Origin of the sequence: Bacillus crepusculi, assembly GCF_014764715.1 — a bacterium.
Lineage (GTDB): Bacteria > Bacillota > Bacilli > Bacillales > Bacillaceae > Bacillus.
The window spans coordinates 57,672-173,014 of sequence record NZ_JACXXE010000002.1 but is presented as its reverse complement, the minus strand read 5'-3'; the positions used below and the strand labels follow the sequence as shown (position 1 = coordinate 173,014).

Below are 115,343 nucleotides of genomic sequence, written 5' to 3'. Positions count from 1 at the left end.
AGCGTAAATCTCTCATGAGAAGTCACGGTTTAATTGGGAGAAGCTATGCTGGGAAAGTAAAACAGATCATTACAGGGTCTGTCGGGTTTGATGATTATGAGTGGGGCGTCACCCTTTTCTCAGACGATGTTCTTCAATTTAAAAAACTGGTTTATGAAATGCGATTTGATGAAGTCAGTGCACGTTACGGCGAATTCGGTTCCTTCTTTGTTGGAAACCGATTAGCAAACGAGCAGCTGGCGTCATATTTCCATGTATGATAAACTCTTAAGGCTTCGGATCTCTCCGAAGCCTTTTTATGTATTTGTTTAGAAAGGTGATCACATCATGAAAAACTTCCCCATCGCTATTTTTGCCTTAACGCTCGGTGCATTTTCAATTGGCATGACTGAATTTGTCATTATGGGGCTTTTGCCAAACGTCGCAAATGATCTCCATGTATCCATCTCTGCTTCTGGGCAGCTGATTACTGGATATGCACTTGGTGTCGCAGTTGGCGGACCTATTTTAACGTTATCCACTGGAAAACTGTCGAGGAAACGTCTCCTCATTTTGTTAATGATTCTTTTCGTCGCAGGAAATGCTCTCGCTACTGTATCAACCTCTTATGGTCTGTTGATGGCCGCACGTATTTTAACGTCATTTGCTCATGGGACCTTCTTTGGCGTCGGAGCCATTATGGCTGCACGGCTTGTGCCTAAAGAGAAAAGCGCAAGCGCGATCAGCTTCATGTTTACAGGACTTACGGTAGCCAATGTACTCGGTGTGCCGTTCGGTACCTTTATCGGAAATCAATTCGGCTGGCGTATGTCTTTTCTAGTCATTGCAGTCATTGGTCTCATTTCCTTAATCGGTATCATCAGCTTAGTCCCGAATCAGTCGAAGGAAGAAGTACTGGATATTCGAAATGAAGTATCCGTTTTGAAAAAACCACAAGTACTCGTTTCCTTTGCAATGACCATCTTTGGTTTTGCTGGTGTGTTTACAGCCTTTACGTATATCAGTCCTATCCTGCTGCAAGTCACTGGCTTTCAGGAAAATGGGGTCACGCTTATCCTTGTCCTCTTCGGGCTTGGGGTCACCATCGGGAATTTAGTTGGCGGAAGGCTTGCCGACTGGAAGCTGATGCCGAGTATTATGGTGACGCTTATCCTGCTCATTGCTGTCCTGTTATTATTTACAGTCACTTCTGAATTCAAAGTGCCTGCCGTGCTGACCATTTTTGTTTGGGGAATCATTTCATTTATTCTTGTTCCTACCTTGCAATACCGCACGATGAACATGGCACATGAAGCACCGACCCTCGCATCGACGCTCAGTCATTCTGCCTTTAATATTGGGAATGCCGGCGGTGCAGCACTAGGCGGCCTCGCCATCGAGATCACACATTTACAGCTTGTTCCGTTATTTGCTGCAGGCGTGACATTCATTGGCCTCATCATAACGATCATGAGCTATCAGTCAGATAAACGAGTAAAAAGGACCTGAGGGAGGTCCTTTTTATTTCACCACGGTCATTTCTGGCTCTTCTATTTGCTTCACACGTTCCTGAATGGGATGAGAAAAAGAGTGCTCTGATAAGACAATATGGGAGACCGTTTTTGTAAAACCAGATACTTCTTGAATAAAGGCTTCAATTTCTTCAAGTGAAGAAACTGACAGCTTAATGAAAAAACAGGATTGTCCTGCCACTCGATAAGCAAAGAACGCACGTGGATGCTGATTCATAAATGTCACAAAACGCTGATATTCCCCGTTTAATACCGTGACTTCCAGCAGGCAGTCAATCAGAAGCCCTAATTTTTTATAATTGACCTGAACAGAATACCCTTCGATAATCCCTGCATCCTCTAATTTACGCACTCTTTCTGCTACCGCAGGTGCTGATAAATTCACTCGTTTTGACAATTCCCTCATGGATAAGCGGGCATCTTCTCTCAATTCATTTAAAATATGCACATCTACATCGGTGATTTTCATTCGTACCTCTCCCATCCAAAAATCGTTCCATTTGAAAAGTATTTTATGATAATACTTATGATGCGAAATGTAAAATAAAACTAAATAATGGTAGAATTTATTTTAACGGAATTGAATGAAAAAGCAAGTATGGAGGGATCACTTGATGAAAGAATCTTTAGACAGCCAGGCTTCTAAAACGTTTCCCATCACACTTGCCATCGCGCTTACACTTGGCGTTTTTGCGGCAGGATCGGAGGAACTGGTGATTTCACCACTTTTGCCTGATTTATCAAACTCTTTTCAGCAATCTCTTGATATTCTCGCTCTTTCCATCAGCATATATGGGTTAGCTGTGCTGGTTGGAGCTCCGCTGCTCGTTCCTTTAGGGGACCGGTATTCAAGAGAGCTGTGTTTGATGATTGGGCTGTCTTTCTTTTTGATTGGAACAGTGATGTGTGCTGCTGCCCCAAATTTGGCAGTGTTTTTTGCAGGCCGTGCTATTTCTGGGCTGGCGACTGGTGTATTTGTGCCAACAGCCTATGCTCTTGTGGGCGACCGGGTTCCATACGAATATCGCGGCAAAGTGATGGGACTCATTGTATCTAGCTGGTCTCTTTCTCTTGTCCTTGGTGTGCCCATTGGCGCCTTTATCGGCCAAAGTTTGAACTGGCGCTGGACATTTTGGATTTTCGCCATGATGAGTCTCGTTGTCCTGCTGCTCGTCATCCTTGAATCTCGAAAACAAGTCGCAACAGCTGATCCGAAGGCACCTCAAACTAGGGAGAAATCAGGTTCTTTATGGGGGGCTTTGAAAATCGACCGTGTTCCTGCCTATTTGACCGTGACATTTTGTAACATGCTTGGGTTTTATGGCATGTACTCATTTTTAGGAGCATACCTGCAAAGTCTGTTTTCCGGAGGGCAATCAACAGCTGGACTTCTGATCATGGCTTATGGTGTTGGCTTTTCCATGAGTATATTTACCGGGAAATTAGCAGATTGGTTTGGCAAAACGCGTTCTCTTTTCTTTGTGCTGGGCGGCATTACGCTCGTTCTTGCCTTACTTCCTTATGCACCGTTCTCATGGACATTGCTCATTTTCGCTTTATTTATTTGGGGTGCCATGCAAAGTTTATCTGTCACGCTTTTGAGCACCGTCCTGAGCGACTGCTCCCAAACCCACCGAGGCAAAGTGATGGCTTTTTACAGCCTTGCTTCCAATCTTGCCGTTATGCTTGGGTCAGCTCTGATGGGACCTGTTTATGTCCATTTCGGCTATCATACGGTAGGACTTGTATGTGCACTCATTACGCTTGTTGGTTTTTTCATCAGCTTCGTCAGCTATAAACGTGAAAAAACCTTACAGCAGAAACATAAAAACACATTTGAAACGTGAGCTCATTTCACTGCACATCTCGATATGTGCAGTTTTTTAGATCAATTTTTAATATCATCATAAAATACATTTTTTATAAATTTTGTTGACAATTACCAATTTTATTTTTTATAATCTAGTAAAAATTTGAAAAAGATTGGATGGTAAACATGATCTTAAAGAATGATGTTTTTCATTTCAAAGAAGAGCCCATCGTTTCACCTAAGATGTTTACAGTCAATACATTAGGCCCTAAGGGGACAAGCAGTGAATATGCAGCAAAACATTTCATCTCTCATTCCACCTCTACACTCGGCACCCATACGAAACTATCCCTTTATGACACATTCGAAACTTGCATTGAACACACTCTCTCTAACGCACTCCAATATACTCTCGTTCCACACGCATACGAAGGAATCAAACACTTCTACATGAGACCCGACCTACAGCTTTTACAAATTTTTAGATGTGACACGCCCATGTATGGTTTGGCTGTTAGACCAGATTTCCCCTTTCAAGAACAAATGCTTCACCATTTAAAAATTGTTTCTCATCCTGCACCTGTGAATTTGATTCAATATTTTATTCATCAAAATGCTGAATTTGAGCTTGTCAATTCTACAAGTACAGCCGCACAAAAAGTAAGAGACGGCGAATTTGATTTCGCTTTAACCAATGAGGTGGCTAGAGCTACATACGGGCTCACCTTCATTCGAACATTTAAAAGCATTCCTATGAGCTGGTCTATATTCGGAAAAGGAGAGATGTAACATGACAACTGAACAAAAGGTGCAAGAATTATATTTTCCTCAAGCGAAAAAACGAGAATGGGATAATGGTGTCATCCAATATTCTACGGTCAGAGGCGATACGGAAGTGTTAATTTCACATGTCCCTCCTCACACGATCATCGAACCTCATGAGCATCCAGAAGCACAAATCGGCATCGTATTAAAAGGCGAGCTTCAAATGACGGTCGGCCAATCGACCCAATTGCTCACCCCATTAGAATCAGCCTATATTGCACCACCATTCGTTCCTCACGGCGCATCGAATCTGACAGATGAAGAAGTGATCGCCATTGATATTAAGAGATTAAAAGATGGCGAAGAATATACGGCTCCTCCTACTTATTTCTTAGACATTTTCAAAACGCGTGATTTACTTCCTGGTATGGAAGTGACCTTTTTTGTAGAGGATTGGATGGAGCTCATGATTGCCAACATACCTGGAAATGGCGGGGAAATGCCTTTTCATAAGCATCGCAATGAACAAATCGGCATTTGCATTAGCGGCGGCTATGATATGACCATTGAAGGCTTTACAGAGAAAATGGAATTTGGCACCACCTATTTCTGTGATCCAAAGGAAGATCACGGGGCCATTAATCCAAAGCCGGAAGCATCAAAATCTATTAATCTCTTCTTCCCTCCCCGCTATAATCGCTTGAAGCCAAAAACGTCTAAGGTGAAGAAATGAATATTGCCGGGAAAGTCGTCCTGATTACAGGAGGTGCATCAGGAATTGGACTTGCCGCCGTCAAGCTCTTCCTTGAACACGGGGCAAAAGTAGCAGTGGCTGACATCAATGAGCAAAGCGGCAAACAACTCGTCGAAGCATTGCCGCATGAGCATCTTGCATTTTTCAAAACGGATATAACAAATGAGTCTGACTGTCATCAAACCGTTCAGACCGTGCTCAGCCGCTTCGGGACAATTGATGTTTTGATTAACAATGCAGGCATCGAAATCGTCTCTCCCATTCACGAGATGACGCTTGAGGATTGGAACCACATTCTACAGGTCAACCTGACTGGCGTATTTCTCATGAGTAAGCATACATTGCCGCACATGCTTGAAAAGAAAAGTGGGAGCATTATTAATACCGGATCTGTCGGGGGTCTCGTTGGATGGCCTGACATTCCTGCATACAACGCAACAAAGGGCGGCGTCATCCAACTAACCAAATCAATGGCAATTGACTATGCCGCTCATCAAATCAGGGTAAATTGTATTGCCCCAGGAATCATTGATACACCGTTAAATGAAAAATCCTTTATAGACAATCACTCAGAAAGTCTCGAAGTTGTCAAAAGGGAAAAAGCAAAGGTGAATCCATTGTTGCGTCTTGGAAAACCCGAAGAAATTGCTGGCGTGATGCTCTTTCTCGCCTCTGATCTATCCAGCTATATGACTGGGAGTGTTGTCACAGCAGACGGCGGTTACACCGCTAGATAAAAAGGAGTGCTTTCATTGAGTAAAAAAACCGTACTTGTCATCGCTGACCTAGGAGGATGCCCGCCCCACATGTTTTATGAAAGCGTGGCTGCATCGTATCATATCGTTTCTTATATCCCAAGACCCTTTGCCATTACAAAGGGGCACGCTGAGCTAATAGAAAAATACTCCATTGCGGTCATTAAAGATCGTGATTATTTTGACACAACCTCTTCTTTTGAACACCCAGATTCGATTTACTGGGCACATGATGATTATCTGAAATCCGAGGAAGAGGTGGTGGATGACCTAGTTCGCGTCGCTTCCTTTTTCAAAGCGGATGCGATCACCACCAATAATGAATTATTCATTGCACCAATGGCAAAAGCCGCTGAACGTCTTGGGCTGCGCGGCGCCGGGGTAAAGGCAGCTGAATTAGCGCGTGATAAAAGCCAAATGAGGGCTGCATTCAACGCGGCTGGGGTCAAAGCAGTCAAAACTCAGCCTGTCACCACTTTATCTGATTTTCAGAAAGCCATTAAGCATATCGGTACACCGCTTATTTTAAAGCCTACATATTTAGCAAGCTCCATTGGCGTCACCCTTTTTCATGACCGAGCCGGCAGTGATGATCTCTTTTTAAACGTACAATCCTATTTGCAAACCATTCCAGTCCCTAACGCTGTGACATACGAAGCACCATTTGTCGCTGAAACGTATTTAGAGGGTGCCTACGAGGATTGGTATCATCATGTAGGATATGCTGATTATGTCAGTGTTGAAGGACTAGTTGTCGAAGGAGAATATATCCCTTTTGTCATTCATGATAAGACCCCTCAAATCGGTTTTACAGAAACGGCTCATATTACTCCATCAATCTTAGACAATGAAGCCCAGCAAATCATCATTGAGGCAGCAAGAATGGCAAACGAAGGGTTAGGCCTTGAAAACTGTGCAACCCATACAGAGATCAAGCTCATGAAAAATCGAGAAACCGGACTAATCGAATCTGCAGCTAGATTTGCTGGATGGAATATGATTCCGAATATCAAAAAGGTCTTTGGGGTGGATATGGCCAAGCTGCTGATCGATGTTTTAGTCGATGGAAAAAAAGCGGATCTGCCAAGAGGGCTGCTTTCTGGACATACGCATTATATCGCAGACTGCCATTTATACCCTCAGCATTTCAAAGAGAGCGGTCACATACCGCCAGAGGTCACACATATCACCATTGATCATGTCCATATTCCGCAGGACGCTTTAGTTGGAGATACTATGATCGTCAGTGAATCCGGCCCATCCAAAGGCACCTTTGTGGATCTTTCTTTATTTGAAGCCTTTAATGGCATCGTATCTCTTGAATTAAAAGGATCATCCTCACAGGATGTTGCCTCGTCTATCCGCAACATTCAAAAGCAGGCAACGATTCTGTTGATAGATGAATTAGTGAAGAGATAGAAAGTGAGGCTAATGTGTTGAAGATCATACCATCTAACATGATTAAACGGCTGCCAGAACAGAAATTCGGAACCGTATTTAAGAAAATCGCGCATAAAAAACAAAACGGAGCGAACATCATCAACCTGGGTCAGGGAAATCCCGATCTTCCTACTCCTGCACATATCGTACGCGCCCTTCAAGAGGCTGCAGGCACTTTGCAATTCCAGCAATATGCGCCTTTTAGAGGCTTTGACTTTTTCAAGCAAGCCATTGCAGATTTCTACAGAAAGGAATTCGGGGCTGAGATTGACCCACAGAAGGAAATTGCCCTTTTCAATGGTGGAAAAACAGGTCTTTATGTCATGAGTCAGTGCCTGCTTGATCCAGGTGATCTCGCCCTCGTCCCCGATCCAGGATACCCAGAATATCATTCAGGGATTTTGATGGCTGACGCAAGGCCATACTGCATCAAACTTGATGAGAAGAATGGCTATTTGCCGAATCTCTCTTCAATTGATCCTGATGTGTTAAAAAAGGCAAAGGTTCTTTTCTTAAATTATCCGAATAACCCAACTGGTGCTGTGGCAAATGATCCTTTTTTTGAAGAGGCTGCTGAATTTGCGTCCACTCACGGACTGCATGTGATTCATGATTTTGCTTATGGCTCCTTTCATTATGAGCAAAAACCAGTGAGTTTTATGAATGCTCCTCTTGGAAAAAACGTAGGAGTGGAGCTATATTCTCTATCAAAGACTTTTAATATGGCGGGATGGAGAGTCGCTTTTGCTGTTGGGAATGAGGAAATCATTCAGGCGATTAACGCCTTTCAAGATCATGTATTTGTCAGTATGTATGGCGGGTTTCAACAAGCTGCAACCATCGCCTTGCAAAGTGATGATCGTCATCTTCAATCATTGAAAGAGGTGTACCTTGAACGAATGAATTTCTTCATCCGTCAAGCAGAAAAACAGCTTGGGTGGAGCATTGAACGCCCAGCCGGTGCCTTTTATTTGTGGGCTCCGATCCCTGATGATTTCGAAGATTCTCATGCATTTGCTGACTATTTACTCGAACATGCAGATGTCGTTGTGACGCCTGGGGGTGTGTTTGGTGCATATGGAAGACGTTATGTACGCATCTCAATGGTGGCTTCAATAGATCAGCTAGCCCTATTTATCGACCGGCTTCACATACTCCCGATTCGTTTTCATCAAAAAACCCGCAAATAGCGGGTTTTTTATATTAAATACTCTTCATCGAACCACCATCGACGGATATTTGTTGTCCTGTGACATAGGAGGCTTCCTCTGATGCGATAAAAGCTGCCAGCGAAGCCATTTCACTCGCTGTGCCCACCCTTTGCATCGGAATACCTGATGCGACAACTTGTACAGCCTCTTCCCGTGATAATGTCTGTTTACGCATCATATTCCCGATAAATTGTTCATACCGATCTGTTACAATAAAGCCTGGGTTTAAGCAGTTTACCGTAATTCCAGAGGATGCCAGCTGTGTGGCTGCATTTTTACTAGCATTGATAATCGCTGCATTCATCATACTGTTCGTAAACATTTGGTCACCAGGTTCCTTCCATAGGTTCCCGACAATTTGAATAATCCGCCCATACTCATGTCTTTTCATCATTGCTACCGCACGCTTCATCGTATCAACGTATGCAATCGCTTTTTGTGAAAAAGCTGCCAGCATCTCGTCACTTTCACATGAATCAAATGTATCTGGCTTCCCTCCTGGAATGTTATTGATCAACACATCTAGTCTGCCAAACTCTTTTTCGATTGTCGCAAAGGCCTCAGCCCTCACTGCCTCATGCGACATGTCTCCACAGAAAAGAGCCACCGGCTCCTTTGTTTCTGTCATGTCTTGAATGTGCTGCTGCGCCTGTTCTAGTGAGGATTGATTTCTAGAATTGATGATGACCTTTACATGGTCCTGAGCGGCAAGCTTTATGGCGATTGCCTTTCCAATCCCTGTACTTGCTCCCGTTACAAATGCAATTCTGTTAGACAAACTTCTCCACATCCTTTTTTCAGCTTAGTAAATATACATAAAATGACACCTATAGAATGTATTTCAACAAAAAAAGACCTTTCTCCTGCGAAAGGCCTCTGTTCTCTATTTAAATGTCGTTTCCCAATCAAATCCGATCACCTCGTCATTCCAAGCGATTCTCTTTTCATCTGGGTTGTTCGGGTCATAGGATTCTGTTGTAAAATACACAATTTGTAGCGACGTCTCGCCTAGTACACGGTAGCCATGCGCAACGCCCTTTGGGATGAGGAGCAGCATTGGATTGTCTTCTCCCATATAATACACATCGGTTTGACCCTTTGTAGGAGAATCCTCTCGCAAATCGTATAAAACGACCTGTGCATGACCTGCTGGGAAAAACCAAACGTCATCTTGTTTTTCATGGTAATGAAAGGCTTTGATCACTCCTGGAAAGCTTTTCGACCACGACGCCTGCCCAAAGCGCTTCAGCATCGGTTCATCATCTCGAATGAGTTCTGCGAAAAAGCCGCGATCATCACAATGTTTCATGAGTTTTTTCGTTTGTACACCATCAATCATGCTGATGCCATCTCCCTTCCTTCTGCAAATATTCGTGAAGTGCATCCTTCCAGTGCCTCGGCTGCCAGCCTGTGGCTTCAATCGCTTGAAGATCTAACACAGAATAGGCTGGACGAGGTGTTTGGAAGCCGTACTCTTCCGTGGAAATCGGCTCAATGGTGGTAGACAGGCCGCTTTTTGCCACAATTTCTGACGCAAAATCAAACCAGGAACAGCTTTCTCGGTTACTGACATGATACACGCCTGCCTTTTGATCAAATAAATGAATCAAGGCCTCTGCTACATCCTTTGTATAAGTCGGTGATCCTACTTGATCGTTTACGATGCGCAAATGATCCTTCGTTTCAGCGAGCCGAAGAATGGTGTTGACAAAGTTATGGCCCTCATGTCCGTAGAGCCACGATGTACGGATGATTTTCACTTCGTCTGACACAAGATGAATCAATTCCTCGCCAAGCTTTTTACTCTTTCCATAAATGGTTTGAGGATCTGCTTGTGCATCGACCTGATAAGGGGTATCCGCTTGCCCGTCAAACACATAATCTGTGCTGACATGTAACACATCAGCCCCTACATTCTTTGCTTCCATCGCTGTATAGTAGGCGCCAATGCCGTTCACAAGATACGCCTTTTCCGTTTCTGTTTCACATTGATCAACAGATGTATATGCTGCCGCACTGACAACAATATCAGGACAGAAGTGTCTCATCGCGTGTCTGACTGCTTGCTGGTCTGCGATATTGAGCATGCTCCTTGTTAAAGCAATGACGGTGATGCTTTTTTCCTTAAGCTGTTTGGTCAATTCTTTTCCTAATTGACCGCCTGCACCGGTGATTAGAACTTTCATCCGTCACCCTTCTTCGCTCTGATCGTATTTGGCACGATACCAATTGATCGTTTTTTTGATACCTTCTTCAAATGAAGTCTCCTGCGTCCAGCCGAGCTCTCCTTTTAGCTTACTAGCATCAATGGCATACCGTCTGTCATGTCCTTTTCGGTCTTGAATAAACGCTATTTGATCATGACTGATGCCGAGCTGTGTCAAAATGGTTTTGGTTAAATCGAGATTCGTTTTTTCGTTGCCGCCGCCAATATTGTATACCTGCCCGGCAGTCCCGTTCTCGACTACCTGCTTCACAGCTTTTGCATGATCCTCTACATACAGCCAATCACGAATCTGAAGACCATCTCCATAAATCGGAATTTTTTCACCATTGACCGCTTTTCTAATAATGGTCGGTATTAATTTCTCCTCATGCTGATACGGTCCATAGTTGTTACTGCATCGTGTGATCATGGCGGGTAATTGGTGGGTGTGGATATAGGATTTCACAAGCAGGTCTGAACTCGCCTTACTTGCTGAATAAGGATTGTTTGGTGAAAGTGGTGTTTGTTCTGTGAAAGCAGGATCATCGAGCTCCAAATCTCCATATACTTCATCTGTTGAAATATGAACGAGTTTGTTCGCCTTTCCCTTTAAGACCGCTTCCAGCATACGATAGGTACCGAGGACGTTTGTTTGAATAAAAGGTTCTGCTGATTCAATACTGCGATCAACATGCGATTCTGCTGCAAAATGAATGATGGCATCATAGGCTTCGTCAAATACTTGATCCAGCTCATGCTGCTGAGTAATATCCCCTTGAATAAAACGGAATTGTGATAGTTTAGATAATTCATCCATTTCTTTTGGATGACTGGCATACGTTAATTTATCAAATATGGTGAGCCGGATATCTGATTCCCGAAGCAGCAGCTTCACAAAATTCAGCCCAATAAATCCCGCTCCGCCTGTAATTAAATAAGACTTCGTCATTCATATCCCTCTTTTTTCTTCATCGTTTCAAACATTTTCGTAGATGCTTGGTGAAGAGATTCATGTGTTCCGGCATCAATCCACCATCCATTTAACATATCATAGGTAAGCTGGCTATTTGAGATATAGAGATTATTCACGTCCGTAATCTCTAATTCGCCTCGATCTGACGGCGAGATTTCCTCAATATATTGAAAGACTTCTTGATCATAAAAATAGATACCTGTGACGCAGTAAGACGAACGCGGATGCTCTGGTTTTTCTTCTATTGATAAAATCCGGTGGTGCGCAGCATCAATTTCTGCAATGCCAAACCGCTTCGGATCTGCCACTTCCTTCAAAAGAACCTTGGCCCCTCTTTCTTGCTGCTGAAAGGCTTCGACAAAGGGGCTTAATGAATCCTCAAATACATTATCACCAAGCATGAGCACAAACTTCTCCTCTTCTACAAAGGGCTTTGCATAGGATAAACCGTCCGAAATACCAGAAGCCTCTGGCTGTATTTGATAAACAATATTCATCCCAAGTCCCTGATCGCCTTCAAGCAATTTTTGAAACAGCGGGATTTGTTCTTTTTGTGAAATCAGCATCACATCTACAATACCCGCTTCTTTCAGTTTGAACAATGACCAATAAATCATCGGATATGGACCAACCGGCAATAAATGTTTGTTAAAAATCTTTGTTAGTGGTGCCAGTCGCGATCCCTTTCCTCCTGCTAAAATAACTCCCTTCACATCTACACATCCTTATGTTCTTTTTGGTGATGGTTCATGAGTTGTATAAGAATGTTTTTCACTCGTTCAGTTCCTTTTCCATCAATGAGTGTCCGTCCATTGAGATGGATGCTCCTACGGAGAAAATAGCTGCCGGACAGCCTTCGAGCAGCACGCAATATCTCTTTTTCACCCACTTGATCACCTAATCCAAGGTGCAGACAGGCTCCCTTTTGCGCGAAATGACTGGCTGTGACTGCTTGATGGTCTACTTGTGAAAGTACAATGCTAGGCACCCCGATACAAACCGCCTCATATAACGTCATCCCGCCTGCAACAATAGCCAAATCAGCTTCCCATAGACGAGCAGATAATTGATCTGTATGACGAATGATTTGAACATGATCAGCCTCCACATGTTCTTTGATGTGAGAGGCTTTTCCTGTAACCGCTAGAATGTGTAAATGATTTGCTGAGAGAAGTGCTGATACAGCCTTTGATAACAATCCGCGTGGATCACTGCCCCCAAGACTGATGACTACCTGTTTGCATTCTTTTCGAACCTCATATGTGTCTTTTAATCTGCCAATCTCGTGATCTAACAACAAATATGGAGTTCCATGATAATATGAAGTTCCCTTTACTTGCATGTGCCTTTCATCCAGTCCTCCATAAATGCCGTTCACGACCGCATCTGCAAGCTGGCAGGCTTCTTCTCTCTTTTCTTCGAATAAGACCAGCTTTGCAGAGCCGCAGGAATTCTTGATCATTCGAAGAAAGTCCAAGTCACATTCAAGCACATCAATCAGCAGAAGATCTGGCTTCAGCTCCTTCATGTCTTGCTGTAGCTGAAGGAGCGCATTCGACTCCTGCACCATGTGGACATGCCACTCTGGATGTGAAAGCATTTCTACACAAATCCGCTCATTAGTATAGAAAAATAGGTCACTTCCATCCTCAAGCAGCCCCCTTGCTAGCCGCTTCATTCTGACGACATGCCCCATCCCTCTTAAAAAACCACCATAGACAACGATCATGATTTTTTTATTCATTCAGCATCCTTCTGTCTCACAAATTGATTCAACCGAACAATGTCTGGATCTTGTTCACAGATGGAAATCAGCTTAGCTGCTGGCACAGCAATGGAACCACCAGCTTTCTCAAGTAAACGGGTGGCAAACACGTAATCTTCCTCTGTATCAATCGTGAATCGATAAGCAGGATATGCAAGTTCTTTGGGCGGTGTGAATAATTGAAGGTGAAATTGCTCCGGGTGCTTTCTGATGTACAGTGTGACATGCTCACGCTCTGGCTGCGTCAGGAGAAAATTGTCGATGTCACTTAAAATAGGTGCGGCAATCATTTCCCCGGAAATACCGAGTGGTGTTCCGTTCGTATACGTGTAATCAGCCTTCTCCTGTCTATGTCTTTCAAGCATTTTCGACAAAAGTGCTGGATCTATGAATGGATTATCTCCTGTTAAACGTACAACAGTTTGTGGTTCAAACTGGCGCACAATCTGTGCAAATCGCTGAAGTACATCCATCTCACTGCCTCGAAACACCTTATAGCCCTTTGATAAACAATAGTGAGCCAATATGTCATCTTCTGCCTCGACTGTTGTGGCGATCATGAGGTTTTGCGTTTTGTGATTGTAATGGTTGGACTGCTTTACCCGCTCCACAATGAAATCGATCAGCGCCATCCCCCCAATCGGTTTCATCACCTTTTTTGGCAGTCTTGTTGAACCCATCCTAGCCTGTATGATAAAAAGCACATCATTGATCATCTCGAAACTCCTGCGCGAGCACGTCTTTCCATGAAACGCCTGTATGGGCTGGAATGTCTCTCACAGCCTTTGCGCCAAGTAAAACCTCCATGTATCGCGGATGCAGGCCTTGCCTTTTTTGTCCTGGACGTAACACGGCTAGATTTTCTGCTGTCAATGTATCGCCCTTCGCAATGTCTCTTGTCGTAAAAATCCCCCGATACGCAAATTCACGGATCTGACCTTCAATGGCTGTTGTCGTTTTATAAGAACTGCCCAGAAGCTCCTCAGGCACAGAATGAGCGGCTGCTTCTGTTTGATTTCGCTGCTTTTCTGCTGCTCGAATTTGCTGAACCATTTCCTTTAATTCTTCAGGGTTAAGGGCAAACGAATGATCCGCTCCCGGCAACGTTTTATCTACTGTAAAATGCTTTTCAATCACTGCTGCCCCAAGCTTCACAGCGGCAACAGGCGCTTCCGTTGGATGCTCACTATGATCTGAAAAGCCAATGACTGCCTCAGGAAAAGCTGAAATGAAGGTTTGAAGTACACGAAGGTTCGTGAATGCCCTAGGTGCTGGATACTTTGCCACACAATGCATGATGGCGATTTGTTTATTTTGCTGGCTCGTAATCGCCTCATATGCTTCATGAACATCGGCAATCGTTGCCCCAGCTGTTGAGAAAATGATTGGCTTTTGAAAATAAGCCGTGTGACGCAAAAGAGGTAAATGATTGATTTCATAGGATGCCAGTTTAAAAGCAGGCGGATCGGTTTGATTCAATAAATCCGCAGATTCCTCGTCACACACTGTGCTTAAAAACATCAGTCCCTTTTCCTCACAACGTGTTAATAAAGCCGGAAGCCATTCTGGCGGCAGCTCCATTTGTTCCACTAACGAATAAATGGATACCTCTTCTCCATTGGCCGTTTCGTACAAACCCGGTTCCTTTTGATACATCCGATCAGCTTGAAACATTTGAAACTTCACCGCATCGGCACCTGCTTCTTTTGCCACATCAATTAAAGCAAGCGCCTGATCCAGTTTTCCATCATGGTTAATACCTGCCTCTGCAATGATAAAGACAGGTGCACCATCTCCCACTTTGCGATCTCCAATATAGAAATGCGCCATCTTACCTCTCTCCTTTTTTCGGCCACACATGGTAATACAAAAAGGTATTTTTTGTTCTAAATCCCATCTTTTCATACAGCTGGATGGCAGGAAAATTATGCAGCTGCGTTCCAGCGGAGATGAAGCTATATTGTCTGTCATAGGATACCTTCATCATCTCGCTAAACAGCTTTTTCCCGATCCCTTTTCCTTGAATATCTGATCTAATGGCAAAAAGCTCAATCGCCATTTTATTGTCTATAGCCTTTCCTTGAATCATGCCAACGACTTCACCGTTCATCTTTGCCACAAGATTGATATCTGCACGTCCATACAAATTATTTCTCAGCCATTCCTGATAGAAGTGCTGGACGAGCCTTTGATCTAAAAAAGGATCAAGGGCATACCTGCTTTTCATAAAGGCTTGATGACCAAGTGAAACGACCGAATCATACTCCTTTTCATCTGGTTCATCGATGACTACATCATGACCTGATGGCATGTCGATTCGTGCAGGCGGGGCCTCAAGCCGGGTAAGCCCGCCGACATAGTAAACATGCGACAGTTTCTGTGCAATATGATTTTTTTGAACATCTGCTGCGTCCAGACGCAAAAAGAAGAAATCACATTTTTCTGTTCGCATCCAATTGATGAAGCGTTCCATCAGCTCTTTAAAGAGAAGCACTGACTCAGCTTCCACGTACTTCACATGGAAAATGTGCTGACCATAAATGCCACTCTCCCACTTTGACCATTCGTATAAAAGCACTGCCTTAAGCTGTGCACCGCTGACCAGGGCAAACTTTTTAAAAGCGTTCATGTTTTCAGCTTGATGGTTATATTTCTCCAGCCAAGCGGAGAGCACCTGATCGTCTATTGCATGAACGACCTTCATGAAGACACCTTCTTTTCTTTTAAAATAGACAACACCGCATGAGTGACATCCTGTACATCTTCATCTGTCATACTTGGATAAAGAGGAAGTGAGAGAGTCCGCTTATAATAGGTGAGCGATTCAGGGAAATCCTCTGGTGAATAGTTGTAGGTTTGCTCGTAATATGGATGCAAATGAACAGGAATAAAGTGAACACTCGTGCCGATTTTATACTCTTTTTGCAGCTGATCAATCATCTCATCACGTGTGATGAATGCTTCTTTCGGGTCCACTTGCAGCACGTACAAATGCCATGCATGTCTTCCCTCTTCATGGACAGGCGGCAGGATCAGCCCTGCTTCTTTTTGAAAAGCCTGATTGTATGCCCTGGCAATCTGTTCTCTGCGCGCCTGCATGTCATCCAGCCTGCTTAGCTGAACAAGCCCTAACGACGCCTGCACGTCAAACATGTTCATTTTATAGCCAGGTTCCTCAACCTCGTAGTACCATGTTCCCTTTTCTCCATAGCGATTCCACGCTCCCTTGTTCATCCCATGGAGCGCTAGTCTTCTGATTCGAGCAGCAAGTGCATCATCATTTGTCGTCAGCATGCCGCCTTCTCCGGTCGCAATATTTTTCGTCGCATAAAAACTAAAGGCGGTTGCATCACCAATTGATCCAATGGGCTGACCATGATACGTCGTATAAAGGGCATGAGCAGCATCCTCTAGCACAAACAAATCGTATTTTTTGGCAATGGCCAAAATCCGGTCCATATCGCACGATTGACCAGCAAAATGAACAGGTACAATCGCTTTTGTATGCGGTGTGATGGCCGCTTCCAATTTCTCTGCATCCAGATTGAGTGTCGCTGGATCAATATCCACAAAAATAGGCGTTGCCCCCGTATGGATGATGGTATTGGCTGTTGCGCAAAACGTCAGTGGGGTTGTGATCACCTCATCACCAACCCCAATCCCTCTCGCCTTTAACGTTAAAAATAGAGCAGCTGTACATGAATTGACAGCTATCGCGTGTTTTGCACCTGTCAGCTGCCGAAATTCTTCTTCAAATTGCCTCACTTTTGGTCCGGTTGACAGCCAGCCGGACTTTAATGTTTCAATGACTTCGTCAATTTCCTCCTGCTCAATGAAAGGCAATGCATAAGGAAGAAATTGTGCTCTCTTTTGTCCCATTTCGCTTGCACACCCCTATCTTCATCTCTGAAAATCCACACCTGTTTTTGTTTTGAGCAGAGAAAGCAGAACATCGGTCGATCGCGCATGCGGATAATGTTGTTTAATGAAATGAGCTCCTTGCTGCTTCGCCAGCTTCATCTCTTGGTCATCCGACAAAATACGGATCGCTTTCTCAGCTAGTTCAACAGGATTTTCCATATGATAGCTACCAAGCGACTCGTAATATGGGTATCTTCTGCCTTCTGTCATTTTCCCGATCAGCACACTCTTTTCAAAAAGCATTGCTTCAAGACCGACTGTTGATGTAAGCGTGATGACCATATCCACACATGGCAACAGGTCATACAAGTCGATTTCTTTTTTAATCAACCTTGTAAGTTTCCCCGCCTGCTCGATGGCCACATACTCAGTCAAACGGTTTCGGGCGATTTCCCACGGATGCGGCTTTATGATCAGCTGAATGTCCCTCTGTTTTGCAATCGTTCTAAGAACATCACCATAGAAAGCTTCTGAAAACGGCTGCGTTGCCACAAGCACTGTCTTTTGGGCTGGACTGAAGTTCAATTTACGAAAGATGAGTTCCTGTTGAAGCGGCGTTCGTTCCTTCACCAAATCAAATCTTGGATGACCTGTGATCTCCACCTGCTCAGGCTGACAGCCTTTGCCTTCATACCAGTCCTTTTCATACTTTCCAAACACCCCGTGGCAGGTGGTGAAAATCGGCAAAAAGGCTTCATCTCCCATAAGCGCGCCGTGCTGAAGGCAGATACTCGTGAGATGGCGTTTCACTGTTTGCAGAGCGAGTACGCGGCTGTAAACATCTTCTGTCGTACCAACAACGACGGCTACAATCGGCTGCATGTCAAATAGTGTTTCTGTCTGGTCAATCACATCAATAAATTGCACGATGTCCTTCCGAAGTTTTTCTCTAAAAAAGACATTGCCAAAGACAGGGTGCTCGGCGTAAGGTTTCAGTAGATCATTTGCTTTTTCAATATATTCAGCATGGGATTCTTTATTAACCTCTCCGGCTAATTCCGGCTTGCTGATGACCGGTAATCCGAAATAATCAGCCTTCTTCCAGCGAGCAAGCACCACTGTTTGATCCGGATGGAACCGGGCGTAATTGGATTCAGTAAAACGCAGGTGTTCGAAATGAAGCAACACCTTTCCATTCGCTGGACGATAAGCGATACGCTTGATCTGCTGTTTATGCTGATCAAAAAATGGCTGAATCTCCTCCGGTGATGGACAAGCGGTTGTCAGTTCTTGACCAAACGCTTCATCTTCCATACGTTCTCTCACTTCAGGGCTGATGTATTGATAAAAATTACTGATCAATCCAAGTGGGATGTGCTTATAGGACAAGTCCTTCATGAGATTCACATACTCAAAGTACACTTGCCAATAATGATGAATATAGTGCGTCACTTCAGGTCATCTCCCGTGTCTTTGTTTTAATATATGGCGAAGCTCCCAGCAGGTAGACTGCGGAGGAAGTGCTTGAATAAAGGCATTTTTCTCTTCTTCTGCAAGCTGATAATGAATGGACTGTTCTGTGATGTAATTTGTATCTAATACTTCATCATAGGGGTAGAACAGATAAAAATGATTTAATCGAAAAAAGAACCGAGCATCCCCTATTCGATAAAAATGCGGACTCTCGTCCCAGTAGGACCCAAATTCAGCATGAATTTTTGTTAAAATAGATGCACGGTGAACGACCGAGCAATGGTCAATGGCACAAGGTGCATTCCATTGCACCGTTTGCGCAGGTCGAATCGTTTCCTTCACTGGCTCTTTTTTGCTATTTAAATAGATCACTTTAGAACCAGAATAGACAATATCTTCATCTGGACGGGCATCTAGATAATTTGTGAGTTTTTCTAAACGGTCCGGGGCGTAAACATTGTCATCTGTGGCATAGGAAATATACTCGCCCTTCGCCTGTTCTAATGCTTGATTAATGAGCACGGCATAGCGGGTTTTCGCCGTCCTCTCTTCCAGCGTTTTGACACCGCTTTGGATAAAATGGACACGTGGATCTTTGCGATAAGGCTCAATAGCAGCAAGGGTTTCGTCATTTGATCCATCATCCATGATAAAAAGTTCAAGGTCTGACAACGTCTGCTGCAGCACTGCTTCAATTGATTTGCCAACGTAAGCCGCCTTGTTATAGCTCGTCATAATGACAGTTACTTTTGTCAAAGTTTTCACCTCAGCCTCTTTCAAACTATGTTTATCATATGTGTCTCCTCTTAAAGAGACTGTAGAATGACCTATTTTTTATAAAATTGTGTTTTTTTACTGATCTATCTTTGAAAAACGTGAACTTTTTGGTAATATAAGTAATCATTTATATGTGTATTAAAGGAGTAAAAAACATTGGAAGCTATGAAGAATGATCTCTCCCAAGAAGAGGAAACAAAAGGATTTTTTCGGTTTTTTAAAATTTTTGTCGCGACAAAAACGATTATTCGCTCATATCAACATTCCTCTATTCCGATTTGGCTGATGATGCTCCTTGCAAGTATCGCTGGTACGAGCTGGATCTACGAAGGTTATTTTAGCGAGTATATGGGCAATCATATTCCATTCCCTTTTATTTTGTTACACGGAGCAGGATTTGGTATTTTGGCAGGCAATATCATTCTTTTTTTCGGTGCACTCGTTATGAAGTGGTTAGGACGTCTGTTTTTCGGCAGTCAAACGGCGTATCGAGATGTGCTCAAAGCCTGCACGCTAACGGTCCTTTTTCCTTCTGCTTTATTTTCTATCACTTGGATTTTCACTGTTGGAATGCTTGGTCCGTATACATTTGTGAAAATCTCACCCTATTTAGATCAGCATTATGAAGTATGGTATTATCTCGATTTTTTGACACTGACTGATGCATATACAAAAACATGGATATTCGGAATGGCTGTATTAGGCATAGTCGCTGTGATGAAGCTAAAATTATGGCAGGCCTTCATTGTTGTCATCACGCCACTGGCCGCGTTTTTTCTAGTCATGACACTTCTATTTGATGTCCAGCGGGCTGTCAGCTGGATCATGTAAAAAGGGCTAAAATGATCTTCATTTTAGCCCTTTGTCTTCTTTTCCGCGTGAATGTGACATTCGTTAGCACCGGACCGCAGGACTAGTGCAGAATGCGATGGTTTGTCTACACGCTGGGGAACTGCATGGCAGTTCCTTTTTTTCGTTCAATGTACATATTCTCCCCTCCTGTCTCATAGTGTGAAAGAGAGAAAGAATGCTATGGAAACAACAGGCGCCTAAACGCCTTCTGTTTAGAACATCATGAGGAAAGAGGAGGAACGTTATGAAATTGAAAAATCAATTTGGGCAGGGTTCGGGTTTCGAAGGTCAAGATTTTCGCCAGCAACAATATGGAGCAAATCCGTATCCTGCGCAGCAGATGGGTTATTCAGTCCCTCCCCAAACGCAGGGTCAAATGCAAGGTCAAATGCAGCAAGGTTTTCCGCCAATGCCGTCTACTGGTACTTCACAAGGAGGCCAAGGTGCGCAGAGCGGCGGGCAGCCCTATCAAATTCCTTCTGGACCAATTTATCAGCAGAATGTCACCGGTCAGCTGCCCATTGAACAGTCCTATATTGAAAATATTTTAAGATTGAACCGAGGCAAAGTAGCCACGATTTATATGACGTTTGAGGCGAGTAAGGAATGGAATTCGAAGATTTTCCGAGGGGTCATTGAAGCCGCAGGACGTGACCACATTGTCATTAGTGACAGCAAGACAGGAACACGATACTTACTGTTAACGATCTACCTCGATTACATTACGTTTGACGGGGAAATTCAATATGACTATCCATACTCTATGTCAACGTATTCTCCGAGATAACTTCAAGCAGAAAAGCAAGGGTACAGACGCCCTTGCTTCTTTTCTTTTGACTAGGTTTTTGACACACCTTTCAGGCGCCGCTCATAAGATGCCTAGTAGTTTTTATCAAAAGCCTAGAGGTGACATCAATGACTGTTGAGCTGGATTATACATCACCAAATGTCAAATATTCATACGATCTGAATCAAAGCCCCCTTGTCAAATATGATCAACATAACCTAATAAATGTTTTAGGAAAAAAACAATTAAACTCGTTGGATCAAGTATCCCTGCTGGACATCTATTTGAGTAAAAGCAAAGTAGTAGAGCCTCATTATCATCAAAATGCCGCAGAGCTTGTTTACTGTATAACGGGTTCTGCTGCTGTATCTATGCTGAATCCATTTACAAAAAAGCTACACACCTATACCATTACCCCTGGACAGGTAGCAAACGTGCCTCAAGGCTGGTGGCACTATGAGATCGCCCTTCAGGACAGAACTCATTTGTTAGCCATTTTTAATGCATCTACGCCAGAAGTGATCCTAGGCTCAGACCTTCTCACCCTTACCCCCTCTCACATCATGGCACATACGTATTGCATGAACGAAACAGAGTGGAAGAAGGCGACACAGCCTGTGACACCAAGTGTATTTATCGGACCGTTCTGCCACAGGGAGGAAGAGGCCCAATCGCATCCTGTCCCTCCGTCTCACTACGTCCCTTATTATCAAGCACCGCCCAACTATACCCCTTACTGGAGCTAAGAAAAAACCGATGCCCCATCAGAGCATCGGTTTTTTGACTTATAAATTTTTTGCTGCTGCAATCACAAGCATGATCCAAGAAGCGATAAATGCCACTCCGCCAATTGGGGTAATGGCACCCAAAATCTTTACCTGGGTCAAGGCGAGTACATAAAGGCTTCCCGAGAAGAAAAGGATACCTGCAAGCATCACCCAGCCAGCGGTAGGAACTAGAGACACACCTGACAGCTTATCTGCAAGAAAAGCGACAATAAATAGGCCAATTGCATGGAACATCTGATATTGAACCCCTTTATTCCATATCTCAATATACTTTTCAGGGATTTTCCCTTCCAGTCCATGTGCACCGAAGGCTCCAAGACCAACCGCAAGCATGGCGTTAATGGCACCTAATATGAAAAATAGTTTCATTCGTCATTCTCCTTATCTCATCAATTATGTTTATCATAGCGCGGGTCACAGCCGACATTCAACTTTCCTTTTACGCTGACACGAGATTGTCGGATTTCTTCTTCTTTCGTAGCAAGACTTGATCAACCACAATTGCGATGAGCGTACCTAGAACAAGACCGTTGCTTAATAATGAAATGAGCACAGGATGCATGCCTTTTAAGGCTCCCTGCGGCACAAACATTGCCCCCACGCCTGCTAAAACGGCAATCCCAAGAACAAAGCGAATCCGCGGGATTTCTTCTTTTTCATACTGATCAAATTCAGACATCGCAATCCCAATCATAGAGGAAAACACCACAAAGTTCACAGCGAGCCCCACAGGTGACGGCAATGCGGAGAAAAAGCTCATCATGAGTGGAAATAAACTAATCAACACAATGAGCAGGCTCCCTATGAAAAATGGCTTTCTCGATGGAATTTTTGTTGTCTGGATAAATCCTGCTGCCCCCGAAATAGGGACAGGCGCAATCGCACCGATCATCCCGCTCAGTAAATGACCAAATGCTGCCACAAAACCAGCAGGCCGAGCTCTTTTGCGCTCACGCAGCTCACCAAATGCCTTCACTGAACTTTCCACAATTCGAATACTTGCCAGCATATTCACAATGAGTAAAATCGTAATAAAAAAGGACGTGACAAGTAATCCACTGTCAAAGACCGGCATGCCGAATGGGAACAGCTTCGGAAACTCGATGATATGCTCAGGAATTCGAACGGGCTTCGCCAATCCGAGTAAAGCAAATAACAGCCACCCGCCTGCAAGTGCGAATAACACAGAAAACTGCCTTAAGTATTGCCATTTTGAGCGGCTGATCATGAAGGTAAGAATAATAATCAAGATCGATAAGCAAAAGACAAGCCCATCCACCTGATTGCCCCGATAGCCGATACCCATCAGCCCTTTCATGATTGGCTGACTTAACTGCACAACAAGTAAAAGCAGGTAAATGCCTGTGACGACTGGCGTAAATAACGACGCGAGCCAATTAATGATTTTAAATAGACTAAAAATAAAAAAGAAAGCAGCACTAAAAATTAAAGCCCCTTGTAAGGCTTGCAGGGTTTCAGGGTACGTTGCAAAGATCGTCCCCGTCATGCCCGCATAAAGGGTATAAACACCCCACCACAGCCCTGCTGGACTTTCATTGATCGGCAGCATATGGCCGCATAAACACTGCACCATCGCCACAAGTCCAAGTGAAAAGAATGTACTCTGAATCAGCTCTGCCGATTGCACTTGATTTAATTCAAACGCTTGTGCAATCGCAATCGGTACTGCAATAGATGCTGCGATGAAAAATGCCATCCACTGAATGGCGCCCAAAAATAGTTTCAAACCGATCACCTTCCCTTTGTCGTGAAAAGACCATTAAAAATCAAAAATAGAGTCGCCGTTCCCGTCCTTCTCTTTTTGCCCCTCTTCTTTATGCTGAAACTTTTTTGCACCACTCGTGCCCATCAGCTTCTCAAGCATGGCTTGATCTGTAGACACAGATGGCGAAGGTGGTGTAGAGATGGATGGAGGTGGTGAGATGACCGAAGACGGCGGTACCTGCACTTGTGACGGCGCGTCAAGAATGACATCACATAATGAAGAAATCGCCGCCACTTGACGTTTCACCTCTTCATCATTGCCACTTTGTTTCGCTTTTTGAACCGCTTCTTCCATTTTTTGAAGCAGGCTTGATATATGAATATTCAAGGGTAGACCCTCCAATCTAAAAAATTCGTTTTCAACATTATTTTACCAAATGAACAAACCGAATGGGTTATTTTTTCAAAGCAGTGTGCGCTTGGACCTCTCATTTGACCGGTATTGGTCTTTCACACATAATAAGAGGAACAAAATCGTCTATGAAAGGATTGAATAATGGACAAGCTCACTGCTCTTTTTCACAAACAAAAAGTCTTTCAAAAGCCGGCGGTTCAAGAACGTATTCGCATTCTTAAAGACTTGAAAGCAGAAATCAAACAGCATGAAAAAGGCATTTTACAAGCCTTAGCACATGATTTACATAAATCGGAACAGGAAGCTTATACAACAGAGATTGGGATGGTGTATGAAGAGATCAATCATACCATCAAGCACCTGCACAAATGGGCAAAGCCATCCCGCGCGAAAACACCTATGACTCATATCGGATCGAAAAGCATGATCATCAAGGAACCATACGGAGCTGTGCTCATTATTGCCCCTTGGAATTATCCTTTCCAACTGGCGCTTTCTCCATTAGTCGGAGCCATTTCTGCGGGAAATGCCGTCACATTAAAACCGTCAGAACTGACGCCGCAAGTCTCACAAGTGATCGGCTCAATTGTGGAACGTGTGTTTCAAAAAGAGCATGCGGCGGTCGTAGAAGGTGGTATAGATGTCAGTACAGAACTGCTGAAGCTACCCTTTGATTATATCTTCTTTACTGGAAGTGTGGCGGTCGGCAAAGTTGTCATGGAAGCAGCCGCAAAGCATCTAACACCTGTCACACTTGAGCTTGGCGGAAAAAGCCCTTGCATCGTCATGCCTGATGCAGACATCAAGCTTGCGGCGAAGCGAATCACCTTTGGAAAATTCACCAATGCAGGACAAACATGCATTGCACCAGACTATTTGCTCGTTCATGAATCCATCAAAGAGGATCTTTTACGAGAAATGACGGTGTGTATCCGCGACTTTTACGGTGAACAGCCCGAAATGCATCCGCACTTTGGAAAAAATGTCAGCCAGCGTCATTTTGACAGGCTCTCGCAATTTCTTTCAAATGGAACGATCGTAACGGGCGGACAGCGCAATGAACAGGAGCTTAAAATCGCACCGACCATTCTGGATCACATCACTTGGGAAGATCCCGTGATGCAGGAAGAAATTTTCGGACCGATTCTGCCTGTCATGACCTTCGATTCTCTGCACGAGGCAGCGGACATGATTAAGAAAAGACCGAAGCCGCTTGCTCTTTACTTATTTACCACAAGGAAAGAAACGGAATCCTATATCCTAGACAATCTCTCCTTTGGCGGAGGTTGTATCAATGACACGCTCATGCATGTCGCTACTCCTTACCTGCCATTCGGAGGCGTCGGCGAAAGCGGTATGGGGCGATATCATGGGAAGGAAAGCTTTTTCACCTTTACACATGAAAAAAGCGTCCTGCGACAAACCAATCGCTTTGATTTTTCCTTCCGTTATCCAAATGCGAAAAATGGGCTCGACATCGTCCGTAAATTTTTAAAATAAACAGGACGAAGGGGATTCCCCTCGTCCTATTTTCATTCAATATCCTCGATACACCAATTGATTTCTTCAATTCCCATTTGCCTTAAATACGCGTTTACCTTTGAAAACGGACGACTGCCAAAAAAGCCGTTTCTTGCAGAAAAAGGACTTGGATGAGGTGACTCAATGATGTAATGCTTGCTTTGATCAATGCGCTCTTTCTTATTTTGGGCATGTCTTCCCCATAACACAAAGACGACAGGCTGATCCCGTTCATTCAGCACATCAATGATTCGGTCTGTCACACGTTCCCAGCCCTTGCCTTTATGCGAATTCGCCTCGCCCTTTCTCACGGTTAGCACAGTGTTTAAGAGCAGAACCCCCTGCTCTGCCCAGCTAACAAGTGAGCCATGGTTTGGGACAGGACAGCCAAGATCATCCTTTAGCTCCTGAAAAATATTTCTCAAAGATGGCGGGTGTTTCACGCCAGGCTGAACAGAAAAGCTTAATCCATGTGCCTGCCCTGGGCCATGATACGGATCTTGTCCTAAAATCACCACTTTGACCTCTTCATATGACGTCAAATGAAGGGCACGATACACATCATCTGGTTTTGGAAAAATGGTCTGCGTGCGATATTCTTCCTTCATCCATTCACGTAATTCCTGATAATACGGCTGTTCAAATTCACTTTTCATCACAGCCCACCAGCTATCATTTAAAAATGGCTTCATTGGGGTTCGCCTCCTTCTCTTTGCTGCGCCAGCCTTGAGATCATCGGCTTTCCATCCCACACAATCTCACTCTCTGATTCTCGTTTTTTCATCGCTGGTTCTTCTAATAGGACAGCAAAGTTTGCTGTTGGCAAGTCGCCTAGCTCATGCTTTTCACTTAGATCATCTAAGTAGTTCTTCCTTGTTTCACCAAGATCACTAGACTGATTCCCACCGCCGTCAAAAAACGCATAGATCACGCTGGCAGCAGGCACCCGTTTTACCCGGGCATGCTGTGATACTCGCAAGAAAAAATCCCAGTCCCAGTAATGATGCATCGCTGGATCAAAGTAGCCAATCTCATCGTGTATACGGCGTTTATACATACTGCCGGAAGGAACATATGTAGAAAAGACACGCATATCCTCAATATCCGCTGTATAAGCAAACAAACGTCTCGATAATGGAAAACGGGTAGCACCTTTTTCTTCAAATGAAACAATTTCTGCATCAGAAAAGACAAAATCGGCGTCATCCAGCGCCTGGCTCATACGTTCGATATGACAAGGTGTAAAGTAATCATCGTCGTCACTTAGCATGATGACATCGCCTGTCAGCTCCCGTACCCCCACATTTCTTGCATTGACATGCTGGACATTCTCATCTAAATGAATCAAGCGGATCGGAAGCTCAGGATAAAGTTCCTGAATGATCTCCACTCGCTCCCCTGCATCATTCACGACTACAATTTCAAAAGGCTGCATGGTTTGTCTCGAAATGGATTCAAGCAGCTCACACAGCGCACTGAGCCGATTATGTGTCACAATTAATAAGGAAATCTTCATATTTAGCTTACTCCTTTAATAGATTCTTCTTTTTCCATTAAAACATAAATTGGCTTTCTTCTCATGATATAAAAGGCGGTTTGATTTGACGGGAAAATGGGAATTTTTGATGAAAAGGAGTGATCACTATGGAATATATCACGGTAGAGAATAGCAAAGAAGCGAAACAAACCATTGAAAACATACATTCACCAAAGGATGCAGTCTTCGTTTTTGCGTACGATCCAGAACGCTCTGATACCATAACGGAGCATACAGATGCCAAAAGCATGACAGCGGTCGATCAAGGGATTTTAGATCAAATTGCCAATGTCATTCGCACCCGGGATGATGAACTGATGGCCAAAATGATGTCGGTAGGCGCCGATCAGGAGTTAGCCTTAACGCTTTTAGATGAATTAAAAAAAGGGAAATTGGTGATTTGTAAAAGGTAAAGAATGCAGGCGTTCCGAAGAGAGGAACGCTTTTTTATGTCGTTTCATTGTGATAAATGGAAAAGCTGATTATAATAAGGGTTAGAACAGTAACTGTTACACATCACATTGGAGGTTCAGCAACTATGTCTATGAATAAAGCACTCACCATCGCAGGCTCGGATTCAAGCGGCGGTGCAGGTATCCAAGCAGATTTAAAAACGTTTCAAGAAAAAAACGTCTACGGGATGACAGCTTTAACCGTTGTCGTTGCAATGGATCCTCATAACCACTGGGATCATCAAGTGTTTCCAATCGATACATCAACAATCCGCGCGCAGCTCTCTACAATCGTGGAAGGCATCGGTGTAGATGCGCTGAAAACAGGCATGCTCCCAACGGTCGACGTGATTGAACTTGCCGCTGACACCATCAAAACATATGATTTGAAAAATGTCGTCATTGATCCTGTCATGGTTTGTAAGGGTGCAAATGAAGTCCTTTATCCAGAGCACGCTGAAGCACTGCGCGAAAAGCTCACGCCACTGGCTACCGTCATCACACCTAACCTTTTCGAAGCTGGTCAATTAAGCGGAATCGGTGAGATCAAAACGATTGAACAAATGGAAGAAGCAGCCAAACGCATCCACGAACTCGGTGCAAAGTATGTCGTCATCACTGGCGGCGGTAAGCTAAGCCCAGATAAAGCGATTGACTTGCTTTATGATGGACAAACCTTCGAACGCCTTGAATCTGATAAGATCGACACAGAATACACACACGGCGCAGGCTGCACATTCTCAGCCGCAGTCACAGCTGAACTAGCAAACGGCTCAGACGTGAAAGAAGCCATTTATGCAGCAAAAGAATTCATCACCGCTGCCATCAAAGGCTCTTTCCAGCTAAACGAATACATCGGACCAACGAAACATTCCGCCCATCGTTTTGATAAATAGAACAGAAAAAACCGATTCGCCGCTTGGGTGAATCGGTTTTTTGTTTATTTTCATCTCATGAAAAAAGCATACCCGCACCCGAGTACACTCTTTATCCATACAGGAATACCTATTTTTGCTGATCAGATTCTTTCGCCATTTTTCGAATAAAGGCTTCAATGGATTCAACAAATAAGGCGTATTCTTTCATTTGTTTATACGTATCTGACAGCTTCTCTTTCAATTCTTCCTGCTCTAGAGAAGGTTCACCGAGAATAGATTGGACTTGAATGAGCAATTCTTTATATTCTTCACGTTTATCTTCAACATGATCTGCCATTGTCTCCAAGCGTTTTCTAGTCGTCGGCTGCTGTTTTGAATTCAAGTAAACAACCCCTTTTTGTCCTACCGCATTTGGATAAACGTCAGCCTCAGCTGTATATATTTAAAAATGATACCATAATTCCACCTGTTATCATATATGTAAAACGTCATCAAACCGCTCACCGCCACCTGTGGCAGCCCTTGTTTCTATGCGCTATAGGCTCTAAGATACAGGCTGATCTCACTAGAAAAAAAGCAGATCAATGACCTGCTTCTTTTTGTAAATGCCATGTCTTCAGTTTCAGCTTTGTTTCATTTCTTCCACTGATCGAAATTGATTTATTTCCCGGGGAAGGAAAGTAACGTGAGGTAAATACTTCCCGGCCTCCGTTTACAAAAATCTCAATCGACGATGCATCGATAAAGATATGCAAATTCTGTAATTCCTCTATTTCTACTTCACGAACTTCCTTTGATCGATCTGCAAATCGATCTCGTTCTAACGTTAGTTTCCCCTCATCTTTATCATAAATGATCTGGGCAGCTGCTCGAATACAGCATTCAAATCCTTTTTGTGTGTCAATTTGATCAATGAATATCTCTGCGCTAGTCATATCATCTACAGGAATGGAATGAACGGAGCGCTTGATATGGAAAACATGCTCTTGTTCATTTGTCCGCATGGCCTGGAGCTCAGTAACTGGCTTTTGAATCAGATGTCCGTCATCGTCTAAACGGAGCTCTCTCGGAATCGTAAGGCAGTGTATCCATTGATACGAAATCGTCGGATGATACTCTTCTCCTTGATCAGGCACACCCATCCAGCCAATTAAAATGCGCCTGCCTGATTCGTCTTGGAAGGTCTGCTGTGCATAAAAGTCAAAGCCGCGATCCAGCTCCTCAAATGCTCCGTGTGTATATTGATAAGACGAATCATCCAATGTACCAACAAAATAGCCCGATTGATGTGTATTATGATATTTTAAGCCATCAGGCTTTAAGCCTTGCGGTGAAACAAGCAATACATCCCTGCCGTCTAATTCAAACAGATCTGGACATTCCCACATATAGCCGAAACTGTCTAATCCATTCTTTCCACTCCCTGCAATTATGCCTTGAAACGTCCAATGGTCTAATGTATCAGAGGTGAACAAGACCAAATGTCCTTTCAGGTCTAGGCTTTGTGCACCTAAAACCATGTACCACTGGCCATTTCGCTTCCATACCTTCGGATCACGAAAATGGGCGGTGAATCCTTCTGGCAGCGTTGCGACGACACCCTTTTTTTGAAAATGAATCCCATCCTCTGAAACAGCTAAACATTGATATGTCTCACGGTTTCCTTGTTCATCCCGAACGTTTCCGGTGTACATCACATACATCTTTTCATCGTCAATGAATGCGCTGCCGGAGTAACAGCCATTTTGATCAAACCAATCGCTCGGGGAGAGGGCGACTTCTTCGTGCTGCCAATTCACTAGATCAGTAGATGTGTAATGACCCCAGAATTTCGCACCATGTCCCGTTTTGAATGGCTGCCATTGATAAAAGACATGATAAATCCCCTTCCACTGAATCAGCCCATTCGGATCATTTAAAAGACCGACTGGCGGCATCAGATGAAAATGCTGGCGGTACACATCTTTTTTCACCAAATGCTCATAGTTTCGAATACGCTCTGCTACCTTTTGACGAAGTGCTGCGTCCGTTGTTGTCATGACTGTGACCACTCCTTGATTATTTTTCGGCTTCCTTTACTTTAAAGATGATGGTGAGAATAAATGAAACAGCAACAGCTATTAACATACCAATAACATAATTTACCACATTTTGTAAACCAAATGGGGCTGCAATGGCAATCATCGGAATCCCTGTTAAACCATAAGCGTTGGCGGCTACCTTCGTGAAGACAACAAATGCCCCGCCTAATGCACCTCCGATCATCGCAGCAATAAATGGCTTACGATAACGAAGATTCACACCGAATATGACCGGCTCTGTAATACCTAAGAAAGCAGAAAATGCTGCTGGTAAAGCAATTTCTTTCGTTTTTGCACGCTTTGCTAAGAAAAAGACAGCCAGCCCTGCTCCGCCTTGAGCGACGTTGGACATTGCCCAGATCGGCAGCAAATAATTCCGTCCAATATCATTCAGAAGACCTGCCTCAATTGCATGGAAGCTATGATGAACTCCTGTGAGTACAATTAAAGAGTATGCACCTCCGAAAATGAGCCCTGCTAAGAACCCAGCATGGTCATAAATAAACGTCAGTGCATTCGAAATCCCTGTACCGAGCATTCTTCCAAGCGGTCCAACTGCAATAAACGTCACAAATCCAGTCACAATCACCGTCACAAACGGGGTCACAAGTAAATCAATACTGTTCGGGACAACTTTTCTTAAGTTCTTTTCAACAAGGCACATGATATACACAGTCAACAAGACTGGAATCACCGTTCCTTGGTAACCAAGAAGCGCAATATCAACATTGAATAAATGCATATACTCTGGTTTCGCATCCGTCAGTCCCCACGGGTTGAGAAGGCTCGGGTGAATCATAATTCCCCCAATCACAGCCCCTAAATATGGATTTCCGCCAAACTCTTTCGCTGCACTGACTCCAATTAAAATCGGTAAGATGATAAAGGCTGCACTTGAGAACATATCAAGCATTTGGAAGATCGCGGAGCTCGGATCAGCCCATTTAAAGGCTTTCATCATGCCTAATAGACCCATTAATAAACCGCTTGCAACAATCGCCGGGATGATCGGTACAAAAATATTCGATAGCGTCTTGGCAAAACGTGCAAGTGGATTCATTTTTTGTTTCACAGCTTCATCATGGGTGACAGGTTTTTGATTCTCGTCGCCTGCCTCAAGACCCGTCTCACGAGCAAAAGGCTCATATACTTTGTTGACAGAACCTGTTCCAAATATGATTTGGAATTGACCCGAGCTTGAGAAGGCGCCCTTCACACCATCAAGTTCTCCAATGGCATCTTTGTCAATCAACGCCTCATCTTTCATCACCAATCGAAGTCGTGTGGCACAATGTGTGGCACTGATGACATTTTCTTTGCCGCCTAGTAGTTTTGTTAATTCTTTGGCTGTTTTTTGATAATCCATGTTGTCTCCTCCTTTTTTAAAGCAAAAAAGACCTAAAATTCACCAACGATGAAAGGACATACACGTCCCCTCGTTACGCAAATTTTAGGTCTTGCCTGCCTGACAGTCACAATCCCACGATATCGAATTTTGATTACGCTTTCATCATAGTATAAGAGCGTGATCTGCGTCAACCTCTTTTTTCGAATCAAATGACCCATATACACTAATAAGAGTAGTGTGCATAAAAAAAAGCCTGCATGCAGGCATAAGCATTAAACTAGTTCGGCATCTTGCAAACGCTGGACATGCAGCGTGATGTAGCCGATCTCCGATTCAGGGAGATGAAGTCCATATTCATTTTTTAACAACTCAGCAAGTCCAAGTGCACACTGGTAAGCCGAATCATACTTTGTTTGGATAAAAATCAGCATGTCATCGTCCATAATTTGAAATGCCTCATTCGATTCCAACCTGCCTAATGCATACCTCAAATGTGTCACTAGCCGCTGATAGGAAATACTATCCTCATCAATCGAGTGCTTAAAATAGCTTTCAATATGCTCGATCATTTCTTTAATCATCGTTGTGTATTTAACGGTCTTTTTCATGGACTCCGTATTCATTTTGGCCGTATGAATATGAAGTGCCACATATCCTGCCTCATCGTCCGGCAGTTCAACCCCTAGCCGCTCCTTTACATAACGAATGGCATACTTTCCAATATCATATTCCTGCTTATATAAGACTTTGATCTCACCAAGCAATTTATTATATAACACAATGCCTTTTTGAACGCGTTCAATGGCGAAGGATAAATGATCTGTCAGTGATATGTGGATATGATCACTGAGCGGCATCATCAGTTCCCCCTCTGCATAACTGATAATATGCTCGGCCACCTCAATATGCGCTTCTGGCAATGTGGCAAGAATTTGTTTGAATTTCTCATTTTCTTCACGCACAACAAATATTTTCTCTATTTTTTGAACGGGAACGACGTCATTTTTCCCCTTCTGAAAAGCAATTCCGGGACCCATCACTATTTTCTCCTGATCACCCTCCTTTACAACCACTGCATTGTTATTCAATATTTTATATATCTTCAAGGGGTACCCTCTCCCACCAGATAACGTTTCTTATGTGGGATTTTACCCTGTTTCACCTCTTCTGTAAAGGTAAGAGCGGACCAGCACGCGCCTCTCTCGTCGTCTTCTCATCAAGCATCATCAGACTTTGCTGAAACGGTTTCTCTGCCTTGCGCTTCTTCTTATTTTCCTCTGTCAGCTTCTCTAGCTCTCTCTCTTTCACTACTTGAAAGAACCCCACATCCACTGCGGCCGCTTTCAATACTTGCTGCTTCATCATCACACCAGGATTCACAAGCACATTCATCATGAAACCAAACCATACACTCAACCAGTTTCTCCATTTCTTCACTGAACATCCCTCCGCTTTTCTTAGAATCTAGCAACTCTAGCAAAACAACTGCTCCTATCATATCCCGAGAAAAAAGAGAGGTTTGTCACAATCTGGGTGAAAAAACAAACTAGTTTTCAGAGGTTTTGTTGAAAAGTGCAGAAGAACATCATGTACCATGTTCTTTTAAGAAAAAATATTATACACACACTATCCAAAAGATAAGCACACCTTATCAACAGGGTTTATCCACATATCAACACCCTCTCACTAGATTTTGTGTATGTATATTTTTTCTTTTCCATATATGTATCCGGATAATTGAGTTATCAACAGAAAATTGTGCATAAGTGCGACTTTATAAACAAAATAGTTCTTTGTAACTATGTAAAATAAGACCATTTCAGTAAAGGAATTGTTTTCAACGTATTGAATACTTAATAACGGGCAGTGAATCTTTCCTATTTATCCACAAAAAGAAAGGCTATCTCCCTAAATTCACAGCTAGAAAGGGGAAAATTAATTGAAAAAAGTAATCTCTCGTTCTTCTGTTCTATTGTTCTCCACTATTTTTATTTTATCCACATTCTTTACAGGTCAACAGGCTGCTGCAGCTCCATCTAACAAACAGGTGGAACTGGAAAAAGCAGAAATCTTCGGCGAAATCAATGTCAACTCAAGAAAACACACCACTGTCATTGTTGAATTAAAGGAAAAATCCTTAGTTGAAGCCAAACAAGAAGGCGAAGCACAAACAAAAGCCTCCCTCAAAAAATCTCGAACGAAAGTAAAGAATGCAGCACTCAAAGAGGTAGATAAAGCGAGTGTTCGTCAAGAATATGAAAAAGTCTTCTCCGGTTTCTCTATGAAGCTTCCTGCCAACGAAATCCCGAAGCTGCTCGCAGTTGACGGCGTAAAGGCCGTTTATCCGGATGTTACATATAAAACAGATGAAGTGAAAAAGGAAAGCGTCCAGCTTCCAAATGAAGATGTCTCCCCGCTTATGGATAAAAGTGCGCCATTTATTGGTGCACCGAAAGCGTGGGATGCCGGCTATTCTGGAAAAGGGGTCAAAGTCGCTGTCATTGATACTGGAGTTGACTATACCCACCCTGACCTAAAAGGAAACTTCGGATTATATAAAGGCTATGATTTTGTTGATAACGATTATTCGCCTCAAGAAACACCTAAAGGAGATCCTAGAGGCGAATCGACAGATCATGGCACACACGTCGCAGGGACAATTGCGGCGAACGGGCAAATAAAAGGTGTCGCAAAGGATGCCACACTCCTTGCATACCGTGTACTTGGACCAGGTGGATCAGGAACAACTGAGAACGTCCTTGCAGGCATCGACCGGGCTGTCACTGACGGAGCAGATGTCATGAACCTATCCCTTGGAAACAGTGTGAATAATCCTGATTATGCCACAAGCATCGCACTCGATTGGGCCATGTCTGAAGGCGTTGTCGCTGTCACATCGAATGGAAACAGCGGTCCGAACAGCTGGACAGTCGGTTCTCCCGGTACATCAAGGGATGCCATTTCCGTCGGTGCAACACAGCTTCCGTACAGTCTTTACAATGTGAAATTCCCGAACTATTCTACGGCAAAAATCATGGGCTACTACCAAGAAAGTGATTTAAAGGCACTGGACCAAAAACAAGTCACACTCGTCCCAGCAGGTATTGGTGACGAAAAAGCATTTGAAAATATCGATGTCAAAGGAAAGGTTGCGGTGATTGAACGCGGAGCCATTGCCTTTGTTGATAAAGTGGACAATGCAAAAGCCGCTGGTGCAATCGGCGTTGTGATGTATAACAATACCGATGGAGAAATTCCAGTGGATGTACCAGGTCTTGCTCTTCCTACAATTAAGCTTTCAAAAGCTGAAGGGACAGCACTTGTCAAAGCCATTGAGGCTGGAAACAATACAACGACTTTCTCCATTCAATTTGTCAAAGAATTAAGTGAGCAAGTAGCTGACTTCTCATCTCGTGGTCCTGTTGTGGATACGTGGATGATCAAACCAGACCTTTCAGCTCCTGGCGTGAGTATTGTCAGCACAATCCCGACACACGATCCTTCTCAGCCATACGGATATGGCTCTAAGCAAGGAACAAGTATGGCGTCTCCACATGTAGCCGGAGTGGCAGCGATTATCAAACAAGCAAAACCATCGTATTCTACGGAGCAAATCAAAGCATTGATGATGAATACAGCGGAAAAATTGTTTGACCCAAATGGTAACCCATTCCCTCACAACACTCAGGGAACAGGCAGTGTTCGAATCATCGAATCACTCCAAGCTTCTTCCATCGTTTCTGATGCCAGCTATTCTTACGGCACGTTCTTAAAAGAAAAAGGCGTTCAAATCAAAACGAAAAAATTCAAGGTAGAAAACCTTTCAAAAGCACCGAAAACCTATACGATTGATTACAAATTCACTGGCACCGGCATTAGCACAAATGGAACGAAAAAAATCACCGTCAAAGGGAATTCCACCGGCTCCTTTACTTCCGCGGTACAAGTGAATGATGGAAAAACAAAAAAAGGAACGTACCAAGGCAGTATCACCATTCGCGAAAATGGCAGAAAGGTCACGGAAATCCCTACTTTATTGATCGTGAAAGAGCCTGATTACCCGCGCGTCACTTCGGTTTCAGTGGAGCCGGACAATCGTGCTGGAAGCTATGTCATTAGCAGCTATCTGCCTGGTGGTGCTGAGAACCTCGCATTCCTCGTCTACTCGACAGATGGAGAGTATTTAGGTGAAGCAGGGGTTTATCAACATGTTGATAAAGGGGAACAGCGTGTGAAATGGAATGGCACGATCAATCAAGGTCAAAAGCTAGAAGCTGGTGAGTATACAATGCTTGCGTATGCGAGTCTGAAAGGCAAGTCAGACACCGTTCAAACGAAAGAACCTTTCGAAATTTATTCTGAATAAACGAAAAGCCTTGTATGAGCTCTAAGCTCATCAAGGCTTTTCGATCATATATGGAGGAAAGAAAGACTGATGTTGAGATGGCTATGGATCGTTTCGTTTTTTACTGCTTTTTTTCTGACCTTTTTACACACGAAACAGCCTCATCCTTTTCATCAAGCATGCGAGCTGACTGTCTATATCTCCTGCATTTACCCGCTCAGTTTGCTAGTGACAGCCGCCCTTATTCTCATCATGATGCTCCTTTTCCCCTTTTACTGGGTACGCGAACGGTAATTAGACATACGTTATGCATCAAAGGCTTCTTTTAATAAACGATACGATGTGAGACGGTCCTCCATTTGATGTGTGATGGTCACAGCGATCAATTCATTTGTATGATAAGCCTTGGCTAGTGCTGTCAGCTGCTGCTTCACAGAGGATGGCGTCCCAACCACCATTCTCTTTCGATTGGCAGTCACTCGTTTTTGTTCATATGGACTGTAGGAATAAGCTTGTGCATCTTCATAGGAAGGAAAGCCCCCAAGGTTTTGACCCTGTTCATTGGCGAGTAAAGATAGATCTAAGCTGACCGCCAGTTTTTCTGCCTGCTCCTCTGTTTCAGCACATAAAACGAAGACCGCCAGACTGACGCGCGGCTCATCACCAAATGCTGAAGGTTCAAACCGGTTGATATATTGCTCCACAGAGTCTTCTCCGCCTTCACCATTAATAAAAAGAGCAAACGTATAGCCTGCACCTGCTTTCGCTGCAAGTCTTGCACTCTCTCCAGAGGAACCAAGCATCCAGACCTCTGGTGCGGTTTCTACCTTCGGAGAGGCGGTCAAATGGGGCAGCGGGTAACATTCATCCGCTAGATCGTGTAAATAGACCTTCAATTCTTCTACCTGCTCCGGATACTGATCACCTAGACGCTTTCGTTCCCCATGATGAAGGGCAATAGAGGAGATCGGCATGCCACCAGGGGCACGTCCAATCCCAAGATCAATTCTGCCAGGAGCGAGTGCTTCGAGAACCCTGAAGTTCTCTGCTACTTTATAGGCACTGTAGTGGGGAAGCATCACGCCGCCGGAGCCAATGCGTATCTGTGACGTAACGGCTGATAAATGGCCGAGAAGCACCTCTGGACTCGATCCTGCAAGCCGGTTTGAAAAGTGATGCTCCGATACCCAAAAACGGTGATAGCCCCACTTTTCCGCCTGCTTTGCCAGTTCAACCGTTTGCTTCAGTGCTTCAGCAGGCGTTGCGTCTCCAATTAAAGGAGATTGATCCAGTATACTTAATTTCATCATGCTGCACCTCTTACAGAAATCCCCCTCTCTCAGTCGAAAGGGGGATTTCTTATTTATTTTCGATTAAAGCCTTTCTCTTTCACAAAATCTCCGAGGAAGGTACGCTTTGGCTGACTAAAGCCCCGAAGCATCTGGTCAGTCCAAGTATCTTTTCTCTCACCGTTTGTTCGTTCTTCATAATAGGCTGAAATGCGATCATCATATTCTTTTAAATAACGATCCACATGCGCTTCATCTTGCTGATATGAATTCTCATGATAAATCAGTTCAACTGGCAATCGTTCCTTTTGTGACGATTGATTGGCTGGATGTCCAACAGCCAGACCAAATAACGGCAGTACATAAGAAGGTGTTTCAAGTAATTCAGAGACTTCCTTCAGCTGATTACGCAAGCCGCCGATATAGCAGATCCCAAGTCCCATTGATTCTGCGGCTACACTGACATTTTGCGCAGCCAATGCCGCATCGATGACGCTAATGAGAAAGGCTTCCGTATTCTCAAGCGCCTCCTGATGATTCTTCCCTGCTTTTTTTGCAATATGATCATGGCGTTTCAAGTCTGCACAGAAGACAAAGAAATGCCCGTTCTTCTCAACGTATGGCTGATTCCCAGCCAGTTCAGCAAGCTTGGCCTTCTTCTCCTGATCTGTCACACCAATAATACTATACGCCTGTACATAGCTTGATGTCGAAGCAGCCTGTGCACTTTTGATTAGTGTCAGCACCTCTTCTTCTGTCAAACGCTCGTCTGTAAACGAACGGATGGATCGATGATTTAATATGGTTTCTATCGTTTTATTCAATTCGAAGACCTCCTTCACTTCTTCTATCATAAGGCAAAGACATAGGGATTTTCAAAAATTAAAACTCGCATAAAAAAAGACAGCCTATGCTTAGACTGCCCTTACCTGTTTTATTTAAATAAATAACTTTGATATTTCGTTAATTGAACACTTGCGTTATATGCGATCCCGAATCCAATGAGAACGGACAAGACAGAGCTTCCTCCAAAGCTGATAAATAAGAGCGGAATCCCTGTTACCGGCATCACGCCTATGTTCATCCCAATGTTCTGGAACGTATGAATCACAATCAGCGCTGTATATCCTACGCAGAAGAATGACGCAAATCGGCTATAAGGATGTATTCGGTCAATCAGTACGACCAGCCGGTATATCAAGAAGAAGTACATGATCACAACAAACGCACAGCCAATAAAGCCAAAGGCTTCACCTATAATGGAGAAAATCATATCCGTTTGTGCTTCAGGAACATAGACCTTTAAGTTTTTAATGCCATTCCCAAAAATCTGCCCTGCACCAATGGCCATAATGGCTCTATCAACCTGAAATTTGTCACTACTTGTAGCATCTTGTATTTTAGTTTCTTCAGAATTCGCAGAGCCATCTGGAATCCAAGCAGTTATCCTATTAATTTGATATGGCTTAACCCCAAGACTTTCTTTAGCGAAATCCGGAAATAATAAAACTACAGAAAGAACCGTGATTATTAAGAGTACAACAACAGAACCAATCAACGAGATTATCTTCCAATTAACTCCAGACAAAAATATCATTACCATTACAATAAACATACAAACAGCAGCAGTACCTGCATCCTGCAAGAAAATTAAGCCTACTGGGACTATTGAAACTCCAGCAATTTTTAATAATAGATGAATGTCGTCTTCTAATCGCCGTCTTTCTTTAGGTGTTGCTTTACCAATCACAGAAGCCAACATCATGATCAGACCTATTTTCATAAACTCTGAAGGCTGAAATGTTCCAACGCCTGGAAGAACAAACCAACTTTTTGCACCATTTATAGTTGGAGCAAAATCATGACCTCCGATTTGTGCAGGAGCGACTTTAAGAAGAATTAACAGCATAATGCCACCTATAAAAATATAGAGACTTAGCTTCTCTAATTGCTCCAAGTCAAAGTAATTAATAGCAACAATACATATAACCCCGACCATATAGTATATGATCTGTCTGGTCCATGCATTAGATCCATACTGCCCAAATTGACCCGCAGCATAAATAGCGATGACACTGATGGCAAAGAAGGCTAAAAATATAAAAATCAAATCTCCCTGATAGTAAGGAGATGTATTCTGCTTGTTCATGAACTAACCACCCTTATTACAAAACATAAAAGCCCTTATTTATATTAGATTGAAATTTTCATAAAAGCAACTCACCTTAAATATGACGGAAGATATATCCGAAAGGTTCCATTCATTTTTCAAAAAATGAAACACTTTTCATCCTAACAATAGGAAAAAATTCCTTTCCACTCTTTCATTTGAACCGATCACAAGTCCTTTAAAAAGATTATTTTACAGATTTTAAGGGGAAAATTCAATGACCTTTGTGGCGATATGACAAGCAAACATCAAGCCAGCATAAGATGTACTGAGGAATGAGGAAAAAACCATTTTCTACGGAAGAAGGCCCATTTTCCAATTATTGAGTTTACTTCAAAGTCAATTGTGGTATAATATCTGTAACAAAATGTTCACAATATCTCCTAAAAACAGACACAATTGCATCCTGACCTCTCATTTGATTTGAACATCAACTTACAAAGGAGTTGGATACGATGGATATGTTCTTTGCGTACCTATGTATTGCAACAGCTACACCCCTGTTTTTATGGTTGGAAAACAGAAAGATTGCATTAGCATCTATTCCACCCATCATGATTATGTGGATTTTCTTCGGTCTTTACATGACAAGCAGTTTATCTCCAGCAGGACATACCTTCATGATCGCATTCTTTGCCATTAACGTGATTCTGGCTCACATTGCAGCGTTCCTCATCTATGGACTTCCATTCATTCGCAAAAGATTCAGCAGCAGGTAAATATCGTACCACCTATTGGAAGCGTTACCACTATCATGATAAAAACCACTCATCTTCAGGAGATGAGTGGTTTTTTTATTATTGATCTGAATGCTCAGACTGCTTTGGCGCAGATGGTGAATAACCGTCTTTGCTGTTCTCTCCGTGGCTGTAGTGAGCCGCGAAGATCCAAACAGACCCGATGACGAAAATGATCGCACAGAACAGACCAAACAAAGTATTTCCGACTTGAACAGTCCCGTTCTCACTCTCTGTCATGTGCATAAACATGAACAGCTGCAAGAATGCTTGAATGAAGGCAAAACCAAAGATAATCCATAGTTTTGCGGAACTGCCAATTTCAGCTCCGATAGCAATCCAGAATGCTAAGATGGTTAGCACAATGGAGAGAATGAAGCCGACTACGTGTTTCCAAGGGAAGTGTTCGTGCTCTGCTGAGGAATGTGTTTTTCCAGCCATATCACAAAAGCCCCCCTAATCCGATCAAGTACACAGCTGTGAAGATGAAAATCCATACAACATCAAGGAAATGCCAGTATAGACTTGAGATAAAGATCTTCGCTGCTGTTTGTGGTGTTAATCCACGTTTTTTAATTTGGAACAAGATGCCCGTAATCCAGAAGATACCAATGGATACGTGTAATCCGTGAGTTCCTAAAAGAACAAAGAATGCAGACCAGTATGCACTTGTATGAAGACTAGCGCCCTCATGTACATAATGAATGAATTCGTAAATCTCAAAACCAACGAAACCTGCACCTAGAAGCAGTGTGAGAATTGTCCAAATGACAACCCCTTTTGTATTTCCACGACGCATTTCATGAACGGCAATCCCACATGTAAATGAACTAACTAATAGCAGGAATGTCATGATCAATACAAGCTTCATATCAAATAGCTCAGCTGGTAAAATGCCGCCAGCTGTTCTGCCATGAAGAACAAAGTAGGTCGCAAAAAGTGTTGAGAATAACACGATTTCCGCGCCAAGGAATATCCAGAAACCAAGGATGTTTAAACGTCCTGTTTCAGACTGATATTCAAGCGGTGCATTTGCATAGCTGCTATCATTATGTCCCATTACTTCTGCGCCTCCTTATTCTTTTTCTCTGTTTCAATCACTTCTTCAACAGGAATATAGTAGCCATCATCATATTCAAATGAACGTAAAATCATTGTTGCGAATACACCTATTAAGCCGATAACGCCAATCCAGTACCATTCAAATACAAGACCGAATGCACCAAGTCCGAAGAATGCAGACATGATCAGCGGTCTGCCTGAATTGTGCGGCATGTGAATTTTCTTGAATTCTTTTTCAGGATGAACGTCAACATTGTTTTGCTTCCAATGATGGAATGCATCTGGTGTCGTCACTTCTGGAAGTGCTGCAAAGTTATAATGCGGCGGAATTGCAGAAGATGTCGCCCATTCAAGTGTACGTCCTTCTCCCCAGCTGTCTCCAGACACTTCACGTTTCGCGTGTCTCCAGCTGTAGTAAATGTTATAGCAAAGGATGATGAATCCGATACCCATCATGAATGCACCAATTGTTGAAATAAAGTTTAGTGCAGTCCAGCCATCTTCTGGTCCATACGTATAAATACGTCTTGGCATTCCTTGCAGTCCTAAGAAGTACTGCGGGAAGAAACAGATGTTGAACCCAATCATGAACACCCAGAAGAACCATCTACCAATTTTTTCGTTTAATTTATAACCAAACATTTTTGGATAGTAGAAAACAAGACCAGCAAAACAAGCAAATACAGTACCTGCAATTAATACATAGTGGAAGTGGGATACTAAGAAGTACGTGTTATGGTACTGGTAATCCGCAGCTGCCATCGCAAGCATAACCCCAGTCACACCACCGATTACGAAGTTCGGGATGAAACCAAGTGCCCAAAGCATTGGGGATGTAAAGCTGATCCGGCCTCGATACATTGTAAAGAGCCAGTTAAAGATTTTTACACCTGTTGGTACAGAAATCGCCATTGTTGTGATCGAGAAGAATGAGTTAACCGCTGCACTGTTCCCCATTGTAAAGAAGTGGTGAACCCACACAAGGAAACTAAGAACAGAAATTGCCACAATCGATACAACCATCGCTTTGTAACCAAACAACTGTTTTCTTGAGAACGTCGCAAAGATTTCTGAGAAAATACCGAAAGCCGGCAGGATCACGATATATACCTCAGGATGTCCCCAAATCCAGAAAAGGTTCGCCCAAAGCATTGGCATACCGCCTGCTTCGAGTGTAAAGAATGCAGAACCGAATAAACGATCGAATGTCATAAGTGCTAAAGCAACTGTTAAGACAGGGAATGCGAAAACGATAATGACAGACGTGATCAATGTTGTCCATGTAAACATCGGCATACGCATTAGTGTCATACCTTTTGTACGCATTTTTAAGATGGTCACCATGAAGTTAATACCTGTCATTAGTGTACCAATACCTGCAATTTGGAGCCCGAGCAAGTAGTAGTTCTGTCCAGGTCCTGGTGAGAAATCATTTCCGGCGAGCGGCATGTAACTCGTCCAGCCTGCACTTGGTGATCCTCCAATAACGAAGGAAATGTTGAACAGCATAGCTCCGACCATGAATGTCCAGAAGCTCAAGTTGTTCAAATACGGGAATGCAACGTCACGTGCACCAATTTGAAGAGGAACAACGACGTTGATTAATCCAATTAAGAATGGCATCGCCATGAATAAAATCATGATCGTACCATGCGTTGTGAATATTTCATTATAGTGGTTTGCATCTAAAAACGTATTATTAGGAAGCGCCAGCTGCGCACGCATCATCAGTCCGTCTACCCCACCGCGGAAGAACATAACCACAGCAGCAAGGATATACATGATTCCAAGCTTTTTATGATCAACTGATGTCAGCCATTCTTTCCAAAGCCATTTCCACTTTTTGAAGTAGGTTAAAACAAACACGATGGCAATGGAAGTAAGAGCGATAGAAATCTGCGCACCAAGAATTAATGGGTCTCCAGTTACAAAAAACTCATCCCATTTTAATTGCATAACGGCCTCCTCCTTTCTTCATCATATTATTCATTATCTAGTTTTCTCTGATAGCCCTTCACATTCTCAAACGGATCTGTTTTCGAATGTGGTGAAACTGCTTGATAACCGAGGCGTTTGCGTGCCTGAAGTACGTATTCTGCATCCTCGCCATGTTTAGCAAAAGATAGATGAGTTGAAGAGAATGTCTGCACATCAGCAGCATCAGGCAGCATTAAATAATCATACGTTTTCTTCGTTAGCTTTGGTGCTTCTTTTTTCGTTTTCTTGACCCACTTTTCATAGTCAGACTGCGTCATCGCATTGACTTTGAATTTCTGCTGTGCCAGTCCTTCACCTGTAAAGTTTGAATTTCGACCTTCATAAGTCCCGACTTCATCAGCTTGGAGGTACTGTTCCATTTCCATTCCAGCCATCGCATACTTTTGTCCACCTAGACGCGGAATCCATAGTGATGCCATTGTATCAGCGGAAGTGATTTTGAATAAAATCGGCTGATCTTTTGGAATGTTTAAGTAGTTCACTGTTTCAATATTTTCCTCTGGATAGCTGAAGATCCATTTCCAATCAACTGCTGTAGCATAAACGACAAGTGGATCTTTATGACTTGTTGCTTGAGGCGCCTCTTCCAAAGAGTAAATGGTTTTTACAGTTGGAATCGAAAGGGCAGCAACGATTAATATTGGGATCACTGTCCAGATAACTTCTAGAAGCGTATTCCCGTGAATTTCTGGATTATAAGAGGCGTTTCCAACGTCCTTACGCTCACGGTATTTAACCAAAATGATGGTAAAGAGAACAAATACCGCGCCAACGATAAAGAGCATAAATCCAATAGATAAAAGGATTAAGTCTTTTTGCTGTGCTGCGACTGGACCTTTAGGGTCTAAAACAGCGATATTGCTGCAACCTCCTAATACAAACACGCTCACGAGCATCGCTAATAAAAGCATAGGTTTAATGGCTCTGAACAAGAAGATCACCATCCTTCCTTAGATAATGTATAAATTGCTGAATAATTGTGAAAAGCCATCTGCCTTCGAAAACTTTTCTTCCCTTTGTAATGCTATCAAAATCTGTTGGAGTTAGCTTCCCTTTTTTCAAAAGTTCATTTATTTTTCAACAGATTTCTATTGAAATGTCATAAATTCGCCATAAATTTATATTATTGCACACACAATAAATTTCTAGGAATTTGAAAAGTTGAGAGTTGAAGGCAAAGGACAAACAATCAAGAACTTTGTCAAATTTAGGTTTACCACAATAAAAAAGTTTGGTCAAATTTCAATTTAACTTAATGAAATTTTATCTAGGTAAACAATTTCATTATAGGCATCCCCACATTTAACAAAAACCTTACTCATTTTAACGCAAGTTGACAAGAAAAGAAAGTGCCGATCCTCAGCCTGTGCGCTGTAAGAATTGGTAACGCTGATAAATGGGTGGAATCTCACTAAAGACTTCCAGCAAAAAACCGGCTGATCGCCGGCATTCTGCATTTATTCATCTCTTACCAAGATGTCAGGTCGTCTATAAATGTCCCCTTCATGTTCGATGTCAATGTACGTCCACTTGCCCGTATAGGTTAAAAAGCGATTCTTCTCTTTCTCTACGACCATCGTATCCTCTGATTTCAGTCCAGGCAATGAAGGATTCCAGGTGAACACTTGATACAGCTGAATTTCTTCCTTCGATGAAGGAACTGCAATGATTTCTCTAGATACAAAGCCCGTTTTTCCCCCTTGATGAAGCTTTTTCCAGCTATCAGGGAAGCCCTCTTTTTCGTACTGAGCAATGCCTGCTTTCAGTACATCTCCAATGGTTTTCCCGGGACGGGTGGCCGCATTCATCACTGTGTCAATCCGCGCAAGACGTTCCTTGTTTTCTTCAAGCTCCTTCGGAAGCTGCCCAAAGTAAACGGATCTTGTGACATTCGCCACGAGGCCGTGCCGTTCTGCACAAAGGACAACAAGCGCATGCTTTTGAAGTGCTTTGTCTGTTGGAATTGGATGACGGTATTGATGAATCCGGTCGTCTGTTGCCACAAGCAGTACTTCAATCGTCATTCCCTGCGCGGTCGCTTTTTGAGCCGCAAGCGAAGCGATTTCGTGCTCCGTCTGTCCTGGAACAATTTCTTTACAGACACTTTCTACAATAACAGCTGTTTCATGGCAAAGGGTTTCATATTGGCTGAGCTGTGATGCCGAAAGGATCGATCGAATGTGTGACAAATCTGGCTCGATCCACTCAAACCCTTCCAATTGAATGTCTGACCCTATTCGTTTGCCGTTCGTGAGGTTGTGAATGTAGGGCGCATCATCCTCATACCAATCCATTGTAACTACTTGGTACGGATGGTCGAAATACGCCATTTCTTCTTCAATGATCCGCTTTTCTTCCATTTGATTCACAATGAGGATCATGTCGTCTTTTAATACGAGCAGCTGACACACACCCTCTGGCGTGTTTAAAACAATATGATTCCTTCTTCCTCCTGTCAGCCAAGAGAAGTTATTTCTCTTTCGAATCAGGACACCATCGAGTTGTTTCTCTTCCATTAAGGCTCTTACCTGTTCAATCATCTAATCACCTGCCTGTATTGAGTGTTTGAATGAAACGTTTAAAAGCTTTTTTCCCTTGCTCAGTTCTTTTAAACACACCTGCCTGCGCGAGAATACGAGAGAAAATATAGCCGATTTCTTTTTGTAAAATAGCTTCTGTATTGTCCTCTGTGAAGGTGTTCTCTTCAAGCAGACGCTTCGCCCATGCTTCGTGCTTCGTGATTGCAGGACGGGCTTTCATTTCTTCAAGAGGCTTTTTGGAGAGTAGCACCGCTTTTAACTCACTTAATTCCTCTGCTAATCTGCCAGGAAGGACGGCAAGCCCCATCACTTCAATTAAGCCGATATTCTCTTTTTTAATATGGTGAACTTCTTCGTGCGGGTGGAAAATTCCGTCTGGGTGCCGCTCGTCTGTACGGTTATTACGCAGTACTAGATCTAATTCATAGTCATCCCCATGACGGCGTGCGATCGGTGTAATGGTATTGTGCGGTGTTTCTCCTGTATGAGCGATCAGCCCTACTTCTTTATCTGAATACATTTTCCACTCGTTTAAGATAAAGTCCGCTGCGTCTGTGAGCGTTTGCCGGTCATTACTTTGAAGACGAATCACAGACATTGGCCATTTCACAATACCAGCCCTCACATTTGGGAACGCTTTGAGAGAGAAGACGTCTTCCACCTCTGCTTTCGCCATCGGAAATTCATGCGCACCGCCTTGAAAATGGTCATGACTTAATATGCTGCCCCCGACAATAGGCAAGTCGGCGTTCGATCCAATGAAATAGTGCGGGTATATAGATATGAAGGAAAGCAGACGATCAAAGGTCTTTTTTGTGATGTTCATCGGCTCGTGTTCACCCTTGAACACGATGCAATGTTCGTTGTAATACACATAGGGTGAAAATTGCAGAAACCACGATTCGTCTGTGAGCGTCACAGGGATAATCCGGTGATTCTGCCTTGCTGGGTGATTGATGCGTCCCCCAAACCCAACATTTTCTTTACAAAGGAGACAAAGAGGATATTGCTTTTGACTGAGCTTCTTAGCTTTAGCAATCGCTTTTGGGTCCTTTTCTGGTTTTGATAGATTAATCGTGATTTCCAGCACACCATCATCTGTTGTTGTAAACCACTGAACATTTTTAGCGATTCTGCCTGTATGAATATAGTGTGCATGCTGCTGCATGCCATAGAACCAGCTTGTGGCGGCCTTTGGTCCCTCATGCTGTCGTTTCTCTTCAAACTTCGCATAGACGACACTTGGAGGCGCCACCAAGCAGCCCATGATTTTCGCATCTAGTAAATCACGATACGTATCCGTCCCCTCCGGAATGAGACCTGTTTCAACTGCCCAATCCAGCATCGGCATTAGGATGTCTTCAAGGTCCGCGCCGCCTCCTGAGACCGCTTTTGCTTCAGCGTCATCGAGCCCAAGCACCTCAAGCAGTCGATTTCTCGTATAATCGATATCTAGTGGTGTAATCAGCTCTTTACTCATCCCGTATTGAATCAGCTGTTCCAGCTTTTCAAAAATATCAATCGCCATTCCCTCTGTCCCCTCTCTTGCCTGCCTGTTACGCTTGATTCACTTTGTAGCCTTCTGGATGCTTCTGGAACCAATCCCACGCGCTTTGAATGATCGTGTGAAGGTCTGCATATTGAGGCTTCCAGCCCAATTCTTGTAGCGCCTTGTCAGAGGAAGCAATCAGCTTTGCCGGATCTCCCGCACGTCTTTTCGCTACCTGTGCTGGGATGGCATGCCCCGTTACTTCCCTTGCGGCTTCTACTACCTGCTTCACAGAGAAACCAGTGCCATTTCCTAAGTTATATGTCGCACTTCCCTTTCCAGCGCGCAGCCTCTCAACTGCTAAAATGTGCGCCTCAACTAAATCCATGACATGAATGTAATCTCTGATGCACGTTCCGTCCTCTGTCTCATAATCATCACCGTAAATCATGATCTGATCACGTTTTCCTAAAGCGACTTGCAAAATAATCGGAATGAGATGTGTCTCCGGCTGATGATCTTCACCGACAAGCCCTTCTGTATGAGCACCGGCTACATTAAAGTAGCGAAGCACAACGTACTCCAGACCATACGCCTGCTCAGACCACTTCAGCATTTTTTCAATCGCTAGTTTTGTTTCTCCATAAGGATTTGTCGGGTTCGTTTCATCCGTTTCAACAATCGGCACACGCTTTGGCTCACCGTACGTGGCAGCGGTTGAAGAAAATACGATGTGTTTCACATCAAATTCATTCATCACCTGAAGTAAAGCCGTTGCCCCGCCGACGTTGTTGTCATAGTACTTGAGCGGGTCCGTCACACTCTCACCGACAAGTGAATCTGCTGCAAAGTGCATGACTGCTTCAATTTGATGCGCTTTAAACACCTGTCTTAAAAAGGCGTGATCTCGTAAATCTCCCTCTTCTAAGATAGCTCCCTCCAAAACAGCTTCTTTATGACCTGTCTGCAAGTTATCAACTACCACCACTTGTTCACCTTTCGCTAAAAGCGCCGCTACCGCATGGCTGCCAATGAAACCTGCTCCTCCACAAACTAAAATTGTCATTAAACTTCCTCCTTCGTTAATTCTCTTGCGCCGCCTCCAATTCCAGCTGTGTAAAAGGAGGCTTGAACGCCCGTTTTTTCTTGATAAATCGCACCTGTTTCTTCTATAAATGAGTCTAGCAGCTCTTCTTTCACAATGCTGATCGTGCAGCCGCCAAAGCCTGCACCTGTCATACGGGAGCCAATCGTCCCCGGATGACGCCAGGCAGCTTCTGCCAATGCATCTAGTTCAAGTCCAGTCACTTCATAATCATTCTTTAAAGAAAGATGAGAGGCTTTCATGAGAGCACCTAGTTCTTTTATTTTATCATCTTTCAGAAAATTTACTGCTTTCATGGTCCGCTCGTTTTCCGTTACCACATGTCTTGCACGTTTTTGGCACGTGTCATCTTGAATGATGTGGGCATGTACGGCAAATTCTTCCGCGGTGAGTTCGCATAAATGCGCAATGTCGATTTCCTTTCTAAGGTCGTTTAAAGCAGATTGACACTCGGACCGGCGTTCATTGTATTTGGAGTCTGCCAGTGCCCGTTTTTTGTTTGTATTGGCAATCACAAGTGCCAGCCCCTCTTGCTGAAACGGACTGTATTCAAAGGCAAGGGTGTCACAATTGAGTAAAATGGCGTGATCTTCTTTTCCGAGGGCAATCGAAAACTGATCCATAATGCCGCAATTGACGCCAATGAATTCATTTTCTGCACGCTGTGAAAGAAGGGCAAGATCAACATTTGAAGCGCCGAATGAAAACCACTCATTGATCAAGACAGCTGTGACAAGCTCAATGGAGGCAGAGGAGGACAGCCCTGCGCCATTTGGAATATTACCGCTGTACACAATGTCAAAGCCTGCATTGATATCCATACCTGACTCTATAAACTGACTGAATACGCCCTTTGGGTAGTTCGCCCAGCCGTCCGATTCTTTGTAAACGATTTCAAAAAGGTCAAATTCTTTCACACCATCTTCTTCAAAGTTCAAGGAATACATTCTGACGCGTCCATCTGACCGTTTTGCACCGGCAGCATATGTACCGAGAGTGAGCGCGCAAGGGAAGACATGGCCGCCATTGTAATCCGTATGTTCACCAATCAGATTGACCCTCCCTGGGGCGAAAAAATAACGAAGTTCTTCTTTATCTCCAAATTGCTCGTGAAATGCCGCGCGTAACGTATCGATCATATCCATTCCCCTTTTCTCTTCTGATAATCTTATTTTAGTTGCCAAAGCAGCGGAGGTTCAATGGTAAAAAAACCGTTAAAAAATACCCTTTTTTTGCTGTGGAATGGTACGATGTGATATGAGGTGTACCATGATTCAAAATAGAAAAGGGTTGTTTTTTGCTGTGAAGGAGGATTTCCAATTTGAAGAAGGAAGCATTTGCATTTCGTTTTCACCATTCTGATGTTCCATTGCCAGCGCAAATATGGTCTGTTGGCTGGGAAGTTCAATCATCTTCGTTATACAGCTGGAATGGCGTAGAGCGGAAGGATCAGGGCAAGTGCATCTTTCAGCTCACACTGTCTGGACATGGCATGATTGAGATCGGACAGAAGCGGTTCAAAGTATTGCCAGGGCAGGCCTTTCTCGTGAAAAGCCCAAGTGCCTATCAATATTATTTTCCAGAGGACAGTGAGCATTGGGAATTTCTATATTTGACGCTTTACGGGGAAGCCTGCGATCTTTGCTTTGATCAATTTATGAGTCAAGGAAAGCAGGTCATGCGTTTTCATCCAAATTCAAAACCGATTCGCCTGCTGAAAAAAATTTATGATGAAGCCAGTGAAAGACGGATTACCAATCCATTTGAGGGGTCTAGCCTTGCTTATCAATTTGTCATGGAACTGTATTCATATTTGCCAAAGCTTGAGGGACAAATGGAGAAATGGCCTGAGCCCATCGTCCAAGCAGCCTTGTTTGCAAGCCATCATTTTCACGAGGAAATTGGCCCTGACGATATGGCGGCTGCGGCACGTTTATCCAAAAGTCATTTTACGAGGGAATTCAAAAAGGCAACTGGCTTCACACCGATTCACTACTTAACCAATATTCGATTAGAAAAGGCGGAAACGTTACTGAAAACAACGAAATATTCGATTGAAGAAATCGCCATACAGTGCGGCTACCGAAATGCGAATTACTTGAATAAAGTCTTTCGAAAGAAAATCGGCATGTCTCCAAAGCAATTGCGGGAAACAAGCGATGCATAATAAAAAGCAGCCGCTTTTCAATTGGCTGCTTCTTTTACGCTTTCGTCAGATCAACACGAATTCTCCCTTGTCTTAAAACAATGGTCATTTGCGTGTCAGGGGTCATTAAATTTTCTAAAATGTCCGTTGCCGTTTGAAGCGCAATGTCCATGCGGTTGATCTTTTCCTTTTCTTGTTCAGAAAACGCTTCTGGATGTGCGGTCATTTCTTTGACTAGCCTCAGCACTTGTTCATGCTGCTTTTCTGTTTGTTGATATATGGCATCATATAATTCGTCTGGCCTGCTGCTCATTTCACATCACCTATCTTTTTTCATGTGTTAAATCGCGTCTTCTTTTGTTTTCTTAAAAACGAACCATTTACTGGCGACATAATTGACCACCACAATCACAAAGTTGACAAGAATTTTTGCGACAGTTTCATTGAGCGCCATTTGGCTCACAAATAAAATCATCAGCCCCAGGTCTACACCTAGAGACATGAGACGGACACTAAAAAACGAAGAAAGCTCACGCATAAGGCTTTTTGTGTCACGAGCCTTTTGCTTGAACACATATTTCTTATTGGTGATATAAGCAAAGAGAACAGCAAATACCCATGAAACAACCGTTGCTGTTTTATAATCCATGGAAAACATCTCAACGAATAAATAGAAGCTGACAATATTGACAATGGTTGTGCATACACCCATGACAAGGTACATGACAACTTCTTGATACTTTTGAAAAAGGCTATACATGTCTTTCTTCATTCCTTCTTGGTGGTTTCTGTTTCTTTTAGAATACCATCTTGAGAAGAACTTCCCAAACGAACAATATGTACGTCCTGCAAAGATGAAATTTGTTCTAATCGATGGCATATGTCAACCTAATTGGTTTATATGAGTCAAATGATTTAGGTCTTTATCATTATTTTAATTTATAATCTTTTAACTGACTTTACAATTGTTTATTATTAGAAGTAAGAAATCAATAATTTTGGGTTTTTTAGTCATTTTTTTAGGGACGTGGTAGGTGATAGATTTTACAAAATAGGTTAAATGTCATCATTTTTCGACAAAAATCTACTTTTGTGCTACATTCACTCACGTACAGTTACTAGACGGTTTGTTCAAGTCATTGGTTGCAGATGAATATGTCTTATTGAACTGGAGGATATTATGGATACGCAAGTGAAAAGAAGAGTTGACGAAGAGTGGGTTTATTTGATTCAGGAAGCGAAAAAAATTGGACTAGGCATCGAAGAAATACAAGCTTTTTTAACATCCAACGGTGATCAGAAGATGATAAACAAACCGTAAATCAACGCCGTTATCCTTTGTCTTTCAGCTGCTTTGGCTAAAAGTTCTGACCTGTCAATTGACCTTTTGAAAATCCTTTCATGACGATACGCTACAATAATTAAACACCTCTTTATACCAATCCCTTCCACTCAATGGGGTTCTGTCTTTCTATATTAGGAGGACAGTCCATTTCCCGTTCTTTATATGATCCCTTTTTAGCTACCATTCATGAAAATTGTCCATCTCTCGTTATAAAACCAAGCTATCCATCCATATAGTAAGCATGAAAACAATGTGAAAGAAGAAAGGTGGGTAGCGCGTGAGTTCAGATTCCCTTCCCTATTATCACCAAAAAAAGATCAGTATTATCACGGTGTGAACCCTGTCATCGTCAGCCGTATACGTGAGGAATGGACATCGATATTGGATATCGGATGCGGCACAGGCAAGCTTGGAAAAGTCCTGAAACAAAAGGACCGGACCATTTACGGGATTGACTCTTTTGAGGATGCTGCAAAACAGGCTGAACAGGAGCTAGATCATGTTCTATGCGGCAATATTGAACAGATGACTCTCCCTTATGAACATGAACAATTTGACTGTATCATTTTCGGAGACATCCTCGTACATTTATTGGGCCCATGGGCTGTTTTAACCTTTCTTAAAAAGGAAGGTGCTATTCTGTCACCCATTCCAAATATTGGCCATATTTCAACGGTTTTAGAACTATTATCCGGCAGGTTTTCTTATACAGATGCAGGGTTAATGGATCAAACGCATTTACGTTTCTTTACCCTTCACGAAATTCATGCACTCTTTCATTCAGCAGGCTTTCGCATTCGTGAACTCGAGGCTATTCGCGTACAGCATCCTTCCTATACGAGTGTGATGAATGATTTACATGAATTACTCGTGAAGCACGGCATCCGTTTTGATTTTCACGAGGCAGCTACAGCCTATCAATATGTGGTTGAGGCGGTTCAATCCAATGAGTAACCCCGTGATTCTGTTTGTGTTATGTGTGAATGATGAGTCGATGTTTCAGGCTTGCTTCCGGCAGCTCGCCTCACTTCCCGCTCCCTATGGGTATCATGTAGAGGTCTTGCCGATTAGACAGGCATCAAGTATGGCCTCTGCATACAATGAAGCCATTACACATCCAGCTCAGTTTAAAATTTATCTTCATCAAGATACCTTGATTGTCAAACAGCATATGCTGCTTGAGCTCATCCCGCTTTTTTTACAAAATCCATTACTTGGCATGGTTGGAGTGATAGGTGCAGAAAGTGTGCCTGACAATGGGATTTGGTGGGAGAGTGCTGATTGCAGGGGAAAAGTGATTGAATATCGTCACGACACCTATCAGCTGCTTTCTTTTGAATCGGGTCGTAAGCAATCCGAGGCTATAGGTTATATGAAAGCTACGGTCATTGATGGTCTTTTCATGGCGACACAATATGATGTGAGATGGCGCGAGGACCTCTTTGATGGCTTTCATTTTTATGATGTCTCACAGTCTTTTGAATTCGCAAAGCAAGGATATGAGGTCGGGATTGCAAGGCAAGAAGAGCCTTGGTGTATACACAAATGCGGAGATCATTTTGACGGCGAGGCATATGAAAAAGCGCGCCAAACATTTCTTATGAATTATCGGTAGAAAGCACCCTTTTCGGGTGCCTTTTTTATGATATACTGTCATAAACAACCAGATCGTCTCATATGCATTGGAGTACCTTGTCCCTAATTCGTACAAAGGAGGAAACAATGGCAGATAAAAAAGTTCATTATAAGAAGGTTGCCGCTTCAGAGGATTTCCGAAAACTTCTTGAGGAAAAACGCAGATTTATCGTACCGATGACGATTTTCTTTTTTCTCTTTTACTTTTCACTTCCGGTTGCTACATCCTACTTCACCTTTTTGAACACGCCGGCAATTGGTGCTATTTCTTGGGCTTGGTTATTCGCCCTGACGCAATTTGTCATGACATGGGTTTTATGTGGACTTTATGCAAAAAGAGCGGCTCAGTTCGATAATTATGTAAGCGCTTTAAAAATTAAATCAAGAGGTGATGACGAATGAGCATGACCGCTTTTATTTTATTCATAGCGATCGTAGGGCTCACATTGGTCATCACATATTTTGCTGCGAAGAAAACGAGCAATGCAAGTGATTTTTACACAGCAGGCGGAGGTCTGACGGGGTTTCAGAACGGTCTTGCCATCGCAGGCGATTATATGTCCGCTGCATCATTTTTAGGCATCGCTGGAATGATCGCGTTAAATGGATTTGACGGCTTTTTCTATAGCATTGGTTTTCTTGTGGCGTATCTTGTCGTTCTTTACGTTGTGGCCGAACCACTTCGAAATCTAGGGAAATATACGATGGCCGATATGATTGCTGCACGATTTAAGCGGCCTGCCATTCGAGGGGTTGCCGCCTTTAATACAATCACAGTTTCTACTTTTTATATGATTGCACAGCTTGTTGGAGCAGGTGCATTAATTAAACTGCTTCTTGGCATTGATTACTGGATTGCGGTGCTAATCGTGGGTGTCTTGATGACCATTTATGTGGTGTTTGGCGGCATGATCGCGACCAGCTGGGTACAGATTACAAAGGCTGTTCTCCTTATGCTTGGGACGTTGATCATTTCACTTCTTGTATTTGCAAAGTTTGATTTTAGCCTGCTGAAAATGTTCGAGCAGATGAAAACTGCGACCCCGCTCGGTGAGGCATTCCTTCACCCGGGAAATAAATATGATGTGCCTTTAGAGACCCTGTCACTGAACCTTGCCTTAGTGCTTGGAACGGCAGGTTTGCCGCATATTTTGATTCGGTTTTATACGGTAAAGGATGCCATTTCTGCGCGAAAATCTGTCCTTTCCGCCACTTGGATCATCGGTATTTTTTATTTAATGACGGTTTTCCTTGGCTTCGGTGCCGCTGCATTTGTCGGATCAGAAGCGATCACAGCAGCGGATGCAGCAGGAAATATGGCAGCCCCACTGCTCGCACAAGCCCTTGGAGGAGATTTATTATTTGCCTTTGTTTCCGCTATCGCCTTTGCGACCATCTTGGCAGTGGTGACAGGTCTCGTCTTATCTGCCGCGTCTGCTTTTGCCCATGACTTTTATAGTCAGATTATCCGCAAAGGGAAAGCGAGCGAACGGGAACAGGTGAAGGCCGCACGCTTTGCTTCAATCGGCGTGGCCATTCTCTCCATCGTTCTTGCATTATTTGCCCAATCCTTAAACGTCGCTTTTCTCGTGTCACTTGCCTTCGCAGTGGCAGCAAGCGCAAATTTACCATTGATTATCTTCACTGTCTTTTGGAAACGATTCAACTCTACGGGTGCCATTGCTGGGAGCTTAACCGGCCTTTTGAGTGCACTGATCATCGTCTCACTCAGTCCAAGCGTCTGGGACCCATCGGGAGCGGCCATCTTTATAGGAGAACCGCTCATCCCGCTGTCGAATCCCGGGATTATCTCAATTCCACTTGGGTTCCTTGCCGCTTACTTAGGCACAATATTCTCCTCTGAAAAGGCAGATGAAGACACCTTTAGGGAAATTCAAGTAAAGGCACATACAGGCATGCATATGGATACTGATTCATAAGGAAAAGCCGGCTGAGCAGCCGGCTTTTTAATAGCGCTGGAATAACTCTGGATTTTTCGGGACATTTTCTAAATATATGATCTTCCCTTGGTCGTCCAGCTCCGCAATATCTATTCCCTCCGCTGTATAGACATGGCCATTCGTGAGCTTTCCGCAAACGGCCCAGTTTGTTTCATACTTTCCATCTTCACGTTTTACCCAGCCATCCCACATATGCTTAATGTCTTCATGTACGTGAAAAAATGTGTTTAAAAATTGATTAAAGGCTTGGATACCAGGCTTCCTGTCACCATTTAAGACAATCATGACATCGTCAGAAAACAATGCCAGCAATTCGTCCATTTGCTCCTGTCCTTTTCCCGCCTCATCGTATCGGCGAAAATACATATCGAGCCATTCCATTATTCATTCTCCTTTATTTACCTGTCATTTCGAAAATAATCGAATTATATGATTGTACACAATTGTATCTCTCCTGTCTATTTTCCCCGGATCAGAAAAGACATGAATGAAGTCATCCATGTCTTTTACCCATTAGAGAGATTCTTTGTTTGATACAACAAGTGTTTTTAATTCTTCCGCTGCTTTTTTTGGATCGGTGCTCTGGCTAATGGCGCTAATGATGCTAATGCCATCTGCCCCTGCCCTTATGACTGGTGCAGCATTTTCGCACGTGATACCTCCGATGCCAACAATCGGAATATGAAGACCATAACGACGCACCTCGGTGATCAAAGACACCCCTTGGACACTGCGTGTATCCTTTTTTGTTGCTGTTGGATAAACTGGGCCCATCCCGACATAATCTGCCCCGTCCTTCATCGCTTGTTTCACTTCATCTAGGTTATGCGTAGACACGCCTAATATTTTATCCCCGATCCTCTGCCGCACGTCTTGTGCATTTGTGTCTTCTTGTCCAACATGAACGCCATCGGCATCAAGATCAATCGCTAGCTGTACATCATCATTCACAATAAAAGGAACGTTCGCTTCTTGGCAAAGCGCTTGAATTTGACGAGCCAATTGTTTCTTCTCTTCACCTTGCAAGGCTCCTTCACCCTTTTCACGAAATTGAAACATAGTGATTCCGCCTTGAATGGCCTCTTTCACAACATCAAGCGGCTGCCTGCTTGTATTCGCTGTTCCCATAATAAAATAAACCGATAATTGCTGTTTGATTTGCTGCTGATCAGCCTTTGTCATGAGAAACTCCCCCTATTTTCCCTAGCGTCATTACATCATCGCCATTTGTGTGTGATAGTGCGTTTAACAATTCTATTTGAAAGGTTCCTGGTCCTTTATCCTTTGTGTACTGCGCTGCCCTTTCAGCTGCGACACCATAAAACAGCAAAGCAGCTGCCGATGCATGAAGCGGCAATTCACCTGTTGCACAAAATGCCCCGATGACAGACGTCAGTAAACAGCCCGTCCCCGTCACCTTTGTCAGCCATTCATGTCCATTATGAATCGACAAAACCTCCTCTCCATCTGACACCACATCGACTTTTCCTGTGATCACCACAATGGTCTGACATGCTTTTGCCGCTTGTTTGGCTAATGCCGATACATCTCCGTTCGTCTCTTTCGCATCAACGCCTTTTGACTGCCAGCCATCCACTCCGAGTAAATGAGCCATTTCAGCAGCATTTCCTCTGACAACGGTCATTTTCACTTGCTCTAACAGCTGTTTTGCTGCATTCATTCGAAACGTTGTTGCACCGACCCCAACAGGATCTAATAGAACAGGTACATCTTTCTCATTGGCGGCTTGCCCTGCGATAACCATGGCCTCCACCGAATCCTTTGTCAGCGTGCCAATATTCAGCACAAGTGCATCCGCTAATTGCGCCATTTCGGCGACCTCCTCTTTGGCATTTGCCATGACTGGAGAAGCACCTAAAGCAAGTAGTCCATTCGCTGTAAAATTCGTCACGACTTGATTGGTGATATGATGGATGAGTGGATTTTCCGCTCGAACCTTCTCCAATAAATGAGACGCGTAGCTAATATTCATCAGTATCGTCCTCCCTTTTACTCTGCATCCCACGCATAGGATTTAGTATGCTTTAACCATTCTCTTGCCGCAAACGACAAATAGCGGTCCTTTCGCCAAATGACACCTAAATGCCACGGGATTGACGGATTTAAGGATATGACCTTTACCTTTTCAGGATCAAGATCACGGCAGATTCGTTCTGGCAGAAGCCCAATCCCTAAATTCTCGGCTACCATTTCACTAATGAAATCCCATTGAGACGTTTCATAAATGACATTAGGCCGGAATCCCGCATTCATACATTCATTCAATATTCGACTATGCAGAACAAAATCTTCTCTAAAGAAAATAAAAGACTCTTCCTTTAAATCAGCTAAATGCACCTCATCACGCCCTGCGACCGGATGCGATGGATGCGTCACGAGCTTCATATTCTCTTTAATAATAGTGTACGTATGAAAAATTTTATCATTTGCAGGCAGAACAATGACACCAATATCCAGCGACCCATCCTCGACCCCTTCCTCAACTTTAATAGAGCCGTGCTCCACCAATTGAAAGGTGACATCTGAATATTGCTGGCGGAATTCTCCCATGACATTCGGGAAGAAACTTGACCCAATCATCGGCGGCAGCCCGATTCGAATATGCCCTTTTTTCACATTCATTACATCATTTAATTCATTCGTTAAATTCTGAAAGGATTGGGTGATTTCACTCGCCTGTGTATACATGGTTTGTCCAGCATCTGTCATTTCAACCTGCCGGCCATTTCGGTAAAACAACTGCACCCCAAGCTCATCCTCCAGGTTTTTGACCATTTTGGAAATGGTCGGCTGCGACACATAAAGGGATTGTGATGCTTTCGTGAAGCTCTTTAATCTTGCCACTTCTAAGAAATATGTTAAATGTCTGATGTCCACATGTGCTCATCCTTCCTATAGACAAAAGGAATAATAACTATTCAATATATGTATTTTACCTATAACAAAACGTGCTGTACACTTTAAAGTAAGCTCATCACTTGGAACGTTGTTATGTTTTTGTGAAACAGTGAACAATTTATATAGAAAAAGGAGTGAACAGAAAGTGCAATTGCTCAAAACGCCGCTGATTGCTGCCCTTCAGATTATGGCTTTATTTGTTTTTGCGAAATTGATGAACATGCTGGCGGCCTTTTTGCATCTAAGAATTCCAGGCACGATCTTAGGCATTCTTGTCATTTTCTTATTACTTCATTTTAACATCATTAAATTAAAATGGATTGAACTTGGCGCCGTATGGCTGCTCGGAGAACTGCTGCTCTTTTTTATCCCGTCAGCAGTTGGTGTGATTGATTATGGGAAATTGCTTTCTCAATCCGGCACAAGTATTGTCCTTGTTGTCTTACTTAGTACCTTTGTGGTTATGCTCTCAACTGGCATCATGACGCAAATGATCGCGAAAAGAAAGGAGCGAAAAAAACTATGTTAGTGGGCGGATTATTTCTGATCTTAACAGTTCTTTTATATCTCGGATCAAAAGCGATATACAAACGGCATCCGAAAGTGTATGTTTCCCCGTTACTTGTAACTCCGCTTGTCCTTGTGGTCTTGCTGTTAATCGTAAACATTCCTTACGATGCTTACAATCAAGGCGGGAAATGGCTCACGAATATGCTTCAGCCTGCAACTGTTGCTTTTGCCATTCCTTTATATAAGTATTTTCACATTTTGAAGAAGCATGCAGTGGAAATTGTTTTGAATGTGGCTTGCGGTTCTGTTATTGCGATCTTATCAACTGCATTTATCGCCAAATTGTTTCATTTGGACACAAGCCTTATTGAGAGCCTTGTCCCAAGGTCGGTCACAACACCAGTGGCGATGAGTGTGTCAGAAATGATCGGCGGCATGCCGTCCGTTACGGCTGTCTTCGTCATTCTAACGGCACTGTTTGGGTCAATCATCGGTCCAATGGTCATCCGGTATTTCCGTATTGATAATGACATTGCAATGGGTGTCCTGCTTGGTACAGGTGCACACGGGGCGGGGACATCGAAAGCCTTTGAGTTAAGCTCCGTCTCAGGCACGATCTCAAGTGTATCGATGATTATTTCAGCCATTATTACATTATGCGCAGCGCCTATCCTCATGACGTTCGCCTTATAAAAAGAAGCCATTTTCCCTATTCGGAAAATGGCTTTTTCTTATGCTTGGATGAAGACAACCTTCAAATAGTTCCCTTCAGGATAATTCTTCGTTGTACGGAAATCCTCGGGAAGCGTATATTCTTCGAGAATTCGATACGTTTTCCCCGATTCTTTAAAGGCCTGTGCAATAAAGCCTTTGAATTTCTTCATGCCAAATGCACTGCTATTCGTTGATGCGACAATAACGCCATTCTCCGCTGTGATTTGGATGGCTTCTTTTAATAGCTTTTGATAATCCTTCGCCGCACTGAATGTGTGTTTTTTCGTTCGGGCAAAGGAAGGCGGATCTAAGATGACAAGATCATAGGCCCATCCTTTTTTCGCTGCAAACGGAAAGTATTTAAATACATCCATGACTTTGATATCCTGCTCGTCCACATCAATTCCATTGACTTCAAACTGCTCGGATGTTTTTTTCAAGCTGCGGTTTGCGACATCCACACTTGTCGTACGTCTCGCTCCGCCAAGCGCTGCTGCCACTGAGAAAGCACCTGTGTACGAAAACGTATTGAGCACGGTCTTTCCTTTTGCATAACGATCTCGAATCGCTTTTCTCACATGACGCTGATCAAGGAAAATGCCCGTCATAGCGCCGTCATTTAAATAAACCGCTACGTTCATGCCATTCTCTTTCACGATGAGAGGAAATTCGCCTTTCTCTCCCTTCACAAAATCATCATCTTCTATATATTGTCCAGACGTATCGAATCGTTTCTTTTCATAAATGCCTTTATAGTCTGGATATACTTGCTCAAGTGCAGCCAATACTTCTGCCTTTAATGTATAGACTCCTTCGCTATACCATTGGATGAGGTAGAATCCGTCATAATGGTCAATCGTGACGCCGCCAATTCCATCACCCTCTCCGTTGAACACACGGAAAGCAGTCGTCTGTGCATCACGAAATAAATGCGTTCTACTTTTTGCTGCCTGCTCAAGCCTAGAGACAAAAAAAGCTTGATCTATTTTTTCGTTTGCATCAAAGGTTAGTACCCAGCCGATTCCTTTATTTTGTACACCATAATATCCTTTTCCTAAAAAAGTGCCTCGTTCATCCACCCATTCAATGAGCTCGCCTTCCTGCACTCCGTTCACACGCGATACAGCATCTTTTGAAATGAGCGGATATCCCTTTTTCACTTGTTCTGCAAATGTTTGTTTTAATGAGATTTTTTTCATTTGTGTCATCCTTATCCTAAATTGACTCTCTCTATCCTACCATATGAATGTATACGTTACTGCTATTATGATAAGATGAGGAGAAAAATATCAACATGACATAAAGGAGGTTCTTCTTTTGACGACATTACGCTTAGATCATACAGGTATTATGGTCACGAATATTGATCAGTCCATTGATTTTTATGAAAAAGTTGTGGGCATGAAATTAAAGGATCGAATCACTCATACAAACGGAGTCATCGAGCTTGCATTTCTCGGTTTTAAAGATGAAACAGAAACGGAAATTGAGCTCATTCAGGGCTACAGCAGTGACCTGCCCTCTGAAGGAAAGGTCCACCATCTCGCTTTCACCACAGACAATATTCATGCTGAATTCAACCGTATTCAAAAGCTGCAAATTGAATTAATTGATGAAGAAATCACGACATTACCGAATGGATATTGCTACTTCTTCTTCAGAGGACCAGACCAAGAATGGATTGAATTCTTCCAGCGCTAATATTTCCTAGGAAATTGTATGGCTATCCTCTATTGAGGTTATGAATAGCGATGCCTTCATTTATTCCACAAAAGAAAAAGAGTAAGAGCATGTATATCTGCCCTTACTCTTTTTTTATAACACCTTACTAAGAAATAATTTTGTACGCTCGTGCTGCGGGTTTCCAAAGAGGGCTTCCGGTTTGTCTTCTTCGACGATATATCCGCCATCCATAAAGATCACGCGGTCTCCTACCTCTCTTGCAAAGCCCATTTCATGTGTGACCACGATCATCGTCATGCCTTCGATGGCTAATTGTTTCATAACAGCTAATACGTCTCCCACCACCTCAGGGTCAAGGGCCGATGTCGGCTCATCGAATAAAAGCACTTTCGGGTCCATTGCCAAGGCTCTTGCAATCGCGACACGCTGTTTTTGTCCACCAGATAATTGGTTAGGGTAGCTTTTGGCTTTGTCCTTTAAGCCGACCTTTTCAAGCAAGTCTATGGCTTTATCGACTGCCGCCTTCTTTTCGACGCCCTTTACCTTTATTGGTGCAATCGTGATATTTTCTAAAACGGTTTTATGAGGAAATAAATTAAAGTGCTGAAACACCATACCAACTTCCTGCCGTACTTTATTGATGTTAACCTTTGGATCTGTAATCGTATGTCCGTGGACAATGACTTCCCCAGCAGTAATATCCTCTAATTTATTAAGACATCGTAGAAACGTGCTTTTTCCTGACCCCGAGGGACCAATGACACACACTACTTCCTTTTCCTCAATGACTGCATTAATATCCTTTAAGACTTCGTTCTCACCAAAGGATTTCTTTAAGTTTTTCACCGTAATCATACTCATTTGATATCAAATCTCCTTTCTGCATAGCTAGCCAGTAGAGAAAGTAAATAAATGATCACGAAATAAATGACACCGACAATGAGCCAGACATTTAAAGGATCAAATGTAGCCGATGCTTGTACTTGCCCTCGCTGCATAATATCGGCGATCCCGATAATTGATAAGAGGGACGTGTCCTTCAAACTGATGATGGCTTGGTTTGTAATCGCTGGAAGCATACGGCGAAATGCCTGTGGAAGGACGATAAAGCGCATGTTTTGTCCCCCTGTAAATCCTAAGGAGCGTGCGGCTTCTGTTTGTCCTTTATCAATGGACTGAATCCCTGCACGAATAATTTCCGAGAAATAAGCCCCTGCATTAATCGCTACTGTAATAATCCCTGCCGGCACTCGATCAAGCGAAATGAATTCAAGTGTATTCAAACCAAAATAAATGAAGAATAGCTGTACGATAAATGGCGTACCTCGAATGGCATTCACAAAAACGAGTGAAATAAAGTTCAAAATCTTGAATGGTGACAGGCGGAATAGCGCCACAATCAATCCGATGATAAAACCTAAAATGATGGCAACAACAAAGATATATAAAGTGGTTTGCAAACCATCCATTAAATACGGAAATGCATTAACAATCGTATCCATGTTTCTCCCCCCTAATTCACATACGGTTGACACATAAAGAAAGCGCGCTCTGAGCGCGCCTCGCTTGTGTTATGACTTCAAATATTTCTCAATAATTTTGTCATATTCACCGTTTTTCTTTAGGTTCTCTAGGCCTTTATTGATTTTCTTCAATAAGTCTTGATTTTTCCCCTTCATCACAGAGATACCATATTGGTCCCCATTCAAACGGTCTCCAACTGTTTTTAATTTCAAATCTTGTTGGGCGATCGCATACGTAATGACAGGATAATCCTCGATCAATGCATCTGCATTTCCGTTTGATACTTCTTGGAACATAGATGGACTATCATTAAATTGAACGACTTCGTACCCATATTTATCTGCATTATCTGATGCAAATTTCGCTCCTGTTGTCCCATTTTTAACAGCTAGCTTTTTCCCCTTTAAATCATCAATTGATTTGATGCTGCTGTCCTTTTTCACGACAACTATCAGTCCAGCGTCGAAGTATGGATCTGAGAAATCTACTTTCTTTTTACGCTCATCTGTAATACTCATTCCGCCCATTCCTACATCAAGCTGACCCGCTTGCATCGCTGGAATGATCCCTGAGAAGTCCATTGCTTCAAGCTTCACTTTGAAATCTTGGTCCTTTGCAATCGCGTTAATTAAATCAACGTCTATCCCTTCATATTTACCGCCCTTTTCAAATTCAAATGGCGGATATGTTGTATCTATCCCAATTTTATATGTACCCTTACCATTTCCCGAATCACTGTCCGATTTTGATCCACAGGCTGCCATGACAAGCACAACAATTAGTCCCATGATCAGTAACATCGATTTCTTCATAAAACACGACCCCCTATTGTCAGTTTTGTCTAAATATTCGCAATAACAATATTACTATACCACGCTAAAGCTATGGTGTGTGATGTTTTTTATCAATACCAAAGATCCATACAATACTAGATCAATAGTCTCTTTAAATTTTACTTTTTTGCGAATAATTCATTTTATTCTAAAACAAGAGTGATTCACAATCATGATGTGAGAAAATCTCACGAAAAAATGAGCCTATACCTAGCAAAAATCCATTTCTTTTTGAATTATAAAAAACATTCATCCGCCATCTTCTTGTCCTTATTGATATTGTGATATATTTTTTCGAAAACCCTCTTTTTCCATAAAAAAATGTAAGCGTATACATAACGCATCAAAGCCCCTTTATTTTTCAATACTGGTTGAATTTACATCAAAAAACATGTTTTACAAATTGAGAGAGAGCGCTTAAAATATAAGAAGATACTTAATATGGAAAGCTGATTCAAATGAACGAAAATCGAAATAGATGGATAGATGAAGAAAGGAGGATATGAATTGGCAGAAACAGGGGTTTTGTCGTCCGTTGATGTAGCGAATATGCTAAACGACTGGTATGTCATGATGAAAAAAAGAGAGATACAAGAAGCGATACAGCTAAAAGAAGACATTCTTCAAGCATTTGATCGAATGGAAGAGAACCAAGACGTCTTACTTTACTATCAATTACTAGAATACCGTTTTAAAGATCTCATCGAAGATACAGCTTCGTTAGATCATAGTCTTTTTGTTGATGAAAATGCGGTCCGTACGGATGATATGCTCAGCTATTATTTCTATTTCTTTAAAGGCATGTATGAAATGCGCCGAGGAAATCAGGATACAGCATTTCATCATTTAAAATTGGCCGAGGATAAATTAGACCTCGTGCACGATGACATTGAAAAAGCAGAATTTCATTATAAAACTGGGTGCCTATATTATAATATTAGGTCCACGCTTCTCTCCATACACCACTTAAAGCTGGCTTCATCTATTTACGACGCAGATCCATGTTATGTGAAAAAATCAATCAGCTGTCAAATGATGCTTGCTTTGAATTATGCTGATCAATCGAAATATGATGAGGCAGAGACTTTGTTTCAGCAGGTGATTCATTCACTAGAACAGATGGAAGATCCAGATTTACTTGGTCACGCGTATTGCAATGCAGCCTTTATTAAAAGTTTAAGAAATGAATACAGTGAAGCTGTGCCACTCCTAGAAAAAGCTTTATTGATAGAGACATTCGAAACTTCTTCTCCAGGCGGCTATTTACTTGCCATGTATGCCTACACAAAAGCACTATTTAAGCTGAAAAAGCCTGGTTTGTTCCACTATTACGTACAGCTTTCACTTCAAAAAGCAGAAAATTTAAAACAACGAAACATTTCACTTAAATTATCCATTTTAGAAGCACTCATGCTTCAGCCAGACAACATGATTGAGCAAATCAAGTCTTATTGTGATCAATTGGAATCGATGAATTTCCTAGTCGATCTTGAGGCCATCTGTCAGGATGTAGCAGCTTACTTAACGGATCATGGGCTTCATGAAGAATCCATTTATTTTTGGAACAAGGCGTTGTCATTAAAAACTTGTTAAGAATATGGAGTGATGTATGATGAAGAAATGGCTCGTCACAGGTGCGATTTTTACGCTCTTGATAACAGGTGTTTTCATTGGCACTTCTCCCCAAAAAGACAGCCAATCTGCACAATCTCAAGACAAGGGTACGATCATTCAAAAGAGAGATCGCGGAACCAACCCTTAAATTGAAAAGGAGTAGCTGTGATCGAAACAGCTACTCTTTTTTATGCGTTAATCAATTTCCCGTTTGATACTTTGCATTTTTTCATCTAAGTAATGGGCGATATCTGCCGCTTCCTTCAGTTCATCGGTCAGCTGATGAGGGACATCGTTTTGCAGTTTATAATAGATTTTATGCTCAAGGCTCGCCCAAAAATCCATCGCAATGGTCCGCACCTGAATCTCAACCTTCACATGCTCCACACGATTCGTTAAGTAGACAGGAATCTCAACAATTAAATGAAGACTTCTGTAGCCGTTTGGCTTCGGGTCTTGAATGTAATCCTTCACTTCAAGGATCTTTAAATCCTCTCTTTGCCTCAATACATCAATAATGTTATAGATATCCTGAATAAAGGAACAGATGATGCGGACTCCAGCGATATCATGAATGTGTTCCTTTGCACATTGTGTGGTGATGTCGCATCCTTTTCTTGCTAGCTTATTCACGATGCTTTCAAAGGATTTGATTCGTGATTTTGTATGCTCTATTGGGTTGTGTCCATGGATTAAATTATATTCCTGGCTGATAATTGAAAACTTTGTATCCATTTCATCTAACGCAAATTTATATACTAATAATTCATTTTTCCAGTCTTCCATGACACTTTTCAAGTCTTCTACATGAGTTGCTGACATATTCATTCTATTTGTCATCTCCTTTTGGCAAACGGCGGTTACGCCGCATTCCGTTAACTAGACGGAGAAAGGACTCGAATGGTTTTAAAAAAAATCTGCCATTATCCACGCTGCTTGTAATACGTCAGCGCCAGCGCAAGTGCAAACACCGCTCCTTTTACAATGTCCATCGCATAGTAAGGGACAGACATCATGACAAGTCCATTTTGCAAAATACCGATGAGCACAGCCCCAATAAAAGTGCCAAATGCATTTGGCTTACCTGCCCCCATGACGGAAAAACCGATAAAGGCAGCCGCTACTCCATCCATTAAATAGGGCGTGCCAGCGTTAATTTCTGCTGTCATGACCCTTGACGCCAGTACGATACCACCAATTGCTGCAAATAAAGCTGAGAGCAAATATGCTGCGATTTTGTATTTGTTCACATGAATGCCCGACAATCGAGCCGCTTCCTTATTTCCACCGATGATGTACATGAATCGACCGTGCTTTGTGTAGGTCATGAAAACATGCGCAAATAGCACAATGACTGCCATAATAAGGATGATATATGGCACCTGTCCGATTTTGCTGAAGAAGGCGGGGATGGTACCCGTTGAGAAAGTACCATCAGGCATCACCATATTTTCTGAAATGGTCGCACCCTTCGTGTAGGTTTGAGCCAGCCCTTGAATGATAAACATCATGGCTAATGTCATGAGCATATCTGGAATCTTCATTTTGACAATCATCCATGCATTAAGTAAACCAACAATCAGAGAAGCCGCTAGCGCAGAGAGAATCGCAATCAATGGGTTTTGTGAGAACCATACAAACATTGAGATCACAATCGCATTCGATAATGTAGCGACTGAGCCGACTGATAAATCAAACCCGTTTACTGCCAATGATATCGTTAAGCCCACCGCAATGATGGTGACAATTGAAATAGACCGTAAAATGTTGATGAGATTCCCTGATTGCAAAAACGCTGGATTCGCTGCTGCAAATACCACGATCAAAACGACAATCGTTAAGATGGTGCCATATTGATAAAAGAAATCAAATAGGTGAAAGGATGGCCGCTGTTTTTTGATTTGCTGCACAGGGGCTGAAATTTGTCGCTCGCTCATGATTGTCCTCCTGTTGAATGATATAAAAGCTCTTCTTCCGTCGTTGGTGCGGTCATTTCCCGGGCAATGCTGCCATCATATAGCACGTATACTCGGTCTGCGATGCCCACAATTTCCGACAGCTCACTTGACGCATAAATCACGGATTTCCCCCTGGCAGCAAGTGCTGCAATCAGAGAGAAAATGTCTTTTTTCGCTCCAACGTCTACACCTTTGGTTGGTTCATCAAAGAGATACACATCCGCCTCAGCTAACAGCCATTTTCCGATGGCTATCTTCTGCTGATTTCCACCAGATAGATGCTTCACCTTCGCTTCAAGAGATGGCGTTTTGACGCCAAGCCGTTTGACGATTTCACCTGCTACCTGCCTTTCCTTAGAACGATGTACGAAGCTAAACATCCGTGAGAATGAGCGAAGACTTGCGGCCGTTAGGTTCCATCCCACGGTCTCTTCCGTCAGAATTCCCTCCTTCCTCCGCTCCTCGGGAACAAGTGCCAAGCCGGCTCTCACTGCTTGGTGAGGCGATTTGATTTGAATGGTTTTACCATGAAGTTGCACAGTCCCCATCTTTTTTTCTGAGGCGCCGAAAAGGGCTTTACACAATTCTGTTTTACCAGCACCGACAAGTCCTGCAATGCCAAGAATTTCCCCCTTTTTCACATGAAGGTGAATGTTGCTTAATTTATGCTCATCGTATAAATGTTTCACTTCAAGCACAATAGGTGCATCCTTCAAAGGTGTACGGGGTGGAAATTGCTCCTCTAATGGTGCACCAAGCATTTCCTCAATCACCTGCTGCGGATTTGTCTCCTTGACGAGGTGTGCCGCTACATCGGTTCCATTTCGCATCACAGTCAGCTCATCACAGATGTTGAAAATTTCGGGCATGCGATGGGAGATAAAGACGATGCCCGTTCCATTCTTTTTCAACAGATCAATCATTGAGAATAGCTTACTTGTTTCTGCATGACTGAGCGGAGCCGTTGGTTCATCTAAAATTAAAATGCTGCATTTGACCGAAACAGCCTTGGCAATGAGCACCATTTGTTTTTCTGCAAGAGTCAGATCACTTACAAGACGTTTGGTGGAGATGTCGATGTCCATCTCTTTTAATAATTGAGCCGCCTTGCGATGAAGCTCTTTCCAGCGGACAAATGATGTTTTCTCAATCTCATGCATCATCATATTTTCACCAACACTTAAGTAGGGGACAAGAGCTGTATCCACTTCTTGATGGACCGTCTGCACACCGTATATGGCCGCATCCTTTGGGGTTTGAATGGATGCCGCCTTGCCATTGATGTGAATGGTACCTTCAAAATGTGAATGAGCACCAGAAAGAACTTTCATTAATGTTGACTTCCCAGCACCATTCGCCCCAATCAGTGCATGGACCGTCCCTTTTTTTAATGTGAAATTCACTTGATCTAACGCTTTAACCCCTGGGAATTCAATTGAAATATTCTTCATACAAACAAGCGGCGATGTCATAGGTGTCCTCCTTCTCAATTGAGCGTTATTTCAAAAACGAAACACCCTCTATGGAAAGAGAGTGTAAGTTGGTTTATTTTGCATAATGCTTCTTCAAGGTCTTCATCCAATCTTCTTCAAAAGCAGTCGATGAACCGAATCCCTTGACTTCGTCTGCAAGATTGACCATATTGATGGCTTTGCCCGCTTGTTGAAGCTGCTTTTGTGAGATGAGAGAGGCCTCAAGATCATAGGAAGAAGGGGTTTTCTCGCCAGCTAATTTCTTCGCAAGAATTCTCACGTCAACTGCACCAATGAGCTTTGGATCAACCGCTGCTGTGTACTTCCATGGACTGTCTTTCGCTGTCATTTCTTGAAGATCGGCATTTGACACATCAATACCGTAAATCTTCACCTCTGTTCTTCCTGCTTCCTTAAGCGCTCTTGCTGCTCCAATGGCAAAGGCATCCCATGTAGCAAAGATAGCGTCAAGCTTGCCCTTTGGATACTTATTCAGCATGGCAGCCACTGCATTTTGTGTTTGAACAGACGTATCAGAGGAAGCAACGCCAAAACGGTCAAGCTCCTTGATCCCTGTATGTTGTTTGAGTGTTTCTTGGTATACCTTGTTTCGTCTCACCATTGGCGGGAACCCATCGACCCAGAGGTACGCAATATTTGCTTTTCCTTTAAAATCAGACACGAGTGCATCTAATGATTTTTTCGCTAATTGTTCGTCATCTTGTGACGTCACTGTGACCCCTTTAATGTCCTTCAGCTTAGGGTTCGAATCAAACGCCACAACGGGAATGCCTTTTGCTGTAATCTTTTTCACATCAGCGACTGTCGCCTCGTCGTCTCCATGAGAGATAATAAAGCCATCATAGTTTTCTTCTAGCGCCTGAGAGATCGCATCATGGAACTTCGCGGTATCCCCATTTGCTGTGTAGACGTCTACCGTAAAGCCTAGCGCTTCACCTTCTGCCTTGGTTCCAGCTAAAAACTGAGCCGTATGATCGTCTCCTCCAATTTTGCGGATGACTTTAATTTTTGCCCCCTGTCCCTTTGCAAATCGTTTTGGTACATTGTCAAAGGAGACTTTTTCGTTCGCATTTGCCTTTGAGCCTGGGCTTGATCCGGTGCCGCAGCCGGTTAATAGGACGGTCAGGACCGTTAGTAATACAAGAGATGATGTCCAATATGTACGTTTCATTTCTGTTCCTCCTCAAGGTGTTTTTATTTTTCACATCGGAAAACTAGGTAAAAAAGTGAGAAAATGCTTGTAAACTAGACGTTTGAGCTAAAAAGGAGACAAAAAAAGCCTCTCTTGATAAAGAGAGGCTTGATTACCGTTGCATGAAACATGTATCGGGAATTCTTCCTCTCTTATCTGTCAAAGCTGTAACAGCTTTGCAGGAATTAGCACCAATTTCTAAAAATAGAAACGGTTGCTGGGCGTCATAGGGCCAGTCCCTCTGCCTCTCTTGATAAGAGATCCGTTATGAAATTTGTTTTAGTTGAAATGTCTTCTTTACTTTAATGTGATGTCACACCAATGTCAATGATTTTTTTGAATATTTCTAATATGAGGCATTCGTAGTCAATGATAGGATTAGTTGCCAATGATTTTCTTAGCAGGTGATGATGCCTTCAGACGGAAATCATATTTTTTCTCATTTACATATTGTGGATTGAGGTGTGCTGATCCTTTATCTTGACCGCTTTTAGAGCGATATGTTTGGTAGCCTTCCATCCATTTCCCGCGCCACACCCACTGTGATGCTTTCGCACCTTTGCGGTCATCATAGACGTTTTTCTGGAATGTATTCTTTTGGTTCACTTCATAAAGATTGACGACTAAGTAATGCGAGGCACTAGCTGTCATGATATTATTCGTGATTCGATTGTTCACTGCTTGATATTGCATCAGCAACTGACCGCCTTCTAAGCCGGCTGTGTCATTTTTGTACAAAATATTATGTGAGATCGTCGTGTTTGTAGTTCCGCCCCGCTTCTTGTCATAGCCGCCAATTGAAATGCCTGTATAACGGTTCAAATACACTTGGTTGTGTTCGATGCGAATGCGATCCGCCATTTTCCCTTTATGTTCACTTGTGACTTCAATCCCAAGGTCATTGTGATGTGAAATGTTATGATCAATCACAATGTCTTTCCCGCCATCAACATAAATTCCGCCAGCGGAGATGTCGCCGCCATAGGCTGGGTTCCCTGCACTCGTAATCTCATATACTTTGTTTCTAGAGATGACACCATTTCTGACTTGATCATACTTTTTAGAGGGTGCCACGTTTTCAAAACCAATTAAATCAATGCCAATATTATCAGTGTGCCGGACTGTGTTATGTGTCACACGGAATTTTTTGACGTTACCATTTAGCACAAGCGCTTCACTGAAGCCCAGCTTTAATTTTTCAACGGTATTTCCTTTGATTTCAATGTCTTCAATCGCTGCAGGCGCTTTTGTCCCATAGACAGCAATTCCATGTGCATTTCCATTTTTATGTTTCGTCTGAATGTCATACACTCGGTTGTTGAGCAGCTTGACGCCTTTGCCGCTTCCTTTGATAAAAATACCAACTGGTGTCAAATCTTCTTTATTCGTCTTAAGATGTCCTACAGTCAGGCCTTTGAGGGTAATGTAGCTTTTTTGATCGATCGTGACAAGACCGCCATCTGCTTGATTTCCTTTAAGGGAAGCCCCGCTAATCACTGGTTTTTCTTTTCCGTAAGCTTGAAAGACAACCGGTGCTTTCTTAGTTCCTGAATGGCGGACACTCAATTTCTCTTTGTATGTACCGCCTCTCATGTAAATGGTTGCCCCGGCTTTAGCCATACTTGCCGCTTTTTTCAGTGTGCGGAAAGGCTTTTTTTTCGTTCCTGGGTTTTGGTCGTTTCCGTTTGTCGCCACGTAATAGGCTGTGCCTTGCTTGGCGCCAGCCTCCTCTGTCATCGCTTGACAGCCAAAGCTGATCACGGTCATGAATAAAATCAGTAAAATGCCTGGTATCGCTCGTTTCATCTTGTTGTTTGCTCCTTTCACTTCTCTTCTTCCTTTATCGGTTAAAAAAAAGAGGATTAAAATATGACGATGCCCCTTGCAATGTACTGGTCAAAAGGTGTATGGTTGAAAGAATATCTTACAGGAAAACCAATCACTTTTAAATTGTCAGATTAATCAGTTAATATCGTATTTGGATTTTATTTCTTTTTAAAAAGGGGTGACACGAGCCAAGCTGACGGCAGAGAGAAGAAAAGCGCTTTAACAGATTTTTCTTATCTGAATTCCAGAAAACCTATTGCTAATATTTTGTGAAGGTATAGAATAGAATCATAATTATTTCATATTATTAGAATTTTCAAATAATAAAACAGCAAGGAGATTTACAATGCCAAAACAACCCATCCGCGTTGAACTTAGTTCAACAAAAAAACCAAAACCTCAATCTGATCAACTTGAATTCGGAAAAATCTTCACAGATCACATGTTTGTGATGGATTATTCAATTGATAAAGGCTGGTATGATCCAAGAATTATTCCTTATCAGCCAATTGCAATGGACCCCGCTTCGATGGTCTATCATTATGGGCAATCTGTTTTTGAAGGCTTAAAGGCTTATGTTTCAGAGGATCAAAAAATTCTCTTATTCCGTCCGGAAAAGAACATGGAACGCTTAAACAGATCCAATGACCGCCTGTGTATCCCACAAATTGATACAGAAACGGTTTTAGAGGGCTTAAATGAGCTCATTCGCATTGATAAGGATTGGGTACCTGATGCCGAGGGCACTTCCTTGTATATTCGTCCATTCATTATTTCCACTGAGCCGTATTTAGGCGTAGCACCGTCAAGCACGTATAAGCTACTCATTATCTTATCTCCAGTGGGATCATACTATAAAGAAGGCATCCATCCGGTCAAAATTGCAGTTGAAAACGAGTTTGTTCGTGCCGTTAAGGGTGGAACAGGAAATGCCAAAACAGCTGGAAACTATGCCTCAAGCCTGAAAGCACAGCAAGTCGCTGAAACAAAAGGGTTTTCACAGGTGCTTTGGCTTGATGGGGTTGAGAAAAAGTACATTGAAGAAGTCGGCAGTATGAATATCTTCTTTAAAATCAACGGAGAAATCGTAACGCCTGAATTGAACGGCAGTATTTTAGAAGGCATCACACGTAACTCTGTACTTGAGCTCTTAAAACATTGGGGAATTCCAGTGACAGAGCGCAAAATTTCAATTGATGAGTTAATTGAAGCACATCAATCAGGCGAGCTTGAAGAAATCTTTGGAACTGGAACGGCGGCTGTCATCTCTCCTGTCGGGGAATTAATTTATCATGATCAGCCATATGTGATTCAAAATGGTCAAACAGGCGAAGTGTCGAAGAAATTGTATGAAGCCATTACTGGTATTCAAAAAGGGACACAACCGGACATCTTCGGCTGGACAGTTGAAGTGGACTCCGTCGTCAAGCAGGCATAAGTAAACGAAAGAACCTTTCAATTATGAAGGGTTCTTTTTTTGTTTATTTACTCCTCCAATATACCTTATCATGGTAATCACACGTATAAGGAGTGATGGTATGTTTTTTACTTATCTACTAGCGTTCTTTGGTATTTGCATCGGATCGATGATCATAGCACAGGTTTCGACGATTCACCGTTTCTCACCCGTTTTCTATTTAAGTTTCTCGGAATTTCTATCTTTGTTCTTTCTATTACTTTTGTAAAGGTTAGGCGAAATAGACTTAGATGTCCAGTCAGCCTCCTATCAAATCGTGCACCAAAACAAGACCGATACACTCACAATCGCCCCTGCATATATCCACTGTTTCCCTTTGATGCTCCTCTTTTTTTCGATCAGTAAAAAGATTTCTGGTAAAAAGACGATGATGATTTCTAGGATAAAAACAAGATCATAAACAGGCGGCATCGGCTGGAAATCAAAGTCTCTTTCATCTCCACCAATGGTTGTGAAATACATTAGCAGATTTGTTACTGGAATGGTAAAACAAACGAGCAGGCGAAGAACATACATCCACACATACTGTCTATGACGAATAAGACCAATAAATGAAGCGATGATTCCATACAAAAACAAGACCACTGTGCCATAACTCAACAGAGGTTGAACGACAAATCCGTAAAGCATTAAACCAATTGCAACCATATTCCAACAGTCCTTTCTTTGAAGCCATACATGCTGTTTTTTCTATCATACACTTCTTTCTCCCGCTTCCATATGGTCAAATCATAAAAAATGACCCCATTAAAGGGGCCATTATGTGTTAAGCATTGACTGATTTGAAGAATTGCGGTAAATACTCACGATGTGCTTCGAGCATTTCATCTAAAATTTGCTTGGCAATTTCGTCAGATGGGACGAGCGGATTGATCGTCATCGCTACAAGAGCCGTCTCGTAATCTCCTGTTACTGCTGCTTCTGCTGCCACACGCTCGAAGGATTTGATTTGCTGAACGAGACCTCTTACTGCCACGGGCAGATCACCTGTCGCTATTGGTTTTGGTCCATCCTTTGTAATGATACAGTTCACTTCAACCGCTGATTCGGCCGGAATGCTGGCAATCGCTCCTCTGTTCACTGTATTTACCGGTTGAATGTCATGTTTATCATTATAGATGGAGCTGATCAAATTACATGCTGCATCGCTGTAATACGCTCCGCCTCTTTTTTCGAGTTGCGGTGGTTTAATCGATAAATCAGGGTCTTTATAGAGCTCAAATAATTCTTGCTCGACCTGCTGGACAACCTCTGCTCTTGTTCCTTTTTCTTGGGCCGCTTTTTGCTCTTCTTCCAGCATATCTTTCGTTTTATAGTAATAGCGATGGTATGGACATGGGATCACCCCTAGGCCTTTCACAAAAGAGGGCTCCCAGTTTTTCGCTTCAATGTTCTTCATCGACCACTGGCTATTTGGATTTCCTAGTTCATCAAGCACTTGATTCATAATGCTGACCCCGTCTAAATATACGTCTAATCCATAGACCATGTGATTGAGACCGGCAAACTGCACCTCGATACGTTCAACATCCACATCAAGTGCCTTGGCAATCCCCATTTTGATCCCAATTGGCACATTGCATAGACCGACCACTTTTTTGAGATTCGTGTAGCGCAACACAGCTTCTGTGACCATGCCGGCTGGATTTGTAAAGTTCACAAGCCATGCATCTGGACAAAGCTCTTCCATATCCTTCACGATGTCTAGAATGACTGGGATGGTGCGAAGTCCTTTAAATAAACCGCCTGGTCCATTCGTTTCCTGCCCAATGACGCCATATTTGAGCGGGATTCTTTCATCCTTGGCTCTCGCTTCGAGCAGTCCTACACGAAATTGTGTCGTGACAAAGTCTGCATCTTTCAGAGCTGCCCGGCGATCAAGGGTGAGGTGCACTTCAATTGGTAAACCCGCTTTTTCGACCATACGTTTTGCAAGAGCACCCACGATGTTTAACTTTTCCTGACCCGCTTCAATATCCACAAGCCATAATTCTTTCACAGGTAATTCATGATACCGTTTGATAAACCCTTCAACGAGCTCAGGTGTATAGCTTGATCCACCACCTATTGTGACAATTTTGATTCCTTCTTTCATGAATTGACACCTCCGAGTTGCTTCATTTTTTCATGGAGCTCGATGATTTCCGCTGCGAGCTCCTTGACGGTCATTGCGTTCATGAGATGATCCTGTGCATGAATCATTAAGAGATTGATATCCGTCTTTTCTCCCCTGATTTCTCCTTGGATGAGCTCTGTTTGTGCGTGATGCGCCTCATTTAACGCGTCTTGTGCTTCCTGCAATTTTTGCTTCGCCTCATCAAAGTGACCTTGCTTTGCGCATGTAATGGCCTCCATTGCTGAGCTTCTGCCATTTCCTCCGTGTAAGATGAGTTGAAACACAATTTGTTCCATTTCCATCGGCCGCATCCCCCTTGTTCCCTCTATTACATGCTGACGACATTTTCATCAGTTGATGCTTTTGTTTCTAGCTCACTTTCTTCTTTCAATTTCTGCTTATCCCACATTCTAAAGAATGGGTAGTATAGCGCAAATGACAACGCAAGGTTAATCAGCTGCATGACAGCGCCAGAGATTTTGCCTCCTGTGGCGAGATAGCCTGAAATGATTGGCGGCATTGTCCACGGGACAGCGATCCCTGCTGGTTTTGCCACAAGCCCTGTGCTCATTCCGATATATGTGGTGATGATCATCATGATTGGTGTGAGGATAAACGGAATGAGAAGCATTGGGTTCATCACAATCGGCATTCCAAAAATGATCGGTTCGTTGATGTTAAAGATGGCTGGCCCAATGGCAAGGCGGCCAAGCTGTTTCATTTGTTTACTTCTGGCACGTAAGATCATCGTCAGCACCAAAGCAAGCGTTGCGCCGCTTCCGCCGACATTGATGAAGATTTCAAAGAACTGCGCTGTGAAGATATTCGGCAGCACTTCTCCTGCTTGAAACGCAAGACGGTTCTCATCCATCGCACCGAGCCAAATCGGTCCCATGACACCTCCGACAATGGTGGCTCCGTGAATACCACATGCCCAGAGAAGCATTTGCACACCGATGGCGACGATACTTCCACCTAAGCTTCCCCCAAGAATGGAAAGCGGTGTGCCAATTAAGACCGTGATAATATTATGAATACTTTCAAAAGGTGTCATCTCAATCAAAAGTCTAGCGACCCAGATCAGCGTGATGACCACAAAACCTGGAATAAGTGCGATAAACGATTTACTGACTGCCGGCGGTACACCATCAGGCATTTTAATGACGATGTTTCGCTGTACAATGAAGCGGTAAATTTCTGTTGAAAGCATGGCAATAATCATGGCAACGAATAACCCTTTACTGCCCATCAGTGTGACAGGAATTCCTCCACCCACTAAGATGGCTTCTGTTGACCCTTCAGGTGTGAAAGGGACTTGATATGGTGTCGCCAATAGGAAAGCCGCAACAGCGATTGCACCAGATGATAGTGCATCAACGGCATACTTTTCAGCAAGCCTGTAGGCTATCCCAAAGGTTGCAACAAGTGCCATAATGTCAAAGGTTGCATTAACAGGGTAGGCTAGTTTCGTGGCCCATTCAGCTCCAAAGATACTTGCCATAAAATCGCTGTATCCTGGGATCGGAAGGTTGGCTAAAATGAGAAACAGTGAACCGACAATAATGAGAGGCATGGTTAAAATAATTCCGTCACGCAATGCTTGTAAATGTCTTTGAGCGGCAATCTTCCCTGCAAACGGCATGACCTTCTCTTCTAGAAATCGGTTGAATCCATTCATCCCTTCCGCCCCCTTTATCCGTTCACTAACTGTTCAGCAGATTTTAAAACCTCAGCGCCATTACATACGCCATAATGCACGGTATTAATCACGTCTACTGGAATGCCTTTTTCTTCCCCGAGCTTTTTCATTTGTGGTAATAAATATCGAACCTGAGGTCCTAATAAAAGCACATCGGCTTGATCAATATGATTTTTTGCAGAATCTCCAGATACTGCCCAAATACGATAGTCTTTTCCTTGTTCTTGTGCGCTTTTCTCCATTTTTGTGACAAGTAAGCTTGTGGACATACCTGCTGCGCAAACCAATAAGATGTTCATGTGTAAACGCCCCCTTTTCAAAGTGTGAAGCTATTCTTTACAATTTCATCATATTATGAAACCGCTTTCATAAACACCTATACTTTTTCCTTTAGGAAGCGGAAAAAGTTAAGCTCACACAATTAGTTCTTGTACGAAGGGGCCTTTTTATACATCATATCCAGCATGTCTTCAAATGTATCACAGGCAATGAGGTGCTGAATGAATTTCACGTTATGCACAAGCTCGCCTAGTAGCCGGTACATCCCTTTTAAATCTTTGGCGTTCTCTTTCTCAACACAAAGCAAGCAGACAAATTGTACCTTTTTCTCTCCCCAAATGATCGGTTTTTCTAATGTACATATCGCCCAAAACGTCTCTTCTGTCAGCGGCGTCATAGGGTGCGGAATCGCTGTATAATGCCCGAAGGATGTAGGTGCAGCCTCTTCTCTTTCCATCACTGATGGTGTGAGTTCTACTGGTGCTAATCCCATGTCGATGACTTTTTGCGTAAGAAAGGCGATGACCTCTTCCTTTGTTTGAAAGGCACGCTTTGTAAAGACCAATTCCTTTTTCATATATTGAGAGGCCAATGTCACTCTTGTTTCACTCGTCAGAGCTTCTTCAATTTTTAAAAAGTCGCCGCCTCCTAAAATGGTGTTCACTTGAATGACTGGAATCGGTAACTCCATCTGAATCGGAACCGTTGTAATAATCAAGTCCAGCGCATGTAAAGAGACATGCGGGAGTGAATAAAGCTCTGCTGTTCCTAAAATGGTTAGCTTTGACCCAAATTGTGACCGCAAACGATCCTGAAGCAGCCTTGCACTCCCTGCACCAGATGCACAGACAATGAGGCATCGCTTCGGCGGGATCTCCATTTTCCTCCGCTCTAAGGCAGCACCAAAATGGAGTGCCATATATCCGATTTCATTCTCATGAATACTCAGCCCCTCCTCTTCTTCAAGGACCCTGCTGGCGATAATCCCCGCTTCAAAAGCAAGGGGATACCCCGCTTTGATTTCATCAAGCATCGGATTTCTTAAGTTCATTCCATATTTACACCGGTTCATGGCAGGCTTTAAGTGCAGACTGAGTCCAATCATTAGTTCCGTATCGCCGGCTAAATCAAGCTGCAATTTTTGATCGATGGCCTTCAGCATGAGCTGTACAAGCCGGCTCGTATCATCATCTACAATTTGTTTTTGACCGCTCGAGGAAAAGGACTGTACCATTTTGGCTGTTCCTAGCAAATGAATGGTGATATAGACGATTTCCTCTTGTGGAAATGAGACATCCAGCAGCCCTTCTAGACGCTCCACCATTTTTTTAGCGACCTTGTATTCTTTTGCCCGCGGAATGTCGTTGATTTCCTCTGGAAGAACAGATACATAGTTTCCGTGTCTAATTCGTTTGCAAGCAATGGCAACATGAACGATTAAATTATTCATGCAAATGTCTGATAGATTCATGCCTTCCTCATTGATATAATCTATCATTGTTTTCTGAATCAATTCGAGTTCATGCTTTGGCAAAATCGTGACCGCTGCGCTTAGCATCGTTTGATAAGAACGACGTTCATTGAATAAATACTCTGACATACAATAACGGATTTTCATCTCTGATCCTTTGATACGACAGCCTTTGCTCGGCTTCGCTTCCAGCTTCAGATCAAAGGGCTCCAGCTTACGTTTGACCGATTTTACATCGTTGCTCATCGTCGATTTACTAATAAACAGCTGCCTCTGTAAATCCTCTAACTTCACATAGGATTCTGCCAAAAGAAGCCTTTTTAAAATAAACCGGACACGCTCCTCTGGCAGCACAGCAAGCGGCTCTTCCTGCTCAACCTCCTCCTTCATAAAACGGCGAAAGGCATTCTCATCGTGGATCAACAGCTCATAGCCAGCTCCTCTAACAGCTGTTACAGCCGCTTGATAAGGGGCAAGACGGTCGTTCAGTTCCTTGATGTCTGTACGAATGGTGCGGCTTGTCACTTGTAAGCTGACAGATAGCGCAGCGCTTGTGAGCGGGGTCTCAGCTGCCATCAGCTGACTTAAGATGTGCGCCAGTCTTTTACTCAGCATCAAATCGGCCTCCTTATGTAAGGGTGGAGAATCTGCCTGTCTGGACAGGATGTATACGCTTGCAGATCCCTTCATTACTCATATTCTACTGAAAAGAAATAAAAATTGCCAACTCATTTATATGACAAACGCCCCTATTTATACAACCAACCATATCTAATGTCCTATTATTTACTTTTGGTAACACTTCTAAAAACAACGTCTGAATATGTGACAACCTATTTACATAACAGAATCAGGCTACTGAGAAAATCACAGCAGCCTGAAGGGTTTAATAGTGTATTTGTTCAGTATTTAGCTATTGAACTGTATAATGAAACTAATTCATTGATTACATCAGTCATTTGAATAAATAACGATCTTCCCTTATGTAAATTGGAATCCCTGTAAAATCTCATAAAAAAAAGCCGGATTATCCGGCTGATACGTTACGTCCTTTTGATGCTTTTCGTTCTTTGTATATTTTCCTCACCAATGGATAAATCACTGGTGCCCATTTAATAATTTGTTTCAACCATTTTTTCATTTTCTCCCGCGCCTCCTTATTGTCATTCTTACAGGACGATTCCCCATCTTGTCATGAAATAAACAGGTGCGGGAGAGCAGGAGTTAAATCACGCCTTGTGCAATCATGGCATCTGCCACTTTGCGAAATCCTGCAATATTTGCTCCTACCATTATGTTCCCAGAGTGTCCATATTCGTCTGCTGTTTCCGTACACTGACGATAAATAGACTGCATCATTTGTTTCAGCTGATCATCTACTTCTTCGAAGGTCCACGACATTCTTGCACTGTTTTGCGCCATTTCTAGTGCTGAAACACCTACCCCGCCAGCATTTGCGGCTTTTGCTGGTGCAAACAGAATACCATGCTGTTCAAATACCTTGACGGCCTTAAGAGTGGATGGCATATTGGCCCCTTCTCCTACAGCAATGACCCCGTTTGCCACGAGCTGCTGTGCATGCGCCTCCGATATTTCATTTTGTGTTGCACATGGCAGCGCAATGTCACAAGGAAATGACCAAATTTGTTCACAATCTTCAATCAATTCAGCATGCGGGTGAATGTTTATGTAGGCCCCAATCCGCTGATTGTCGACTTCCTTCAACTGCTTCACTGTCTCAAGTGAAATGCCTTGCGGGTCATAAATGGCTCCGCTTGAATCACTGCAAGCAACGACCTTACCGCCTAGCTCCATAACCTTTTCCATCGCATAAATAGACACATTCCCTGAGCCAGATACGACAACCGAGCGCCCTTCAAATTGCAGCCCATGCGCTTTCAGCATTTCTTCCATAAAGTATACCAGTCCGTAGCCCGTCGCTTCTTTTCTCGCTAAGCTTCCGCCAAACCCCGGACTTTTCCCTGTGAGTACACCTGCCTCATAAACACCGCGCATTTTTTTATACTGGCCGAACATATAGCCAATTTCCCGTGCGCCTACGCCAATATCACCTGCTGGCACATCTTGATCAGGCCCAATATATCGACTGAGTTCACTCATAAAGCTTTGAACAAAACGCATGATTTCTCCATCCGATTTCCCTTTTGGATCAAAATCTGATCCACCTTTCCCTCCGCCAATCGGCATACCAGTCAGTGCATTTTTAAAGATTTGTTCAAACCCTAAAAACTTAATAATGCTTGCATTGACGGATGGATGAAAACGAATGCCTCCTTTATAAGGACCGATGGCACTGTTAAATTGAACCCTGAACCCCCGATTGACTTGTACTTTGCCCTCATCGTCTACCCATGGTACTCGAAATACCACAAGCCGCTCAGGCTCAATGAGTCGTTCTAAGATGCCTTGTTTTTCATACTCTGGGTGCTTTGCAAAAACCGGGACGAGTGATTCCAAAATTTCTTTTACAGCTTGCTGGAATTCCTCTTCACCTGGATTTCGCTTTTCTACCTCCTCTAACACACGGTGGATGTAGCTTTGTGCTGATTGTGCTGCTCGATCTAAGGTCAACATGTCTCATCTGCCTCCTTGTAGATATCTTCACACATTTATTTGTTAGATTTTCTAACGCATATTGAGATTAATTTAACACCATTTGTAAAATCTGATCAATATTGATAACAGATGAAAATGATGCCGAATTGAGATGAATCAAGCAGCAGCAATGATCGTCTTTAAAAATGCCCACTCAAAGAATGACTATTGTGCTAGAAATAGTTGACTGGACTTTCTATGTCCCGTCATCTTTGACATATTAATGAATCATCCATTATTTCTAGATGGTTTCAAATTGAAAAAAGGGTCAAAAGTTTGATGGGATGCTCAATCCTTTCGAAGCTTCTCACCCCTTTTTCGATCAGGTAACACAACACAAAGCCAATATAGAATAGAAGACGATGGAAAATTAATCAAACCGACAATGCCCCAGAACCACTTATACCGCCCTCTTTTTTTCGCATCCATAAATAAAAGGAATCCCTGTACAAACAGTAACGGCAATGCGCACAATAAGATGATCATCTCCGTCTGACTCATAAGGAAGACCCTCCTTTAATGTGTTGATATTCCTTGATGCCGATCACTACGCAGAGTGGAACGCTTACCACTTGGAGAAGAATGAAGATGATGGGCAAATGGGTGATGGCAGCTGCAAAAAGTGCCAGAATGGTGAGACTGATGAGAACGTACGCCAGCATTTCTTGTTTAAAACGCCTTTTCTCTTTTTCCTTTGCCTGCTTTAGCATCATCATGACAGCCTGTTCACTTGGTTTTTCTATTTCAATTTGTTCGTCTAGCTTGTGTAACTCTTCTTTTAAACGCTCGGTGAAACGATCTTCCTTCATAAGAACCACTCCTTTCGAATTTTCTTTAACCCATGATGGACCCTCGACTTCACAGTGCCTTCTCTCATACCAAGCATCGAAGCGATTTCTGGATAGGTAAACCCGTAATAATAATGCAGAATCATTGGTGCTCTCTCTTGAGCCTTCAATTCATTTAATGCATCCCACATCTCATGCCATGTCCGGCCCTTTTGCTGAACATCCCATTTGAAGCGGCGTATGGCTTCTTGATTCGCCTTCTCTTCTCTTATTTGTTCACGTTTTCTTTTCTTCTGGTGATCTAAAAATTGTCTCGATGCGATGGAGATGAGCCATGTAGAAAATAAGGAATCTCCTCTAAATGAAGAAAGTTTCATGTACGCTTTCATCATCGTCTCTTGCATAATTTCCTCTGTCAGCTCTTGTTGAAGGGTGAGCTTCATTATATACCGGTAAAGAAAGGAATAGTGATGCCGATAAAGGGCTGTAAATGCGGCATCATCTCCCTTTTTTGCCCGCTGAATCAATAATGTCTCTTCTGTCTGCTCCAAAAACGCCCCTCCTTCCTTTTCTTCTCTTATTTATGAGACGACATGGATAACGAGATCGTTTAAAATAGACGCTATTTTTTTAACATATCTCCTTTTCCTCCTGTTGATCCGGTCATTGATTCGTTTTATATCCCTTTTTTTCTTACGTAATGATTATGGCATTTCTCCATCTCTAACAAAATGATGTTTTCGTAATCATCTTGATTTTCTATCAAACAGTGAGCCTCTCCCTTATAATCTTGAGGCCATCCCAATACCTATCGTCAATGATCCTCGTCTCATGAAGATGAAAATGAAATAATCATCGGCTTAGTTTCCTAGAAAATCATGGAATACACAGCGCCAATTCTTAGCCGATGATACCTTTTTGCGTGCTATGCTCTTCCTACATTCCGAATGAGGCGATACCAGCGAAAGAAGGAGGAGCGTTTGAATCGCAGCTTATTTTGGAAACGTTTACATTAAAACAAAATAGAATGGAGATGTTGACTTTGAAGAAAAAGGTTCCAATGTTAGCTGGTGTGTTAGCGGTTGGTCTCGTGACTTCATTATTTGCACCAAATGGGGAGGCAAAAGCGGGAGCCAAATATCCAGAAAGCCCTTCTATTATGGCCAACTTTAATCAACAAGGATTCTCCACATTGAATGGCGGCACAACAGGCGGTGAAGGCGGTAAAACCGTGACAGTCAAAACCGGAAATGAACTATTAGCCGCTCTCAAAAGTAAAGGAACAAATGAAAAATTAAAAATTGTCGTAGACGGAACGATTACTCCTTCTAATACATCTGCCAATAAAATCGATGTGAAAGATACCAACAACGTCTCTATCGTTGGTAAAGGTACAAACGGCGAATTTAACGGGATTGGCATTAAAGTATGGCGTGCCAATAACGTGATCATCCGCAATCTGAAAATTCATCACAGCAAAATCGGTGATAAGGATGCCATTGGCATCGAAGGCGCTTCTAAAAACGTCTGGGTTGACCATAACGAACTGTACAATACATTAAACTCTGGTAAAGATGATTATGATGGGTTATTTGATGTGAAAAATGACTCTGATTACATTACCTTCTCTTGGAACTATGTACATGACAGCTGGAAGACAATGCTAATGGGCAGCTCCGATAGCGATAACTACAACCGAAAAATCACATTCCACAACAACCGCTTTGAAAACCTGAACTCTCGCGTACCGTCTATGCGCTTCGGGGAAGGCCATGTGTATAACAACTACTATAAAGGCATCCATACAACAGCGATCAACTCTCGTATGGGCGCAAAAATGAGAATTGAGCACAACGTATTTGAAAATACAAACAATGCCATTGGCAGCTGGGACAGCAGCCAAGTGGGTACATGGCATGTCATCAACAACTCTTATATTAACAGCACAGGCAGCCTGCCAACGTCTTCAACAGGTACGTACAACCCTCCTTATAACTACTCTTTGCTTAACGTGAACAATGTGAAATCAGAAGTTGTATCAAATGCGGGTGTAGGAAAAGTAAACCCTTAAACCACAAAACGTTCGGGCAGGGATCACCTGTCCAAACGTTCTTGTCATTTCTTTTATTTATATGGTAGAAAACGGACGATCCATCTCGTACAGCTTTTGATAACGCGGGTTTTCTTTCAGTAAATCCTGATGCTTCCCCTGCATTTCAATGCGTCCATCTTCAATAAACATGATGCGGTCACATGCCTCACAGCCAGTGAGATGATGAGTAATCCAAATGATCGTTTTTCCTTTTAACACACGGAAAATGGTTTCAAGCAATTCAGGCTCTGTGCGTGGATCAAGCCCGACGGTGGGCTCATCTAATACAACAATCGGTGTGTTTTGCAGCAAAATCCGAGCTAACGCCATACGCTGTCTTTCTCCGCCTGAAAAACGAACTCCTGTCTCCTGGACACCTGTGTGATAGCCTTCTGGTAAGGATTCGATGTAATCGTGCAGCTGCACCTGTCTCGCTGCTTCTTTTACCTGCTCCTTTGTCGCATCGGGCGAGCCTAAACGAATATTGTTTAAAACGGACGTATCGAATAAATAAGGCTGTTGATTAAGTACCGACACATAAGCTGACACGTTCTCTTGAATGCTTTGCACCGGTTTCCCCTGGATGCTGACAGCCCCTTGATTTGGCACGACCGCCCCTTCTAACAATTTTAAAATGGTCGATTTGCCTGCACCGCTTTTTCCTAAGAGGGCGAGTGATTCCCCTTCCTTAAGCGAGAACGAGAGGTTTTGAAGCACATGCTGATGCGTATCATATCCAAAGGACACTTGGTCAAAACAGAGTGCTTGATCACGAGAAATCGTTGACTGATCCACTAGCTCCCTCTTAGATTCTCCTTCATACGATTTCTTTTCATACTGATTTAATCTGCTGACAGCATGCTGATAAACAGGAATATCACCTGCCGCATCTGAGAGCGGAAGAAAGGCTTCTGTTAACGGAAACAGCACAAGCACGAAGGCTGCAATCAGCGTGTGTGACATCGAGCCTGACTGAACGACTGAGCCGCTCCAATAGACGACAAGCCCGACTGCTCCCCCAATGATGAGCTGCGCAAGAAATTGACGCAGACGGGTAAATCTGTGCTTGGCAGCTTCAAGCGCTAATAGCTGCGCTTCTTTCTGTTCATAGCCGTCAATAAAATCTTTCTGTCTGCCGCTAAACAGCCAGTCACTTACTCCCATGACCGCATCTGTTAAATGGCTGTACAGTTCATTTCTGCCTTTTTTCATTTGAATTTGTCTTGCCCGGTTCACAAGCACTGTGACGTACGGGAAAACAAATACGAGAAGTGCCATATAGAGCAGCATCAATCCAGCAAAAGGCCATGAGAAAAGACCAAGTGCTCCAATCGATGCGGCATATAAAAGCAGCGCACCGATGGATGGAAAGATTGTTTTTAAATAAGCATCCTGTAATCGCTCCACATCTTCTGACAAGAGACCAAGCATTTCACCTGTACCAAGCTTCGTCTGTTTGGCACTTCGTTCAGCCATATCATACAGACGCACACGCATTTTTTCGATCATTGTCAAAATGAGCTGATGGCTCGCCAGTCTTTCTGCATAACGAGCAGCAGAACGTGAAATACCAAAGGTGCGTACAGCCACAATTGGGACGTAGACCATCAATATATTTTCAGGTCTTGTGGCGGCCTTTGAAATCAAAAATCCCGACGTATACATCAGTAGAGAAGCAGAAAACACCGCAATGGCCCCTAAAAACAGTACCAAGGCGAACAGCTTTTGATTCTCCTTGATATAAGGTATAAACCAGCCTTTACTGACCATGTGTGACCGCCCCCATTTGCTCCTGTACCAATTGATAATACACGCCTTTTCTTTGCATTAATGATTCATGTGTACCCATTTCTGCAATGGTTCCATGATCCATGACAATGATTTCATCCATATCCGGCATCCAATGGAGCCTATGTGTCGCTAAGAACACGAGCTTATCTTCAAACAGCGGAAGCATTGTTTTCTTCAATTCATACTCTGTTTCAATGTCGAGATGCGCCGTTGGTTCATCTAACAGCATGATGGACCGCTGACCCAGCACCGTTCGGGCCAGCGCAATTCTTTGCGCCTGTCCGCCGCTTAGTCCTCTTCCCTGTTCTCCAATGACCTCATCTAGCCCATTTGGTAGCTGCGTGACCAGCTGAGATAATCCAGCTTCGTTGGAAGCTATTTCCACTTCTTCATCTGTTGCATGCGGTTCATAAAAACGAATGTTTTCTCTTAATGTCATGTGAAATAAATAGGGATGCTGCGGCATATAGACGACTTCTTTTTGCCATTCCTTCATCTGTAAATGAACAAGCGGCTGACCGTTTAGCGTGATTTGACCTGAAGACGGTTCAACAAAGCCGCCGAGGACATCCGTTAACGTCGATTTCCCCGAACCACTGGCACCAATGATGCCAATTTTTTTCTTTCCTTTGACAGTTAGGTCTACATCCTGAATGGAATAAGGGGCATGTTCATCATGCAACACACTTACATCTTGCAGTGTGAGCTCAGATTGCTCATTCCACTCGTTCAACTGCACGGATTGTGTCTCCTGCTCTCGGAAGCCCTTTTCGTCTAAAATCACTTGTATCGCCTCATTCGCTTCTTTACCGTTTAACGTCGCATGATAATCATTTCCCACTTCACGTACTGACAAGAAATATTCTGGAGCGAGCATCAGTGCGGTCAAAGCCGGCAATAACAAAAGGTCTCCTTCAATTAAGCGCAAGCCAAGAAATACAGCGACGGTCGCAATGGACAGCATGGAAAAGAAATCGAGGGCAAAAGATGAAAGAAATGCGACTTTCAGCGTGCTCATTGTCGCCTTTCGATAACGCTTTGAGACCTCTGCAATATTGCGAGAATGCTTTTTGCTAATCCCTAAGTAACGAAGCGTTTCAAGGCCGCGGAGAGAATCAGTAAAATGATTGGATAATTTCTCATACGATCTCCATTGTTTGGCCGCTTTACGCTGAGCGACTAGGCCTAGCAAAATCATAAAAACAATTAAAATCGGTAGCGTGACAATTAAAATGACGGCAGATGTTTCGTCTAATGTCCAAACATAGATGAGAACCATCGCCGGAATAACTGCCATGTTCACCATTTTCGGCAAAAACAGCTGTAAATACTGACGATATTGGGCAATTCCCTCCATCGCTAATGTGACAAGCCTTCCTGTTCCTTTTTTCTTTGTAAACGCTGGACCCAAACGAAAGAGTTGATCTAGCAGTTGTTTTCTGACGTCTGCTCCAATTCGGGAAGAGTAGGTAAACATGACCTTTTCCCGAATCAAGGTGAGACCGTGCCGCACCAGAAAGGCAGCAAGAAACAGCAGGACATAAGGCGTTGCCAGCGTAAGGCTTTTTCCGTCAAACAGCGTTGTAATGGCATGTGCCAGCCACTGTGCTTGGAAAATAATACTTGCTCCTTGGATGAGTGACACAATACCTAAGAGGGCAAGAAGCCCCCTCATTCCTTTTAATTGAAGCAAACGTTTATCCATTAGTAGGTCATTGGCTCCTTACCGCTTACCCGTTTACGGAAGACGTAATAGCTCCAAATTTGATACCCAAGCACAAAGGGCAGCAAAGAAATGGCGACAATCGTCATGACCGTCAGTGAATAAGATCCGGATGCAGCGTTTTGAATGGTGAGATCAAATGCATGGTTGATTGAACTAATCATGACGCGCGGGAACAATGCAGTGAAAAGCATGGTCACCGTCAACATGATACCTGCACCTGTGAACAAGAACGTCCAGCCATCACGTTCTTTTCTCATAAAGAATAGAGCCGCTACGTAACAAACCACAATCAGCACGGTTAACGGAATGGTGATGATCGGGCGTACGGTATAAATGTCTGTTTCAATAATGGACACACCGACAAATAGGACAAGCACTGGCAATGCAATCAGCAGGGCACGCTGGCCGAGCTTTCTTGCACGCTGTCTTAAATCCCCCTCTGTACGAAGTGTAACGAAAATCAATCCGTGCAGGAGACAAAGGACCGTCACAGCAACCCCGCCTATCAGTGAATAAAGATTCACAAAGTCTGTGAAACCAGCGTACATGTTCATCTGTTGATCAATCGGCATCCCGCGTAAAATACTTGTGAATAACACACCGAGCAAAAACGGCGGAAGCAGACTGCCAAAGAAAATAACCCAGTCCCACGCCTTGATCCAAGAGGCCTTCTCAACCTTCCCCCTAAATTCAAAGGCGACCCCGCGCCCAATGAGCGCTAAGAGGAGAACCGTAAACGGAATATAGTATCCGCTGAACATCGTGGCATACCAGTGAGGGAATGCGGCGAAAATAGCGCCTCCTGCTGTAATCAGCCAGACCTCATTCGCATCCCAGAAAGGACCAATCGTATTAATTAAAATGCGGCGCTCGTGCGCATCCTTTCCAAGCAGCTGCATCGACATCCCGACACCAAAATCAAATCCTTCTAAGAAGAAAAACCCAACAAACAATACTGCGACAAGAATAAACCAAATCTCGTTAAGATATGCCATGATATGCGCCTCCATCAAATGGATCTGTAGACAGGTCCGTTTCATCCTTTTGATCTGTATTCTCTTCAGAATGTGCCCCTTTTTTAATTTCTCGAATGAATAAGTAGGCGAGCAGGATGGCAAGAATCAGATACATCGTCGTAAAGCTAATGACTGAGAATAACAGCATGCCGTAAGTTACGTTTGGTGAAATAGATTGAGCGGTCGTCATCATACCAAAGACAGTCCACGGCTGACGCCCAATTTCAGTCATGATCCAGCCAGCCGAGTTCGCAATAAACGGGAACGCAATCATCCAAACCATCAAGCGTAGAAACCATTTACTAGATTCGAGTTTCTTTCTAAAGCTCAAGTACAAGCCAATCATACTAGCAAAAATCATCAGCATGCCGGCACCGACCATGATTCTAAAGCTCCAGAAGGTTGTTTTCACTGGTGGAATGTAGTCTCCTGGGCCAAACTTGGCTTCATATTCTTTTTGAAGTGTCAACATGCCTGGAACATCTCCACTGAACTTCGAATAAGCCAAATAACTTAAAGCAAACGGAATATTGATTTCTGCAGAGTTTTCTTTTTTATTTGTGTCAATGTTCGCAAATAATGTCCATGCCGCTGGATCTCCACTATCCTTCCAAAGGGCTTCACTTGCTGCCATTTTCATTGGCTGTGATGCCATTAAATGTTTCGCTTGATCATGTCCAGAGAACGCCACACCTAAGCCAGCAATTAAAGCGAGTACCATCGCAATCTGGAATGATTTTTTGAAAAAGGCGATTTCTTGTTTTTTGATCATTTTATAGGCACTAACACCTGCAATAAAGAAGGCCCCTGTTGCCAGCGCACCAAACAGAACGTGAGGGAACTCTACCCAGAGCTGCGGGTTCGTTACAAGAGCGCCAAAATCATTCATTTCTGCGCGGCCATTTTTAATGACAAATCCGACTGGCTCTTGCATAAATGAGTTAGCGAGTAAAATCCAAAACGCCGAAAAGATCGTACCAAGGGAAACAAGCCAAATACACAATAAATGAATCTTCTTCGGCAGACGATCCCAGCCGAATATCCAAAGTCCAATAAATGTAGATTCAAGGAAAAAGGCGAGCAGTGCTTCAATGGCAAGCGGTGCACCAAAGACGTCACCAACAAACCTTGAATAGTCAGACCAGTTCATCCCAAACTGGAATTCCTGCAGAATCCCTGTCACCACACCTACTGCAAAATTGAGTAAGAACAGGTGACCCCAAAACTTCGCCATCTTTTTATAGATGTCTTTTTTCTTCACTACATAAAGGGTCTGCATCAATGCGACGATAAACACCAAACCTATCGACATAGGAACAAAAATGAAATGAAATAATGTCGTTGAAGCAAATTGAAATCTTGCTAAAAACAGCTCACTCACAGCCTTACATCCTCCCTTACTTTCACATGCCGAATGATTCGAGATGTTTATGCTCACCATTTCACAAATTATTCACTATTTGTTCAATGTTTCACAAAAGAAAGCCTATTAGAAATGGTTCACTCGGTGAAAATTTACTCTTGAATTTCATTCGGTTAGTTATTTATACCTGTACTTTACACCCATGCGCTTCAAAAATAAAGTAAATTTTACCTAAAAATTGGATGGTATTGTGTCAGTTGTTTGAATACTTTGTCAAAAATATGTGACGGAAAGAAAAAAATCGCAAAAAAAATAGCGCTGCATCTCGGCGGCAGCGCTGTGTTTCTTTTTTAAGCTTTTTTCTGTAAAGCAGGTCTTGTCACTTGCACCTCATAGTACGTAATTTTGTTTTTTAACAGTCCTTCAGGTTTCGCTTTTCCATGAGCGTGTGCATCACCAAACGCCTGAGATTTTGTCCAGTTCACAAAGTCTTCTTTTCGGTTCCAGCGGGTATGAATGGTCACTTCATCGTAATCGGTTGTCTGCTGCGTGACCCATACTTCCATGCCTAAAAAACCTTCCATGAATTCTACTTGTCCCTGCTTGTTAAATCGCTTGACGAGATGGTCGGCACTGCCTTTTTCTACTCTTACTTGGTTGTTTACAATGATCATGTTCTTTTCATCTCCCTTTTGTTGTTGGATCGAAGCGATTGGGATAATGAGCGGATGCTCTCCGTCTAAGTGAACCTCTGCCTGAATCCCAAAGACCTCTTTGAAAAATTCTTCTGTTAATACTTCTGTTGGTGACCCTATTTGGTGCACCTGACCACGCTTCATGGCAATGAGATGGTCACAATATTTTGCTGCCTGCTGCAAGTCATGAAGAACCATTAAAATGGTGATCCCATGCGTCTCATTCAGCTGTTTGAGCAGCTCTAGTAAATCAAGCTGATGCGCAATATCCAAATAAGTGGTCGGCTCATCCAGAATAATGGTCTCTGTCTTCTGGGCAAGCGCCATCGCAATATACGCTTTTTGCCTTTCTCCGCCTGACAATGTATGCAGCATTCTGTTTTCATTGATGCGGCTATTGGTCACATCAAGCGCCCACTCAATCGCTTCATGATCTGTCTTGGAGCTCTTTTTCCAGATTGAACGATGCGGACTTCGGCCAAGTGCGATCAGCTCACGTACTGTCATTGATGGGATCGCTGTTCTCGTCTGCATGAGAACGGCGATCTCCTTTGCAATCTCCTGTGCTGTCATCTCTTTTTGCGGTATGTCGTGAATGTAAATCATGCCGCTTTCAACCTGTGTAAGACGTGCGGCCGCTTTGATAAAGGTTGACTTTCCTGACCCATTCGGGCCAATGATTCCAGTCACCCGTCCCTTAGGAACAGCTGCCGAAATGGACGACAGCCGAAAGCCGCCTTGACTGAGACTCACGTCATCCATTGCAATCACATCCAACTTAACCCCTCCCTTTCTTTTTTAATAAATAGAGGAAGAAAGGTGCACCAATGCAGGCAAGCAAGATACCAACAGGCAATTCAACCGGTGTAAACCACACCCGTGCCGCTGTATCTGCAAAGACCACAAGTACGCCTCCACCCAGCATCGAAATCGGTAGCAGATACCGGTAGTCATCTCCAATTAAAAGACGGATAAAATGAGGGACGACAAGACCGACAAATCCAATTAAACCGCTCACGCTTACAGCCGCACCAGCTAAAAGTGCCGAAAGCGCAATTAAGAAAAACCGGGTCCGCTCTACTCTAAGGCCAAGTAGCTGCGCTGATTCATCGCCAAGCAGGAGAAGATTTGCCGGCTTGATTGCAAAAAAACAAAGACACAATCCAGCCAGCGCATATGGCGACACAAAGCTTAGGTGGTGCCAGCTCCGCCCGTTTAATCCGCCTGATAAAAAAGGCAGAACGGCCTGCACACGCTCACTATAAAGCACCATAAACCCATTCATGACCGCACCCAACAGGGCATTGACTGCCACTCCCGCCAGAATCAATTTCAGCGGTGAAACCCCTTGGTCAAATGACAGCATATACACAACAAGTGCCGCTAATAAAGCGCCAAGAAAGGCAGCGACTGGAAGCAAATAGGTGAATTGCGGAAGCACAATCATGCTGATCACAGCGGCTAACCCACCGCCGGCGGTGACACCAATAATGCCCGGATCAGCGAGTGGATTTCGGACGACTCCTTGTAAAATTGCCCCGGATGCTGCGAGACAAGCCCCAACGATGAAACCAATCAGGACACGTGGCAGCCGTAAATCCATCACAATTTTTTCATGAACAGGCTGACCTGATCCCGTCAAAGCAGCGATCATTTCTGGCAGTGACAACTGAACAGATCCTAATGCAAGTCCTAGACATGCGCCGGCACATAAAGAGAGAAACAGCCCCGGTATCAGCCATTTTCGTCTAGACTGTCTTTTTTGAAAATCTAACTCTTCATTCATTTTCATGATGACAATCGCTTCAGCTTCTTCTCAAGTTCATCAATCGCTCTGATCACTTCTGCTCCTGGATTCGTCCCAAATAGATCATTAGGCAAAATCTCGACATGTCCATTTTTAACAGCTGACACATCGTGCCATGCCGCATTCTGCTTCATTTCACTCATAAAACCCGCTTTCACATCTTCAGGATGACTGTGTGTCATAAGCAGAATAAGATCAGGATCGGCTTCGATCACCTTCTCTGCATTGATCTGTGCGTATTGAGGGAATTTTTCGAGCGCCGGTTCATTCTCAGCAATGTTCACGCCCCCAGCGATGTGCAGTAAATCCCCGCTTAAGGAGTGAGGAAGTGCCGCCATATATGTGCCGGGTGCACCGTACACAACGAGTGTTTTCACTTTTTTCTTAGGCTGCTTGACCTGCTTTTTCCGCTGATCGATTTGCATGTTGAGTGCTTTTGCCTCTTGCTGCTTTCCGAGCAAATCCCCGAACAATGAAATTTGACGCTGGATATCCTTCACTGAATTAGCACTTGTCAACAGAAGCTGTGAACCAATTCCTTCTATTGTTGAGATGTCCTTGCTGTTTAATTGTTCATTCCCAAGCACAACATCGGGCTTTAAGTTTGTGATTAGTTCTACATCAAATTGATGCGTTGTGCCAATCGCTTGTACGGACTTTGCCTTTTGTAAACTGTCTGGTAACTCGGCAGTAGGACGACCGACCACCTTTCCGCCTAAGGCATAAATGATGCTCATGTCTCCAGTCGACAACGAGATGATCCGCCGAGGAGATTCATCAAATGACAGTGTTCTGCCGGCAAAATCCTTTATTGTCAAGTCTCCTTGCCCGCTCCCTTTCTTTACCGGTGCTGCCTGACTGCATCCTCCGAGGAGAAGCATGAAGACGAGTCCCGCCAAGATCACTTGTGAAAATTTCAACCGCCTGTCTCTCCTTTTTTAGTAAACTTTCTTTAGCTTTGCCTGTACCACAAGACGCCCGTTTTTAGGGGCAAGCACATGGTCACAGGTCGATAAGGTGAGGATGAGGTCATCTGTGGACACGTCTGTCTTCGTTTGATAGATTGATTTCTTCCGCACAGCTTGCAGGTAGTGCGCATATTCGCCAAGATCCTGAAAATCGGTTTGAATATAATCAAAGTCAACCGTCGTTTCATACACAGCAAAAATCTCCGCTTCATAGCTTTGATACAGCGTATCGTACTGAAATGTCCGGTGCTCATAGAAGAAATCTTGTTTTAAATAGTGTGTGAGTCCAGCGAACATGGATCCATCCCTCATCCGATGACCGTACACCACTGTATTTGGACTTTCATGCAGGACGTCATGACGATAATCCATAAAAATACTGCCTGCCCGGGTGTCTTTTTTTAAATAATTGCGAGTTAAGTAGAATACATTATCGCGAGATTGAACAATCGGGTATTGAATCATCGTGTCCTTCATATTGATCCAGCCGACAATATCGTCATTCACCTTCCGCAGCTCATCAAATGACGTACGGATTTTTCCCGTTTCCCATTTTTCGTTCGTTTTTTCCTCTTGTCCATACATCGCCTGAGCCTTTGCAAGCACCTGGCGATTTTGATAATAGCCGAACAGCTCTAAGCCGATGGCTGTACCACTATAAATGAATACACCTAAACAGACGATCGTCAGCATCCGCTGCCAGAGCCGTTTTCCTCGTTTCACACTGTCTCACCTGCTTTTTGCACAGCTTATATGCCAACAGGTACGATGTACATCCCTGTTTCTGCATCCTGTCTAATCGTGACGGATACCTCATAAATATGCCGTACATTCTCTTCTGTTAATACATCTTTTGGCTGCCCTTCACTGATAATCTGTCCATCCTTCATTGCAATGATGACATCACTGTAGCGGACAGCCTGATTCATATCGTGCAGCACCATGACAATCGTTAATCCATGCATGGCATTCAGCTCACGGATCAGCTCAAGAATGTCAAATTGATAGTAGATATCCAAATAGGTTGTCGGTTCATCTAGGAAAAGGATCGGTGTTTTCTGTGCAAGTGCCATCGCAATCCATACCCGCTGACGCTCCCCGCCTGACAGTGAGGCAAGCGGCACCTTTCGTTTTTCCGTTAGCTTTGTACTGGATAGCGCCCACTCTATCGCTCTCTCATCCTCTTCCTTGTCCCCACCTCGCATCGTCTGATACGGCGTTCTGCCAAATGCCACAACCCGTTCGATCGTTAAATCAAGCGGCGCTTCATTTTGCTGATGGACAACAGCCAGCTTTTTTGCCAGTTCCTTTGGCTTGAACGCACTCAGCGCTTGGCCATCTAAATGAATCTGCCCTTTATTTGGACAATGATTATTCGCCATCAAGGAAAGCAGCGTAGATTTTCCCGAGCCATTTGGCCCGATAATGGTTGTGATTTTCCCTTGTTCAATCTGTGTTGTGACCGATTGAACGATGCTCTTTTGCTGGTCATAGGAGAATGACACCTCACGAATGTCCATGGAGACGGTCCCCCCTTCTTAATAAAAAGATCAGAAACGGCCCGCCAATGACAGCCATGATGGTCGAAGCAGGGATTTCATTTGGCGCAACAAGTGTTCTTCCGAGCGTATCGGCTGTCAAAATGAGCAAAGCCCCGCTTAACGCAGAAAATGGAATCAGCACCCGGTGATCTGAGCCGACAAGTCTTCTTGAAATGTGCGGGATGAGCAAGCCGACAAAGGCAATCACGCCCGCTACCGCAGCTGTCACCGCCGCAAGTAAAACCGCTGTGATGGAAATCAAAAGGCGCATTCGGGTCACACGCAATCCTAAATTTTTCGCTGTCTTGTCCTGAAGAGCCAAGAGGTTACACCACCTGCTGAAGAAAAGGGCAACGAGAAGGCCGATGGCGCCATAGACGCCGATTAAACGGACATCTCCCCACGTTTTCATCGTGAGATTCGACTGCCCTGACTGATTGATCGTGATATTGAAATAGCTGCAAATGGTGACAAATGCTTCAGCCATCCCTGTAAACATGGCATTGATGGCGATCCCAACCAAAATCATCCGGATTGGGCTTAAACCACCCTTCCAAGACAGGACGTACACGAGGAAACACGCAATGGCCCCGCCTAATATCGAAAATAAAGGAGAGTAGAAATAAAATTGAGGAAGCGCTGTAATCGCCATTAAAGAAAAGAAGCTGGCTCCTGATGAAATCCCAATGACCCCGGCATCAGCTAATGGATTTCTCATGACCGACTGCAATAGTACACCGGAGACAGATAAGGCTGCCCCTGTAAACATTGCGATGAGCACGCGGGGGATTCTCAAATCTTTAATGATTTCTACCTGTGCATGTTGACCGGTGATAAGCCCTTCTAATAATTCAATCGGAGTGACATGAATACTCCCAGTAATGGCGGAATAAATAAACACGCAGACCAGTAAGAGACTGACTATCAGAAATAAAATCCCTGTTTTTTTCATCTTGAACGTCCTTTTATCATTAAGATTCGCCGCTTATGACGGATACAGCATACGCGTTAATTCATCTAATGCCTCTGCTGCTTTTAAATTGCCTGTTGTCCCGAATAAGCTTTCTTCTAGGTCATACACCCGGTCTTGCTTGACTGCATGAAAATGCTTCCAGATGTCATTTGTTTTGAATTCTTGATCAAACATGCGGACGACTTCATCTGGCATCCCATGTGCGGCCCTGAGAATGATATCTGGATTGGCCTTTTGTAAATACTCCGTATTGGATGCCAAATACTCCATTTTCTCACCTTTGACAATGTTCTCTCCGCCTGCGATACGCACAAGATCACCGATATATGATTTCTCTGTCGCCACCAAATAACTGCCTGGTACACCAAGCAAAATGAGAACGGTCGGCTTGCGCTTGCCCTTCGTTTTTTCTTGTATGTCTTTCTTTTTTTGCTCAAAATCAGACACAATGCGCTCGGCTTGTTTCTTTCTGTCATACTGATCTCCAAGCTTCGTGATGGCCTTCTCCATGTTGCCAAGGCTCTCAAGGTTTAAGTATGTGGCAGGGACACCTGCTTGCTGAAAGGGTGTCTCTAAATCATACTGAAGGGTCGTGACAGACAGGACATCTGTCGGTTGAAGTGATTGGATGATTTCCATATCCGGGCTCATTGGGTTGCCGACTTCTGGCAGTCCCTTGTAACGAGCCGGCAAGGATTTTTGACTTGTTGGCACCCCGACAAGATCCACCTCTAAAGCATCCATGATCTCCACAGCAGCTACAGTCGTTGCCACAATGCGCGCACTTGATTCTGTGCTTTTTTTGCCTTTCGCTGGGCTTTCAGCTGACTGTGAGCATCCCGACAAGATCACGCACACACTGAAAGCAGCGATCAGGATACATAACATTCGATGCTTCAAAAACAGAAGCCTCCTTTCGAAAAAAGAGAGTGAATGCGCCGAGTTGACTGGCGCATCTCACTTTAATTAAACCAATTATCTTGTACGTGTTTGATATTTCCTTACGAGTACGAATAACGCCCCGCCGAATAAAAGAATATACACCCAAAGAAGAGAGGGATCTCCTGTTTTCGGGTTCAGTTGTCCAGACCCAGATTTGGTTTGGTCATCTGATGGAGTAAATGTCATCTGCTCTGCGCCCGTTTCCTCTGGCGTTAGGTTCTCAAGTTGATCCGTTTGAGAATCGTGATCATTTGGATTTTTAACAAAGCCGATACTCTCATCGTCTCCAATGATCGTGGCAACTCCGCTTCCTTCACCAAGAGCAATTCCTTTTGTGTCATAGACAAGTTTGACATCGTACTGCTCATGATAATTCGCAGCTGGAATATCAATTTTCACCCGCGCTGCCTGTTCACTGCTTAAACTTTTTGCTTCATATTGAATCACTCGTGTATCTGCTTTTTGATCTGTTTTTGCCACAAGCGTTTCTTCAAACTTCCCGCCCGTTCCTACTTGGAAGGACGTGATGGCTGAGCTGTTCTTCACTGTATATGAAACGAAATGACGGCCATTTTTCACCACCAATGTCGCAGGGCTCACGACGTAATCGTTCATACGAGAAGGCTCATCCTTATCTGCTTTCTTCATTGAGAAAGGAAGCTTGTATACACCATCTTTTAGCTGAACCGTCTCTTGACCAGCTCCGCCATTATTCGTTTCTGGTGCTGGTGCGTTTGGTTTTGATGTTTCTGGTACAGCGGGTGTTTCTTCCTCTACCTGACTGTCCTTAAGTGGAGCGATACTCTTTGCATCAAATTGAAAACGAATATCGTAGGTTTGGTCATAGTTAGCGGCTGCCACCACAATGTGTACTTTTCCTTTGACCGCTTTTTTCAGATCAGCCACATCAAATGAAACCACTCTTGTGTTCTTCGCTTGATCTGTGCTGACAGTTTTTACTTCTTGATAAGAGCCGTTTTTCTCTGTTTTCAAAGAAGCTACAGACGTATGGTCCTTCACTGTAAAGGAAATGGTTTGCTTTCCATTTTTAATAGTTAGGGATGCAGGATGCGAGAAGTATTGATTCATCCGAGATGCCTCGTCCTCATCCCCTTTGAGCACACTGTAATTCATGCGATACACGCCATCTTTTAATTGATTTTGCGTAGAATCGTCAGGTGTTGTCGATTGATCGTCGGGCGTTGTACCAGTTTGATCATCTGGCTTTGTTTCGTTATCGTCGGGCTTTGTGCCAGTTTGGTCATCCGGCTTTGTTTCGCTATCATCCGGTTTTGTGCCCGTTTGATCATCTGGTGTTGTACCGCTATCGTCTGGCTTTGCAGGCGTCACGAGAGTTAGACTACTTTGATCGAATGCGAGCTGTACGTCATACGCTTCGTCATAAATAAAGCCGCCTAAATCCCAGTAAATTTTGACCCAGCCATTTAATTTGGCTGATAAATCGGCTACATCAAACTTGATCACACGAGTATTGGCTGTTTCATCCTCACTAACCGTTTCAGTGGTGACAAGAGCGCCATTTTGTTCGACCTTAAAATCTGTGATTTCTTTGCTTTGCTTCAGCGTGACATAGGCTGTCGTTTTGCCATTTTCCACAATCAGCTTAGCTGGCTTTTCTGTATAGGTATCCATCATGGACGCTTCAGTGCTGCCATTTTTTAAAATAGTGAATCCGGCCGTGTATTCACCATCAACAAATGATGCCGCCTGCGCCGTTCCTTGAGGAATCTGAAACGCAGTCAACAAACTGAATAAAACGAGCAGAATGGCTGCCTTTAGATGAAAAAGACGTTTCAAATGGTGACACTTCCTTCCGTTAATGCTTGATGATCCACTTCCTTGCTAAAAATCCGCCTGAACAAAGGGCAAGCACAAGGAGCCATCCCACCTGGCTTGTATCACCAGTTTGAGGATTCTCTTCTTGTTTCGTAGTGGATGAATCCGTTTTGTTCGTTGATTCTTTTGAGAGCTGCTGATTTTCTGCTGCACCCGCTGTTTCGTTCGAACTATTAGAAGAAAGTGACTTGATACTGCTCTCATCGAATTTCAGCTGGATTGTATAATCATGATCATAATCAGCAGATTTGACAGTGACATGAATTTTTGACTTGATTGGTTTAGACAAGCTCTGCGCTTGGAATTGAACGAGCCTTGTGTTGGCTTTTTTATTCGTCGAAAGAACCGCTGTATCGACATAGCCCCCATTTCCCGGCACTTTAAATTCCGTTACCCAGCTGCTATTTTTAAGGGTCATTTGCACTGTCAGTTTCCCATTTTTCGCAATGACCTTTGCTGGCTTCAGCCAGTAATCATTTGCCATAGAAACCGCATTTCCTTCAGCCTTCAGCACAGTGTAGTTGACGGAGTATGTACCATCCTTTAATGTGGCAGCCTGTGCGTTTGAAAAAGGCAGCATCAGTGCCAATAAAAAAGCGGCCATGAAGGCTGGTAGCCTCATCCATTTTTTCATCAAGCGAATTTCCTCCCTTTCTATTGAACAGACGCTGCATCAAACTTGAGTCGAATATCATAATTGCCTGTATAGCCGATGACCGGTACAGTCACACTCACTTTTGCTGGTACGACCTCTGTCAGGCTGTTCACATTGAATTCTACCGTTCTCTTATTGTCAGCTGTGTTTGTGCTGATCACCTTCGCATCTTTGTAGACACCTTGATCGAGTGTTTGAAAGCTTGTGATCCAAGAGCTGTTTGTTAACGTGACTTGTGCTTTGATTTTCCCATCCTTCACAACAAGCTTGGCTGGTTTTTCAAAATACGTATTCGCTGTTGAAGTCGAATCGCTATCTGCTTTCCATACCACATATTGAGCTGAATATTGACCATCTGCTAAGCCTGCTGCTGAGGCTGAGCTAACCGGAGCTAGAGCAAATAAAAGAACAAAACTAAAGAATAATAATACGTGTGATGTTGAACGAATGGCTTTCATATGAACCCTCCTAAATGATATTGATAATTATTCTCAATAGACAATAAAAAAAATAACCTTCATAAGTGCAGGATCACACTTACAGATGATTATGATAATCATTATCAATTGAGGTGAAAAAATAAATCTTTGCTTCCTAAAAGTCAAAGATGTCTACTTCTAATTGATGATTGTTGCGTGTTTTAGGCAATCTGTCCCATTCATGATACCATGGCATAACCTCCATTCCATTACAGGGAAAAGAACCCTCTTCTTCTTGATCTTATATGATGGGTGAATTTATTGTCAACATCATTTTTCATACTATTGACTTAGATTTCTGGAAAATCGCACAAAAAAATTTCGATCAGACATACTGATCGAAATCGATTAGGAAGGGACATGTTCCCCTTTTTTGCTGTTTATACGCGCTAAAGACCATGCGTACATTTCACGAATAATGGGCTCTATTTTCTTCCCTTGCGCTGTTAATTCGTATTCAATTCTCACTGGAATGTCTGGATATACTTTTTTCTCAACGAGTCCTTCAGCCTCTAAATCCTTTAGCCTTTCTGATAATAATCTGCCGCTGATATTCATTTCGTTTTCAAGCTGACAGAAGCGCTTGGGGCCTGTCAGAAGCTGATTGATGATGAGAATGACCCACTTCTTGCCTAGAATCTCCATGGCATCTGTGATTGGACAGCCATCTACTTGAGTCATACCTTACTCCCTCCTGCTTTTCTCTCTTTTTTTCATTATACCACAATTAATTACTTGAAATAAGTTACTAACTATTATATAGTTTAGTTACTAAAAGTAACAAGGTATTCATTTTTATAGATTTTCAAAAACACTTGAACATGCCGATGCATATATCATGAAGGAGATGACCGAGCTTGAAGACAATAGAGCAGCTAAGATTGGGTGTAACAGAATTACATGTGTCCAGCTTTAAACGTTCTTTACCTTTTTATACAGACATTTTAGGATTTACAATATTAGAACAGACAGCTTCCACGGTGACACTTGGCAGCAATGCAAAGGAACCGATTCTTTTGTTAAAAGAAGATGCACAGCTGAAGGAAAAGCCTGACCATGAGCCGGGCCTATATCATTTTGCAGTTTTATTACCTACCAGAAAAAACCTGGGCACATGGCTGGCACATGTGATCAAAAAAGGCTATCCTTTAATTGGAGCAAGCGATCATTTTTTCAGTGAAGCCATTTATTTAAGTGATCCAGACGGCATTGGCGTTGAAATTTATGCTGATCGCCCTGAGGACGTTTGGGTAGGTGAGCATGGAGAACTGAAAGGTGGCGGAAACGCTCCTCTTGATGGAGATGGTCTCCTGCAAGAAGCCGCTGATACCACATGGCAAGGACTCCCTGCCGGTACAGTGATGGGACACTTGCATTTCCATCTGAACCCAGAAGAAGCTGATTCCTTTTATGTCAATACGCTCGGTTTTCATATCCGAATGGCTCCACCAGCAAGCGTATTTATCGCCGCTGGTTTGTATCACCATCACCTTGCCTTTAATGCATGGGGACGCGGAAGAAAAGGAGCCATTGATCCACGTTTTACAGGAATAAGAAGCTTTACACTGATTTTCCCAAAAGAAGCAGACAGACAGTCCGTCGTTGAACGTCTGGCAAAAGCAGGCACTCAAGTGAAAACGACAGGAAAAAGTAGCGAATTTGTTGATCCATTTGGCGTTCTCGTTCGTTTACAGATTGAAGAAACAGACAAAAAAGAAGGTGCAGAACATGGACAAACACACAGAGGTTAAAACAGCCATTTTAAAAGATAAAATCAAACGAGTACAGCAAGAGGACGGGTATATATATATTACTGGACCCATTAAACTGCCAGTGAATTTAGATGGTAGAACGGTGATGTTTAATTGGTATTCATGGTTAAAGGACGACGGGTTAGAGCCATTGTCAGATGAAGCTTTAATTGAAAGCCTCTCCTCCCGTGAGCTTGCCAATCAACAGCAATCAAGCGTGCTTGTATATGGGGATTTTGAGCATGCTGACGAAGCCCTTATCCGCATGCATTCCATTTGCCACACAGGCGATATTTTTGGAAGCAAGCGCTGCGACTGCGGGTTCCAATTGAAGCAGTCCATGCGAATGATTGAGGACAACGGAGCAGGTGCTCTATTTTATTTAGCCAACCATGAAGGACGTGGCATCGGGCTTTTCAGTAAAGCGATGGCTTATATTCTTCAAGAAAATGGCTACGATACAGTAGAAGCGAACGAAGCACTTGGTTTTGAAGATGACACGCGTCAATATGAAGAAGCGATTGCCGTTCTTCAAACCCTTCGTACAAAGCCGGTCACACTCATTACAAATAATCCGAAGAAAACAGATGCCATCAGTCATGCAGGTCTATCTCTTTCTGGACGTATCCCGCTTTGGGGTGATGTCTCTGAATTCAACGAAAAATACTTGCAGACAAAAATCAACCGCTCAGGTCACATGAAGGCGGAGCAAGAGGTGCGTACGATTGCCACATCATGAGCGATATATGAATCTAGCCTTGGAAAATGCACGTGCAATGAAAGGACAGACATCGCCGAACCCGCTCGTCGGGGCTGTAATTGTACGGGAGAATGAAATTGTTGGTGTCGGTGCTCACATGAAAGCCGGCGAACCGCATGCTGAAATTCATGCACTCAAAATGGCTGGAGACAAGGCAAAAGGAGCCACGATTTATGTGACCCTCGAGCCTTGTTCCCACCATGGCCGCACAGGTCCTTGCGCGGAAGCACTTGTGAAAGCTGGCGTCGAAACCGTTGTCGTAGCCGCTCTTGATCCGAACCCGCTTGTCGCTGGCCGCGGGATTGCCATTTTACAAGACGCAGGCATTCAAGTCATTACGGGCGTACTTGAACAGGAATCCATTCTCATGAATGAGGTGTTTAACCACTTTATTACGAAAAAAACACCTTTCGTAACGCTCAAGGCGGGTATCACGTTAGACGGAAAAATTGCATCTGCTACCTCTGACAGCAAGTGGATTACATCTGAGACGTCCCGTTATGATGCCCACCATATCCGCAGTATCAATGATGCGATTTTGGTCGGCGCTCAAACCGTGATCCATGACGATCCTTCATTAACCGCGCGGATTCCAAATGGCCATCATCCCATTCGAATTGTCTTAGACTCTAAGCTGTCGATACCGCTGACAGCAAAGGTCGTCACCGATCAGCTGGCACCTACATGGATCTTTACAACAAAGCAAGCCGATGAGGAAAAACGATCCGCTTTAGAAGCTGCTGGCGTCCGTGTCTTTATGACAGACAGCGACACGCGGGTGCCCCTGAAAGAAGTGCTTCAAGTGCTAGGAGAAAGAAATGTCTCCTCCCTTATGATTGAAGGCGGCGGCCAGGTCAATGCCTCATTTTTAGAGCAGCAGCTTGTAGACAAATTGGTCATCTATATGGCGCCTAAGCTCATTGGCGGGCGACTGTCCCCTTCCTTTTTCGGAGGCGAAGGCATACGCCTCATGAGTGATGCCATTGAACTAGATCGACTCGCCATTGAACAACTGGGGAAAGATATCAAAATAACGGGCTATCCCGTTTACCAATAACAGGCTGTCTAGATTTTCTAGACAGCCTTTTTATTTTTCTACCCTATTCTCTCTAAAAATTCAATTCGATTTCCAAATGGATCATCTACATAGAACCTGATTGCTCCATCTAAGGGCTGATCTTCTTTTATAAGAATGTGATGTTTCATGAATGTCTCTTTTAAATTTGATAAACTCTTTACTTGAAAAGCTGGATGAGCTTTTTTAGCAGCATGAAATGGATCTTCAATGCCAATATGAAGCTGCTGATTTCCGCATTGAAACCAAACACCACCACGTTTAGCTAGATGACTAGGCTTTGGTATTTCCCTCATTCCTAAAATTTCTCCAAAAAACAAACGTGCTTTCTCTTCACTCCCCTTTGGGGCAGCCAATTGGACATGATCGATCCCTAAGAAATTGGACATCCTCGCTCTCCTTTCTCTTTCCAACATCCAAAAAACATCATGTTTTTACTATCAAGTTTGAAACGAAGCCTAGTTGATATCCTCAAAGCCATATGATGTTGTCGATTCACTAATCAACACTGCGAAGCTTGTCGTAAAATGTTTCATGTGAAACATCTATAAGCTGATCTCGATCAATTCCCTTCTATCAGCCTGCCAAAGCTTTCGGGTGAAAGTCCTGGTGAAATGCGTAGGCGGTGTAAGGACATCATGCCTTGTTCCTTCTTCGCACGTCCCGGTTCAGTCGTAACAGCCATCTGATATCCCGCTTCCTTCGCCAGCTTCAACGTGTCTTCGTTATAGCGCCCAACCGGATAACTGACCATTCTCGTACGCTGAGAAAATCGCTGATCAAAGAATGTCTTTGACCCTTTTAATTCCTCTTCCTGCTGCTCCTGTGATAGACGATTAAGTTCTAAATGATGGACCGTATGACTCTCAATTGATAGTCCATGTGCGATCATCTCATCCATCTGATCGTCTGTTAAGTGGTTCGGACGGCCAATGGATTGCTCAATCATGAAAATCGTTGCTTTCATCCCATACTGCTTTAAAATCGGAAATGCTTTTGTGTAGTTGTCCGTATATCCATCGTCAAATGTAATGAGGACACACTTTTCACCTGGCTTCATATTTGTTGTGAAGACGCGGTACGCCTCTTCCGGCGACAGCGTAACATAGTCGTTGTCCTTGAGCCATTTCATATGAGCCGCAAATTCACTCTTTGGCACACGTAACGAGTTACCGCTGGAGATACTGTGATACATCAATATCGGAAGCTCAACCGGCTCCTTTTGCTCAATCCAGTTTGGTGCAGCTTCTTTCTGCTGAATTTGTTTTGTTTCTTTTGCTAGTAATGGTCCCTTTTCCTCTTTGACGACTTGCTTGGTTCCTTCTGTTTGCTCCTTCATTCCCATACAGCCTGAAATGAGCAGCATCACAAGTCCAACCGCAATCAATATACATGTTTTCTTCATTCACCAATCCTGCTTTCTCTTTATCTACCGAATGATTATAACAGAAATTGGTTAATCGCTGACCTTTTATTTTGACAGGGTGTTCATTTTTTTACACATTTCGATCATTTCAATGGCGAGCAGATGAATGGTCTCTGTTGTGAGCATTTGATCCTCTGCATGTATCAGCAGTAAAGAAAAGGGAAGCTGTTCACCTGCCGCCTCTTTTTGAATGAGCGACAAGTGCAGGTTGTGGATGCTTCGAAATGCTTCTTCCCCTTTTTCGATCAGCTGCTGTGCTTTTTCAAAATCATCAGCTCTTGCGAGACGAATCGCTTCTACATAATGACTTCTCGCCTCACCTGCATGGGCAATGATTTGAAAGGCTGCTCCCTGCATTTCCTCTAATACCGTCATCTGCTTCTCCTCCAATTGCTCAAGATTCATTTGCTAGCTTCAGTGCATGCTCTAGAATTTTTTCTCCGTTTGCTGTTCCGTATAATCTCACATTGACGACATCGACAGGTATTTGATAGGGTGCCGCTGTTTTTTCTGCTGCTTTTTTCATAAAGCTTACTTGCGGTCCAAGCAAAATCACCTGTACATCCTCTCCATGCTCTTCTAGTTCATCCGCAACGGCTCCTTCAGGTATGGCATAAATATAGTAGTCCAGCCCTTTAGCTTCTGCGGCAGCCTTCATTTTGGACACCACAATGGATGTCGACATTCCTGCGGCACAAGCGAGTATGATTCGTTTCATATTCCATCACTCCTATTGAAAGATGACTTCTGATTCAACCTTCAGTTCCCTTGTTTTGATTAATGTCTGGTACCAATACGCTGATGCTTTCAGCTGACGATTCCGTTCATTCTCAAGCTGGATTTCGACTAATCCGTAGCGGTTTTTAAAGGCATTCATCGGTGAAACATTATCCGTAAATGCCCACAGCATATAGCCCGTGCAATTCGACCCTTCTGCTTTTGCTTGAAGTGCCCACTTCAAATGCTGGCTGATAAATGAAATTCGGTACTGATCATCAATGATCCCGTCTTCTTTTTTAAACCGTTCTTCCTTTTCTACACCCATGCCGTTTTCGGCCACAAACCACTCAATATTTCCGTATTCTTCTTTTATTCTCATCCCCATATCATAGACAATGTTCGGGTAGATTTCCCAGCCTCTGAATGGATTCATTTTTCTCCCTGGCAGCTCAAACATATCGTAATAATAGGATGGATGAAAGGGCGTCCCATCGTTCCAAGCCTTACTCGGCGCCTTGACACGATACGGGTAGTACAAGTTGAGCCCAACGACATCCACCGTATGATCCTTGATGATCTGAAGCTCTTCCTCTGTGGCATCGAAAAGAATATCATGCTTTTTCAATACATTGAGCAGTTCCTTTGGATACTCCCCTTTGATGGAGGGATCTAAGAACACGCGATTAAAAAACAAATCATACATACGGGCTGCTTCTTGGTCATGCGGGGCAGATGATCGTGCATATGTCACTTCTGGATTGAGAATCACCCCGATTTTTGCACCTGTCGATTCCTTCAAACCTAGCTCCCGAAACAGCTTCACCACTTTCGCTGTTGCCAGCACTTTATGATAGTTCCACTGCATCCATTTCTTCGTATTTTGCTCAAACGGGTACCGGATGGCATCTAGATAAACACGTGTCTGGACAACAATCGGTTCATTAAAGCTAAACCAATGTTTGACCCGGTCCCCGTAGCGCTCAAACACCTTTTCCGCATAGAGAACAAACAGCTCGACGACATGCTTTGAGGACCAGCCACCGTACCTCTCAAGCAAAACGGCAGGCAGCTCATAATGCTCTAAGCAAAACATCGGCTCTACACCTGCGGCGATTAATTCATTGATCAAATCATCAATGTAACGAGCATAGGTCTCATCCACAATCCCATTCTCGTAATCTATGAGAAATCTTGACCAATTGATCGATGTCCTGTAATGAGTCAGTCCAATTTCTTTCATTAAGGTTACATCTTCAGGATAACGCTCGTAAAAGTTCGTCGCACCAGCCGGCCCATATCCTTCGTGCCATACGTGATACCCTTCCTTATACCATAAGTCGATGTAAGAGTCCTGATGCGCTTGTTTGCCTTTCCATCCCTCCGTCTGCCAAGCAGAAGCTGCGGCACCTAGAATAAAATCACTTGGAATCTGCATTTTGTTCATGTCGCCACCTGCTCTTTCTTCGTTTGAATTTGAAGTCCCTCCCAAATCCCTTGTAAATACAAAGCCCCAAGCGCTCGATCATATAAACCGTAGCCAGGTCTGCCTCTCTCGCCAAAGATCAAACGTCCATGATCTGGCCGAACATAGCCCGCAAAGCCCTCTTCAAACAAAGCCTTCACAATCGCCCCCATATCGAGACTTCCTGCTGACGAAAGGTGCGCCGATTCTTCAAAATCACCATTCTCATGCACGTTGACATTTCGCAAATGGGCAAAATGGATGCGCCCTTTTCTCGCATATTTACGTGCAAGTGACGGAACATCATTCTTCGCATCACAGCCGAGTGAGCCAGAGCAAAAGGTGAGGCCATGCTCAGATCGATCATCGAGCTGAAGGATACGATCCAATTGCTTTTCACCACTGACAATACGAGGCAGACCGAATATGTCCCAAGGAGGGTCGTCCGGATGGAGCGCCATGTTGATGTTTTCTTCTGCGGCAACTGGAATGATCTTCTTCAAGAAATAAACCAGGTTCTCAAACAGCCCTTCCGCTCCAAGTTCTCTGTACTCAGCCATCAACTGTCTCATTTCACTCTGCGTATAGGACGTATCCCATCCCGGTAAAGACATATGATCTTTCTCTATATCCATGTGTTTAAGCTGATGCTGAAAATAGGCAAGAGTCGTCGATTGATCTGCCAATGGAAAGTCGAGCTGCGTTCGAGTCCAATCAAGGACAGGCATGAAGTTATAACAAATCACCCTCACACCATGCTTCGCTAATCGGCGGATATTTTCTTGATAATGCTCGATATAGACTTTCCGGCTCGGCTTTCCAAGCTTAATATCTTCATGGATAGGAAGACTTTCTACGACCTCAAAGGAAAGTTTATGTCTCTCGATTTGCGCCTTTAAATGGGTAATCCTTTCCTCAGGCCATAGGTCACCAACTGGTACATCATAGACAGCACTGACAACGCCCTTCATGCCTGGAATTTGACGTATATATGCGAGTGAAACAGGATCATCCTCTCCATACCATCTAAACTGCATGTTCATTCATGACCCTCCTTTTATTCTGAATCTGGTGCCGCTTCTGGCTTGCGGTTAGACAATAGAACAAATGGCAAATAGATAAAAACAGCGACCACAATACAGATGAGCTGTGTGATGACAGCCCCCATGCTGCCAGCGGTGGATAGCCACGCATTGACAATCGGTGGTGTCGTCCACGGCACCATCACGACTGCTTTTCCCGCAAATCCTGTAGCTGTCGCAATATAACCAATCGTCCCTGTCACAAGCGGTGTGATGATAAACGGGATCGCCATTACGGGGTTTAACATGACGGGTAATCCAAAAATAACGGGTTCATTGATATTGAACAGTCCAGGTCCTGATGAGAGCTTGGCAATGCTTCGCATCTCTTCCCTTCTCCCAGCAATAAAAATCGCAATCAAGAGTCCAATGGTCACACCTGAACCACCGATACTCATATACACATCCCAAAACGGCATCGTGATGATATTCGGAATCTCTTTTCCCTCTTGAAAAGCCGTCATATTCACAGCAATCGATCCTAATAATAGCGGCTCCCGGATCGGCTTAATCATTTGATTGCCATGGATGCCAATCACCCAGAAAAATTGCGCGACAAACATCAACGTTAAAATACCTGGCAGCCCTTGCACAACACTTTCAAGCGGGCGCTGCACCACGTTATACACCGCTTCGTGCAAATAAATGCCTGTCACACGGTGAAACGCAAACCCGAATGAACTGATGATTGTAATTGTAATAATTGATGGAAAAAGTGACGAAAAAGATGTCGCAACATTCGACGGAACAGAATCTGGCATCTTGATTTGAAGCCATTTCACCTCGGTCAGCTTACAAAAGATCTCCACAGATACAATCGCAATGATCATCCCTAAAAATAAGCTTTTTGGATCAGAGAACTGTCTTGCCAGTACATCTACTACCTCACGCATCGATCCATCGACCTCAAGAAGAAGTGTCGTTGGAATAACAGATATAAATGAAATCAATGCCATAAGCCCCGGGAACAGTGACTTGTGTCCGTTGATTTTCCCAAGCTCAATCCCTATGAGGAACACAGCCCCAATCGTTAAAAAGTTCAGCGTGGCATAATTGATTGCTTTCATAATCGGCTGAAGCTCTGCTAAAAACCTGAATATCTCAAAATGAGCAAGCCCCGTTTCCGGACTCATGATCATATTCGCCACCAGTACAGCAAAAGCCCCTGTAATGATGATTGGCATTAGTGTAACAAATGCCTGTTTAATCGCCATAATATATTTCTGATTGGTGATGCGATAAGCGACATGTCCCATGACGTCTGCTGCTTTCTCCTTAAAGCTCATGATCCGTCTCCCCCTTTGCAAAAACTCGTGATCATCCTCCTTTTTGATGTTATTTTAAAAGCGCTTTCATTAACATCTAATCTTTTTCCTCACAGATGCGGAAATGGGTGTCTCGTTTTTTCGTCTGGCTGTTCCAATCGTTGTAGCGCCGCTGTCAGTTCCTCAAATGAAGTAGCCTTGATGAGTTGTTCCACGACTTCCTTCTGCTCTGTCAGACGCACAAGAAATTGATAAAGCGACTGCAATTCTTTTTGATACGTCTTCTGGATGCTTAACAAACAAACGACTTGTACCCGCTCTTCTCCCCAAAGCACAGGCTTTTTCAACGTGCAGATCGCACAAAATGTGTCATCTGTCGCCGGCTTAATCGGGTGAGGAATTGCGACCAAATGACCGAACGACGTGGGTGACACCTGCTCTCTTTCCAGTAATAGCTGTTCAAACTCGTCCGGGATTTGATTTTGTTCCTTTAGCACGTTTACGAAAAATTGAAGAACCTCCTCCCTTGATTGAAGGTCTTGTTGAAAAAATGTCAGCGCCGGACTGACATACCGCAACACCCCTGTATCCTGTGAATTCTGTACAAATCGTTTTAGCCGCACAATATCATCGTCACTAAGGATCGTATGTACATCAATCACTGGCACCGGCAGTGTGTTTTGAAGAGGAATGGTACTAATGATAAAATCAATGCTTCTCAGGTCATACGAAAGAAGTTCGTAGGCACTCGCAGTTCCTGCGATCTCCAGTCTTCCGCTAAAGGCCGCCTTGAGCTTATGAAGAAGAAGCTGACTGCTGGCAACACCCGTCGCACACACAATGAGGCATGTCTTTCTCACATGCTGTGATTTTGTCCGCTCGATTGCAGCCCCTATATGGAGTGCCAAATACCCGATCTCATCTTCATGGATCTCCACGCCTTCTTTCTCCTTCAGCCATCTGCCCATATAGACACCTGCTTCAAATGCAATAGGATAATGCTTTTTAATGTCCGGTAAGTAGGGATTACGAATGTTCATATCATACCTAAAACGATGAATGGCGGACCGCAAGTGAAGACTCAATCCAACAATCAGCTCCTTATCAAACTGAATATCCAGTGACATGTGTTCCTCGACATAAGCAAGCAATTGGTGAGTGATACGAAAGTGATCTTCGTCAAGCATGTGATACAGCGTGTGACCAGCTTCTCCATAAGCCACCACCTTTGCCCCCATTAAGTGAATCGCAATGTACGCCATTTCAGATAACGGAAAATCAATGGCTAATACATGGCGAATATCCTCTGCCATTTGTTTAGCCACTTGGAAAACTGGCTGCAGTTGAATGTCTTTCAATTCCGCATCTGGCATCATGACGAGTTTTTTCTCTTCGATTCGTTTGCATGCAATGGCGATGTGAGTCACTAAATTACTTAAACCGATTTCTGACAGATGAAGGCCGTTTGCTTTTGTACATGAACGCACCAAATCCTGAATCAATTGGTACATTTCTTCAGGTAACAGCGCAGGATTCGGATGCTCCTGCTGAAACACATGCTCTGCCATACAATATCTTAATTTCATTTCATCCCCTGTCAGCCGCAGTCCATATTTAGGGCGATGAGAGACAGAAAGTCCATGTAATGAAAACAAGTGCCTGACTGCTTTCAGGTCATTTTTCACCGTAGATTCACTCACAAATAATTCCTCTGCCAACCCGTCTAATTTGATATAGTCTTCTGACAGAAGCAGCCTTTTCAATAGATAAGTCACACGATCCTCAGGGAGATTCGGAATGACCTGTTCCATTTTCTCATTCCTTTCTCTCATCGACTTTTTCAAAAATGTACGAAAAGCTCCGTAATCCTCGACGGTCAATGTATACCCTGCCCCGCGTTTAATATGCAGTGCTGCTCCATGTTCTTCTAATATTAATTTAAGCGCTTTCAAATCTGTGCGGACTGTTCGTGATGTGACCCCAATCACACGGGCAATTTCTTCACTTGTCAGTTCCTGCTCCGCTTGCATCAATCGTTTCAGGAGCTCCTCCTGACGTAGAGATAGCATGGATTCCCCTCCCTTAGCCATTACTTTTGCCTATCATCATAAACGAAAATAGAACCCTTTGCCCAGTTTTTCTTTCAAAACGGGAACCTAGATATGGCTCAATCGTATCAATATGAAACAAGAGGAGGGATGCATCATGGGTTCTTTTATGTTTGTTGTCATCATCATATTGGCTTCTATAGGAGCAATCATTGCCCACCTGTTCACACCAAAGGATAAGCGCACATCTGCTAAGCGTTCTGCACATCATAGTTCCACGACAAGTACCTATACTGATTCTTATACTCATCACGCTTCTGATGCCTCCTGCGGGGGTGATTCAGGCGATAGCAGCGGTGGATGTGACTAAACAAAAAAACAGCCGCTCGCTGATGAGCAGGCTGTTTCGTTTATTGTTTTAAAGAGCTTTCCAGCCCCGTTCGATCAAATGCATAACATCTTTTGCAAAATCCTCGCCCTTTTCCATCACGTCCTGGGCTCTTCCTGCAAAATTACTGGCAACAGCCAGTTCCATTTTTTTTAATTCAAAGTGCAAGATTTTCTGGTCAATCTCTGATATATATTTTTCATATTCATTGTTCACGATGTCGCGCATTACACTGTAGGCGTCTTTCCGGTGGCGGTGAAAGTCTGTTCCTCTCTCACCTTTCCATGCCGTATCTAGAGCTGGCTTTTTGATTTCCTTTATGTCTGACTGGGCAAGATCTTGTTCTGTTTGAATATTGCTTTTCGCTGTCTTTAACCGAGAGATCATTTCGTCAAATTCTGCACGTTTGTTTTCAATTCCCATATGCAGATGGTGCAGCATCTCGGATAAGCTCATGTCATCCACCTCTATCGGACCTCATATGAAAGCACGGCATCAGCGCTTTGGAAGCGATCGAATCACCCGATGTTTCCCATCCTGACATTTCTATCGTTTGCTTTCATTATGTATAGTATAAGGTGAAAAGCCTTATGCTTAAATAGGGAAAAGGTGTCCTTTTGACGAGGCATTTGGAAGAAAACCGGAATAATACAAGGTCGTAAATCCTGTATTTTATATGAGTATTTATAACTACATTTCGCATCATGTCAATGTAATCCATAAATAAAGCGATTGTGCTGATTTATTTTGCAGCAATCGCTTCATCCTGTTCTTTTAACGTGTGTACATTAGAGCGTGTATCCTGAACATTTTTGATCAAAGCTTCTTTAAAGCTAGAGACCATTTCGCTAATCTCTGCTTCACGTGCCGTCCACTTGGTCACAAATTCAAGGCTGTTTTCACCCGCTTTATCTGCTGCTTTTTTCATGGCTAAAGCTTCAACTGCTTGGGAGACTTCATCTAGTTTATCCATGACTGTTTGGTAGTTTAACTTAATTTGTCCCATTGTGATATCCTCCAGATTTGTTCAGTATGAAAGCAGCCTTACAAGCTGCTCCATGCTTTTGAGATCAAACGCTTTGCATCCTCTACTGCGTCTTCTCCTTTTTCAGCAAGACGTGCGGCATCTCCAGCTAAGGAACTAGCAAAGGATAAGGCAGCTTGTTCAGCTTCTAATGTATTGATTTTGAATTCAATGCGGCTCACATAGCGTGGGTATTTGTCATTTACGATCGTTTGTAGTGCATCATGTGCTTCATTTCGCTCTGATTTGAAATCCTGGCTTCGCTCACCTTTCCAAGAGGTCCCAAGCTTTGGCTGCTTGATTTGCTTTAGGTCTGCTTCTGCCGCATCTTGTTCACGTTCAACCTTGCTTTTTGCCTTTTTGAGTCGAGCGATCTTCTCTTCGATTTCTGCTTTTTTATTTGAAATGCCACCGTTAAGGGCAGACAGCATATCCGATAAGCTCATATGGGTTCCTCCTCCTGTCAAAAAATAAAAACGCTGCTTAGAATCCCTCTAAACGAGCGTAATGATGAATTGCACTTTTTCCAATATTGTTATTATAAGGTTCAAAGACTCATGTTTGAATAGGGATTTATACTCTTTTTATGGGATATATATGCTTTCATTCTGCTCTACAATGAATCTTAAGTCCTTTTACATAGGGGGGCTAATATCATATTTGTTTTCTATGCATCGCCTATAGTCTTCCAGTCCTAGGACAAACAAAAGCCGCTCGGGTGAGAGCGGCTTTTGCGAATGGCTTATGAAGCCGATTCTTCTTTATTTTGTTGGTCTTTCACGTACCAAATGAATTTACCCGTGTAACCATAAATAATCGCAAGACCAATGGCGACAAAGCTCAACCACATAAATGGTAAATAAGAGAATGTCGATACGCCGAGAATCCCCGCCATGTAAATCCCGTTATCTGACCATGGAACCATACCAGACGTCATCGTTCCACCGACTTCAGCGTTTCTAGATAGAACGCGTCTGTCTATTTTCAATTTATCATAGCTTTTTTCCATAATTTTCGGTGTGAGAATTAATGAAACGTACATCGCACAGCCGAAGATATTCGCAAAGAATGCAACAACAAGTGTAGATAGCGTCACATTTCCTGCATTATACAATTTTTTCTCGAAAGTAGCGACGATGACTTTTAATACGCCTAAGTATTCGAGTACCCCACCGAAACCAAGTCCGAGAATAATGACAACTAGTGACCCTAACATATTGACAATACCACCGCGATTTAACAGCGTATTTAAGAAATCTACATCTGAGTTAATAGAGAACCCATTATAAGCTGTTCCAAGCGCATCCGCCGGGTTCATTCCTTGGAATGCCATTGCCCAGACTGCACCAAGAAGGGCACCAATCGCGATAACAGGCATTGAAGGTTTCTTAAATACGAGCAGTAATACAACCACTACTGCTGGGATGATCATCCAAATGTTGATGGTAAATGTATCATGAAGCGCATTTTTCAAAAATTCTACTTTGTCTTGATCAATGTTTCGTCCGCCATACATAAAGCCTGTCACTGTAAACATAATCGCCGTAATCACAAAGGCTGGTATGGATAAGACCATCATTGCTCGAACATGTGCGAGCACGTCCACTTTTGAAAGAGAGGAAGCGAGCACTGTACTATCTGATAACGGGGATAATTTATCTCCAAAATAAGCTCCTGATAAGACGGCACCTGCTACAATCGGAAGCGGGATCCCAAGCCCTTCACCAATTGCAATCATCGCAATACCTGCTGTTCCAACCGTTCCCCATGAGGTTCCTGTTGCAACGGACATAATCGCACAGATGACCAGTGTAGCTAGTAAGAAAATATTAGGATGAATGAATTCTAGACCATAGTAGATGAGCGTAGGAACAACTCCACCTGCAATCCATGTTCCAACAAGTGCACCTACTGCAATTAAGATCAAAATGGCTTCTAACCCGTTCGATATCCCTTTTGTGATCGCATTTTGAAGATCCTTATACGAATGTCCCAATCGAATACCTAATGCGATAACTATAAACCATGAGATAAACAATGCGAGTTGAATATCCAATTTAAAATAAAGAGTAAATGATAAAACAATTGCTAAAAACAAGCCAAGTACAGACACGACTTCTAAAATAGACGGCAGACGTGGTGATTTCATTTTGTTTCCTCCCTTTGTGCGTGCGTTAAGCGTTTTCAAAATATTGTGAAAAAAGTGTGTCAATTCGA

Annotated in this window: 119 protein-coding genes, 1 pseudogene and 1 riboswitch (1 of these 121 only partly in view); of the genes and pseudogenes, 33 read left to right on the top strand and 87 right to left on the bottom strand. The window is 43.3% G+C overall.

Annotated features, from left to right (window positions below):
- Together hemQ and IEE86_RS04820 are read left to right on the top strand one after the other, a co-directional pair.
- A protein-coding gene (hemQ, locus tag IEE86_RS04825; protein ID WP_191096200.1) for a hydrogen peroxide-dependent heme synthase crosses the window boundary here: on the top strand, positions 1-260 show its final stretch. Its footprint begins 511 nt before the window's first position; 260 of the gene's 771 nt are visible here — the last part of the coding sequence; its start codon lies off the left edge, out of view; its stop codon occupies positions 258-260.
- 67 nt (positions 261-327) lie between these two features.
- Positions 328-1,488 carry an MFS transporter gene (locus IEE86_RS04820; RefSeq protein ID WP_191096199.1) on the top strand — a complete coding sequence of 387 codons (1,161 nt, stop codon included), beginning with the start codon at positions 328-330 and terminating at the stop codon, positions 1,486-1,488.
- 12 nt (positions 1,489-1,500) lie between these two features.
- Here the strand turns inward: IEE86_RS04820 and IEE86_RS04815 are convergent, their stop codons facing one another.
- Positions 1,501-1,980, bottom strand: coding sequence for an Lrp/AsnC family transcriptional regulator (locus IEE86_RS04815; protein WP_191096198.1), 480 nt, complete (start codon positions 1,978-1,980; stop codon positions 1,501-1,503).
- Between the two features lie 145 nt (positions 1,981-2,125).
- Between IEE86_RS04815 and IEE86_RS04810 the strand changes: the two genes are divergently transcribed.
- The 6 genes from IEE86_RS04810 to IEE86_RS04785 all read left to right on the top strand — a co-directional run bounded on the left by IEE86_RS04810 (position 2,126) and on the right by IEE86_RS04785 (position 8,225).
- Entirely contained in the window at positions 2,126-3,358 is a 1,233-nt protein-coding gene (locus IEE86_RS04810) for an MFS transporter (protein ID WP_191096197.1), read from the top strand.
- A gap of 149 nt (positions 3,359-3,507) precedes the next feature.
- The gene (locus IEE86_RS04805; protein WP_191096196.1) at positions 3,508-4,110 is read left to right on the top strand and encodes a type 2 periplasmic-binding domain-containing protein; all 603 of its coding nucleotides are present in this window, start codon (positions 3,508-3,510) and stop codon (positions 4,108-4,110) included.
- Position 4,111: 1 nt separating this feature from the next.
- Entirely contained in the window at positions 4,112-4,819 is a 708-nt protein-coding gene (gene bacB, locus IEE86_RS04800; RefSeq protein WP_191096195.1) for a 3-((4R)-4-hydroxycyclohexa-1,5-dien-1-yl)-2-oxopropanoate isomerase, read from the top strand.
- Positions 4,816-5,577, top strand: a complete 762-nt coding sequence (locus tag IEE86_RS04795) for a glucose 1-dehydrogenase (RefSeq protein WP_191096194.1) — start codon at positions 4,816-4,818, stop codon at positions 5,575-5,577. Before bacB ends, IEE86_RS04795 begins: the two co-directional genes overlap by 4 nt.
- 15 nt (positions 5,578-5,592) lie before the next feature.
- Positions 5,593-7,014, top strand: coding sequence for an alanine--anticapsin ligase (locus IEE86_RS04790; protein ID WP_191096193.1), 1,422 nt, complete (start codon positions 5,593-5,595; stop codon positions 7,012-7,014).
- 17 nt (positions 7,015-7,031) lie between these two features.
- Positions 7,032-8,225: a pyridoxal phosphate-dependent aminotransferase gene (locus IEE86_RS04785; protein ID WP_191096192.1), complete on the top strand. Its 1,194-nt coding sequence runs from the start codon at positions 7,032-7,034 to the stop codon at positions 8,223-8,225.
- A gap of 13 nt (positions 8,226-8,238) precedes the next feature.
- On the opposite strand, the gene IEE86_RS04780 is transcribed toward IEE86_RS04785, so the two are convergent.
- The 12 genes from IEE86_RS04780 to IEE86_RS04725 form a co-directional block, all read right to left on the bottom strand.
- Complete coding sequence (locus IEE86_RS04780; protein WP_191096191.1) at positions 8,239-9,036, bottom strand: SDR family oxidoreductase; 798 nt, start codon at positions 9,034-9,036, stop codon at positions 8,239-8,241.
- 93 nt (positions 9,037-9,129) lie between these two features.
- Complete coding sequence (locus IEE86_RS04775) at positions 9,130-9,585, bottom strand: dTDP-4-dehydrorhamnose 3,5-epimerase family protein (RefSeq protein ID WP_191096190.1); 456 nt, start codon at positions 9,583-9,585, stop codon at positions 9,130-9,132.
- The gene (rfbD, locus tag IEE86_RS04770; protein ID WP_191096189.1) at positions 9,578-10,432 is read right to left on the bottom strand and encodes a dTDP-4-dehydrorhamnose reductase; all 855 of its coding nucleotides are present in this window, start codon (positions 10,430-10,432) and stop codon (positions 9,578-9,580) included. The genes IEE86_RS04775 and rfbD overlap by 8 nt, the downstream gene beginning before the upstream one ends.
- 3 nt (positions 10,433-10,435) lie before the next feature.
- The gene (rfbB, locus tag IEE86_RS04765; RefSeq protein ID WP_191096188.1) at positions 10,436-11,401 is read right to left on the bottom strand and encodes a dTDP-glucose 4,6-dehydratase; all 966 of its coding nucleotides are present in this window, start codon (positions 11,399-11,401) and stop codon (positions 10,436-10,438) included.
- Positions 11,398-12,138 (bottom strand): sugar phosphate nucleotidyltransferase, encoded by a 741-nt coding sequence (locus IEE86_RS04760; protein ID WP_191096187.1) that lies wholly within the window; start codon positions 12,136-12,138, stop codon positions 11,398-11,400. The genes rfbB and IEE86_RS04760 overlap by 4 nt, the downstream gene beginning before the upstream one ends.
- Positions 12,139-12,140: 2 nt before the next feature.
- Complete coding sequence (locus IEE86_RS04755; protein ID WP_191096186.1) at positions 12,141-13,169, bottom strand: PseG/SpsG family protein; 1,029 nt, start codon at positions 13,167-13,169, stop codon at positions 12,141-12,143.
- Positions 13,166-13,906, bottom strand: a complete 741-nt coding sequence (locus IEE86_RS04750) for a cytidylyltransferase domain-containing protein (protein WP_191096185.1) — start codon at positions 13,904-13,906, stop codon at positions 13,166-13,168. Before IEE86_RS04750 ends, IEE86_RS04755 begins: the two co-directional genes overlap by 4 nt.
- Entirely contained in the window at positions 13,896-15,020 is a 1,125-nt protein-coding gene (locus IEE86_RS04745) for an N-acetylneuraminate synthase family protein (RefSeq protein WP_191096184.1), read from the bottom strand. Before IEE86_RS04745 ends, IEE86_RS04750 begins: the two co-directional genes overlap by 11 nt.
- A gap of 1 nt (position 15,021) precedes the next feature.
- Positions 15,022-15,894 (bottom strand): GNAT family N-acetyltransferase, encoded by an 873-nt coding sequence (locus IEE86_RS04740; protein ID WP_191096183.1) that lies wholly within the window; start codon positions 15,892-15,894, stop codon positions 15,022-15,024.
- On the bottom strand, positions 15,891-17,069 hold the full coding sequence (locus IEE86_RS04735; protein ID WP_191096182.1) for a DegT/DnrJ/EryC1/StrS family aminotransferase: 1,179 nt from the start codon (positions 17,067-17,069) through the stop codon (positions 15,891-15,893). The genes IEE86_RS04740 and IEE86_RS04735 overlap by 4 nt, the downstream gene beginning before the upstream one ends.
- Positions 17,070-17,090: 21 nt before the next feature.
- Entirely contained in the window at positions 17,091-18,503 is a 1,413-nt protein-coding gene (locus IEE86_RS04730) for a capsular polysaccharide export protein, LipB/KpsS family (protein ID WP_191096181.1), read from the bottom strand.
- 6 nt (positions 18,504-18,509) lie between these two features.
- Positions 18,510-19,280 carry a glycosyltransferase family 2 protein gene (locus tag IEE86_RS04725; RefSeq protein ID WP_191096526.1) on the bottom strand — a complete coding sequence of 257 codons (771 nt, stop codon included), beginning with the start codon at positions 19,278-19,280 and terminating at the stop codon, positions 18,510-18,512.
- Between the two features lie 177 nt (positions 19,281-19,457).
- Between IEE86_RS04725 and IEE86_RS04720 the strand changes: the two genes are divergently transcribed.
- The 3 genes from IEE86_RS04720 to IEE86_RS04710 all read left to right on the top strand — a co-directional run bounded on the left by IEE86_RS04720 (position 19,458) and on the right by IEE86_RS04710 (position 21,686).
- Positions 19,458-20,132, top strand: coding sequence for a YIP1 family protein (locus IEE86_RS04720; RefSeq protein WP_191096180.1), 675 nt, complete (start codon positions 19,458-19,460; stop codon positions 20,130-20,132).
- A gap of 265 nt (positions 20,133-20,397) precedes the next feature.
- On the top strand, positions 20,398-20,940 hold the full coding sequence (gerQ, locus tag IEE86_RS04715) for a spore coat protein GerQ (RefSeq protein WP_191096179.1): 543 nt from the start codon (positions 20,398-20,400) through the stop codon (positions 20,938-20,940).
- A gap of 128 nt (positions 20,941-21,068) precedes the next feature.
- The gene (locus tag IEE86_RS04710; RefSeq protein ID WP_191096178.1) at positions 21,069-21,686 is read left to right on the top strand and encodes a cupin domain-containing protein; all 618 of its coding nucleotides are present in this window, start codon (positions 21,069-21,071) and stop codon (positions 21,684-21,686) included.
- 39 nt (positions 21,687-21,725) lie between these two features.
- On the opposite strand, the gene IEE86_RS04705 is transcribed toward IEE86_RS04710, so the two are convergent.
- The 3 genes from IEE86_RS04705 to IEE86_RS04695 all read right to left on the bottom strand — a co-directional run bounded on the left by IEE86_RS04705 (position 21,726) and on the right by IEE86_RS04695 (position 23,841).
- Complete coding sequence (locus tag IEE86_RS04705; RefSeq protein ID WP_003215282.1) at positions 21,726-22,097, bottom strand: DUF423 domain-containing protein; 372 nt, start codon at positions 22,095-22,097, stop codon at positions 21,726-21,728.
- A 70-nt stretch (positions 22,098-22,167) separates the two neighbouring features.
- On the bottom strand, positions 22,168-23,475 hold the full coding sequence (locus IEE86_RS04700) for a purine/pyrimidine permease (RefSeq protein ID WP_191096177.1): 1,308 nt from the start codon (positions 23,473-23,475) through the stop codon (positions 22,168-22,170).
- Positions 23,476-23,508: 33 nt separating this feature from the next.
- The gene (locus tag IEE86_RS04695; protein ID WP_191096176.1) at positions 23,509-23,841 is read right to left on the bottom strand and encodes a YwdI family protein; all 333 of its coding nucleotides are present in this window, start codon (positions 23,839-23,841) and stop codon (positions 23,509-23,511) included.
- 168 nt (positions 23,842-24,009) lie between these two features.
- Between IEE86_RS04695 and IEE86_RS04690 the strand changes: the two genes are divergently transcribed.
- Positions 24,010-25,368: an aldehyde dehydrogenase gene (locus IEE86_RS04690; protein WP_191096175.1), complete on the top strand. Its 1,359-nt coding sequence runs from the start codon at positions 24,010-24,012 to the stop codon at positions 25,366-25,368.
- 32 nt (positions 25,369-25,400) lie between these two features.
- On the opposite strand, the gene IEE86_RS04685 is transcribed toward IEE86_RS04690, so the two are convergent.
- The gene (locus IEE86_RS04685; RefSeq protein ID WP_191096174.1) at positions 25,401-26,081 is read right to left on the bottom strand and encodes a uracil-DNA glycosylase; all 681 of its coding nucleotides are present in this window, start codon (positions 26,079-26,081) and stop codon (positions 25,401-25,403) included.
- Positions 26,078-26,905, bottom strand: a complete 828-nt coding sequence (locus IEE86_RS04680) for a glycosyltransferase family 2 protein (RefSeq protein ID WP_191096173.1) — start codon at positions 26,903-26,905, stop codon at positions 26,078-26,080. The genes IEE86_RS04685 and IEE86_RS04680 overlap by 4 nt, the downstream gene beginning before the upstream one ends.
- Before the next feature lie 128 nt (positions 26,906-27,033).
- Between IEE86_RS04680 and IEE86_RS04675 the strand changes: the two genes are divergently transcribed.
- Positions 27,034-27,339, top strand: a complete 306-nt coding sequence (locus tag IEE86_RS04675; RefSeq protein WP_191096172.1) for a general stress protein — start codon at positions 27,034-27,036, stop codon at positions 27,337-27,339.
- A 125-nt stretch (positions 27,340-27,464) separates the two neighbouring features.
- Complete coding sequence (locus IEE86_RS04670; protein WP_191096171.1) at positions 27,465-28,274, top strand: bifunctional hydroxymethylpyrimidine kinase/phosphomethylpyrimidine kinase; 810 nt, start codon at positions 27,465-27,467, stop codon at positions 28,272-28,274.
- A 109-nt stretch (positions 28,275-28,383) separates the two neighbouring features.
- Here IEE86_RS04670 and IEE86_RS04665 read toward each other — a convergent pair whose 3' ends face one another.
- The 5 genes from IEE86_RS04665 to IEE86_RS04645 form a co-directional block, all read right to left on the bottom strand.
- A complete protein-coding gene (locus IEE86_RS04665; RefSeq protein ID WP_008359596.1) occupies positions 28,384-28,638 on the bottom strand; it encodes a hypothetical protein in 255 nt (84 codons plus the stop codon).
- Between the two features lie 199 nt (positions 28,639-28,837).
- The gene (locus IEE86_RS04660; protein WP_191096170.1) at positions 28,838-30,295 is read right to left on the bottom strand and encodes a sucrose-6-phosphate hydrolase; all 1,458 of its coding nucleotides are present in this window, start codon (positions 30,293-30,295) and stop codon (positions 28,838-28,840) included.
- A 19-nt stretch (positions 30,296-30,314) separates the two neighbouring features.
- Positions 30,315-31,703, bottom strand: coding sequence for a sucrose-specific PTS transporter subunit IIBC (locus tag IEE86_RS04655; protein WP_191096169.1), 1,389 nt, complete (start codon positions 31,701-31,703; stop codon positions 30,315-30,317).
- A gap of 254 nt (positions 31,704-31,957) precedes the next feature.
- Positions 31,958-32,791, bottom strand: a complete 834-nt coding sequence (locus tag IEE86_RS04650; RefSeq protein WP_191096168.1) for a PRD domain-containing protein — start codon at positions 32,789-32,791, stop codon at positions 31,958-31,960.
- Between the two features lie 52 nt (positions 32,792-32,843).
- Entirely contained in the window at positions 32,844-33,122 is a 279-nt protein-coding gene (locus tag IEE86_RS04645) for a hypothetical protein (RefSeq protein ID WP_191096167.1), read from the bottom strand.
- 502 nt (positions 33,123-33,624) lie between these two features.
- Between IEE86_RS04645 and IEE86_RS04640 the strand changes: the two genes are divergently transcribed.
- Entirely contained in the window at positions 33,625-36,051 is a 2,427-nt protein-coding gene (locus IEE86_RS04640) for a S8 family peptidase (RefSeq protein WP_191096166.1), read from the top strand.
- 284 nt (positions 36,052-36,335) lie between these two features.
- Here the strand turns inward: IEE86_RS04640 and IEE86_RS04635 are convergent, their stop codons facing one another.
- The 3 genes from IEE86_RS04635 to IEE86_RS04625 form a co-directional block, all read right to left on the bottom strand.
- Complete coding sequence (locus tag IEE86_RS04635; protein WP_191096165.1) at positions 36,336-37,340, bottom strand: LLM class flavin-dependent oxidoreductase; 1,005 nt, start codon at positions 37,338-37,340, stop codon at positions 36,336-36,338.
- Positions 37,341-37,393: 53 nt separating this feature from the next.
- Positions 37,394-38,143, bottom strand: a complete 750-nt coding sequence (nfsA, locus tag IEE86_RS04630) for an oxygen-insensitive NADPH nitroreductase (RefSeq protein ID WP_191096164.1) — start codon at positions 38,141-38,143, stop codon at positions 37,394-37,396.
- Between the two features lie 110 nt (positions 38,144-38,253).
- A complete protein-coding gene (locus IEE86_RS04625; RefSeq protein ID WP_059377207.1) occupies positions 38,254-39,468 on the bottom strand; it encodes an FtsW/RodA/SpoVE family cell cycle protein in 1,215 nt (404 codons plus the stop codon).
- A 476-nt stretch (positions 39,469-39,944) separates the two neighbouring features.
- Between IEE86_RS04625 and IEE86_RS04620 the strand changes: the two genes are divergently transcribed.
- Positions 39,945-40,208, top strand: a complete 264-nt coding sequence (locus IEE86_RS04620; RefSeq protein WP_008345491.1) for a spore morphogenesis/germination protein YwcE — start codon at positions 39,945-39,947, stop codon at positions 40,206-40,208.
- Between the two features lie 78 nt (positions 40,209-40,286).
- Here the strand turns inward: IEE86_RS04620 and qoxD are convergent, their stop codons facing one another.
- From qoxD to IEE86_RS04580, 8 genes are all read right to left on the bottom strand, one after another.
- Positions 40,287-40,667 (bottom strand): cytochrome aa3 quinol oxidase subunit IV, encoded by a 381-nt coding sequence (gene qoxD / locus IEE86_RS04615; protein ID WP_191096163.1) that lies wholly within the window; start codon positions 40,665-40,667, stop codon positions 40,287-40,289.
- Between the two features lies 1 nt (position 40,668).
- Positions 40,669-41,286: a cytochrome aa3 quinol oxidase subunit III gene (gene qoxC, locus IEE86_RS04610; protein ID WP_191096162.1), complete on the bottom strand. Its 618-nt coding sequence runs from the start codon at positions 41,284-41,286 to the stop codon at positions 40,669-40,671.
- Entirely contained in the window at positions 41,286-43,244 is a 1,959-nt protein-coding gene (gene qoxB / locus IEE86_RS04605) for a cytochrome aa3 quinol oxidase subunit I (RefSeq protein ID WP_191096161.1), read from the bottom strand. Before qoxB ends, qoxC begins: the two co-directional genes overlap by 1 nt.
- 26 nt (positions 43,245-43,270) lie before the next feature.
- A complete protein-coding gene (qoxA, locus tag IEE86_RS04600) occupies positions 43,271-44,227 on the bottom strand; it encodes a cytochrome aa3 quinol oxidase subunit II (protein WP_191096525.1) in 957 nt (318 codons plus the stop codon).
- Between the two features lie 516 nt (positions 44,228-44,743).
- Positions 44,744-45,826 (bottom strand): M24 family metallopeptidase, encoded by a 1,083-nt coding sequence (locus tag IEE86_RS04595; RefSeq protein ID WP_191096160.1) that lies wholly within the window; start codon positions 45,824-45,826, stop codon positions 44,744-44,746.
- Positions 45,827-45,830: 4 nt separating this feature from the next.
- A complete protein-coding gene (gene galT, locus IEE86_RS04590; protein WP_191096159.1) occupies positions 45,831-47,354 on the bottom strand; it encodes a UDP-glucose--hexose-1-phosphate uridylyltransferase in 1,524 nt (507 codons plus the stop codon).
- 28 nt (positions 47,355-47,382) lie between these two features.
- Positions 47,383-48,381, bottom strand: a complete 999-nt coding sequence (gene galE, locus IEE86_RS04585; protein ID WP_191096158.1) for a UDP-glucose 4-epimerase GalE — start codon at positions 48,379-48,381, stop codon at positions 47,383-47,385.
- On the bottom strand, positions 48,381-49,559 hold the full coding sequence (locus tag IEE86_RS04580; RefSeq protein ID WP_411955680.1) for a galactokinase: 1,179 nt from the start codon (positions 49,557-49,559) through the stop codon (positions 48,381-48,383). Before IEE86_RS04580 ends, galE begins: the two co-directional genes overlap by 1 nt.
- 182 nt (positions 49,560-49,741) lie before the next feature.
- Between IEE86_RS04580 and IEE86_RS04575 the strand changes: the two genes are divergently transcribed.
- On the top strand, positions 49,742-50,587 hold the full coding sequence (locus tag IEE86_RS04575; RefSeq protein ID WP_191096156.1) for an AraC family transcriptional regulator: 846 nt from the start codon (positions 49,742-49,744) through the stop codon (positions 50,585-50,587).
- A gap of 34 nt (positions 50,588-50,621) precedes the next feature.
- Here IEE86_RS04575 and IEE86_RS04570 read toward each other — a convergent pair whose 3' ends face one another.
- Both IEE86_RS04570 and IEE86_RS04565 read right to left on the bottom strand, forming a co-directional pair.
- Positions 50,622-50,879 (bottom strand): hypothetical protein, encoded by a 258-nt coding sequence (locus tag IEE86_RS04570; RefSeq protein WP_008345502.1) that lies wholly within the window; start codon positions 50,877-50,879, stop codon positions 50,622-50,624.
- 27 nt (positions 50,880-50,906) lie between these two features.
- Entirely contained in the window at positions 50,907-51,290 is a 384-nt protein-coding gene (locus IEE86_RS04565) for a GtrA family protein (protein WP_012011676.1), read from the bottom strand.
- Between the two features lie 456 nt (positions 51,291-51,746).
- Here IEE86_RS04565 and IEE86_RS04560 point away from each other — a divergent pair, with 456 nt between their 5' ends.
- The 5 genes and pseudogenes from IEE86_RS04560 (at position 51,747) to IEE86_RS04540 (ending at position 55,486) form a co-directional block, all read left to right on the top strand.
- Positions 51,747-51,887, top strand: coding sequence for an anti-repressor SinI family protein (locus IEE86_RS04560; RefSeq protein ID WP_008345506.1), 141 nt, complete (start codon positions 51,747-51,749; stop codon positions 51,885-51,887).
- A gap of 301 nt (positions 51,888-52,188) precedes the next feature.
- A pseudogene (locus IEE86_RS04555) lies at positions 52,189-52,865 on the top strand (class I SAM-dependent methyltransferase).
- Positions 52,858-53,526: a glycosyltransferase family protein gene (locus IEE86_RS04550; protein WP_191096155.1), complete on the top strand. Its 669-nt coding sequence runs from the start codon at positions 52,858-52,860 to the stop codon at positions 53,524-53,526. Before IEE86_RS04555 ends, IEE86_RS04550 begins: the two are co-directional and overlap by 8 nt.
- A 107-nt stretch (positions 53,527-53,633) precedes the next feature.
- A complete protein-coding gene (locus IEE86_RS04545; RefSeq protein ID WP_191096154.1) occupies positions 53,634-53,948 on the top strand; it encodes a DUF485 domain-containing protein in 315 nt (104 codons plus the stop codon).
- Positions 53,945-55,486, top strand: a complete 1,542-nt coding sequence (locus IEE86_RS04540; RefSeq protein ID WP_191096153.1) for a solute symporter family protein — start codon at positions 53,945-53,947, stop codon at positions 55,484-55,486. The genes IEE86_RS04545 and IEE86_RS04540 overlap by 4 nt, the downstream gene beginning before the upstream one ends.
- Positions 55,487-55,513: 27 nt before the next feature.
- Here IEE86_RS04540 and IEE86_RS04535 read toward each other — a convergent pair whose 3' ends face one another.
- The 4 genes from IEE86_RS04535 to cidR form a co-directional block, all read right to left on the bottom strand.
- Complete coding sequence (locus tag IEE86_RS04535) at positions 55,514-55,888, bottom strand: nuclear transport factor 2-like protein (protein ID WP_191096152.1); 375 nt, start codon at positions 55,886-55,888, stop codon at positions 55,514-55,516.
- A 132-nt stretch (positions 55,889-56,020) separates the two neighbouring features.
- Positions 56,021-56,689: a thiamine phosphate synthase gene (gene thiE, locus IEE86_RS04530; RefSeq protein ID WP_191096151.1), complete on the bottom strand. Its 669-nt coding sequence runs from the start codon at positions 56,687-56,689 to the stop codon at positions 56,021-56,023.
- Complete coding sequence (gene thiM, locus IEE86_RS04525; protein ID WP_191096150.1) at positions 56,676-57,500, bottom strand: hydroxyethylthiazole kinase; 825 nt, start codon at positions 57,498-57,500, stop codon at positions 56,676-56,678. The genes thiE and thiM overlap by 14 nt, the downstream gene beginning before the upstream one ends.
- A gap of 17 nt (positions 57,501-57,517) precedes the next feature.
- Positions 57,518-58,405, bottom strand: a complete 888-nt coding sequence (gene cidR, locus IEE86_RS04520; RefSeq protein ID WP_191096149.1) for a cidABC operon transcriptional activator CidR — start codon at positions 58,403-58,405, stop codon at positions 57,518-57,520.
- A 166-nt stretch (positions 58,406-58,571) separates the two neighbouring features.
- Here cidR and IEE86_RS04515 point away from each other — a divergent pair, with 166 nt between their 5' ends.
- Together IEE86_RS04515 and IEE86_RS04510 are read left to right on the top strand one after the other, a co-directional pair.
- Entirely contained in the window at positions 58,572-58,955 is a 384-nt protein-coding gene (locus IEE86_RS04515) for a CidA/LrgA family holin-like protein (RefSeq protein WP_191096148.1), read from the top strand.
- Positions 58,949-59,629, top strand: coding sequence for a CidB/LrgB family autolysis modulator (locus tag IEE86_RS04510; protein ID WP_191096147.1), 681 nt, complete (start codon positions 58,949-58,951; stop codon positions 59,627-59,629). Before IEE86_RS04515 ends, IEE86_RS04510 begins: the two co-directional genes overlap by 7 nt.
- Before the next feature lie 38 nt (positions 59,630-59,667).
- On the opposite strand, the gene IEE86_RS04505 is transcribed toward IEE86_RS04510, so the two are convergent.
- Positions 59,668-60,849: a class I SAM-dependent rRNA methyltransferase gene (locus IEE86_RS04505; RefSeq protein ID WP_191096146.1), complete on the bottom strand. Its 1,182-nt coding sequence runs from the start codon at positions 60,847-60,849 to the stop codon at positions 59,668-59,670.
- Between the two features lie 118 nt (positions 60,850-60,967).
- On the opposite strand from IEE86_RS04505, the gene IEE86_RS04500 reads away from it, so the two are divergent.
- Positions 60,968-61,351: a VOC family protein gene (locus IEE86_RS04500; protein WP_034660421.1), complete on the top strand. Its 384-nt coding sequence runs from the start codon at positions 60,968-60,970 to the stop codon at positions 61,349-61,351.
- A gap of 114 nt (positions 61,352-61,465) precedes the next feature.
- Here IEE86_RS04500 and IEE86_RS04495 read toward each other — a convergent pair whose 3' ends face one another.
- From IEE86_RS04495 to IEE86_RS04485, 3 genes are all read right to left on the bottom strand, one after another.
- Entirely contained in the window at positions 61,466-62,194 is a 729-nt protein-coding gene (locus IEE86_RS04495) for an amino acid ABC transporter ATP-binding protein (RefSeq protein WP_318010250.1), read from the bottom strand.
- The gene (locus IEE86_RS04490) at positions 62,191-62,835 is read right to left on the bottom strand and encodes an amino acid ABC transporter permease (RefSeq protein ID WP_191096145.1); all 645 of its coding nucleotides are present in this window, start codon (positions 62,833-62,835) and stop codon (positions 62,191-62,193) included. The genes IEE86_RS04495 and IEE86_RS04490 overlap by 4 nt, the downstream gene beginning before the upstream one ends.
- 69 nt (positions 62,836-62,904) lie before the next feature.
- Entirely contained in the window at positions 62,905-63,669 is a 765-nt protein-coding gene (locus tag IEE86_RS04485; protein WP_191096144.1) for a transporter substrate-binding domain-containing protein, read from the bottom strand.
- Between the two features lie 528 nt (positions 63,670-64,197).
- Here IEE86_RS04485 and IEE86_RS04480 point away from each other — a divergent pair.
- Together IEE86_RS04480 and IEE86_RS04475 are read left to right on the top strand one after the other, a co-directional pair.
- Positions 64,198-65,283 (top strand): Rap family tetratricopeptide repeat protein, encoded by a 1,086-nt coding sequence (locus IEE86_RS04480; RefSeq protein WP_191096143.1) that lies wholly within the window; start codon positions 64,198-64,200, stop codon positions 65,281-65,283.
- A 19-nt stretch (positions 65,284-65,302) separates the two neighbouring features.
- Entirely contained in the window at positions 65,303-65,452 is a 150-nt protein-coding gene (locus tag IEE86_RS04475) for a hypothetical protein (RefSeq protein WP_191096142.1), read from the top strand.
- A gap of 47 nt (positions 65,453-65,499) precedes the next feature.
- Here IEE86_RS04475 and ywaC read toward each other — a convergent pair whose 3' ends face one another.
- The 5 genes from ywaC to IEE86_RS04450 all read right to left on the bottom strand — a co-directional run bounded on the left by ywaC (position 65,500) and on the right by IEE86_RS04450 (position 71,753).
- On the bottom strand, positions 65,500-66,132 hold the full coding sequence (gene ywaC / locus IEE86_RS04470) for a GTP pyrophosphokinase YwaC (protein WP_191096141.1): 633 nt from the start codon (positions 66,130-66,132) through the stop codon (positions 65,500-65,502).
- A gap of 95 nt (positions 66,133-66,227) precedes the next feature.
- Positions 66,228-67,241 carry an ABC transporter permease gene (locus tag IEE86_RS04465; RefSeq protein ID WP_191096140.1) on the bottom strand — a complete coding sequence of 338 codons (1,014 nt, stop codon included), beginning with the start codon at positions 67,239-67,241 and terminating at the stop codon, positions 66,228-66,230.
- Complete coding sequence (locus tag IEE86_RS04460) at positions 67,238-68,734, bottom strand: sugar ABC transporter ATP-binding protein (protein ID WP_191096139.1); 1,497 nt, start codon at positions 68,732-68,734, stop codon at positions 67,238-67,240. The genes IEE86_RS04465 and IEE86_RS04460 overlap by 4 nt, the downstream gene beginning before the upstream one ends.
- 73 nt (positions 68,735-68,807) lie before the next feature.
- Complete coding sequence (locus tag IEE86_RS04455; protein WP_191096138.1) at positions 68,808-69,926, bottom strand: sugar ABC transporter substrate-binding protein; 1,119 nt, start codon at positions 69,924-69,926, stop codon at positions 68,808-68,810.
- A gap of 170 nt (positions 69,927-70,096) precedes the next feature.
- Positions 70,097-70,207, bottom strand: a riboswitch (SAM riboswitch).
- Between the two features lie 118 nt (positions 70,208-70,325).
- Positions 70,326-71,753 carry a DUF1565 domain-containing protein gene (locus IEE86_RS04450; RefSeq protein ID WP_191096137.1) on the bottom strand — a complete coding sequence of 476 codons (1,428 nt, stop codon included), beginning with the start codon at positions 71,751-71,753 and terminating at the stop codon, positions 70,326-70,328.
- A gap of 367 nt (positions 71,754-72,120) precedes the next feature.
- Here IEE86_RS04450 and IEE86_RS04445 point away from each other — a divergent pair, with 367 nt between their 5' ends.
- A complete protein-coding gene (locus IEE86_RS04445; RefSeq protein WP_191096136.1) occupies positions 72,121-73,212 on the top strand; it encodes a branched-chain amino acid aminotransferase in 1,092 nt (363 codons plus the stop codon).
- A 288-nt stretch (positions 73,213-73,500) separates the two neighbouring features.
- Here the strand turns inward: IEE86_RS04445 and IEE86_RS04440 are convergent, their stop codons facing one another.
- The 11 genes from IEE86_RS04440 to sigY all read right to left on the bottom strand — a co-directional run bounded on the left by IEE86_RS04440 (position 73,501) and on the right by sigY (position 82,771).
- Positions 73,501-73,899, bottom strand: coding sequence for a hypothetical protein (locus IEE86_RS04440; RefSeq protein WP_191096135.1), 399 nt, complete (start codon positions 73,897-73,899; stop codon positions 73,501-73,503).
- 118 nt (positions 73,900-74,017) lie between these two features.
- A complete protein-coding gene (locus tag IEE86_RS04435; protein WP_191096134.1) occupies positions 74,018-75,346 on the bottom strand; it encodes a 6-phospho-beta-glucosidase in 1,329 nt (442 codons plus the stop codon).
- Complete coding sequence (locus IEE86_RS04430; RefSeq protein WP_191096133.1) at positions 75,343-75,669, bottom strand: PTS lactose/cellobiose transporter subunit IIA; 327 nt, start codon at positions 75,667-75,669, stop codon at positions 75,343-75,345. The genes IEE86_RS04435 and IEE86_RS04430 overlap by 4 nt, the downstream gene beginning before the upstream one ends.
- A gap of 26 nt (positions 75,670-75,695) precedes the next feature.
- Positions 75,696-77,045: a PTS cellobiose transporter subunit IIC gene (celB, locus tag IEE86_RS04425; protein ID WP_191096132.1), complete on the bottom strand. Its 1,350-nt coding sequence runs from the start codon at positions 77,043-77,045 to the stop codon at positions 75,696-75,698.
- Positions 77,046-77,059: 14 nt separating this feature from the next.
- A complete protein-coding gene (locus tag IEE86_RS04420) occupies positions 77,060-77,365 on the bottom strand; it encodes a PTS sugar transporter subunit IIB (protein ID WP_003214824.1) in 306 nt (101 codons plus the stop codon).
- A 122-nt stretch (positions 77,366-77,487) separates the two neighbouring features.
- Positions 77,488-79,431 (bottom strand): BglG family transcription antiterminator, encoded by a 1,944-nt coding sequence (locus IEE86_RS04415; protein ID WP_191096131.1) that lies wholly within the window; start codon positions 79,429-79,431, stop codon positions 77,488-77,490.
- A 412-nt stretch (positions 79,432-79,843) separates the two neighbouring features.
- Positions 79,844-79,957, bottom strand: coding sequence for a hypothetical protein (locus tag IEE86_RS19305; protein ID WP_224740804.1), 114 nt, complete (start codon positions 79,955-79,957; stop codon positions 79,844-79,846).
- A gap of 83 nt (positions 79,958-80,040) precedes the next feature.
- Positions 80,041-81,411 carry an NADP-specific glutamate dehydrogenase gene (gene gdhA / locus IEE86_RS04410; protein ID WP_191096130.1) on the bottom strand — a complete coding sequence of 457 codons (1,371 nt, stop codon included), beginning with the start codon at positions 81,409-81,411 and terminating at the stop codon, positions 80,041-80,043.
- Positions 81,412-81,720: 309 nt separating this feature from the next.
- The gene (locus IEE86_RS04405; protein WP_191096129.1) at positions 81,721-81,933 is read right to left on the bottom strand and encodes a transcriptional regulator; all 213 of its coding nucleotides are present in this window, start codon (positions 81,931-81,933) and stop codon (positions 81,721-81,723) included.
- The gene (locus tag IEE86_RS04400) at positions 81,930-82,241 is read right to left on the bottom strand and encodes a YxlC family protein (RefSeq protein ID WP_191096128.1); all 312 of its coding nucleotides are present in this window, start codon (positions 82,239-82,241) and stop codon (positions 81,930-81,932) included. Before IEE86_RS04400 ends, IEE86_RS04405 begins: the two co-directional genes overlap by 4 nt.
- Positions 82,238-82,771: an RNA polymerase sigma factor SigY gene (gene sigY / locus IEE86_RS04395; protein WP_191096127.1), complete on the bottom strand. Its 534-nt coding sequence runs from the start codon at positions 82,769-82,771 to the stop codon at positions 82,238-82,240. The genes IEE86_RS04400 and sigY overlap by 4 nt, the downstream gene beginning before the upstream one ends.
- A 509-nt stretch (positions 82,772-83,280) precedes the next feature.
- Between sigY and IEE86_RS04390 the strand changes: the two genes are divergently transcribed.
- Positions 83,281-84,291: a pectate lyase family protein gene (locus IEE86_RS04390; RefSeq protein WP_463671363.1), complete on the top strand. Its 1,011-nt coding sequence runs from the start codon at positions 83,281-83,283 to the stop codon at positions 84,289-84,291.
- A 57-nt stretch (positions 84,292-84,348) separates the two neighbouring features.
- Here IEE86_RS04390 and cydC read toward each other — a convergent pair whose 3' ends face one another.
- The 15 genes from cydC to IEE86_RS04315 form a co-directional block, all read right to left on the bottom strand.
- Positions 84,349-86,082, bottom strand: coding sequence for a thiol reductant ABC exporter subunit CydC (gene cydC / locus IEE86_RS04385; RefSeq protein ID WP_191096126.1), 1,734 nt, complete (start codon positions 86,080-86,082; stop codon positions 84,349-84,351).
- Positions 86,072-87,808, bottom strand: coding sequence for a thiol reductant ABC exporter subunit CydD (gene cydD, locus IEE86_RS04380; protein WP_191096125.1), 1,737 nt, complete (start codon positions 87,806-87,808; stop codon positions 86,072-86,074). The genes cydC and cydD overlap by 11 nt, the downstream gene beginning before the upstream one ends.
- Positions 87,808-88,824 (bottom strand): cytochrome d ubiquinol oxidase subunit II, encoded by a 1,017-nt coding sequence (gene cydB / locus IEE86_RS04375; protein ID WP_191096124.1) that lies wholly within the window; start codon positions 88,822-88,824, stop codon positions 87,808-87,810. Before cydB ends, cydD begins: the two co-directional genes overlap by 1 nt.
- Positions 88,811-90,226, bottom strand: coding sequence for a cytochrome ubiquinol oxidase subunit I (locus tag IEE86_RS04370; RefSeq protein WP_191096123.1), 1,416 nt, complete (start codon positions 90,224-90,226; stop codon positions 88,811-88,813). Before IEE86_RS04370 ends, cydB begins: the two co-directional genes overlap by 14 nt.
- Positions 90,227-90,558: 332 nt before the next feature.
- Positions 90,559-91,680: a heme oxygenase gene (isdG, locus tag IEE86_RS19605; RefSeq protein ID WP_191096122.1), complete on the bottom strand. Its 1,122-nt coding sequence runs from the start codon at positions 91,678-91,680 to the stop codon at positions 90,559-90,561.
- 1 nt (position 91,681) lies between these two features.
- A complete protein-coding gene (locus IEE86_RS04360) occupies positions 91,682-92,695 on the bottom strand; it encodes a FecCD family ABC transporter permease (protein WP_191096121.1) in 1,014 nt (337 codons plus the stop codon).
- On the bottom strand, positions 92,692-93,630 hold the full coding sequence (locus IEE86_RS04355) for an ABC transporter substrate-binding protein (RefSeq protein WP_191096120.1): 939 nt from the start codon (positions 93,628-93,630) through the stop codon (positions 92,692-92,694). Before IEE86_RS04355 ends, IEE86_RS04360 begins: the two co-directional genes overlap by 4 nt.
- Before the next feature lie 18 nt (positions 93,631-93,648).
- Positions 93,649-94,401, bottom strand: coding sequence for a class B sortase (srtB, locus tag IEE86_RS04350; RefSeq protein ID WP_191096119.1), 753 nt, complete (start codon positions 94,399-94,401; stop codon positions 93,649-93,651).
- A gap of 26 nt (positions 94,402-94,427) precedes the next feature.
- Complete coding sequence (locus tag IEE86_RS04345) at positions 94,428-95,198, bottom strand: ABC transporter ATP-binding protein (protein WP_191096118.1); 771 nt, start codon at positions 95,196-95,198, stop codon at positions 94,428-94,430.
- Positions 95,185-96,171: a FecCD family ABC transporter permease gene (locus IEE86_RS04340; protein ID WP_191096117.1), complete on the bottom strand. Its 987-nt coding sequence runs from the start codon at positions 96,169-96,171 to the stop codon at positions 95,185-95,187. The genes IEE86_RS04345 and IEE86_RS04340 overlap by 14 nt, the downstream gene beginning before the upstream one ends.
- Positions 96,172-96,204: 33 nt before the next feature.
- Positions 96,205-97,092, bottom strand: a complete 888-nt coding sequence (isdE, locus tag IEE86_RS04335) for a heme ABC transporter substrate-binding protein IsdE (RefSeq protein WP_411955679.1) — start codon at positions 97,090-97,092, stop codon at positions 96,205-96,207.
- A 75-nt stretch (positions 97,093-97,167) separates the two neighbouring features.
- On the bottom strand, positions 97,168-98,952 hold the full coding sequence (locus IEE86_RS04330; RefSeq protein ID WP_191096116.1) for an NEAT domain-containing protein: 1,785 nt from the start codon (positions 98,950-98,952) through the stop codon (positions 97,168-97,170).
- Between the two features lie 19 nt (positions 98,953-98,971).
- A complete protein-coding gene (isdC, locus tag IEE86_RS04325; RefSeq protein ID WP_191096115.1) occupies positions 98,972-99,625 on the bottom strand; it encodes a heme uptake protein IsdC in 654 nt (217 codons plus the stop codon).
- Positions 99,626-99,645: 20 nt separating this feature from the next.
- On the bottom strand, positions 99,646-100,104 hold the full coding sequence (locus tag IEE86_RS04320) for an NEAT domain-containing protein (RefSeq protein WP_191096114.1): 459 nt from the start codon (positions 100,102-100,104) through the stop codon (positions 99,646-99,648).
- A 369-nt stretch (positions 100,105-100,473) separates the two neighbouring features.
- Positions 100,474-100,806 (bottom strand): winged helix-turn-helix transcriptional regulator, encoded by a 333-nt coding sequence (locus IEE86_RS04315; RefSeq protein ID WP_191096113.1) that lies wholly within the window; start codon positions 100,804-100,806, stop codon positions 100,474-100,476.
- A 176-nt stretch (positions 100,807-100,982) separates the two neighbouring features.
- On the opposite strand from IEE86_RS04315, the gene IEE86_RS04310 reads away from it, so the two are divergent.
- The 3 genes from IEE86_RS04310 to ribD are packed head-to-tail and all read left to right on the top strand — an operon-like array spanning position 100,983 to position 103,693.
- Positions 100,983-101,876 (top strand): VOC family protein, encoded by an 894-nt coding sequence (locus IEE86_RS04310; protein WP_191096112.1) that lies wholly within the window; start codon positions 100,983-100,985, stop codon positions 101,874-101,876.
- Positions 101,854-102,615: a GTP cyclohydrolase II gene (locus tag IEE86_RS04305; protein ID WP_191096111.1), complete on the top strand. Its 762-nt coding sequence runs from the start codon at positions 101,854-101,856 to the stop codon at positions 102,613-102,615. The genes IEE86_RS04310 and IEE86_RS04305 overlap by 23 nt, the downstream gene beginning before the upstream one ends.
- Positions 102,602-103,693 carry a bifunctional diaminohydroxyphosphoribosylaminopyrimidine deaminase/5-amino-6-(5-phosphoribosylamino)uracil reductase RibD gene (gene ribD, locus IEE86_RS04300; RefSeq protein ID WP_191096110.1) on the top strand — a complete coding sequence of 364 codons (1,092 nt, stop codon included), beginning with the start codon at positions 102,602-102,604 and terminating at the stop codon, positions 103,691-103,693. The genes IEE86_RS04305 and ribD overlap by 14 nt, the downstream gene beginning before the upstream one ends.
- A 38-nt stretch (positions 103,694-103,731) precedes the next feature.
- Here the strand turns inward: ribD and IEE86_RS04295 are convergent, their stop codons facing one another.
- The 8 genes from IEE86_RS04295 to IEE86_RS04260 all read right to left on the bottom strand — a co-directional run bounded on the left by IEE86_RS04295 (position 103,732) and on the right by IEE86_RS04260 (position 111,735).
- Entirely contained in the window at positions 103,732-104,100 is a 369-nt protein-coding gene (locus tag IEE86_RS04295; protein ID WP_191096109.1) for a VOC family protein, read from the bottom strand.
- A gap of 173 nt (positions 104,101-104,273) precedes the next feature.
- Positions 104,274-105,116 carry a polysaccharide deacetylase family protein gene (locus tag IEE86_RS04290; protein ID WP_191096108.1) on the bottom strand — a complete coding sequence of 281 codons (843 nt, stop codon included), beginning with the start codon at positions 105,114-105,116 and terminating at the stop codon, positions 104,274-104,276.
- Positions 105,117-105,182: 66 nt separating this feature from the next.
- Positions 105,183-105,512 (bottom strand): PTS sugar transporter subunit IIA, encoded by a 330-nt coding sequence (locus IEE86_RS04285; protein ID WP_024423898.1) that lies wholly within the window; start codon positions 105,510-105,512, stop codon positions 105,183-105,185.
- Between the two features lie 19 nt (positions 105,513-105,531).
- Positions 105,532-105,855 carry a PTS sugar transporter subunit IIB gene (locus tag IEE86_RS04280; RefSeq protein ID WP_191096107.1) on the bottom strand — a complete coding sequence of 108 codons (324 nt, stop codon included), beginning with the start codon at positions 105,853-105,855 and terminating at the stop codon, positions 105,532-105,534.
- Between the two features lie 12 nt (positions 105,856-105,867).
- Positions 105,868-107,301 (bottom strand): glycoside hydrolase family 1 protein, encoded by a 1,434-nt coding sequence (locus tag IEE86_RS04275; RefSeq protein ID WP_191096106.1) that lies wholly within the window; start codon positions 107,299-107,301, stop codon positions 105,868-105,870.
- Positions 107,298-108,362 (bottom strand): mannonate dehydratase, encoded by a 1,065-nt coding sequence (locus tag IEE86_RS04270; protein ID WP_191096105.1) that lies wholly within the window; start codon positions 108,360-108,362, stop codon positions 107,298-107,300. Before IEE86_RS04270 ends, IEE86_RS04275 begins: the two co-directional genes overlap by 4 nt.
- Before the next feature lie 14 nt (positions 108,363-108,376).
- Entirely contained in the window at positions 108,377-109,687 is a 1,311-nt protein-coding gene (locus tag IEE86_RS04265; protein WP_191096104.1) for a PTS sugar transporter subunit IIC, read from the bottom strand.
- Between the two features lie 89 nt (positions 109,688-109,776).
- A complete protein-coding gene (locus IEE86_RS04260; RefSeq protein ID WP_191096103.1) occupies positions 109,777-111,735 on the bottom strand; it encodes a BglG family transcription antiterminator in 1,959 nt (652 codons plus the stop codon).
- Between the two features lie 136 nt (positions 111,736-111,871).
- Here IEE86_RS04260 and IEE86_RS04255 point away from each other — a divergent pair, with 136 nt between their 5' ends.
- Positions 111,872-112,084: a hypothetical protein gene (locus IEE86_RS04255; RefSeq protein WP_224740802.1), complete on the top strand. Its 213-nt coding sequence runs from the start codon at positions 111,872-111,874 to the stop codon at positions 112,082-112,084.
- Between the two features lie 48 nt (positions 112,085-112,132).
- On the opposite strand, the gene IEE86_RS04250 is transcribed toward IEE86_RS04255, so the two are convergent.
- The 4 genes from IEE86_RS04250 to nhaC all read right to left on the bottom strand — a co-directional run bounded on the left by IEE86_RS04250 (position 112,133) and on the right by nhaC (position 115,275).
- Positions 112,133-112,558, bottom strand: coding sequence for a YwqH-like family protein (locus tag IEE86_RS04250; RefSeq protein ID WP_191096102.1), 426 nt, complete (start codon positions 112,556-112,558; stop codon positions 112,133-112,135).
- A 286-nt stretch (positions 112,559-112,844) separates the two neighbouring features.
- Positions 112,845-113,108: a YwqI/YxiC family protein gene (locus IEE86_RS04245; protein WP_191096101.1), complete on the bottom strand. Its 264-nt coding sequence runs from the start codon at positions 113,106-113,108 to the stop codon at positions 112,845-112,847.
- A 38-nt stretch (positions 113,109-113,146) separates the two neighbouring features.
- Positions 113,147-113,572, bottom strand: a complete 426-nt coding sequence (locus IEE86_RS04240) for a YwqH-like family protein (RefSeq protein WP_191096100.1) — start codon at positions 113,570-113,572, stop codon at positions 113,147-113,149.
- Positions 113,573-113,868: 296 nt separating this feature from the next.
- Positions 113,869-115,275, bottom strand: coding sequence for a Na+/H+ antiporter NhaC (gene nhaC / locus IEE86_RS04235; protein ID WP_191096099.1), 1,407 nt, complete (start codon positions 115,273-115,275; stop codon positions 113,869-113,871).
- Positions 115,276-115,343: the final 68 nt, after the last annotated feature.

Bases quoted from the DNA above. Each gene is read 5' to 3' on its own strand.
- IEE86_RS19305 (WP_224740804.1), bottom strand. From the start codon at position 79,957: ATGAAAAAATGGTTGAAACAAATTATTAAATGGGCACCAGTGATTTAT.
- nhaC (WP_191096099.1), bottom strand. From the start codon at position 115,275: ATGAAATCACCACGTCTGCCGTCTATTTTAGAAGTCGTGTCTGTACTT.
- IEE86_RS04655 (WP_191096169.1), bottom strand. From the start codon at position 31,703: ATGGATTATCAAAAAACAGCCAAAGAATTAACAAAACTACTAGGCGGC.
- IEE86_RS04305 (WP_191096111.1), top strand. From the start codon at position 101,854: ATGGACAAACACACAGAGGTTAAAACAGCCATTTTAAAAGATAAAATC.
- IEE86_RS04685 (WP_191096174.1), bottom strand. From the start codon at position 26,081: ATGAAGCCATTTTTAAATGATAGCTGGTGGGCTGTGATGAAAAGTGAA.
- IEE86_RS04265 (WP_191096104.1), bottom strand. From the start codon at position 109,687: ATGAGCTTTAAGGAGAAAGCAGCAGACGTCATGGGACATGTCGCTTAT.
- IEE86_RS04545 (WP_191096154.1), top strand. From the start codon at position 53,634: ATGGCAGATAAAAAAGTTCATTATAAGAAGGTTGCCGCTTCAGAGGAT.
- IEE86_RS04280 (WP_191096107.1), bottom strand. From the start codon at position 105,855: ATGAAACGAATCATACTCGCTTGTGCCGCAGGAATGTCGACATCCATT.
- IEE86_RS04670 (WP_191096171.1), top strand. From the start codon at position 27,465: ATGTCTATGAATAAAGCACTCACCATCGCAGGCTCGGATTCAAGCGGC.
- IEE86_RS04345 (WP_191096118.1), bottom strand. From the start codon at position 95,198: ATGGACATTCGTGAGGTGTCATTCTCCTATGACCAGCAAAAGAGCATC.
- galE (WP_191096158.1), bottom strand. From the start codon at position 48,381: ATGACAATTTTAGTTTGTGGAGGAGCAGGTTTCATTGGCAGCCATGCG.
- ywaC (WP_191096141.1), bottom strand. From the start codon at position 66,132: ATGAATATGTCAGCAACTCATGTAGAAGACTTGAAAAGTGTCATGGAA.
- IEE86_RS04250 (WP_191096102.1), bottom strand. From the start codon at position 112,558: ATGAGCTTATCCGAGATGCTGCACCATCTGCATATGGGAATTGAAAAC.
- IEE86_RS04535 (WP_191096152.1), bottom strand. From the start codon at position 55,888: ATGGAATGGCTCGATATGTATTTTCGCCGATACGATGAGGCGGGAAAA.
- IEE86_RS04595 (WP_191096160.1), bottom strand. From the start codon at position 45,826: ATGATTGAACAGGTAAGAGCCTTAATGGAAGAGAAACAACTCGATGGT.
- IEE86_RS04620 (WP_008345491.1), top strand. From the start codon at position 39,945: ATGGATATGTTCTTTGCGTACCTATGTATTGCAACAGCTACACCCCTG.
- IEE86_RS04430 (WP_191096133.1), bottom strand. From the start codon at position 75,669: ATGGAAATGGAACAAATTGTGTTTCAACTCATCTTACACGGAGGAAAT.
- IEE86_RS04405 (WP_191096129.1), bottom strand. From the start codon at position 81,933: ATGAGTCAGACGGAGATGATCATCTTATTGTGCGCATTGCCGTTACTG.
- IEE86_RS04240 (WP_191096100.1), bottom strand. From the start codon at position 113,572: ATGAGCTTATCGGATATGCTGTCTGCCCTTAACGGTGGCATTTCAAAT.
- IEE86_RS04625 (WP_059377207.1), bottom strand. From the start codon at position 39,468: ATGAACAAGCAGAATACATCTCCTTACTATCAGGGAGATTTGATTTTT.
- bacB (WP_191096195.1), top strand. From the start codon at position 4,112: ATGACAACTGAACAAAAGGTGCAAGAATTATATTTTCCTCAAGCGAAA.
- qoxB (WP_191096161.1), bottom strand. From the start codon at position 43,244: ATGCAATTAAAATGGGATGAGTTTTTTGTAACTGGAGACCCATTAATT.
- gerQ (WP_191096179.1), top strand. From the start codon at position 20,398: ATGAAATTGAAAAATCAATTTGGGCAGGGTTCGGGTTTCGAAGGTCAA.
- IEE86_RS04290 (WP_191096108.1), bottom strand. From the start codon at position 105,116: ATGAAGAAAACATGTATATTGATTGCGGTTGGACTTGTGATGCTGCTC.
- IEE86_RS04550 (WP_191096155.1), top strand. From the start codon at position 52,858: ATGAGTAACCCCGTGATTCTGTTTGTGTTATGTGTGAATGATGAGTCG.
- IEE86_RS04360 (WP_191096121.1), bottom strand. From the start codon at position 92,695: ATGAAAATGAATGAAGAGTTAGATTTTCAAAAAAGACAGTCTAGACGA.
- IEE86_RS04810 (WP_191096197.1), top strand. From the start codon at position 2,126: ATGAAAGAATCTTTAGACAGCCAGGCTTCTAAAACGTTTCCCATCACA.
- IEE86_RS04570 (WP_008345502.1), bottom strand. From the start codon at position 50,879: ATGAGCAGCAGGCCAGACGAATTATATGATGCCATATATCAACAAACA.
- IEE86_RS04455 (WP_191096138.1), bottom strand. From the start codon at position 69,926: ATGAAACGTACATATTGGACATCATCTCTTGTATTACTAACGGTCCTG.
- IEE86_RS04560 (WP_008345506.1), top strand. From the start codon at position 51,747: ATGGATACGCAAGTGAAAAGAAGAGTTGACGAAGAGTGGGTTTATTTG.
- IEE86_RS04475 (WP_191096142.1), top strand. From the start codon at position 65,303: ATGAAGAAATGGCTCGTCACAGGTGCGATTTTTACGCTCTTGATAACA.
- IEE86_RS04400 (WP_191096128.1), bottom strand. From the start codon at position 82,241: ATGAAGGAAGATCGTTTCACCGAGCGTTTAAAAGAAGAGTTACACAAG.
- IEE86_RS04320 (WP_191096114.1), bottom strand. From the start codon at position 100,104: ATGAAAGCCATTCGTTCAACATCACACGTATTATTATTCTTTAGTTTT.
- IEE86_RS04660 (WP_191096170.1), bottom strand. From the start codon at position 30,295: ATGACAACAACGGACGCAGCACTTCGTCAAAAGGTAGCAGAGCGTATT.
- IEE86_RS04295 (WP_191096109.1), bottom strand. From the start codon at position 104,100: ATGTCCAATTTCTTAGGGATCGATCATGTCCAATTGGCTGCCCCAAAG.
- IEE86_RS04435 (WP_191096134.1), bottom strand. From the start codon at position 75,346: ATGAAAGAAGGAATCAAAATTGTCACAATAGGTGGTGGATCAAGCTAT.
- IEE86_RS04315 (WP_191096113.1), bottom strand. From the start codon at position 100,806: ATGACTCAAGTAGATGGCTGTCCAATCACAGATGCCATGGAGATTCTA.
- IEE86_RS04275 (WP_191096106.1), bottom strand. From the start codon at position 107,301: ATGAACAAAATGCAGATTCCAAGTGATTTTATTCTAGGTGCCGCAGCT.
- IEE86_RS04495 (WP_318010250.1), bottom strand. From the start codon at position 62,194: ATGAGTATGATTACGGTGAAAAACTTAAAGAAATCCTTTGGTGAGAAC.
- IEE86_RS04675 (WP_191096172.1), top strand. From the start codon at position 27,034: ATGGAATATATCACGGTAGAGAATAGCAAAGAAGCGAAACAAACCATT.
- IEE86_RS04270 (WP_191096105.1), bottom strand. From the start codon at position 108,362: ATGAACATGCAGTTTAGATGGTATGGAGAGGATGATCCTGTTTCACTC.
- IEE86_RS04710 (WP_191096178.1), top strand. From the start codon at position 21,069: ATGACTGTTGAGCTGGATTATACATCACCAAATGTCAAATATTCATAC.
- IEE86_RS04450 (WP_191096137.1), bottom strand. From the start codon at position 71,753: ATGAAACGAGCGATACCAGGCATTTTACTGATTTTATTCATGACCGTG.
- IEE86_RS04420 (WP_003214824.1), bottom strand. From the start codon at position 77,365: ATGAACATCTTATTGGTTTGCGCAGCAGGTATGTCCACAAGCTTACTT.
- IEE86_RS04340 (WP_191096117.1), bottom strand. From the start codon at position 96,171: ATGAAAAAAACAGGGATTTTATTTCTGATAGTCAGTCTCTTACTGGTC.
- IEE86_RS04780 (WP_191096191.1), bottom strand. From the start codon at position 9,036: ATGTGGAGAAGTTTGTCTAACAGAATTGCATTTGTAACGGGAGCAAGT.
- IEE86_RS04510 (WP_191096147.1), top strand. From the start codon at position 58,949: ATGTTAGTGGGCGGATTATTTCTGATCTTAACAGTTCTTTTATATCTC.
- galT (WP_191096159.1), bottom strand. From the start codon at position 47,354: ATGGCGATTGATATTTTTGAAAAGCTGGAACAGCTGATTCAATACGGG.
- IEE86_RS04460 (WP_191096139.1), bottom strand. From the start codon at position 68,734: ATGACATCGCCGCTTGTTTGTATGAAGAATATTTCAATTGAATTCCCA.
- IEE86_RS04415 (WP_191096131.1), bottom strand. From the start codon at position 79,431: ATGCTGAGTAAAAGACTGGCGCACATCTTAAGTCAGCTGATGGCAGCT.
- IEE86_RS04390 (WP_463671363.1), top strand. From the start codon at position 83,281: ATGTTAGCTGGTGTGTTAGCGGTTGGTCTCGTGACTTCATTATTTGCA.
- IEE86_RS04490 (WP_191096145.1), bottom strand. From the start codon at position 62,835: ATGGATACGATTGTTAATGCATTTCCGTATTTAATGGATGGTTTGCAA.
- qoxC (WP_191096162.1), bottom strand. From the start codon at position 41,286: ATGGGACATAATGATAGCAGCTATGCAAATGCACCGCTTGAATATCAG.
- IEE86_RS04260 (WP_191096103.1), bottom strand. From the start codon at position 111,735: ATGCTATCTCTACGTCAGGAGGAGCTCCTGAAACGATTGATGCAAGCG.
- thiM (WP_191096150.1), bottom strand. From the start codon at position 57,500: ATGAATATTAGCTACGCGTCTCATTTATTGGAGAAGGTTCGAGCGGAA.
- IEE86_RS04735 (WP_191096182.1), bottom strand. From the start codon at position 17,069: ATGGGACAAAAGAGAGCACAATTTCTTCCTTATGCATTGCCTTTCATT.
- gdhA (WP_191096130.1), bottom strand. From the start codon at position 81,411: ATGTTGACCTTAGATCGAGCAGCACAATCAGCACAAAGCTACATCCAC.
- IEE86_RS04255 (WP_224740802.1), top strand. From the start codon at position 111,872: ATGGGTTCTTTTATGTTTGTTGTCATCATCATATTGGCTTCTATAGGA.
- IEE86_RS04465 (WP_191096140.1), bottom strand. From the start codon at position 67,241: ATGAGCGAGCGACAAATTTCAGCCCCTGTGCAGCAAATCAAAAAACAG.
- qoxD (WP_191096163.1), bottom strand. From the start codon at position 40,667: ATGGCTGGAAAAACACATTCCTCAGCAGAGCACGAACACTTCCCTTGG.
- cydB (WP_191096124.1), bottom strand. From the start codon at position 88,824: ATGGCATATCTTAACGAGATTTGGTTTATTCTTGTCGCAGTATTGTTT.
- IEE86_RS04705 (WP_003215282.1), bottom strand. From the start codon at position 22,097: ATGAAACTATTTTTCATATTAGGTGCCATTAACGCCATGCTTGCGGTT.
- thiE (WP_191096151.1), bottom strand. From the start codon at position 56,689: ATGACAAAGGCTGATCAGCAGCAAATCAAACAGCAATTATCGGTTTAT.
- IEE86_RS04635 (WP_191096165.1), bottom strand. From the start codon at position 37,340: ATGATGAAATTAAGTATACTGGATCAATCTCCTTTAATTGGAGACGCA.
- IEE86_RS04750 (WP_191096185.1), bottom strand. From the start codon at position 13,906: ATGATCAATGATGTGCTTTTTATCATACAGGCTAGGATGGGTTCAACA.
- IEE86_RS04680 (WP_191096173.1), bottom strand. From the start codon at position 26,905: ATGAAGATTTCCTTATTAATTGTGACACATAATCGGCTCAGTGCGCTG.
- IEE86_RS04505 (WP_191096146.1), bottom strand. From the start codon at position 60,849: ATGAAAAAAATCTCATTAAAACAAACATTTGCAGAACAAGTGAAAAAG.
- IEE86_RS04805 (WP_191096196.1), top strand. From the start codon at position 3,508: ATGATCTTAAAGAATGATGTTTTTCATTTCAAAGAAGAGCCCATCGTT.
- cydC (WP_191096126.1), bottom strand. From the start codon at position 86,082: ATGGTCAGTAAAGGCTGGTTTATACCTTATATCAAGGAGAATCAAAAG.
- rfbB (WP_191096188.1), bottom strand. From the start codon at position 11,401: ATGACGAAGTCTTATTTAATTACAGGCGGAGCGGGATTTATTGGGCTG.
- IEE86_RS04755 (WP_191096186.1), bottom strand. From the start codon at position 13,169: ATGAATAAAAAAATCATGATCGTTGTCTATGGTGGTTTTTTAAGAGGG.
- IEE86_RS04285 (WP_024423898.1), bottom strand. From the start codon at position 105,512: ATGACGGTATTAGAGGAAATGCAGGGAGCAGCCTTTCAAATCATTGCC.
- isdC (WP_191096115.1), bottom strand. From the start codon at position 99,625: ATGAAAAAATGGATGAGGCTACCAGCCTTCATGGCCGCTTTTTTATTG.
- IEE86_RS04820 (WP_191096199.1), top strand. From the start codon at position 328: ATGAAAAACTTCCCCATCGCTATTTTTGCCTTAACGCTCGGTGCATTT.
- IEE86_RS04440 (WP_191096135.1), bottom strand. From the start codon at position 73,899: ATGGTTGCAATTGGTTTAATGCTTTACGGATTTGTCGTTCAACCTCTG.
- IEE86_RS04690 (WP_191096175.1), top strand. From the start codon at position 24,010: ATGGACAAGCTCACTGCTCTTTTTCACAAACAAAAAGTCTTTCAAAAG.
- IEE86_RS04565 (WP_012011676.1), bottom strand. From the start codon at position 51,290: ATGTACCTTGTCATGGGTGTATGCACAACCATTGTCAATATTGTCAGC.
- IEE86_RS04485 (WP_191096144.1), bottom strand. From the start codon at position 63,669: ATGAAGAAATCGATGTTACTGATCATGGGACTAATTGTTGTGCTTGTC.
- IEE86_RS04445 (WP_191096136.1), top strand. From the start codon at position 72,121: ATGCCAAAACAACCCATCCGCGTTGAACTTAGTTCAACAAAAAAACCA.
- IEE86_RS04815 (WP_191096198.1), bottom strand. From the start codon at position 1,980: ATGAAAATCACCGATGTAGATGTGCATATTTTAAATGAATTGAGAGAA.
- IEE86_RS04795 (WP_191096194.1), top strand. From the start codon at position 4,816: ATGAATATTGCCGGGAAAGTCGTCCTGATTACAGGAGGTGCATCAGGA.
- IEE86_RS04540 (WP_191096153.1), top strand. From the start codon at position 53,945: ATGAGCATGACCGCTTTTATTTTATTCATAGCGATCGTAGGGCTCACA.
- celB (WP_191096132.1), bottom strand. From the start codon at position 77,045: ATGAATGGATTCAACCGATTTCTAGAAGAGAAGGTCATGCCGTTTGCA.
- IEE86_RS04580 (WP_411955680.1), bottom strand. From the start codon at position 49,559: ATGATCGATACGTTACGCGCGGCATTTCACGAGCAATTTGGAGATAAA.
- rfbD (WP_191096189.1), bottom strand. From the start codon at position 10,432: ATGAAAGTTCTAATCACCGGTGCAGGCGGTCAATTAGGAAAAGAATTG.
- IEE86_RS04740 (WP_191096183.1), bottom strand. From the start codon at position 15,894: ATGAAGGTCGTTCATGCAATAGACGATCAGGTGCTCTCCGCTTGGCTG.
- IEE86_RS04775 (WP_191096190.1), bottom strand. From the start codon at position 9,585: ATGATTGATGGTGTACAAACGAAAAAACTCATGAAACATTGTGATGAT.
- IEE86_RS04745 (WP_191096184.1), bottom strand. From the start codon at position 15,020: ATGGCGCATTTCTATATTGGAGATCGCAAAGTGGGAGATGGTGCACCT.
- cydD (WP_191096125.1), bottom strand. From the start codon at position 87,808: ATGGATAAACGTTTGCTTCAATTAAAAGGAATGAGGGGGCTTCTTGCC.
- IEE86_RS04245 (WP_191096101.1), bottom strand. From the start codon at position 113,108: ATGGGACAAATTAAGTTAAACTACCAAACAGTCATGGATAAACTAGAT.